Below are 81,081 nucleotides of genomic sequence, written 5' to 3'. Positions count from 1 at the left end.
ATTAACGCTCGCACCCTCCGTATTACCGCGGCTGCTGGCACGGAGTTAGCCGGTGCTTCTTCTGTCGCTAACGTCAAACGATGCAGCTATTAACTACACCGCCTTCCTCACGACTGAAAGTGCTTTACAACCCGAAGGCCTTCTTCACACACGCGGCATGGCTGCATCAGGCTTGCGCCCATTGTGCAATATTCCCCACTGCTGCCTCCCGTAGGAGTCTGGACCGTGTCTCAGTTCCAGTGTGGCTGATCATCCTCTCAGACCAGCTAGGGATCGTCGCCTTGGTGAGCCCTTACCTCACCAACTAGCTAATCCCACCTAGGCATATCCTGACGCGAGAGGCCCGAAGGTCCCCCTCTTTGGCCCGTAGGCATCATGCGGTATTAGCCATCGTTTCCAATGGTTATCCCCCACATCAGGGCAATTTCCTAGGCATTACTCACCCGTCCGCCGCTCGACGCCGTTATCGTTCCCCGAAGGTTCTGATAACTCGTTTCCGCTCGACTTGCATGTGTTAGGCCTGCCGCCAGCGTTCAATCTGAGCCATGATCAAACTCTTCAATTTAAGATTTTGTTCGGCTCAATGAATACTGAACATTCCTTTCGCTAATAAATAGCAGAAGTAATGTTTGAATTGACTGTGCTGAATCTTTCGATTCAATGGTCACTTCGTATCATTGAAACCTAATTTGAAGCCTAAGCTTCTAATTGGATTATCATCAACGAGTGCCCACACAGATTGATAGGTCTATATTTTTAAAGAGCACACTTCGAAGTTCTCTTCAAAGTGGACGGCTATTTTAGCTAGATAACTTATCGTGTCAAACACTTTTTTAAGTTATTTATCTGCGAGTTAATTTTAACTCACTAACCGTAGTTGTTTAGGTTCCGCTTCACTTGCTTTCCCGTGACAACGGAGGCGCATTATAGGGAGTTCATTAAAGAACACAAGTGCATTTTTTAAAAAAACTCACCTTTTTAGTTTATTCGTATAGAAAACAGACAAAAGACTCTAAAAAACTATAGAAAAGGGGCCAAACGGCCCCTTTAGTGTGATTTTTATCTCAATTTTACTGTATCCATACAATTATTGATGAGCACAAATTTGGTCATTAGTAACAATTAGCTGCACTGTCTTGTCTGGAACGATTTCACCAGACAGAATTGATTTGGCTAACGGATTCTCGACATTCTGCTGAATTGCACGTTTTAAAGGACGCGCACCATACACAGGATCGAAACCAACTTGAGCGATCAAATCGAGCGCTTTGTCGGAAACTTCTAGTTGATAGCCTTTCTCCTCTAGTCGTTTCGCCAAACGTTCCAATTGAATAGAAGCAATGGACTTAATGTGTTCTTGACCAAGTGGATGGAACACCACGATTTCGTCAACACGGTTCAAGAACTCTGGGCGGAAGTGTTTGCTAACCACATCCATCACTTCACTCTTGATACCTTGATAGTCTAATGTTGCGAAATTCTCTTGGATACGAGATGAACCCAAGTTAGATGTCATGATCACAACCGTATTACGGAAGTCAACAGTACGACCTTGACCATCCGTTAAACGCCCATCATCGAGAACTTGCAGCAGAATGTTAAATACATCCGGATGCGCTTTCTCTACTTCGTCTAACAAAATTACCGAATACGGCTTGCGACGAACCGCTTCCGTTAAGTAACCACCCTCTTCATATCCGACATAGCCTGGAGGCGCACCCACCAATCTTGCCACTGAGTGTTTCTCCATGAACTCAGACATATCGATACGGACCATCGCATCTTCGCTGTCGAACATAAAGCTCGCAAGTGTCTTACAAAGCTCTGTTTTACCCACACCAGTTGGACCTAAGAATAAGAAGGAGCCAATTGGTCGGTTTGGATCAGAAAGCCCAGCTCGACTACGACGAATGGCATTCGATACAACAGAGACCGCTTCGCTTTGCCCTACCACACGATTATGCAGCACGTCTTCCATACGAAGTAGTTTCTCTTTTTCCGCTTCTAGCATCTTGGATACCGGAATGCCGGTTTGCTTAGAAAGTACTTCTGCAATCTCGTTGTCGGTTACTTTATTACGCAATAGCGTCATTTCCTGCATTTCAGCTTGGGTTGCAAGATCTAACTGCTTCTCAAGTTCAGGAATACGACCATATTGAAGCTCCGACATACGGTTTAGATCGCCAGCACGGCGAGCAAACTCCATGTCCATACGAGCTTGTTCAAGCTCAGACTTAATATGTTGAGTGCCAGAAAGAGCTGCTTTTTCTGTATTCCAAACCTCTTCTAGCTCAGCATACTCTCGCTCTTTTTCATTGAGTTCTTCATTAAGCGCTTTCAAACGCTTTTCACTCGCTTCATCGTGCTCGTTACTTAGTGCTTGTTGCTCAATTTTGAGTTGGATAATTTTACGCTCAAGCTTATCCAAGGACTCTGGCTTAGAGTCAATTTGTAAACGAATGCTTGAAGCCGCTTCGTCGATTAAGTCGATCGCTTTATCCGGCAACTGACGGTCGGAGACATAGCGATGTGACAAGCTCGCCGCAGCAACAATCGCTGGGTCAGTAATTTCGACGTGATGATGAAGCTCATAACGCTCCTTCAAGCCACGTAAAATCGCCACGGTATCCTCAACGGTCGGCTCATCCACCAGCACTTTTTGGAAACGACGTTCTAATGCTGCATCTTTTTCGATGTACTGACGATATTCATCCAATGTTGTTGCGCCAACACAGTGCAGCTCACCACGAGCTAATGCCGGTTTTAGCATGTTGCCCGCATCCATTGAGCCTTCACCTTTACCAGCGCCGACCATAGTGTGTAGTTCATCAATGAAGAGGATAACGTTGCCTTCTTCTTTAGCAAGTTCATTTAATACTGATTTTAAACGCTCTTCAAATTCCCCACGGTATTTCGCGCCAGCAACCAGTGCGCCCATATCCAGTGATAGCACACGGCGACCACGCAGACCTTCAGGTACTTCATTGTTAACTATGCGCTGCGCTAAGCCTTCAACAATTGCTGTCTTACCTACGCCTGGTTCACCGATAATCACAGGGTTGTTTTTAGTACGACGCTGCAATACCTGGATAGTACGACGGATTTCATCATCACGGCCGATAACCGGATCCAATTTACCTTGCTCTGCACGTTCGGTAAGGTCTATGGTGAACTTTTCCAATGCTTGACGAAGCTCTTCTGCATTCGGATCATTGACCTTTTGACCACCTCTGATCTTTTCGATTGCCTGGCTGACTTTTTGCTCTGTTAAGCCGATCTCTTTGAGCAATTGCCCCAATGGTCCGCGATCTTCTAAAGCGGCAAGCAGGAAGACTTCAGACGAGATATAGGAGTCTTGACGCTTTTGCGCCACTTTGTCACACAGGTTAAACAATGTGCCCATCGAGCTAGAGAGCTGAACATCCCCACCGATGCCACTGACTTTTGGTAATCGATCTAACATTTCACTCAATTTAGAGCGTAAATGCGTTACGTCCACATCCAGCATAGTAAGCAATGGACGAATTGGACTGCCATTTTGATCAAGCAAAGCCACCATGAGGTGAACTGGCTCGATATATTGATGATCGCGCCCTAACGCTAGTGATTGAGCATCAGAGATAGCGATTTGAAACTTACTTGTGAATCGATCAAGACGCATATCTACCTTCCTAACCTCAACTAAAGGAAATTCTTTTGACAGTTAGAAAGATGGATACTCAGGAGGGGAATTTCAAGGGAGTGAATGAATAAAGATAGCTTTGCAAAAATAGTAGTATGCATCTTAGCACTTTGGTGCTTATAGCTAGTCTTCGATCCAAATAAAGGTTGCTTGTCGACCAGTCTTACCATCACGGCGATAAGAGTAAAAAGAGGCTTTATCTTGGTAAGTACAAAGTCCAGAATCAAACACTTGTGTCACACCAGCCCGGTTTAGACGTTGCGTTGCCAGCACCGGCATGTCAGCAAACCATTTACCGTCGATATCGCGTGGAGCAAATGCTTGATTCGCCTGTGAATCAAAATCAACAAAAGCTTGCAGAACATCTTCACCCACTTCGAAGGCTTGGGGGCCAATGGCGGGGCCAAGCCACGCTATCACTTCACCAGAAAACAACGCTAACGCATTTTCGACAATGCCATTTGCTAAGCCGCGCCAACCTGCGTGAACAGCGGCTACTTGCGTACCTTGTGTATTAGTCAATAATACAGGTAAACAATCGGCGGTCATCGCTGAACAAATAACATGGCTTGAAGAAGTAAATACACCATCCGCATCAAGCACCTGTGTTGTTGGTTCATTTGCTTGAGCCACAACGGTTGAATGCGTTTGGTTTAACCAGATTGGCGCATTTGGCATGCTTGCCTGTTGCGCCAACCAAGCTCGGTTCTTCTCTACTAAAGACAAATCATCCCCAACGTGAGTACCTAAATTTAGCCCTTGGTAAGGGCCTGTCGAAAATCCGCCTATGCGTGTTGAGGCGAAAGCTTTGACATTTTTAGGAGCTGGCCAATTCGGAATGATCGTCTTCATATTAGAATTCTTCCGGTAAGCCGTGCTCTTCTGTATCTTGACGAAGCGCTTCAGTCATCACAACCATGTCATCAGGCACTGGAGCATGAAACTCAAGAACTTCGCCCGTAATTGGGTGCTCAAAGCGCAGCATTACTGCGTGCAATGCTTGGCGATCGAAGCCCCGGATCATTGCCGTTAGCTCTTCAGACGCACCTGTCGGGATGCGAGCACGTCCACCATATGCAATATCACCGAGCAGCGGATGCTGAAGATAAGACATGTGCACACGAATCTGGTGCGTACGACCCGTTTCTAGACGCAAACGAATACGCGTGTGTTCGCGGAAGCGTTCAGCAACACGGTAGTGCGTTACTGCTGGTTTGCCCATTGGTGCCACCGCCATAAGCGTGCGCTTAGTAGAGTGACGACCAATAGGTTGATCCACTTTACCGCCCGCAGTCATACGACCAATAGCGATCGCTTCGTACTCACGAGTAATATTACGTTTTTGCAGTGCGCGAACCAGACGAGTTTGTGCAGGAACGGTTTTCGCCACCACCATCAAACCCGTTGTGTCTTTATCCAAACGGTGCACGATACCTGCACGAGGTACTTCTGCAATATCAGGGTAATGATGCAACAACGCATTAAGCACAGTGCCATCAGGCGTACCAGCGCCCGGATGAACCACAAAGTCACGAGGTTTGTTGATAACGATAATATCTTCATCTTCATAGACGATATCTAGCGGGATATCTTGCGCTTCCCAGCGTTCTTCATCTTCTAACTCGGCTTGCAATGTAATTTCCTCGCCACCCATTACTTTGGTACGAGGTTTAGTGACAACTTCACCATCAACTTGAACTTTCCCATCAAGCAGCCACTCTTTTAGGCGCGAGCGAGAGAAGTCCGCGAATAATTCGGCGATAGCTTGGTCTAAACGTTGACCTAACTGGCTATCTTTTACGGTATTTGTTAATACAATCTGCTGAGCCATATCGAACTTTTTTAAAAACTGTGAGACTAATGCTCACGACTGTGAAAAAATAGACTATTACGTCATTGTATCTGTTACTGGAAAGAAAGTAACGGCAGCTTAAGAAATATTTAGATTCAAGGAACAGACTCCTGATATGAAACGTCAGACTTTAACAGGCCTTTTAGCGGTATCCCTTCTGTTTGGATGTGCAAGCAAAGAAGAAATCGTTCCTGATGTGCCGCCTTCGGAACTGTATGCAGACGCACAGATTTCTCTTCAAAGTGGTAATTGGCTTTCTGCAATTGAGAAACTGGAAGCATTAGACTCACGTTACCCATTCGGTGCCTACTCTGAACAGGTGCAGCTTGACCTAATCTATGCGTACTACAAAAACGACGACCTTGCTTTGGGCTTGGCAACCATTTCTCGCTTTATGCGTTTAAACCCAACCCATGAAAAGATGGATTGGGTGCTGTACATGCGAGGTCTAAGCCACATGGCGCAAGATCGTAACTTTATGCATGATTTATTCAGCGTAGATCGAAGCGATCGCGATCCTGAACCGGTAAAAAAAGCGTTTGATGACTTCAAAAAACTACTTCAACGTTACCCGAATAGCCCATATGCAGAAGATTCACAAAAACGTATGGTCGCGCTGAAAAACCGTCTAGCGAACTATGATTTAGCGACTGCTGACTTCTACCTTCGCCGTGAAGCTTGGGTCGCTGCTATTAATCGCAGCCAAGAGCTACAAAAAGCGTATCCAGACACAGAAGCTGCACGTAAGTCACTGACTATCCAGCTAGAGGCCTACAAGCAACTTGGTTTGGAAGACGCCGTAGCAAGAACTGAAAAGCTTATCGAGCTCAACCCTGTGAAGTAATTGAACTTGCTTTAAACTGAACCGCCACCGTTTTTACCGTGGCGGTTTTTTATTACTCTCAATAGTGTATTCAGCCCTTTCTTGATGATCTTCCTAGCTCCACATATGCTTAAAGTTCTCCTCTCCCCTTTATAAAAAGGATGTGAACGTGACGATATCTAAGCTTTGCGCAGTTATGCTGCTCCTATTGTCTGCTTCCGTTTGCGCACTGCAAATCTCGCCGCTCAAACAGCCTCCTTATACTGGGGACCTCGATGTCATCAAGGAGAAGAATGTACTGCGCGTCTTAGTTTCTGCTGATTTAGGCTTTTACTACATTGAGGGCGGCACACCAAAAGGCATAGGCGCGGAATTGCTGGCGCATTTCGAAAAAGACCTTCGTAAACTCAAACCAAAGCTTAACGTACAAATTATTCCTGTTGCCCGCGACCAGCTACTGCCAGCCTTAGAAAACGGTTCAGGTGACTTAGTTGTCGCCAACCTGACTATTACCGACACGCGCAAACAGAAAGTGGAGTTCAGTTCACCCATTCTCACTGACATTCAAGAGTGGGTAGTGACAAACAAAAGCACACCAACGATGACGAAAATCGAACAACTGAGCGGCAAAGAGATTTGGGTGCGCGCCAGCTCTAGCTACTTTGAAAGCATTCAGACACTAAATAAGAAACTAAACAAAAAAGGCTTACCGCCTGTTATCGTGCACTTTATTGAAGAAACACTTCAAGATTATGAGCTGGTCGGAATGCTCAACAATGGTTACGTCAAAGCCATTGTTCTCGATAGCCATAAAGCCAAGCTTTGGCTGAAAGTGATGGATGATATTCGGGTGCACAAAAAAATCCCTATCCGCAAAAATGGCAAAATTGCTTGGGCAATGCGAGAAAATAGTCCCAAATTAAAAGCCGTCGTGAATAAGTTCATCCAGAAGTCTCGCTCTGGGACACTACTCGGTAACGTTATTTACGGTAAATACATCGATAACACGGGATGGTTGAACAGAGCTCTTAACCCTAAGAAAATTGCTCAACTAGAAAAACTCGCAGCGCTATTTTCACGCTATGGTGAGAAATACGATATCGACTATTTACTGATCGCTGCAATCGCTTACAAGGAATCAGGATTTAATAACGACCTAGTTGGAAGCCGAGGTGCCGTTGGCATAATGCAAGTCCTACCCAGCACCGCTCAAGATCCGAATATCAATATCAAAAATGTTCGACAATTAGAAAACAACATTCATGCTGGAGTGAAATACTTAGCTTTTTTGCGTAAGCAGTACTTCAGTGATCCTGATATTACTGCACAAAATAAACTCTACTTTACATTGGCGGCTTACAATGCGGGCCCCGGCAATGTAGAGCGTATTCGTAAGCGTGCAGCCCAACAAGGTTACGATCCTAATGTTTGGTTTAATAACGTGGAAGTCGTTATGCGGAAAAGTTTAAGCTCAACGGTTGGGTACGTCACAAGCATTAATCGCTACTACATAATATACAAACAACTAGAAAGTTTGGACCAAGTCAAAAGTCTAGAAAGGGTTTCACTAGCCCCAAAAGACCCCATTTTCATGATACCGCTACGAAAAGTCAGCCAAATGCCAGACAGTAAAAAGCCGCTTGTACAGTAAGCGGCTTTTTAAATGGATTCATTGGAAAGACTCACTGATCGTCATCACACCTTACGTGTAGTTAAATTTTAACCACCTCAAATATTAGGCCGTAAAACTTCCCTAAAAACGAGGCCGTTTTCAGCTGAGTACTCTATCCAATCTACGGATTTACTAACCGATAACAAGCAATTTCACGATAAATCTCAGAAGTTCTTGAGTGAGATCACATTCATTTTTCATCATAAAAAACCCGAGCAAAATAATGATCTGAATCACATTTTTTTATGCGTAAAGCGGTAATCTGAACTCAACCCATGAGGGATGCAACAGAGGAAAAACACTTATGACAATGAATATCACTGGCAAAAACATCGAAATCACCTCTGCAATCCGAGCTCATATTGAGAGCAAATTTAAAAAACTGGAGAAATGGCAAGTAGACCTAATTGGTTGCCAAGCAACTTTCAGTGAGGAACCAAACAAACAGAAGAAATTCGAAGCGGTTATCAAAGTTCCTAAAGGCCAGCTCATTGCCTCAGCAACTCACGAAGATCTTTACGCAGCTATCAACGAAGTGGAGCAAAAACTAGAACGACAATTGAACAAGCTGACCCACAAACCTGAAGCTCGACGTGCAAGTAAGCCTGAGCTAGTGGAAGAAGAAGAGTAAACTGAACAGATTGAGGAAATAGCGCCGAAAGGCGCTATTTTTTTGCTTGACGCTCTCCCCAGCCTTGCTTATTGTGTTTAAACACTCATAAATTAAGCACTATTTATGCATTTAACCTCACTGTTTATTTTTGACTTCTTTTTCCTCCCATAGTTGGAGGGGCGAACTCGTTTGTGAAAGAAAAGTCAAAAACAAACAGAAAGCCTCCCAAATCGGGAGGCTTTTTTATAAGGAAAGAATTGATGACTGACCAACCTATTTCCCTCGAAGAAATTCGTTTACGCTTGAATGAGTTGGATGACCAACTTCTCAGCTTATTGTCTGAGCGCCGTAAACTCAGCATTGAAGTAGCCAAAAGCAAAGTACAAACCTCAAAGCCTGTTCGCGACGCCGTCCGTGAACAGCAATTATTGGTCAAGCTGATTTCTAATGGCCAAGATAAATACGAACTTGACGCGCAGTACATCACCAAACTTTTCCATACCATCATTGAAGACTCAGTTCTGCTTCAACAAAGTTATCTGCAAAATCTCGTTAACCCACAGCAAAGCCGTAAGCCACTTGCTCGCGTCGCTTTTTTAGGAGCCAAAGGCTCTTATTCGCACTTGGCAAGTCGCGAATACTTCAGTCGTAAAAATACAGAGCTTATCGAGCTCAACTGCGAGCACTTTAAAGAAGTGACTCAAACGGTTGAATCTGGCCATGCTGATTATGGCGTTCTGCCAATCGAAAACACCAGCTCAGGCTCTATTAATGAAGTGTATGACTTACTACAACACACGACGCTTTACATCGTTGGAGAGCTGACTCAACCAATCGAACACTGCTTGGTTGCGAAAAAAGACATTCGTCTGGAAGATATTAAAACGCTGTATTCTCACCCTCAGCCACACCAACAGTGCAGTGAGTTTTTAAGCCGTATGAAAGGGGTAAAGCTGGAGTCCTGCGCGAGCACAGCAGATGCAATGCAGAAAGTCCAAGAGATGGATCGTGATGATGTGGCTGCAATTGGTAATGCATCAAGCGGTAAGCTATATGGCTTGCAAGCAATTCAAGGCAACATCGCAAACCAAACCGAAAACCATACTCGCTTTATCGTGGTTGCTCGTAAACCGGTTGAAGTTTCTACTCAGATTCCAGCAAAAACCACATTGATCATGTCGACCTCCCAAGAGGCAGGTTCATTGGTTGAAACACTATTAGTGCTGCAACGTTACGGCATCAATATGACCAAGCTAGAATCACGCCCAATTATGGGGAACCCGTGGGAAGAGATGTTCTACGTAGACTTGACATCACATCTTGCTTCGACAGAAATGCAACAGGCACTTGAAGAGCTAACAAAAATCACTAAACACTTGAAAGTATTAGGCTGTTACCCGAGTGAGAACGTAAAGCCTACGCAAGTAAAATTGAGTTAATAGACACCAGTGAGTAAAAAGATCATGGCAACCCAAAAAGTCGTAATCGCATCGCTAAACCCAGCCAAAATTAATGCAGTTCAAAGTGCATTTCGTAATGCATTTCCGTATCAAGAGTTCAACTTCGTTGGCATCAGTGTACCGAGTGAGGTCGCAGATCAGCCCATGACGAATGAAGAAACTCATCGTGGTGCGCTAAACCGCGTTAAAAACGCAAAAGTAGAGATGCCAAACGCGGATTACTATGTCGGTCTCGAAGCGGGAATTGAAGCAAACGTGACGTTTGCTTGGATGGTGGTTGAGTCAGAGACTCACCGCGGTGAATCTCGTTCTGCAAGCTTAATGTTGCCGCCAAAAGTCTTGGAAAAACTCAAGGATGCGAATGAGTTGGGAGATGTAATGGACGAAGTGTTTGGTACTGATAATATCAAACAGAAAGGTGGCGCTATTAGCCTGCTAACCCAAAACCAGCTAACTCGAAGCTCGGTCTATCACCAAGCCTTGATTCTGGCTTTAATTCCATTCACAAACCCTGAGCATTTTCCTTCAAATTTATAACACTCAGCCTAGTCTCTAGATACGCAAAAAGGGCGGATATTTCCGCCCTTTGTAATACGTTATCTTAGTCACTTGTAACACCAAGGCCTAAAAGCAAATTGGATATACTGTCTACTTAGATACCGCAACTTGTTCTAACAAGACTTTCAACTTGTCTTTTTCTTCATCAGATTTCGACTTTAGTTCGTTAGAGCCACGAGTAATGGTGGCAATGCCCACACCAAGCATCTGACTGATCTGACGTTGAGATAATTCTCCTTTAAGAAGTTCGTTAATTATATTAACGCGTGATATTAATGACTCTCTCTCATCACGTGACATCAGCATAGTTAACAGCATGTCATCTTGCTGGGTGCCCATACTTGTTCGAATTAGCTCAATAATCTGTTGCCAGTCTTTATACTCGGGTTCGTGCGACATCAAGTTACCTCACTCAATACTTGGTATTGATCTCATGTTGATTCAAGAACGCGCCATCGATACCCAAAAGATCACGATAGTATGTTTCAAACATCAAGATGTTTTGTACATAACCGCGCGTCTCTTTAAATGGAATTGCCTCAATAAAGGCATAAGCATCCACTTTTCCTTGGGTACGCTCTCGCCACGTTTTTACTCTGTTAGGACCTGCATTATAAGCAGCAAGAGCAAAAATACGATTATTATCGTAATCCTCTAATAAACCTTGCAAATAATGGCTACCAATTTCGATATTTTTTCCTACATTGTAGAGATCCTGCGTACCTTGATAACTCAACTTATATTTACGTGCCGTGTACTTCGCCGTCGCAGGCATGATCTGCATAAGACCACGAGCGCCAACTGGAGAGCGGGCTTCAACATCTAACGCACTTTCCTGTCGAGCGAGAGACATCATCGTGACGGGATCAATGTTGTGCTTTTTCGCATAAAAGTTAAACCACCAGCGGTGTGCTATTGGGAACCTAAGTTCGATATTATCCCACATCTGCGCTTGAATACTCGCGGTCACCGTTAGGTGATGCCAACGTTTAAATGATGCATAAGCCGCCAACATCGCCTTTTCATCTTTTCCTACGCGGCGCAGTAAGTGTGCCCATTCACTCTTCGCTGCTGCGATTTTATCCGTCGCGATCAACTCTTCGATACGAGCTAACGAGTCTTGATAGGGTTGAACAACTTTCTTATCCAACTTAACCGTATGCGTTGGGTATTTGATTGATTGTCCGATTGCATTGGCGGCAGCCACACTGTAGAAGTTTCGTTGCCCAAGCAGAGTTGCTAAACGCTGTTTCCCCGCGATGTCATCACCTAACGCTATTTCACTTCTTCCAAGCCAATATTGCCAGCGTAGCGTGGCTTGTTCTTCTTTATTTAGAACAGCAATCCACTCTTGTACGCCTTTCCAATCTGCATTTTGAATCGCTAAGCGGATGCGCGTTTCAATCAACGGTAAGTACTGACTGGTTTTCGTTTTATCATCGCGCCATTTAGCTAATGACTCAGACTCCGTACGAGTCAATCGAAATGCAATATAGTCGGCAAGTTCTTGCGCTTTTTCTGGAGAAAACTTCTGTCCTTTAATGACGGCATCGTACGCACCTTGTGCTTGGCTAGTGTTCATACGAGCCAACTTTTCTAACGCATATTCACTTTGCGCTCGATTAAAATCATTCGCAGGTTTTTTCTTCGCGAATTCCGCAACACTTGAAGGATTATCAAACAACGCTTTCATTTCTTTGGCTTGTTGCTTTGCCTGCGCTGATTTAGGCAGTTTGAGCAAGTAACTCATCAAACCGCCATTACGAGCATCAAACGCCAGTAACATACGCTGTAGAATCAGTTCATCGGTACGCTCACCCGCCTTGTCCCATGCTGCAAATAATGGGTCACACTCATCAGCAATGCTGATGCCACGTAACCACATATGTTCAGCCCCTTTAAACGCCGCGACTTTCTTGCCTTGCTTTAATTGAGCGACGTAGAAAATACATTGGTAACGCTCACCACTAGGAATGACTTTTTGAAACTCAGTAATGGTTTTCCAATCTTTTTGCTTATAAAGATGATTGAGGTATGGAGCGCGAACTCGACGAGAAAATGGAAAAGACTCGTGCTCAGAAATAAACTCGTTCACCTGTTGTGGTGACTTTTCCGGTAACTGTCTAATAAAAGTGCGGTAATCCACATAAGGCGTTAGTGGATAGTCAGAAATTTTAGGACGAATCGAAAGGTATCTGTCGATGTCATTTTTATCTAATAAATCTTGAGCTTGCTCATATACTTCGCGCTGCTTTTCCAAACTCAGCGCGGCATTAGCACTCAAACTCATAGCACACAACGCGGCGGCGCAGCATACCTTTTTAGCCAATTCAGATACGTTGAATCTCATTTGTGTCATTTTCCCCAGACATATACTGCCCTAAAGCCTAGTTTTGTTAGAGTTCATGTGATGTTAAGGCAATTTTCACACATGCATCTATTTACACAGAATGCAGATGTCCATGTAAAGCAACTTTGTGTATTAAAAATTGTACTCGTCAAACTTTTAAGACGATGGAGACAAAGCGTTTCTAACTCGCATAGAACACACTTCGTCATTCTTAACGAATAACAAAAGTGTATACCCTAACCGTGTAAGTTTCCGGTCAGCTCAAAATAAGAAATCCATTCGTTAGGGAAATTCTTGCAATGCGGTAACAAAAACAAAGCACTTGGTATAAAATGATGGGTTTGAATGACAGTTAATTTAGGAACGATCGGCAATGGCTGAATACGTATATACCATGTCGCGGGTGAGCAAAATTGTGCCACCTAAGCGTCAAATTCTTAAAGACATCTCTCTGAGCTTCTTCCCTGGTGCGAAAATCGGTGTTTTAGGTCTGAACGGTGCAGGTAAATCCACACTGCTACGTATCATGGCAGGTATCGACACGGATATCGACGGTGAAGCGCGTCCACAACCTGGTCTAAACGTAGGTTACCTACCTCAGGAACCAGTATTAGACGAATCAAAAACCGTTCGTGAAGTTGTTGAAGAAGCGGTTGCTGACGTTGCTGACGCTCTGAAACGTTTGGACGCAGTCTACGCAGCATACGCTGAACCAGATGCAGACTTCGACGCACTTGCAAAAGAGCAAGGCGAGCTAGAAGCCCTTATCCAAGCGAAAGATGGCCACAACCTAGAAAATGCGCTTGAGCGTGCGGCAAACGCACTTCGTTTACCTGAATGGGACCAAAAAATTGCGCACCTATCAGGTGGTGAACGCCGCCGTGTGGCTATTTGTCGCTTGCTACTTTCTAAGCCAGACATGCTATTGCTTGATGAACCTACCAACCACCTAGATGCAGAATCAGTTGCTTGGCTAGAGCGCTTCTTAGTGGATTACACAGGTACCGTAGTAGCCATCACCCACGACCGTTACTTCCTAGATAACGCTGCGGGCTGGATCTTAGAACTGGACCGTGGTGAAGGTATCCCATGGGAAGGCAACTACACCTCATGGCTGGAGCAAAAAGACGCTCGTCTACAACAAGAAGCCTCCCAAGAGAGTGCTCGCCAAAAGACTATCGAGAAAGAGCTTGAGTGGGTACGTAAAAACCCTAAAGGTCGTCAAGCGAAGTCAAAAGCACGTATGGCTCGCTTTGAAGAGCTACAAAGCTCTGATCACCAAAAACGTAATGAAACCAACGAACTGTTTATCCCACCTGGTGAGCGTCTAGGTGATAAGGTTATTGAAGTGAAGAACCTGACCAAGTCATTTGACGGTCGTGTTCTGATTGATGACCTGTCATTCAGCATCCCTAAAGGTGCGATTGTTGGTATCATCGGTGCGAACGGCGCAGGTAAATCGACGCTATTCAAGATGTTAAGTGGTACTGAACAACCAGACTCGGGCACAATTGAGATGGGCGATACAGTAAAACTAGCATCTGTCGATCAGTTCCGTGACAGCATGGACGATTCTAAAACCGTATTCCAAGAGATCTCTGAAGGTGCTGATATCATTAAGATCAACAACTTCGAAATCCCAGCTCGCGCATACTGTTCACGCTTTAACTTTAAAGGCAGTGACCAACAAAAGATTATTGGTGAACTATCGGGTGGTGAGCGTAACCGTGTCCACCTTGCGAAGCTGCTTAAAGCGGGCGGTAACGTGTTGCTACTCGACGAACCAACCAACGACCTTGACGTTGAAACACTGCGTGCTCTAGAAGAAGCGTTACTAGAGTTCCCTGGTTGTGCAATGGTTATCTCGCACGACCGTTGGTTCCTTGACCGTATCGCTACCCACATCATTGACTACCGTGACGAAGGCCAAGTTAACTTCTACGAAGGTAACTACACAGAGTACATGGATTGGTTGAAGAAAACATTGGGTCCTGAAGCCGCAGAACCACACCGTATCAAATACAAGCGTATTGCGAAGTAATCGCAACCCACAAAGTTTGATTGTAATTTGTACAAAGGCCGCTATCATAGCGGCCTTTGTTTTCTTTGTTATAAAAAGAGCTCATTAGCCCGTCTCGTTCGTTAAGAACATGACATAGCACTTACGTCACTCTGTAGCGACCTCGACACTTTTCAAACAACAATCGAACATTTTTTGTTCGTATTGATATACTATTCAATTCTGTTTGACGACCTGACGAGAATATTCATATGACAGAGAGACGACGCTTTTCACGTATTCTCCATCAAGCTCCAGCTAAGATAGAACAACGTGACTTGGCAATTGAAGCTAGGATTCAAGATCTTTCCTTGCATGGTTTACTCATGAAAGTGGAAGAGACTGAGGCTTTGGATCCAACCCTTCCAGTCCATGTGACTTTTTCATTTGATCAATCCGAACAAGTGATTACGTTAAAAGCGCAAGTTGTGGATCTCTCTAAGTGTGAGATTAGGTTGAAGATCGCTAAGATAGACATCGAAAGCATTAGCCAACTAAAACGATTTATAGAATTGAATGTAGGCAATAACGACCTTCTGAATCGAGAGTTAGAGCACCTCTCTGGTTTTTAGGAGAAAAATAAATGAACGCCTATTTAAGTAACAATAACTATGTCTAAAAAAATCATCATGCAGATCCCGACGAAAGACGGCGATCAGCAGTTCTATTTGGGCCGCAGTTCGGTCCTAGCAGTATTTGCTTCAGTATTGGCATTACCCGCCGTCGTTGGTGGCGCGTGGTACCTTAATCAGCAGCAGATGCACAATAAAGACGAACTAACGCAAATCATCGCCAAACTGGAAAGTGAAAAGGCCGAAGTGACGGCTCTTTACGAAGAACAGCTTGATACCAATCATTCGCTTTCCCAGTCTTTGACGGACAAAAACAATCAAATTCAGCTATTGGGCAAACGGGTATTCGACGTTGAATCGGTTTTAGGTCTCGCAGACGAAGAGTTGATGATCGATGAGAACAGCATGGGGTTAGAGGAGCGAATTGACGCAGCCGCTATCGATTCTGCTGTTCGCGCGACGATGTTCCGTTTGATACCAAATGACAGCCCAGTCACATACCAACGTATTTCTTCTTCTTACGGCAGTCGTATTAATCCGATTTCAGGTAAGAGGCATGTTCATACTGGTATCGATCTGACTTGTAAAAGAGGAGAAGAGATCCTGGCACCGGCTGACGGTGTGGTGGAAACCGTTCGCCCGAGCAATCGTGGTTATGGTAACTATGTCACCATTCGTCACTCATTTGGCTTTATGAGCTCCTTTGCTCATCTACAACGCTTCAAAGTGAAAAGCGGTCAGTTTGTTAGTAAAGGCGACATCATTGCTCAATGCGGTAACTCTGGCAACTCCACAGGGCCACACTTGCACTATGAAGTACGCTTCCTCGGACGAGCACTCAACCCTCAATACTTAATGGAGTGGACGCCAGAAAACTTCAATGACGTCTTTGAAAAAGAGAAAAAAGTGAAATGGGGACCTTTGGTTCAATTGATTGATAACGTTGTACGCCTACAAGTCAATTTAACCAATTCACCCTATCGCGATACCAGTATCAACACAGTATCAAGTGAAGATACGAGTAATACTGCGACGAACTGATTTGTCCATCAACACGAAAAAGAGCAGCTTACGCTGCTCTTTTTGTTTCGGACTCTGCACGGCTAAATGACCCGTGATTAGCCGCGATGAATATTATCATTCGCCTGTTTGAGTAAGTTTTGGCTCTCATTCATAAATTGTTGAGAATAAGTACCAAACCAATCACTCACCTGCTTAAAGCTTTCGATGAATCGCGCTTTGTCTCTGCTATCCAGAATCGCTACTGCATCACCTAAACGCTGATGGAATCGCTTGATCATATCGATATTCTCTTGAGAAGAGAAAATGATATCACCGTACAAGTTCGGATCCTGACCAAACAGTCGTCCCACCATCGCCAATTCAAGGCGGTAGATTGGCGAGCTTAACTTCAACAACTGATCGATGTTCGGATTCTCTTTGCTAAGGTGCATACCGTAAGCAAACGACGTGAAGTGGCGCAGCGCCTGAATCAACGTCATGCCATGATCGTGCTCTTGTGCATCGATTTGGCACAAGCTTGCGCCCCAAATCCCAAACTGTTGCAATAGCCATTGGTAATGCTCGTGACCACGGCCATCACAGTACACAATAACCTGCTTGGCAAGGCTCGGAACATCTGGGCCAAACATTGGGTGCAAACCAACCACAGGACCTTGATGCACATTCAACATTGCTTGCAGAGGCTTCGATTTGATAGAAGTCAGGTCACACAGAATACAGTCTTGCGGCAAGTTCCCCAGTTTTTCGATCACCCCTTCCGTTAGATGAATCGGCACCGTGACCACGACTAAACCCGCGTTGTCTAGAATCTCATCCGCATGATCCCAGTCTTTACTACCGAGAACTTTGACCTGGTAGCCCGACAATTTGAACATACGCCCAAACAGGCCACCCAATTGACCATTACCACCAATAATAACAACTGAGCGTAAATCAGGGTTCAAACACTTAAAACCGGAATCTTTCTCGCTGGCATAAGACTCACGCATTGTTCGACGCAGAATATCTTCAATAAGCTGTGGAGGAATTCCCATTTTTTCAGCTTCAGCGCGACGAGAAGCTAACATCGCCGCTTCGCGGTCTGGAGCATAAATTGGCAAACCATGTTCGCTTTTTACTTCCCCAACTTTCTCTACGAGCGCTAAACGCTGAGCCAATAGCTCCAACATTTGCTTGTCGACTGCATCAATCTGATCGCGTAATGCGTTAAGTTCAACTGCCATTGATGTTCCTTAAATCCTGTATTAATTAGCCTTTAGACGATTTTCTAAGAAAGGCACTAGCTCTTCATGTGCATGACGTAATAGTGCCTCAGTTGAATCCCAATTGATACATGCGTCAGTGATAGATACACCGTATTTCATCTCTTCAAGAGCTAAGTCAGAAGATTGATTTCCTTCATTGATATGGCTTTCAATCATAAGACCGATAATAGATTTATTGCCTTCACGGATTTGATGAATCACATCCTCCGCGACTAATGGCTGGCGACGGTAATCTTTACGTGAGTTGGCGTGACTGCAATCCACCATTAATGAAGCATCAAGACCAGATTTCGCCATCTCCTGCTCACACTCAGTGACGGATACCGAATCGTAGTTAGTTTGCTTGCCGCCACGTAAGATCACATGTCCATTAGCATTGCCCTGGGTGGTCAACAGTGCGACTTGTCCCTCACGGTTAATTCCCATAAAACGGTGGCTAGAGGACGCAGCTTGCATCGCGTTAATTGCGGTTGCCAAACTGCCATCGGTGCCATTCTTAAAACCGATTGGCATAGACAGGCCGCTTGCCATTTCACGGTGAGTTTGTGACTCCGTCGTACGTGCGCCGATTGCAGCCCAGCTAAAAGTATCCGCCAGGTATTGTGGGCTAATTGGGTCTAGAGCCTCAGTCGCGAGCGGGATTTCCATTTCTGCCAACTCCACCAGAAGTTCGCGTCCAACATGCAGACCGTGTTCAATATCGAAACTGCCGTCTAGGTGTGGGTCATTGATCAGGCCTTTCCAGCCGACCGTGGTGCGCGGCTTCTCAAAGTAAACACGCATAACAATATACAGTTGGTCACTTAGTTGTTCAGAGAGTGCTTTAAGTCGCTTTGCGTAATCCTTCGCCGCTTCCACGTCGTGGATAGAACATGGACCGCATACAACAAGCAGGCGGTGATCCTTCTTGTGAATAATATTAGCGATAGTTTGACGAGACTCTTGAATAAAGCGACGTGCTTTTTCACTCAAAGGAAGCTTGGTTTTTAGTTCCTCCGGAGTAATAAGAACCTGTTCTTCGATAATATTAATATTGCTCAACTCACTTTTCTGCATAACTCTAACCTGTATATTTATTTTTACACCCAACCAAACCTTTGGTGAGACAACTAAGCTTTAACGACAAGATAACAGGCTAAAAAAGAAAAACAAGCGTACATAATAAAAAACATTTAGTGTAAATTAAAATTTACAGTCAAATAAAAAGCCAAAGCATAATTAACTTTGGCTTCTCATCGCTGTTTTGAATCTTTTACAAGAGGTTTAGCTAGTCAAGCGTTTCATCGCTTCACTCGCCGCTTTCCACTCTTGAGATAGCTTAAGTTCGCTTGGAGAAAATGACTGTTTTTTCAGTAATCCATCCGCGAGTGGCACGGTTGAAACCGGTAAGTTGTCTAATACCTCAACGTGCGCTTCTCGTTTATTACACATTAACAACATATCGCAACCAGCTCTCAATGCTTGAGCACCTCGCTCGGCTGGGCTGCCCATAATCGCAGCGCCTTCCATGGTCAAATCATCCGAAAAAACCAAACCTTTAAAACCCAATTGCTGACGCAGGACCTGTTTTAACCAGTATTCAGAACCGCTGGCTGGTTGAGCATCATAATGTGGGAAAATCACGTGAGCAGGCATCATGGCATCTAAAATACCGGCATCAATTTGTGCTTTGAAGATCGCCATATCTTGTTCAAAAATATCACTGCGCTCGTCGTATGGTGTTTCTAGATGTGAGTCTGCAATCACGCCACCATGTCCAGGGAAGTGCTTGCCTGTCGTTGCCATGCCAACACTCTTCATTCCCTGCATATATGCAGTGCTATAGCGAAGAATGGTGTCGGCATCTTCACCGAATGCGCGGTTACCGATCGCTTTACATTGATGGCCTTGGTCAAGTACCGGGGCAAAGCTTAAATCAATATCATGGGCAATCAGCTCTGCTGCCATTAACCAACCGCCCATACGAGCAAGCTCTTCACCATTTTGATGTTTAGCGTACTCATCAGCAGCAGGAATTAATGAGAAACCTTCACGAAAGCGCTGCACTCGGCCGCCTTCTTGATCCACACCGATCAAAAACGGGCGCTTAGCCGCCTTTCGGATGGATTGAGTAAGTGCTTGAAGCTGTTCGCTATCATGATAGTTGCGAGCAAATAGAATTAAGCCACCAACCGTAGGATGCTCCAAGATTTCTTTGTCTTCAGCGGTCAGTTCATACCCCGCAACGTCAACCCATAACGGTCCCATGTTTTCTCCTCAAAATCGGCTGAATATCTCGTATTCGATGAGGTTATTCGCTTCAGATTTGCTTTACAATAAGTGAATGAAGAATTGACGAGATCGGCTATGAAATTTAACGAACTGTACATTGGTGTGATGTCTGGAACGAGTATGGATGGCGTTGATACCGCTCTAGTTGAAATAAGCGATGAGCATGTTCGTCTGATTGCGCACGACGACTACCCAATGCCCGCAGCGCTAAAAGACATGCTGTTATCTGTTTGTACCGGTCAAGCAACAAATTTAAAAACCATAGGTGAACTTGACCACCAGCTCGGCCACCTATTTGCAGATACTGTGTTACAGCTACTCAATAAGTCTGGCTACGTCGCAGAGCAAATTCGTGCGATTGGTAATCACGGTCAAACAGTGTTCCATCAGCCTACCGGAAACTTGCCGTTTACCACTCAATTGGGCGATGCAAACATTATCGCAGTCAAGACAGGCATTGATACGGTAGCGGATTTTCGTCGTAAAGACATGGCGCTAGGTGGACAAGGTGCCCCACTCGTCCCTGCTTTCCATAAAAGCATTTTTGCGATGCAGGATTCCACAATTGTGGTGCTTAACATTGGAGGCATTGCCAATATCTCGGTACTGCATCCAGAACAACCAGTCATTGGCTATGACACAGGCCCGGGCAATATGTTGATGGACGCATGGTGTGCGCTGCATACTGGGCAAAGCTTCGACGAAGATGCACAATTTGCACTTAAAGGAACGGTAAACGCTACTTTGTTGACTCAATTACTCAAAGAAGCTTACCTCGCCATGCCTGCCCCTAAAAGTACCGGGCGAGAACTGTTCAATATTGACTGGCTGCATCAACAACTGGCCCATCACAATTTACCAATCGAAGACGTACAACGTACACTTTGCGAGTATTCTGCAATTACCATTGCCAACGAAGTCGACAAGTTTTCTCATGGCATCACACCTCAACTATTAGTCTGTGGCGGTGGAGCAAGAAACCCGCTTTTGATGCAGCGACTAGCTAAGTTATTGCCACAATGGAGCGTTGCGACAACGGCAGAAAAAGGTGTTGATGGCGATTACATGGAAGCAATGGCGTTTGCTTGGCTTGCGCAGCGCCATATTCACGGCCTCCCTAGCAACTTACCGGAAGTTACGGGGGCAAGTCGTCTCGCTTCACTGGGTGTACTCTATTCAAAAAATTAAGGGCAATATATCCTAAACAAAAAGGCTTAATTCATTATGACGAACGATGCACTTATCGCAGCTTTATCCCATCTGGTATCTGAAGGGCGAAACCCAGACACCATGGACATCGACTTGCTGCCTTCTCTCGATATTGTTCAACGCATCAACCAACAGGACAAACTCGTTCCTCTTGCCGTTGAAAAAGTGTTGCCTGAGATCGCTGAAGCCGTTGATAAGATCACGGAAGCATTTAAGGTCGGAGGTCGGTTGTTTTACATCGGTGCGGGTACCAGTGGTCGACTTGGCGTTTTGGACGCTTCAGAATGCCCACCAACTTTTGGCACAGATCCAGAGATGGTCGTTGGTATTATTGCCGGTGGAAAAGAGGCAATGTTCCGTGCAAAAGAAGGGGCGGAGGACGACCCTACATTAGGCGAGCAAGATCTTAAAGAGAATATGCTAACACAACGCGATGTCGTCGTTGGTATTGCGGCAAGTGGACGAACACCTTACGTGATTGGTGGCTTGGAGTATGCGAACAAGCTTGGTGCCACCACTGTAGCACTATCTTGTAACCCTGACTCTCCGATTGCAGATATTGCTGATATTGCGATTAGCCCCGTTGTTGGACCTGAAGCGTTAACGGGATCCACTCGCTTAAAATCAGGGACAGCACAAAAACTCGTACTGAACATGCTCACTACCGCAAGCATGATTCGCCTGGGCAAAAGTTATCAGAACTTAATGGTAGATGTGAAAGCGACGAATGCAAAGCTAGTTGCAAGAGCGGCTCGTATTGTTATGCAAGCAACAGATTGTACTAACCAAGAGGCTAAAACGGCTCTCAAAGAAACGGACTACGACGCCAAGTTAGCTATTTTGATGATTTTAACCGGGCTGGATAAAGAAAGCGCGACTGAGCAACTGAAAGCCAAACAAGGATATTTAAGAAAAGTCGTGATCGCGCAAGCTAATCAATCTTAATCAATAAAGCGCCTCACTTATTTAAAAGTCAGGCGCCTTTTATGGCTTAATTTAGTAGTTCAATCGTTCAATGTGAGTAATACCGACTTTACCTTCAAGGTCGCTGAACATATGAACCATTGCTGGGTATGGTTGTGCTCCAGGGTAGACAACTTCTGCATTACAGAAAAACGCATAGTTTTGTCCGGCTACGACTTGAGTAGCCACAACCAAAGGGGAGTATTTGACACCGACAAACCCCTCGATACCTTTAGCAAATACTTCTTTATTCTCTGCTGTGAGTTCATGAAATGGACTCCAGCCACCAGCCATTTGCGTTGACATAATGTGATTCCTTTTTTTCTGTGCTCACTATCAAGCAATATGAACATAGTTTAATAAGGAGAATTTTGCCACATTTATGTGATGCAGACAGTGTAACAACGGCTTTATTGACTATTAATTTGAGTATTCATTCCAACCACGTTGCCATTCCATGCGGAATTTTTGCGCTTGCTCAGTACCTTCACAAACCCCTTCGTAATACTGACCAGATAACCCCATTTGATACGCAAAAGCAGGATTACAGTACTCACGTAAACCTTCTAAATAACCTTGGTCGTAGTCACTTTGCTTAACACTACCCAACTCACGAAGCTCGCTCATCGTGCGCGATGTGTGTCCGGTTATGCCATCTTGATATCCGATCTGATGCCAATCTCCCGACTTGGCAAGATCTGCTGTCGTTGCTGTGCATCCTGCAAGTAAAGCCAGTGCCAGACCTACCGTTACCTTTTTCATGGTTCTTCCTTAAGTAATTGTTTTCAAAAATAAGCTTACCACTAATTATTGGCGCTTGCCGCTGAGCTTGCAGATTTAACCACTGATGACTCAAATCAGCCGCTCAAGACTGTCATCAACCTTTCGCCATTTTTAAAAACCGCTCAAGCAGCATATCGACCACTCAGTGCTCTATTCGACCACTCATCTACTAACCGAATGCATTTAACACAAGTGACGCATAACATGCATCCTGAGATTAAAAAATTACCCTACCCAACTAAGACCAAGGACAATTGCTATGATGTGGTTTCTAACCTGTGTCGCAGCCCTAATCGGCGGATACTTCATCTACGGCGCTTTCGTCGAGAAGATTTTCGGCATCAATGAAAAACGCCAAACGCCAGCTCACACCAAATCGGACGGTGTTGACTTCGTTCCAATGTCAACAAAGAAAGTTTACCTAGTTCAACTACTTAACATCGCAGGTGTTGGTCCAATTTTTGGCCCGATCATGGGGGCACTATACGGTCCTGCGGCGATGCTTTGGATTGTAGTCGGTTGTATTTTTGCTGGTGCAGTACACGATTACTTCTCAGGCATGCTTTCAGTGCGTAACGGCGGTGCATCTGTACCTACCATTACAGGTCGCTACCTAGGTAATGGCGCAAAACACTTTATGAATATTTTTGCCATTGTCCTATTGCTTCTAGTTGGCGTAGTGTTCGTTTCAGCCCCTGCTGGCATGATTACTAACCTCATCAATGATCAAACAAGCTTGAGCGTAAGCATGACTACAATGGTTATTGCTATCTTTGCTTACTACATCATTGCGACGATTGTTCCTGTCGATAAAATCATTGGTCGTTTCTACCCACTGTTTGGCGCCCTACTTATCTTTATGTCTGTTGGCCTAATGACAGCCGTTGCTTTCTCTAGCGAACACACAGTAATGGGTGACTTCCAAGTTTCGGACATGTTCTCTAACCTCAACCCAAATGACATGCCGTTATGGCCTGCATTGTTCATCACTATCGCATGTGGCGCTATCTCTGGCTTCCACGCAACTCAGTCTCCACTGATGGCGCGTTGTATGGAAAATGAGAAAAACGGTCGCTTCGTATTCTACGGTGCAATGATTGGTGAAGGTGTTATCGCGCTAATTTGGTGTGCTATCGCTCTGTCTTTCTTCGGCTCTCTAGACGCTCTATCCGAAGCTGTGAAAAACGGTGGTCCTGGTAACGTGGTATACAGCGCATCATTTGGTCTGCTAGGTGTGTTCGGTGGTATCCTTGCGTTCCTGGGGGTGGTTATCCTACCAATTACGTCTGGCGATACAGCGTTCCGTTCAAGCCGCTTGATCCTTGCTGAATACTTCAACATGGAACAAAAAACGCTACGTAACCGTCTACTGATGGCACTTCCACTGTTCGTTATCGGCGGTATCTTAACTCAAGTAGACTTCGGCATTATCTGGCGCTACTTCGGTTTTGCAAACCAAACAACAGCGGTAATGATGCTTTGGACTGCGTCCGCTTACCTACTGCGTCACAACAAGCTGCACTGGATTACCACTATCCCAGCTATCTTCATGACCACGGTATGTGTCACGTTCATCTTAAACAACAGCTCGCTAGGTTTTGGTCTGCCAATGCAACTATCAACTATCGTAGGTATTGTGTTTGCCCTAGCTGTGACAGGTTACGTTATCAAAACCTCTAAGGGTAAAGGTGAAACTGAACTGGCTGACGAAGAGAAACCACAAGCCGTATCAGAAACAGCGTAATACTCGTCACATCTGAGTGACTAAGATAGGAGCCTGCCAATTGCAGGCTCTTTTTGTTTTATACCCAAGTCACTTTAAGACTCAGAAAGCACAGCGCAGCATCATTTACTTAGCTGTTCTTATCTATCTGAGCCAAGCATCTTGAGGTTACTTAGGTATACAATAACAACATTGATTCTAGGTTAGGTTCACTATGGAACTGGTCATCTCCCTTTTACAACAGATGTGTGTGTACTTAGTTTTGGCTTACATGCTAAGTAAAACGCCAATCATCTTACCTTTGCTGAGTATTTCTTCGCGCTTAAGCCACCGCCTAATTTGTTACGTACTCTTCTCTGGCTTTTGTATTCTCGGCACCTATTTCGGTCTGCACATCAACGATGCTATTGCCAATACTCGTGCGATCGGCGCAGTTATGGGCGGGCTGTTTGGTGGACCTGTTGTAGGTTTCGCCGTCGGATTTACTGGTGGCATCCATCGATACTCTCTTGGTGGCTTTACCGACCTAGCCTGTGCAATTTCAACCACCGCCGAGGGCGTAATTGGTGGCTTGCTCCACGTTTACCTTATCAAGCGAAATAAAGGCGCATTGCTGTTTAATCCAAGCGTTGTATTCAGCGTCACGTTTGTTGCAGAAGTGGTGCAAATGATTTTGCTGCTCGCCGTCGCGAAACCTTTTGATCAAGCCTATGAACTGGTGTCCGCTATTGCAGCGCCTATGATCATCGCGAACTCATTTGGTGCGGCGTTGTTCATGAGTATCCTGCAAGACAGAAAAGCAATCTTTGAAAAGTTTTCTGCGACGTTTTCGCGTCGAGCGCTCACCATTGCTGATCGCTCAGTGGGAATTCTAAGCAACGGCTTCAACACCGAAAACGCAGAGAAAATCGCACGTATTATTTACGAAGAAACCAAAGTGGGCGCTGTCGCGATTACTGACCAAGAAAAGATCTTGGCGTTTGTGGGCATTGGCGATGATCACCATAAACCAAACACGCCGATTTCATCGCAAAGCACATTAGACTCCATGGAGAAAAACGACATCATTTATCTTGATGGCGCGGAGCGTCCATACCAATGCTCCATTGCAAAAGATTGCAAGCTCGGATCTGCGCTGATCATCCCACTGCGTGCAGGGAAAGAGGTCATTGGTACCATAAAGCTGTATGAACCGAAGCGTAAATTGTTCTCGACGGCCAACATGTCGATGGCGGAAGGAATAGCCCAGCTTCTATCTAGCCAAATCCTTTATGGCGATTACCAACAACAACAAGCCTTACTCGCCCAAGCAGAAATAAAATTGCTTCACGCTCAGGTGAATCCACACTTTTTGTTTAATGCACTCAATACTATTAGTGCGATTACTCGTCGTGACCCTGACAAAGCGCGCGAGCTAATCCAAAATTTATCGCACTTCTTCCGCAGCAATTTAAAGCAGAACATTAATACCGTGACGCTAAAGGAAGAGCTTGCACATGTGAACTCGTACTTGAGCATCGAAAAAGCGCGTTTTACGGACCGCTTAGAGGTTGAAATCGATATTCAACCTGAATTGCTGGACATCAAATTACCAAGCTTTACACTCCAGCCTTTGGTTGAGAATGCCATTAAGCATGGCATTTCAAACATGCTTGAAGGTGGTAAAGTTCATATATACAGCGAAGCACACCCACAAGGTCACTTGATTACCGTCGAAGACAACGCAGGCAGTTTTGAACCGCCAAAAGAAAACCACTCAGGGCTAGGTTTAGAAATTGTCGACAAACGTCTCACTAATCAATTTGGACGTGATGCAGCGCTAAAAATTACGTGCGAGCCACATCAATTTACTAAAATGAGCTTTATCATTCCCCCAAAATCATAAAAGCACGCTGAAGCAATAAAGGTAATGTTGGATGTTAACCGCACTCGTCATTGATGATGAACAGTTTGCTCGTGAAGAGCTAGCAGAGTTACTGGATGAAACAGGCCAAGTTGAGGTCGTGGGCGATGCCTCAAACGCAATCCTTGGCCTAAAAAAAATCAATGAACTTAAGCCTGATGTAGTGTTTCTCGATATCCAAATGCCTCAAGTCACGGGGATTGAACTACTTGGGATGCTTGATCCAGAAACCATGCCTTATGTGGTTTTTGTCACGGCTTATGATCAGTATGCGATTCAAGCATTTGAAGACAATGCCTTTGATTACTTGCTCAAACCTGTCGACCCATGCCGGTTAACTAAAACGGTCAAACGACTAAACAAAGTCATTAGCCAATCCGCCCTAACGCAACAACTGTCTGCTATTACACCTGACACGTTGGATCAGATACCGTGCATCGGACACAACCGCATCGTTATCATGGCCACCGACACGGTGGAATGTGCTTACAGTGATATCAGCGGCGTGCATGTACGCTCCACCAGCCAAACCGCGAGCACCCAACTGACATTAAAAACGTTGGAAGAGAAAACCCCTCTAGTCCGCTGCCATCGTCAATACTTAGTCAGTATTAAAGCGATTAGCGAAATCAAGTTACTGGAAAATGGGTTAGCGGAAATCATCACCAAAACAGGCTTTGAGATACCAGTAAGCCGCCGCTACTTAAAGGTGCTCAAAGAGATGCTCGGCATTAGCCACTAACACAAAAACTTCACACATCATCGCTGAGTTTCCGCTAGCGTATAAATAGGACGCTCTGAAAAGACGAGGCGATGATGTATAAAGTTTTATTCATATGTAAGCACAACGCTGGACGAAGCGTCCTCGCGGAGTCAATCGCAACCAATATCCTGCCAGCAGATTTTAGTGTCACCAGTGGAGGCTCACATCCCACAGGCAAGGTGCACCCAGTGGTGCAAAAATATTTAGATGACCACCAACTCCCCATTCCGCATATCCACACGCATTCATGGGAGGAGCGAACTCAGTTTCTTCCCGACATCGTTATTATTCTCTGTGATTCTTTACATCAAGAAACCGCTCCTCAGTGGCTTGCAGGTGGTGTTCGAGTAAACTGGCAAGTTGATGCTTTTCCGACCGATGGTTCTGATGAAGACATGTACGCACATTGCGAAAAGGTTGCTCAATCGCTTGAGCGAAGAATCACGAAGGTGTCTGATATGATTATCGATGGTTTAGGAAAAGACCAAATTCGTGATTACCTAAATGAGTTAAGAGAGATGTAAAAAAGGCGACCCCACAGGTCGCCTTTTGAATATTCGATAAATGGAGACTAATCCACTTGCTTGATTTGCAGTTCTTTAGGTACTTCAAAGAACATATTCTCTTCACGGCCAAGTACTTCATCAACCGCTTCGGCACCAACGAGTTCTTTGATTCGCTCTAGAATCTGATTAACGAGCTCTTCCGGAGCAGATGCTCCCGCAGTCACGCCGACCTTTGTTTTGCCTTCAAACCACTCAGGTTTGATATCTTCCGGACAGTCGGTTAAGTAGCCAGGTGTCCCTAGCTTTTCAGCTAGCTCTTTAAGACGTGTAGAGTTTGATGAGTTTTTAGAACCCACCACAACCATCACATCTACGTCACCAGCTAATTCACGTACGGCATCTTGGCGGTTTTGTGTCGCATAACAGATATCGTCTTTACGTGGACCTTGGATATCTGGGAACACGCGGCGTAGCTCTTCGATAACATCGGCAGTTTCATCGACAGAAAGCGTCGTTTGGCTTACGTAATGAAGATCGGATGGATCTTTCACAATCGCCTTCAGTTTCTCAACATCGGCTGGAGTTTCAACCAAGTACATACCACCGGTTTCACTGGCGTATTGCCCCATCGTACCTTCGACTTCAGGGTGACCTGCGTGACCAATCAGAACCACTTCCATATTACGACGGCTCGCACGCGCCACTTCCATATGCACCTTAGTTACTAAAGGACACGTTGCGTCAAATACGGTCAAATCACGCAGCTTGGCTTCCTGACGAACCGCCTGCGATACACCATGAGCAGAAAAAATCACAATGTTGTTGTCTGGCACTTCATGCAGCTCTTCAACGAAGATAGCACCACGTTGTTTTAGCCCTTCAACCACAAAACGGTTATGCACCACTTCATGACGCACATAAATCGGTGGCTGATACATCTCTAGCGCACGCTCTACGATGCTAATCGCACGGTCTACACCAGCACAAAAGCCGCGTGGGTTAGCTAATAGGATTTTCATTTCATTGCTCATGGAAATTATCTTTATTGGGTTCGCTATTCTACTGACAAAATTTCAACTTCGAAAGTCACGTCTTGTCCCGCTAGAGGATGGTTGAAGTCCACAGTGACTGAATCGCCTGCAATCTCTGTAATAATGCCCGGGATTTCCATGCCATCAGGGCCACTGAAGGCCATGATTGTACCAACTTCCACTTCTGCATCACCTACAAATTTAGTGCGATCCATATAGTGAATATGATCAGGGTTTGGCATACCAAACGCGTCTTCTGCCTTTAGCTCAATCGCTTTTTGTGCGCCTGTTTCGAGGCCTATCAAGCACTGCTCAAAGTTTTCACTCAAGCTGCCATCACCCATAACAAATTTCGCTGGTTTACCCATGTTATGAGTACTATCTGCAACCGATCCGTCTTTCATTTTAATCGTAAAGTGAAGGGTTACTACCGATTCATTGGTTATTGTTGTCACGTTAATGCTTCCTTGTTCTTGGGTTATTACGCTGTCAGCTTGGTCTTTTTATACATTGATATGCTGATTGGCGCTCCAACATAATAAAAAGCGTCGCTCGAATCAACGGACGACGCTTAGGGTTATTCGATATACCGCAAAAGATTACTTGTCAGCGTCTTTTTTACGGAAGCCATCCAGAATAATCATTGCCGCACCAATACAGATCGCCATGTCAGCAAGGTTGAATGCTGGCCAGTGGTAGTTACCCCAGAAGAAGTCTAGGTAATCAACAACAAAGCCATGAACGACGCGGTCAAACACGTTGCCCACTGCACCACCAATAATCAGTGCATAAGCAATGTTGTTCCATTTTTCTTTTGCTGGAAGCTTGCTCATCCAGTAGGTCAAAAGACCCGTCACAACAAACGCGATACCTGTAAATAACCAACGCTGCCAACCGGCTTGATCGCTCAAGAAGCTGAATGCAGCACCGTAGTTATGAACATAAAGTAGGTTGAAGAATGGCAACACCTCAATTCGGTTTGCCCATCCGTAGCCCATGTTGTCCATCACCACCAATTTGATGCCAATATCTGCAATAAATACCAGAATTGCTAACCACAGCCAGCGAACTCCAGATTGCTTTAACGTCAGTGCTTTTTCACTCATTACTTTACCTACAAACAGCCCCAGTAAATACTGGGGCTGTTAATTTTAAAAAAAGTTCAGTCGTTCTAGGCAATTACGCGAATTTACGTACTTCACCTTCGCCGTCTACGTTAGACACACAACGACCACAGATCTTCTCGTGACCTTCAATTGTGCCTACGTCTGGCGTGTGGTGCCAACAACGGTCACACTTCTCGCCTTCAGCTGCTGCTACTTCTACAAACAAGCCTTCGATATCTGTGGCTTGTGCTGCATCCGTCTTCTCACCTAGAGGCTTAACTTTCGCCGCAGAGGTTAGTAGAACAAAGCGCAGTTCATCTTCAAGTTTGTTGATCTTCGCCGCTAGTGCGTCATCAGCAAACAGAGTCACTTCAGCTTGTAGTGCACCACCAATGGTTTTCTCTTTACGCGCATCTTCTAGAAGTTTGTTTACCGCACCACGAACCGCTTGGATCTCAGACCAGAATTCGTTGTTCAGCTCTTCACCTTCAGCAAGACCGAATAGACCGTCGAACCACTCACCAGTGAATACGAACTTGTCGCGTTGACCTGGCATTTCGTTCCAGATTTCATCTGCAGTGAACGACATGATTGGCGCCATCCAACGAACTAGCGCTTCTACGATGTAGTAAAGTGCAGTCTGACAGCTACGTTGAGCGTTGCCGCCACGTTTTGCTGTGTACTGACGGTCTTTAATTACGTCTAAGTAGAAAGAGCCCATTTCGATTGAACAGAATTGCATTAGACGCTGAGTTACACCGTGTGTGTTGTACTCTTCGTATGCTTTAACAATCTCTTCTTGTGCTGCTAGTGCACGACCAACCGCCCAGCGATCTAGCGCAACCATCTCTTCAACAGGAACGATGTCTGTTTCAGGGTTGAAGCCGCTCAAGTTAGCTAGGAAGAAACGCGCTGTGTTACGGATACGACGGTACGCATCTGCGCTGCGTTTTAGGATTTCATCAGAAACCGCAACTTCACCAGTGTAGTCTGTAGAAGCAACCCATAGACGAAGAATGTCAGCACCTAGCTTGTTGGTTACGTCTTTTGGCGCAACCACGTTACCGATAGATTTAGACATCTTACGACCCTGACCGTCAACCACGAAACCGTGTGTCAGTACTTGTTTGTAAGGTGCTTCGTCTTTCATCGCAATAGATGAAATTAAAGAAGATTGGAACCAACCGCGGTGTTGGTCAGAACCTTCTAGGTATAGGTCTGCACTGTTGCCGTTGTACTCTTCACGAGCATCAACAACAGAGAAGTGAGTGACACCTGAATCGAACCATACGTCTAGCGTATCTAGCACTTTTTCGTATTGGTCAGCGTCAGCACCTAGTAGTTCAGCGGCATCTACATCCCACCATGCTTGGATGCCTTTCTCTTCAACCAGCTTAGCGACTTTCTCGATCAGCTCTAGCGTGTTTGGATGAAGTTCTGCTGTTTCTTTATGAACAAACAGAGCAATTGGCACACCCCAAGTACGTTGACGAGAGATACACCACTCAGGGCGACCTTCGATCATACCTTCGATGCGGCTTTGACCCCACTCAGGCATCCACTCTACATTCTTGATTGACTCTAATGCTTTAGCACGTAGGCCAGCTTGGTCCATAGAAACGAACCATTGAGGTGTAGCACGGAAGATGATTGGGGTCTTATGACGCCAACAGTGTGGGTAGCTGTGCTCGTAAGCGTGGTGGTGTAGTAGTGCACCTTTTTCTTTCAGTACTTCTACTACTGCATCGTTCGCTTTAAATACGTGCTGACCAGCAAATAGCTCTGTATCTGGTAGGTAAACGCCGTTTGAACCAACTGGGTTTGCTACTTCTAGGTTGTACTTGTTACCAACCGCGAAGTCTTCTTGACCGTGGCCAGGTGCAGTGTGAACAACACCAGTACCTGAATCAGTCGTAACGTGATCACCAAGGATCGCCGGTACAGTGAAATCGTAGAATGGGTGTTGGAATTGAGAAAGCTCTAGATCCGCACCTTTAGCAAAGCCAAGGTTGTGGAAGTGCTCGATACCTGCACGGTCCATTACGTCTTTCGCCAGCTCAGCAGCAACGATGATACGCTCGGCGTTGTCGCCTTCTGTTTGGATAAGTACGTACTCTAGATCATCACGTAGACATACTGCGCGGTTTGCTGGCAGTGTCCAAGGTGTTGTTGTCCAGATAACGATAGATACGTCACCGTGACCTTCATGACCTTCTGTCAGTTCAAATTTAGATAGCAGTGCCGCTTCGTCAGCCGCTTTAAAACGAACGTCGATAGATGGCGATACTTTATCTTTGTATTCTACTTCCGCTTCAGCAAGAGCAGAACCACAGTCTGTACACCAGTGAACAGGTTTGAAACCTTTTAGCAGGTGACCATTGCTTGCGATCTTACCAAGAGCACGAATAATGTTCGCTTCAGTTGCGAAATCCATAGTGCGGTATGGCTTGTCCCACTCACCCATGATACCAAGGCGTTTGAAGCTCTCTTTCTGACCTTCAACCTGACCTGCTGCGTATTCACGACATTTCTCGCGGAATTCCGCTGCTGTCACTTTTTGGCCTGGCTTACCTACTTTCTTCTCTACCATTAATTCGATTGGTAGACCGTGGCAGTCCCAGCCTGGGATGTAAGGTGCGTCAAAACCTGAAAGTGTTTTGGATTTAATAATAATGTCTTTAAGAATCTTGTTTAGTGCGTGACCAATATGAATGTCACCATTTGCGTAAGGAGGGCCATCGTGCAATACGAATGACTTTTTGCCTTTCTTAGCTTTACGGATTTCACCGTAAAGATCTTCTTTGTACCAACGCTTAAGCATTTCTGGCTCACGATTGGCCAGGTTGCCGCGCATTGGAAACCCTGTTTCAGGTAAGTTCAGGGTATCTTTATACTCACTCATCGATTCTTAATTCCGTTATATTGGGCGAAAATTAGACATTATGTTGAACGGTGGAATAAACCGCTCAACGCTTAAGCTGACGCAGCCACACCCTTGCTGCTTCAGCATCCAATTCGATTTGTTGTTTAAGTGCTTCAAACGACTCAAACTTTTGCTCATCTCGAAGTTTATGCAAAAGTTCCACTTCTAGTTGCTTGCCATATAAATTGGCATGAAAGTCGAATAAGTGCACTTCTAACTGTTGGCGAACACCATTGACGGTTGGTCTTTGACCAATATTAGCAACACCACCAACTGGCTTATTTCCTAAGCCAAGCGCTTGAACAACATAGACTCCGGAAACCGGAGAAACACAGCGTTTCAAAGGAATATTTGCAGTAGGGAACCCAATGGTTCGACCTAGCTTTCTTCCGTGAGAAACACGACCGCTGATGCTGTAGTTTCTTCCCAGCATCTGTTGCGCGGAATGCAAATCGTCACGCGCCAGCGCTTGACGGATAGCCGTACTGCTGACACGTAATTGTTGTAAACAAAAGCTCTGGGTACTTACGACATCAAAGCCGTATTTTTCCCCTGCTTCCTGCAGCATTGCAAAGTTACCTGTACGGCCTTTGCCAAAGCAGAAATCATCACCAACGACAAGAAACTTAACACCCAAACGCTCGACCAACAAGTCACGGATAAACTCTTCCGCGGTTAAACTTGCAAAATGGCGATTGAAATTGACACACAGTAAGCGGTCAATATCGAGCTTACTCAATTGCACGAACTTATCGCGTAATCGCGTCAACCTTGCAGGTGCCTTGTCTTTGGCAAACAGCTCCATCGGCTGAGGTTCAAAGGTCATCACAACAGAAGGCAAGGATAGCCTGTCCGCTTGCTCAGACACTTGCTGCAATACTTGTTGATGGCCTTTATGGACACCATCGAAATTGCCAATAGTCAGCACACAACCATGATGTCGCGGGTTGATATTGTGAATGCCTCTAATCAGTTCCATTGGATACTGCTTTCTGCCTCTGTTTTACTTTACACTGTGTGAAACTGACGGATTATATACTAATCACCCTCAGTCTGTCCCAGCTTTTAGGTCTTTTAAACGCGCACCAGTTAAAAATAGAACCACTAGGTAAACTACGGCTCCTAAACCGATCAACATCCCTAGCACCGCGCTTCGGTGAGCAAAGCTCCAGCCCAGCCATACTGACATATCTTCCAGTTGCCATAAGATTGCCGCCACCATCGCCGCGCCAGCAATAGCTAAACGTATAATAAAGAAGACGGTTCGCTTAGTGATTTGGTATACCTCTGCGATGTGCAGGCCACGATACAGCAGTGCCATATTCACAAATGCCGATAGTGCCGTCGCGATAGCCAAGCCAACGTAGCCATAGAAGTACGCAAAAATTGCATTAAATACCATGTTGGTCACCATCGCAATGATGCCGTATTTCACTGGCGTTTTAGTGTCTTGACGCGAGTAATAACCCGGAGCGAGCACTTTAATCAGCATAAAGTTCAACAAGCCTGAAGCGTAAGCAAAGAGTGACAATGATGCTTGATGTACGTCTTGTGGCGAAAACTCACCTCGCATGAATAACACCATCAACATAGGTTTTGCCAGTACCATCAAACCAAGCATTGCAGGAAGGCCAAGTAAGATCACCATGCGCACCCCCCAGTCCATGGTTTGTGCGAATCCTTCATTTTGTGCGTCAACATGTTTGCGTGATAATGCTGGTAAAATCACCGTTGCAATAGCAATACCAAACAGACCTAACGGGAATTCCAACAAGCGATCTGAATAGTACAACCAACTGATCGAACCGGTTTGCAGAAAGCTGGCAATAAAAGTATCAAACAACAAATTGATTTGGCTTACCGACACACCGAACAAAGCAGGAATCATTAAGGTTCGGATCTTCACCACGCCCGGATCGCGCCAGCCCCATTTCGGCTTAACCATAACCCCCGCTTTAATAAGGAAAGGGATTTGAAATAAGAACTGAACCAAACCACCAAGGAAAACACCGATGGCAAGGCCAATCTCTGGCTGTGACATCTGCGGCGAGATAAACCATGCTGCCAAAATGATCATTACGTTGAGGAAGACGGGAGTAAACGAAGAAACCGCAAACTTACCTAGTGTATTGAGAATGGCTCCCGATAGGGCAACAAAAGTGATGAACCATAAATAAGGAAAGGTAATCTTGAGCATCACGCTAGCAAGTTCGAACTTCTCAGCCGCGGGACCACCATGCATCCAGTCTAGGAACCAACCAAAACCAAACAGTGCAGTCACCACTCCGGAACCTAGAACACCTAAGATGGTAACAATTGAGACTATCACCCCTAATGTACCCGCCGCACGAGCAATGAGCTCCCGAGTTTTATCCATGTCGCCTTGAGCATGGCTTTCCGTTAAAACAGGTACAAACGCTTGGGAAAAAGCACCTTCAGCAAACAAACGTCGTAAAAAATTAGGAATTTTATTGGCGAAGAAAAAGACGTCTGCGCTTGCTCCTGCCCCCATTAAATTTGCCACTACAACATCACGAACTAGGCCAAGAACGCGGGAAATAAATGTCATAGCACTGACGATCATGCCAGACTTGAGTAGTCGTTTACTCACTGTAACCTCGGAATATCACCATAAGACAGCTAACCCTATACTGTTTCTCTGACAGGTGCTGCAAATAGACGTCAAAAATCTATCCGCGGGTTGTAAGGAATAAGTGTGCCTTTCGCGGATAATTATTAGCATTGGTATAAAAATGCTGTTAGAATCCCCGCCATCTTAACCGCGATAACCTCTCTTACCAAAATTTGTTTTGGCTTAGATCGGTTTTTGCACAAATCATTTGACATTTAAGCGCAAATGAGGGATATTCCTCGCCCTTAAATTGTCACAGAACTAAGTTTTTGGGAGTTAGACCCTTGGCAAATAGTAAATCTGCTAAGAAGCGCGCTATCCAAGCTGAGAAACGTCGTCAGCACAATGCTAGCCGTCGCTCAATGATGCGTACTTACATGAAGAAAACTGTTGCTGCTATCGAAGCAGGCGACAAAGAAGCTGCAACTGCTGCATTCGCTGTAGTTACACCTATCCTAGACCGCATGGCAACTAAAGGCCTTATTCACAAGAATAAAGCAGCTCGCCATAAGTCTCGTTTCGCTGCACAAATCAAAGCTCTTTAATAGAGTCCTGATTTTACAGTGAAGAAAAAACCGACCTTGTGTCGGTTTTTTTATATCTACAAAGTTTTCTTAATAAAAAAAGCTGGCAATGCCAGCTTTTCTTTTTCTGAATGTCCCATTTAAAGACATCAGCTTACTCATTACCCATATAACGCTCAAACTAGAAAGCACTAATAAAACACTTGAGAACAAAGCAAATTGGTCGATGAGTAGTACCCTATCATCAAAAGTTTAACGCCACTCTCAAATATTCCAACAAGTTAGATTCACACTCTAAGATGAGCAGTATATTAGGACTATTTAATTAATGTTGAGCACTCTCAGCACAATAAAGACTATGCAGTGTTTTTATTAACGCTTTCACTTCATCACTCTTTAATGTGTAGTACACCGTCTGTGCTTCTTTCCTTGTCGTGACTAACTCATCACGGCGAAGCCAAGCAAGATGCTGAGATAATGCCGACTGGCTTAGCTCTAACTTTGCACACAGCTCTCCCACGGACAGCTCTTGGTTATGCAGCATACAAAGGATTTGTAGGCGTCTCTCGTTTGCCATCGCTTTGAGCAACACGACGGCTTTTGCGGAGTTCTGCTCCATTTCTTGTAGATTCATGTGTTGGACCTCTAGCTACAACTTACTTATTCCAACCCTGGCCAGCTTGTTGTGTTGCACTGATTTATATATCTAAGAAAATCAAGATACACTTCCAGAGTCTTCATTATTAGAACCTCTAATTTAGTTGTTAGTGATACACCAATATTATCCACCAAGGATTTTAATTGGTGCGCCATCAATAATTAATAGTTTTGCTCACTAAAACAAGTATCTTGCTTACTTAGATATTATTTAGAATTATATTTTTATTGATAGTAATCTATTTATTTACGCAACGATACGGGTTTACTCAAACATTTGACTGAAATCAGCATCACAAACATTTTTTACCGCGGGGTGTTGGATCATTCGTTCCGCAAAAATCACGTAGTACTCTTCTTTTAGCCCATCGACATGGCCAATTAGCTGTAAATTTCGGTCGTCTTCAATCTCCGACATGTATACGGTCGGTGCCAAGAAAATCACATCATCGTGGTACCGAGCAAAAGCTTTCATCAACGCAACATCATCAAACTCCCCCAGCACATTGGGTTGAAGACCTTGACGATCAAACCATTGAATAACTTTACGCCCCATAGCCGTTCGGCTCGCGGGAATCAGAAGTTTTTTTTGTTCCAAGATCTCAGGGAATCGCACATTTTCAATTTCAGAAGAAGCAAAAAAGCTCATGCTACTTTCACCTAACTTTTTGCTATAAAGGCCAGGACTTTGAGTAGAATCAACGGGACAATCCGAAAGGATCATATCTAGCTTGTGCTGAGAAAGGCGTTCAAGTAGCAGTTCGTGGGTCGATTCATAACAGCGTAAATGAATACTGTTATCTTCCGGGACGGTCGTCATCAGTACTTTACTGACCAAGCGTTTAGATAATGCATCGGCTACACCAACTTCAAATAGAATGTTCGAGTGCTGGCTGTAATTGACGATATCTAACATCTCATAGCTCAAACCGAACATCCGGTCGGCGTACTTAAACACAAGCTGACCTAACTCAGTGGGCTCAACTGTACGACCATTGCGCTTGGTTAACTTTCCTTTCATGCGCTCTTCAAGCGCTTTAATCTGTCCTGTCACGGTTTGCGGTGTCAGGAAGAGCGCGTCAGCCGCCTTAGTTACAGAGCCCTGTTTGCACACCATCCAGAAATAATAGAGATGGTTGTAGTTTAGATGTGACATGATCGAGTCCCGAAAAGAAAGTGATACTTTTTATACCAAATGTGACAGAGACAAACAATAAACTCGACAAAACCATACAATACCTTACAAAAGCATAAGTTTTACCGAAAGTATAAAGTCAACACTGTCATAAAAGTTGAACTGAGGCGCATTTTCTCTACAAAAAAAACGCAAAAACCAAACAAAACTAAATCAAAATTTAACCATTAAAATCAACAAGTTAAAAATTAATTTTCTTCCTCTTTTACGCCATTATCAAAAAGAACAATAAAAATCTCTCACAGCAAGAAATCTGTAATATTACTGAAATATTTGTTCTCTAACATCGCCCGCAGATTCAACTACAGACCGAAAAATGAACTGAAAGGTCAACGGAGAAAATTATGATGAACCAAGCTACTTCAACAGTGGCACCAATTTCGAGCACAGCTCGTTGGTTACGCTGGGCTAACTTGGCATTCATGTTATATCTGCTTCTTCTAGCAGTATCTATGGTTGGTAGTGGCTTTAAATGGGCAACTGGCGATCAAGCTAAGGTGCTATTTGAATTTGCCGCACACCCAGTTGCAGGTCTAATGATCGGCTTGGTGGCAACAGCCTTAATTCAGTCTTCAAGTACTGTAACGTCTATTATTGTAGGCTTGGTTGCAGGTGGCTTACCTGTAGAAACCGCTATCCCTATGGTGATGGGTGCTAACATTGGTACCACAGTGACCAATACGCTTGTGTCTCTTGGCCACGTGCGCTGTAAAGAAGAGTTCAAACGTGCATTTGCAAGTGCAACCATTCATGACTTCTTCAACTTGCTTGCTGTCGCTATTTTCCTTCCGTTGGAAATGATGTTCGGCATTTTAGAGAAAGTTTCTCACTGGCTTGTTTCTCCACTGCTTGCTACTGGTGATATGAGCATTAAAGGCTTCAACTTTATTAAACCAATTACAAAGCCAGTCGTAGGCGCAATTAAAGAGCCACTTTCTACCTTCGGTGATACTGTTGGCGGCGTCATGCTTATTGCTTTGGGTATTGCGACTATCTTCGTTGCAATCACAGTGATGGGTAAATTGATGAAGAGCCTAATGGTTGGTCGCGCACGTGAAATTTTGAAAAACGCCATCGGTCGTGGTCCTATTCACGGCATCGTATCAGGCTCAATCGTGACCGTTCTAGTACAATCTTCCTCAACCACGACAAGTTTAATGGTTCCGTTGGTTGGTACTGGCGTGTTGAAAGTACGAGATATCTACCCTTTCACTCTGGGTGCTAACATTGGTACTTGTATTACGGCACTACTAGCAGCGACAGCGGTATCTGGAGAGTTCGCAGTATTCGCACTACAAATCGCTCTAGTCCACTTAGTATTTAACATCATGGCGACGCTGTTTATCTTTGGAATTCCATTCCTACGTGAGATTCCGGTTAAAGGCGCTGAGATGATTTCTGAAATGGCTATTAAGAATAAAGCAGTTGTTGGTGGTTACCTAATGTCAGTATTCGTTATTCTACCAGGTGCAATTCTAGCCCTAACAACGTAACAACAACGACATACCATCGCTTATTGTTTAGGCTCCACATCGTGGAGCCTTTTTTATGATAATTAAACTGTTCAAATCGATTGTCCGGTGATAATTTGAGCCACATCAGCATGCTTATGCTGAGCTATCTCATTTGGAGTCGACAACATGACGCAGCTTAATGACGCTATTTCTGATCAGCTACTCGCAATAGACGAAAACCTAACCCAACTGGTTGCTGATATTGATATCCTCAGTAGCGTGAATCCTCTTAATTATGCTCAAGAAAGAGAACGTTTCATTAAAAACAAATATTCTCAAGAGCCTAATTTTCAATATTCAATTACTAACGTAGATACCCACAGCGCAAAGCGACGTCTATATGAGCTACCTCTAGAAAACATTCAAGACACCCAACTGCAGAGGCTGTACGCGGATGTAATTCAGTCTTATGCAGATAAACTGGATCAAGTGAATACCATAGGTACGCAAGAGTTTCTTTATAACTCCTTACGCTATTATGGGGAACCGAGCGCCAAAGATATTGCCAACGCCCATTTCATATTGCACCTTCCTACAGAAGAAGAAAAAGAACCTCAGCACGATAGCCGTGCAATAGCACGTTTCATGCAAAATTTTGCTCAACGCAATGGGTATGAATGTGAAATACAGGTGTTGGACGGGATGTTAGCAAACGCACTAGTTTCAGGATCTAGAGTCAAAATTAACCACGCGGCGTACATCACCACTGATGAGCTGGAGGCTCTTGCACATCATGAAATGGGAGTACATCTCCTAACTACGCTTAACGGTCGTCAACAACCGCTAAAAGTCCTGAGCTTAGGTTGTCCTGCCAATACCAACACTCAAGAAGGGCTGGCTATATTATGTGAGTATCTGTCAGGACATTTCAGTATCAAGCGCCTAAGAACCTTAGCCTTACGAGTTCTGGCAGTAGAGTCGATGATCAAGGATCGCGATTTCCGCCATACGTTCATGCTATTAAAAGAACAGTATAAAGCTTCTGATCTTCAAGCATTTACAACGACTGCCCGAGTCTATCGAGGTGGAGGTTTAACGAAGGATTACTTGTATCTTAGAGGATTCCGAGAGGTGCTCAATGCCTATGATAGATTGGGCGATGACTTTTCACTATTGTTGTGCGGGAAAACAGAGCTGAAGTACTTTGAGCTTATCCGTTCATTAGTGAGTAAAGAAATATTCACTCAACCTAAGTTTATTAGCCCGGCACTGTCCACACCGATGCAGACCAACCCAATTCACCGTTATATTGTCAGTGCACTAAAATAATACCTTCTAAGTACAAAAAAGAAAAAAGCTCCATTCGGAGCTTTTTCTATATCTTGAAGAACGATACTCGTTACACTGAGAATGGGTAACGAATAGGATCGTGATGCTCGTACCCTTCAACCCAAAAGTCATCCAGTGTGACCCATGTTTCCAAATCTTCTAGAGATTTAATCTCTGGGTTGATATGGAACGTCGGCGCTTTTAATGGCTCACGTTTCAACTGAACATCGCGCATCAGTTCAAGCTGATCTTCATAAATGTGAGCATTCACAATCTTATGAAATGCCTGACCAGGTTTCTTGCCCGTAATTTGCGCCATAATCACCAAGAACACGTAAACTTGAACCATATTGAAGTTTAAGCCAAGCGGTACATCACACGAACGCTGAGTACTATTCAGGTAAAGAGTATCATCCAGCAATGAAAAATGGTGACTGTACATACAAGGACGCAAGCACCCCATGTAGAACTCACCCGGATTGTAGAAGTTCAAGATTTCACCGCGGTCATCAACACCACGCGTTAAGTCATCCACTATCTTACGTAGCTGGTCAACATGACCACCATCAGGTTTCGCCCAGGCGCGCCCTTGAACCCCATAGACACGGCCCATGTCGTCTTCACCTTTACGGTATGGGTTATTCAACCAGGCATCATTTAGGTTGGCATTGGCATCCCAGGTTTTCGTGCCCAGCTTACGAAAATCTTCCGCATTATCGTAACCACGAATATACCCTAATAGTTCTGCAACGGCCGCTTTCCAAAAACTTTTACGTGTGGTGACCAACGGAAATTGATTGTTCGCAACATCGTAGGTTAAATCCGCGTTGATTACGGTCAGGCAGCGCTTGCCTGTACGCTCATTTTCAACCCAAACACCTTGGTCAACGATGCGTTGACACAAATCTAAATACTGTTTCACACCAATACCTTACTTCGTCTTTTGTGGTAATTCGTCTTTGTAATGACCACGTTTGTATGCCCAAACCATCATGAGGACACCGATAACCACCATTGGCAGGGATAAAATCTGTCCCATGGAAATAAAGCCACCGAATAAACCCAAATGAGCGTCTGGTTCGCGCACGTATTCTACTAGGAAACGGAAGGTTCCGTAACCCGCAAGAAAGAGTCCTGAAACAGAACCTAGAGGACGAGGTTTCTTGATGAACCAATTCAAAATGAAGAAAAGGACGATACCTTCAAGCGCCATTTCATAAAGTTGCGATGGATGACGTGGCAGTGGACCGCCATTTGGGAAAACGATCGCCCAAGGCACATCCGTTACTCGGCCCCACAACTCGCTGTTCATGAAGTTACCTAAACGCCCCATACCCAAACCAAATGGCACAAGCGGCGCGATAAAGTCAGCAACACCGAAGAAAGTTCGCCCGTTTTTGTGTGCATACCAGAACATCGCGGTAATCACACCCAGTAAGCCCCCGTGGAAAGACATACCACCGGTCCACACTTTAAATAGATACAAAGGGTCAGCCAGGAAGAGCTCAAAATTGTAGAAAAGCACGTAGCCTACACGGCCACCAATCACCACGCCAAGGAAGCCTGCGAACAACAAATCAGAAACCTGCTCTCGTGTCCAACCACTTCCAGGCTTATCCGCACGTCGGTTCGCTAACCATAGAGCAAACATAAAGCCCACAAGGTACATCAAACCGTACCAACGAACCGAAACAGGACCAATAGAGATTAAAACCGGATCAATATTGGGAAATTCAATATATCCCTGAGACATAAATCATTCTCTTCTTATCACAACAAAATAAATATACCCAAGTAACCTCTAGATGCTTGGTTCAGCGAGAATGACTTGGGTACAAACTTAGAGCAGCATGGTCGCTGCAACAAACATTAAGAACACCGCGAATATCTTTTTTAATACCGCAGTTGGAAGGTTAGTTGCCAGCTTCGCACCCACTTTTGTTGTGAGCATCGAGGCCATAGCAATCGCTAATAAAGCGGGAAGATAAACATAGCCAATACTGTATGAAGGTAAGCCTTCCACTTTATAGCCATGTAAGATGAAGCCGATCATACCAGAAATGGCAATCACGCAACCACAAACGGAGGATGAGCCCACCGCTTTACGCATCTCTATCCCATGTTTATTTAAAAATGGTACCGACAGTGAGCCACCACCAATACCAGCAAGGCTTGATACGACACCAATTCCCGTGCCGTAAACTACAGTCACAGGGCTGCTCGGCATAGGTTTACTGCTCGTAACTTTAATGGAACGAAACATTTGTACTGACAGGCAAAGAACAATGACACCAAACACTTTCGGCAAATAGTGTGTAGGGATCCACTCAGCAATATTGGCACCAACAAAGCCACCAATGACCACACCAGGCATCAACCATTTTACGACAAACATATCGACATTGCCGAGCTTAAGGTGATTCATCGCCGATGAGCCAGACGTGACAATAATACTCGCTAACGAAGTGGCTAAGGCCATGTGCATACTCATTTCTGGAGAGATCCCAGCAAGAGGAAGCAAATACAACAAGGCAGGAACAACAATCAAACCACCACCGATACCGAGTAACCCCGCCATCACACCCACAAAAGCGCCTAGCGCCAACAATAACAAAAATAAAGAGACGGTCACGATTTCCTACTTTTTACCTGCACGGATAAAGCCCGCAAAGCCCTGTTGAATGAAGAAGTCATGCATCATTTGATGAATGTCCTCCCCATAGGACTTTGTCATTGCTTGCTCCGCTAATTTTTCTAATTCTTCTTGTTGACTATGACGAATCAAATATTTCACCTTAGCCACGTTGGAGGTGTTCATACTCAAACTGGTATACCCTAACCCAAGTAAGAGAAGAGCGCCAAATGGATCACCCGCTAGCTCACCACAAATACACACGGGCACCTGATATTTATCACACACCTCATGGATTTGCTTAAGCGCTAACAGTACCGCAGGATGCATAGATTCATAGACATCCGCTACGCGCGAATTGTTCCTATCTACCGCTAATAAATACTGAGTTAAATCGTTTGTCCCGACAGAAACAAAATCAACACGGTGAGCAATCGTTGGCAACAGATACACCATCGATGGTACTTCAATCATGACCCCAATTTGTGGGAATTGAATTCTATCATCAAGCAAAACGGCTTCGCTGTGAGCTTGATTAATCAAGCTAATGGCATCGTCTAGCTCTTTTACCCCTGACACCATTGGCAATAAGATACTTAAGTTTCCGCTTTCTGCACTCGCTCTTAACATTGCACGCAGCTGGATCAAGAAAATGTCTGGATGATCCAATGTAAAACGAATGCCACGCCAGCCTAGAAACGGATTATCTTCTTCGATGGGCAAATACGGCAAAGGTTTGTCACCACCAATATCCAAAGTACGCATCACTACTCGTTGATTCGGATAGCTGTTAAGTATTGCTTGGTATTGATGATACTGCTCATCTTCCGAAGGAAAGTGATGCTGAAGTAAAAATGCAATCTCAGTTCGGTACAACCCAACACCATCAACACCTGTGTTGATGGCAATATTACTGTCTGCACTGAGTCCCGCATTCAGCATAATTTCGATATGGTGATTATCTTGCGTAACCGCAGGGAGTGCGAGGTCCTTGTTTACCATGGCAAACAGTTCAGACTCTTCGCTTACTAAGCTGCGATACTCTCGCAACAACTGGCGGTTTGGCTCTAAGAAGATCTCACCCGTATAGCCGTCGACTATCCCGAGTTTGCCATTCACCACATCCGGATTAATGTTGGCGCCCATGACTGCAGGGACCCCAAGAGCTCGAGATAAAATGGCAGCGTGAGAGTTTGCGCCTCCCTCTAATGATACGACGGCTAACAAAAACTCTTTAGGTACAGAAGCGAGCAAGGTGGCAGTGAGTTCGTTCGCCACCAAAATAATGGGACGATCAATTGCAGAATTTTCTTGCTCACTGTTGTGCAGAAAATAGAGCAGCCTTTGCCCTAACTCTCGGATATCTTGCGCTCTTTCACGCATGTATACATCCGACATTCTTGCAAATCGATTCGAGTATGACTCTACAACTTGGCGTAACGCCCAGTCTGCCCTATCTCCTTTTTCAATCTGCTTCTTCAAATCACCGCGAAGCATCGGATCATTCAGTAAGTGAGTAAACAGATCGAAGATCGCCAGCGCATCTTTGTTGATTTCACTGTCCAGCTTTTTCCGCATACGGCGAAAGTCATTTAACGCTCGCTCTATGGCCACCAGTAATGTCTCGTGCTCGCGTTCCTTATCTAACGTGGACGAAGGGAAAACATCCGATAAACTCGGCTGGGTATTGTCGAACCAAAACTCTCCAATCGCGACACCAGTAGACGCAGGCAAACCTTTTAATACCGTGGGTTTAGATGCTAACTGCCAATGCCCAAGATTCTGCGCATGTGCAATGAGCACCGCTAACTGAGCGGATAAGGTAACAAGAAACGATTCTTCCATTTCACTAAACAAGCGCGGCGTTTTTTGTTGGATCACCAACACACCTAAAACTTGTTTACGATGAATGATTGGAGTAGCTAAAAAAGAGTGGTAAATCTGTTCGCCGAGTTGAGGAAAGAATTTGAACTCGGGGTGTTTTGAGGCTTCGGCAAGGTTAAGGGGTTCAGCGCTTCGTTTTACCAACCCAACCAAGCCTTCATTGAAGTTGATATGAATACTATCACCTTCAAAAATAAGGCCTTGAGTTGCCATTAACTCAAGGCGCTGCATTTCTTCATTAGCAAGATAGATAGTACAGCACTCAGTACTAAGGGCAGCACAAGTCTCTTTCACCAATATATCGAGTGCCAGATGCACATCATCGACCCTGGAGACTTTCTCAACTATTTCCCTTAGCTGACTGAGCATGATTATCCTCTACGTTGCTTTTTTCTTTTCCCTTTCGCTTTTCTCTCTCGAAAAGGCATGGCTAAGGATGCAAATTCTTTCATCGCTCGTCGATAAACATCTCGCTTGAAAGAAACAACTTGCCTAACTGGATACCAGTAACTTACCCAGCGCCAACCATCAAATTCAGGGGATTTTCCGCGTTGCATATTAATGCGAGACTCATCGCATTCTAATCTCAGCAGAAACCATTTCTGTTTTTGGCCGATACAAACAGGCTTGGAGTCCCAACGCACCAATCGCTTTGGTAGCTTATATCTTAACCAATGACGACTTGTTGCAATGATCTTAACGTCTTTTTTCGTTAAACCGACTTCTTCGTATAACTCCCTGAACATGGCTTGTTCAGGGGTTTCACCTTCGTCAATCCCACCTTGTGGAAATTGCCATGAGTGTTGCCCGTATCGTTTAGCCCAGAAGACCTGACCATGGTTATTACATATCACAATACCAACATTAAGTCGGTAACCATCGCCATCTATCACTGGCTAACCTCTATGAATAAATTTTTTATTACCGTGATTTTTCCACATATCCCCATTACTAGCAAACTTACTGATGTGATATGAGCAAGATTTATTACCTTTTCACCATTTTTGGATATCTTTTAATCAAACCATACCTTATCAACACAAGAGTGAGACATTGCCCACATTTATTCACCTTTTCTGTGAATAACTTTGTGAAGAATTCAATTCAAATGAGTAATTCAGTTCAATCCCATCAAAAGCAAAACAGATGAAGAAACAAAAAAACAAACATAAAACATTGATAAAAAAGTATTTATTTTTAAAAACAACGATAATTCGATCTTCAGTTTCTTGATGATCTTTTCACCAAACTCAGATCGGTCAAAGATCCACCAACAGGCTATTTATCCACACTCACCTGCTATTCGTTTAGATGATTACAACAAAATCAACCCCAAAAATGCATTTTAACCCCTGTTTATTCATACAGACCCCGCCAGGATCTTATCAATACCTCCTCCACCTGTGGATAAGTTATGAATTGATCGTTCTTACACCGCCTCGGTGAAATCTTAAACAGTAGATTTGGTCGGAGTTTGATAAACTATATTTTTTGTAATACCACCTTGTAACTATGAAACCAGAACCACAAACAGAAGCAGAGCTATTGGAACGAGCGCATGATATGGCAGGACTCTGTTTTGCTGAGTTGGCCGCCGAGGCGAATATGATTGTTCCTGAAAACTTAAAACGTGATAAAGGTTGGGTGGGTCAATTACTCGAATGGCACTTGGGCGCTCCAGCTGGCAGTAAACCTCAACAAGATTTCGCAAAACTAGGGATCGAGTTGAAAAGTATTCCGATCAGTTACTCTGGCAAACCTTTAGAAACAACCTTTGTTTCTGTGGCGCCCCTCACTGGTGTTCATGGTCTTACATGGGAAACAAGTCATGTTCGAAACAAGCTATCTCGTGTCCTTTGGGTACCCGTAGAAGGAGAACGAGAAATCCCACTCCCTGAAAGACGTGTGGGCAGTCCACTCATTTGGTCACCAGATGAAGAAGAAGAACGGATTTTGCGAAATGACTGGGAAGAGTTAATGGAGATGATCGTCTTGGGAAGATTTGATCAAATTTCCGCCAGACACGGAGAAGCGCTGCATCTTCGCCCTAAAGCCGCAAATGCAAAAGCGCTCACCGAAGCATATAACTCAAATGGTAAGCCGATGAAAACTCTGCCCCGAGGCTTTTACCTTAGAACACAGTTTACTGAACAGATCTTACTCAAGCACTACATTAACACTCAACCAGAATAAAACTATATCAGCTATTTAGTGCGTCACGAGCGATAACTCAATATCGCAGTATGAGGCTGCCTCTTCAGTGCCACATTCGTCATACGCATTGCGCAGCCTTAAATACGCTTTATCGACCCCTAGCCTCAATAGTTCTTCTTTTACTAAGTCTAGAGAGCCAAAATGTATCGGGTCTTCACCGTCTTTAATCGGCTCAAGTTGATGCTTGTACTCCACAGCTAAAAGATAGTCAGAGACATCAGAACACCCAATCACAAATACTTTGGGAGTTTTATAAGTATCTTTATGTGGACCATGTAGCCACATGTCCAATTGATGCTTCTGCATAACATACCTCCTTCACACGATCATTTAAGTGTAGTTAGGCTAACTGTAGCTTTCGAGTTTGCTCTTCCTTTATACGTAAATCATTTGCGATTGCGGCTACAAATCCCCTATATTGGAGTCACTTATTTAGTCGGTAACTCTTCAAGGACGTGATATGCAATACACAAAACTACCGCACTCATCACTTGAGATCAGTAAAATCTGCCTCGGCACTATGACGTTTGGCGAGCAAAACACAGAAAAGGACGCCTTTGAACAGCTCGACTTTGCCCTCGATCATGGGGTGAACTTCATCGATACCGCAGAGATGTACCCTGTACCGCCAAACTCGGAAACACAAGGGCTCACCGAGCAATACATCGGTAATTGGTTAGCAAAAAGCGGCAAAAGAGAGAAAGTAGTACTGGCAACAAAAGTGGCAGGCCCTCGCAATGTTCCTCACATCAGAGACAACATGAGCCTTAATCGTCGCCACATCCATACAGCAATTGATGACAGCCTTAATCGTCTACAAACCGATTATGTCGATTTGTACCAACTACATTGGCCGCAGCGTCAAACCAACTGCTTTGGTCAACTCAACTACCCATACCCTGACAAACAAGAAGAAGTCACGTTAATTGAAACGTTGGAAGCGCTTACTGAATTAGTGAATGCAGGTAAAGTGCGCTATATCGGCGTATCCAACGAGACGCCGTGGGGTGTGATGTCGCTATTGCGTTTGGCAGAAAAACACGATTTGCCAAGAATTGTCTCCATTCAAAACCCATATAACTTATTGAACCGCAGCTTCGAAGTTGGCTTGTCTGAAATCAGCCATTACGAAGGCGTTCAGTTACTTGCCTACTCTCCTTTGGCATTTGGCTGCCTGAGTGGTAAATACCTAAACGGGGCAAAACCTGAAGGCGCTCGATGCACTAAGTGGGAGCGTTTTGCGCGCTACTTCACTCCGCAAGGTGTTAAAGCGACCGAAGCTTACGTCAATTTAGCTCAAGAGCATGGTCTAAACCCTGCACAAATGGCGCTCGCGTTTGTCAATCAGCGTCCATTTGTTGCTTCTAACATTATCGGAGCAACAAACCTAGACCAATTAAAAGCCAATATCGACAGTATTGATTTGCAACTTAGCGACGAACTACTTACTGAAATTCAAGCAATAGGTACAACTTACTCGAATCCTTGCCCTTAACAGTACCACCTTCAAACGAAAACAGCTGATCTTCAAGATCAGCTGTTTATCCAATGAAGTCATACTTCATATAAAAAGTTAAGCGTGTTGAATGACTCGTTAGCAACTCAGTCAGCCCAACACGCTAACGATTACGTCATTATTCGCGACGTTAAGACTCGACGAAGGTGACGAACTCGACGTTCAACTTTTACTGCATCCGGAACATTGGCACGTGTAGAACGACCATCGCGATCTAAACCAATATCCCTCAATAGATGAACATTCGTCCATGGAATATCATGAGCAGTTCGGCGTATGGTACGCTGCCATTGCTTTTCTTCGCGTTTAAGGTCTGCTTTCAATAGCAAAGTGGCCAATTGTAAGTAAATAGAGTGACGCATAATATTTTCTCCGATTATCGATGTATTCGACTGGGAAAAATAGTGCGTAAAATGAACAGAAATATTCTGTTGATACTAAGCCGCTACTTTCCCGCAGCCTAGTAATAAATATGATAGGTTACGGATTAATTTTTATCTTGTGAGCCAGTGGTATTGGTATCATCCGATTTAAGGGTTATCGGAGCGATAGGCATACGATCAGCGCAAGCAGTGGTGTTAACAACGTAATGTTTCATCTTGCGCCTCCTAGCTAAAAATTAATCCGTTTATGAAAGGTATAACTCATTGAGTTACGGTTAAATTGTAAGCTTTGATGAATATATATCAAACATTTTTTGCCTTTTTGATTAAAAACAAATCAATACACCGCAATTTAGTTTCATATACTTTTATGTATAACATATTCACCTGAGGAATATATAAATTTGCGGATTTTATAAATCAAACCAAACAAAAATAAAAAGAGCGGCTCTGTGGCCACTCTCTTTTATTGTATTTATTCGCCTATTTAACACAGGGAAAGGCCAACTACATGGCTTGTTCGGAAATCAAGTTATGTTTATTAAGTAGTCGATACATGGTTGCACGCGAAACTCCGAGCTCTTTCGCCGCATTTGAAACTTGACCAGAATGAGATTCCAAAACAACCAGCAACGCATCACGTTCACTCTTCTCTCGGATTGATTTCAAGCTGCGCTTTGAGTCATTACGTTGAGGTAAATCTAAGTGATGATCTTCAATCATTACGCTGTCGGACATTAATACCGCTCGCTTCACTTGGTTCATCAGCTCACGCACATTTCCAGGCCAGAAATAACGTGTCAGTGCCTTGAATGCATCCTCAGAAAAGCTTTTTGCTTGCGAGTTGTACTCTTTTGAGAACTCTTGTAAGTAGAAACGAGCCAGCAATGCGATGTCACTCGCACGTTCTTTCAAGCTAGGGACATTGATGCGCAGAACGTTGATGTAATGGTAAAGCTCTTCATTGAAGTCACCGTCAATCAAAGCTTTTTCAACATCCGACGAGTTAGCAGCAAGAATACGCACGTTAACCGCTTTTACGCCATCTTTGGTATCAATGGTGCCTTCTTGCAAGAATCTCAGCAGATTCATTTGCTGCTCTTTTGAAATGGTAAGAATGTCATTAAACAACACGGTGCCACCATCTGCTTGTTCAAGCAGGCATGCTTCCATATCTTCATCGGCGTTAATACCAAATACTTCAGCTTGGAAACGTTGTTCATTGAGTGCGCGACAGTTAATTGCCATAAACGGTTTATGAGAGCGTGAAGAGACTTTATGGATGGCCCTAGCAACCGCCTCTTTACCAGTCCCACTTTCCCCAGAAATCAGAATGCTGACGTCCGTTGGACCAATGCGCTTCACTTGATCGCGTAAACGTTTCATCGGGATAGATTCACCGATCAAACCCATATCTAAACTGCTACCAAAACTAGGCCAAACTTTTTTCTCCAATTTAAGCATGCCAAGCTGGTGACCTATTGTGCTTAATAACTGTGCATCTGGGATCGGCGCTGTGAAAAAATCGATACAAAAGTTAACAATGAACTGGCATATGGTGTCAGTGCCAAGCTGAGATTCACGAATAAACGCTAACCAACGTACGTGTTTGTGAGAGCTGACTAAGTTCGCCAAACCATTCAAGCTGAACTCGTCATGGCTGAGATCAACAATACCGATACATGGACCAATATCTTCTAACAGCGTATTAGCTTTGCGTAAGTCACCTACTTGATGACACTTCCAGCCCACTTGCTCCAGTACCGATAACCAAGGCTCATAAGTACCGCCAACTACCACAAGCGATCCCGGGATGGAATCCATCTTAAACTGCCCAGCCATTCTCTAACCCTTTTTCATTGTTAATAGAAATTTTGTGCCACAAACTTATCTTTGCGAGCGGGTAACATTATCGAGACTCCGCCCCCTCACGTCTGTCTCAGTATTAAGACTATGCAATAGATTGAGATTTGGCGAATGTTTATTTGCATATCCCATTAAAAGGCAAGTGCAACAACTTGAATTACCTTAACTAAAAGGCAAAAAAAAACCACCCGAAGGTGGTTTTTTTACTCATCCTATCGCATTACGCTTGCGGGCGCATTGCAGGGAATAAGATCACGTCACGGATAGTGTGCGTGTTAGTCAGTAGCATAACCAAACGGTCGATACCGATACCTTGGCCTGCTGTTGGCGGTAGGCCGTGCTCTAGAGCAGTGATGTAGTCTGCATCGTAGAACATTGCTTCGTCGTCACCAGACTCTTTCGCTTCAACCTGTGCTTTAAAGCGTGCATCTTGGTCTTCAGCATCGTTAAGCTCTGAGAAACCGTTCGCTACTTCACGGCCACCGATAAAGAACTCAAAGCGGTCTGTAAAGAACGGGTTATCATCGCTACGACGAGCCAACGGAGAAATATCTGCTGGGTAACCAGTGATGAACGTAGGCTGCATTAGCTTAGGTTCTGCTGTTTCACCAAAGATCTCTTCAAGAAGCTGACCGCATGTCCAGAAAGGTTCTACTTCAACGTGAACAGATTTCGCGATAGAAACCATTAGATCACGGTTTTGTAGGTCTTCTTCTGTTAGCGCTTGGATTTGCGCGTGGTCTGGGTTGTAGTGCTTGATTGCTTCGAACATGCTCATACGAGTGTAAGTACCACCAAACTCAACCGTTTCATCACCGTAAGGCATTGACGTTGAACCTAGAACTTCTTGCGCCACTGAGCTTAGTAGTTCTTCAGTTAGGTCCATCAGATCTTTGTAGTCTGCGTACGCCATGTAGAATTCCATCATTGTGAATTCTGGGTTGTGGCGTGGAGAAAGGCCTTCGTTACGGAAGTTACGGTTGATTTCGAATACGCGATCAAAACCACCAACAACTAGACGCTTCAGGTATAGCTCTGGCGCGATACGTAGGTACATTGGCATGTCTAGTGCGTTGTGGTGCGTGATGAATGGACGCGCACTCGCACCGCCAGGGATAACGTGCATCATTGGCGTTTCAACTTCCATGAACTGCTTAGAGATCATGAAGTTGCGGATTGCAGACATTACTTTAGAACGTACTACGAACGCTTGACGAGAGTCTTCGTTAACGATCAGGTCAACGTAACGTTGGCGGTAACGCATCTCTTGGTCAGTTAGACCGTGGAACTTTTCTGGAAGTGGACGTAGTGCTTTGGTTAGCAACTCGTACTCTTCCATGTTCACGTATAGGTCACCCTTACCAGACTTATGAAGTGCACCTTTAACACCGATGATGTCACCGATATCTAGACCTTGGTATTTTTCTTTAAGTACTTTTTGAACCGCTTTGTCAGCATAAGCTTGGATACGGCCAGAAGTTTCTTGAATTACCAAGAATGGACCACGTTTAGCCATGATACGGCCAGCGATTGCTACTACGTGGTTAAGCTCTTCTAGCTCTTCCTTCGTCTTTTCACCGAACTCTTTCTGAAGGTCGCCCGCTAGTGCGTCACGACGGAAGTCGTTTGGATGGCCGTTCGCTTTGCAGCTCTTTCGGATTGCATCCAGTTTAGCGCGGCGTTCAGCAATCAGCTTATTTTCTTCTAGTACAGTTTCGTTTTGAACAGCATCAGTCATTTTCGATGTATCCTGTTTTTGTCGGTGAAAAGCTTTATAGACCTGATTTCAGGCTAGCTTCAATAAATTTGTCCAGATCGCCATCAAGAACCGCTTGAGTATTACGGTTTTCAATGCCCGTACGGAGGTCCTTAATACGTGAGTCATCCAATACGTAAGAACGGATCTGGCTACCCCAGCCAATGTCAGACTTAGCGTCTTCATTAGCTTGTTTTTCCGCATTTTGCTTTTGCAATTCAAGCTCAAATAGCTTCGCTCGAAGCTGTTTCATTGCCTGATCTTTGTTCTTATGTTGAGAACGGTCATTCTGACACTGAACCACTGTGTTCGTAGGTACGTGCGTAATACGTACCGCAGATTCTGTGGTGTTTACGTGCTGACCACCTGCGCCTGACGCACGGTAAACGTCAATACGTAGGTCGGAAGGATTAATGTCGATGTCGATGTTTTCATCAATCTCTGGATAGATGAACGCAGAAGCAAATGACGTATGGCGACGACCGCCTGAATCGAACGGAGATTTACGAACAAGACGATGGACGCCCGTTTCAGTGCGTAACCAACCGTACGCATACTCACCAGAGATGCGAACTGTTGCCGACTTAAGACCCGCGACTTCACCTTCAGAGACTTCAATCACTTCAGCTTTGAAGCCCTTCGCTTCTGCCCAACGTAGGTACATACGCAGCAGCATGTTAGTCCAGTCTTGTGCTTCTGTACCACCAGAACCTGCTTGCAAATCGATGTAACAATCAGAGCTATCGTGGTCGCCAGAGAACATACGACGGAATTCAAGCTTTTCTAGCTTCTCTTCCAACTCAGCAAGTTCTGGTTCAATTTCGTCAAATGTTTCTTGATCTTCTTCTTCTACAGCCAGCTCAAGAAGACCTTCTACATCTTCCACACCTTGCTCTAGTTGATCAATGGTTTCAACAACCGCTTCTAGTGATGCACGCTCTTTACCCAGTGCTTGCGCACGCTCAGGTTCGTTCCATACATCTGGTTGTTCAAGTTCTGCGTTGACTTCTTCTAGACGCTCTTTCTTCGCGTCATAGTCAAAGATACCCCCTCAGGACATTTGTGCGCTGAGACACGTCCTGCAGACGGTTTTTAATTGGATTGATTTCAAACATGTTTACTCAACATTTTAGAATAGAATTTAACCGAGAAATTCTACTGAAAAATGTGACCGAGATACAGGAAAATTTCGGATGAGAAATCAGATTGCGGTGAGAGAGAGCACGGTCATAAAATTTTACGCCCACTTAGGGGCAACCGTACTCTATAAGAAAGGTTAATCTAGGTATTACTTAGCTTCGATATGGTCGATCATCAATTGCAATGATTGATTACCACGAAATTCATTCACATCCAGCTTATACGCGAGACGTACTGTTTTAACCGATGCATCTGGCCATCGGCGTAGATCAACATTGAATGCAATGCCGTCGATCATCACATTGGTAGGGTGACCTTTATAAAGCGGCTCTAACATCAATTTAAGATGCTTCTCACCCACCAGCTTTTGATGCAGTACTTTAAACTCACCATCAAAGATTGGTTCAGGGAAGGCTTGTCCAAAAGGGCCACCCGATCGCAGCTGTTCAGCAACATGCATAGAGAACTCTTCCGGCTTAAGTTCACCATCTGACATGATCACGCCTTTTAGCGCCGCTTCATCGAGTTCCTTTTTTACCACTTCATCAAACAAACGACTGAAACGCTCAAAATCCTGCTCTTTAATCGTTAAGCCTGCTGCCATGGCGTGTCCACCAAACTTGATGATCAAACCCGGGTTTTGTGTGTCGATGAAATCCAACGCATCGCGCATGTGTAGCCCCGGAATAGAACGACACGAGCCTTTAATCGTCCCTTCTCCGCCATCAGCAAATGCAATGACTGGACGGTGAAACTTCTCTTTAATGCGCGAAGCCAAAATACCAATCACACCTTGGTGCCAATCACGCTGGAATAAGGCTAAGCCATAAGGAAGCTCATTGCCTTCACCAAACTGAAGGCGCTCACAGAAAGCCATCGCTTCTTGCTTCATGCCTTCTTCAATCTCTTTACGAGTTTGGTTCAAGCCATCCAATTCACTTGCCATGCGACGAGCAGCGTGGATGTTGTTACACATCAATAGTTCAACACCGAAAGACATGTCATCAAGACGACCTGCAGCGTTAATACGTGGACCTAAAGCAAAGCCAAAGTCAGACGCAACTAAACGACGCGCATCGCGCTTCGCGACCTCAATTAATGCTTGGATGCCGGGACGCGCTTTGCCAGCACGAATACGTTGCAAGCCTTGGTGTACAAGAATGCGGTTGTTTTCATCCAATGGAACGACGTCGGCGACGGTACCCAGTGCAACAAGGTCAATCAGTTCCATCAATTTGGGCTCTTGCATCCCCTGTTCTGCAAACCAATTGTGTTTTCGCATATGAACGCATAGTGCCATCATGAGATAAAACGCGACCCCTACACCCGCAAGCGCTTTAGATGGAAAGCTACAGCTCTCAAGGTTTGGGTTCACCATTGCATCCACATCAGGCAACACTTGTCCTGGCAAGTGGTGATCGGTAACAAGCACAGTAATGCCATTTTCTTTTGCGTAACGCACGCCTTCGATTGATGAGACGCCGTTATCCACCGTCATGATCATCTCAGCGCCAAGCTCTAAGGCTTGGTCAACGACTTCTGGACTTAACCCATAACCGTCTTCAAAACGATTTGGCACTAAGTAATCCACATTGTGACTACCAAGCATACGCAGCGCGAGTACTGATAATGCTGAGCTTGTCGCACCATCAGCGTCAAAATCACCGACAACGATGATGCGTTTTTGTTCTTTTATCGCCTGAAACAAAAGATCGACAGCTTGCTCAATCCCCCCGAGTTTTTGATATGAATGCAACCCACGGGCCGACGTTTCTAATTGTGAAAGATCCGTTATCCCACGGTTGATGTAGATACGTTTAAGAATCGGAGGAATGGAATCAGGAAGAAGGGAAAGATCTGGTTCAGGACGTCGTTGAATTTCTATCATGCTTGAAAGAGCCGACAACTTTGCCGGCTCTGCTCCTAAAGGATTATAGTTGCTTTAAACGTTTCAATAGCTCTGCAGGTGGTAGGTAGCCACCAACCATTTCGCCATTCGGTAAGAAGATTGCTGGCGTACCAGAAATACCCAATTGGCGACCTAGATTGTAATGCGCCTGGATGGTTTCTTTACACTGTTTCAAGTCTTTCGCAGGGTTATCAAATGTACGATTCACTTTCGCGTTGTGCATTGCCGACGCCGGATCTTCAGCACACCAAATCGTTGCCATTTGCTCTGCCACAGGGCCAGTTGCACCTTGGCGAGGGTAAGCCATGTAACGCACTGTAATACCTAGATCATTATAGCCTTGCATTTGGCTATGCAGACGCACACAGTAACCACAGGTGATATCTGTGAATACGGTCACAACATACTTTTCATCGTCGGCTTTGTATTCGATCATGCTATCGGAGAACTGAGCAATTTTCTCGGCGTTAAGCGGCGCTTGACGCTCTGCTATGACATCTTTGTAACTGCCATCATCATTAATGGCATAAAGCGTACCGGCGATAAAATGGCTACCATCATTTGAAGCAAACAGGATCCCGCCATTGGTTTGAATTTCCAATAAGCCAGCGACGTCTGATGGTTGAATATCAACGATAGATAAACCAAGCTTTGAGAACTTAGTTTTTAATGCTGCTTCATCAAAGCCGCTTTGTGCAGCTGGCGCCACTTGTTGCGCAGGAGTCTCCGTTTGAGCCTGACTTTCTTCTGCACCACAAGCGGTAACAAAAAATGGTAAAGTCAGCAGAGTTAGTCGGCGTAATACGCTCATGAAATTCACCTTAATGTAAAATCGTTTTTCCAAGAAGACATGGATGAATCTAACCATTGTTATGCTCTTGGGTGGTGTTGACTGTGGATCTGCTTCAATCGTTCAGTCGCCACGTGAGTATAAATTTGCGTGGTCGATAAGTCACTATGTCCTAAAAGCATCTGTACGACCCTGAGATCTGCGCCATAGTTCAATAAATGCGTGGCAAAGGCATGACGCAGTACGTGCGGCGACAGCTGATCAGTATCAATCTCTGCTATCAAAGCATAGTACTTAATACGGTGCCAAAACGTCTGACGAGTCATTTGTCTTGCGCGTTTACTAGGAAAAACAATATCAGATGATGTATCACCAAGTAACGCAGGGCGCCCTTGTTGAATGAACGTCTCGATCCAATCAACCGCGTTTTCCCCCATAGGAACCAGGCGTTCTTTACCACCTTTACCAGTCACGCGCACCACCCCTTGGCGCAAGCTAACATTTTCCATGGTCAAACTGACGAGCTCTGTCACACGCAACCCTGTCGCGTAGAGTAGCTCTAGCATCGCTTTATCGCGCAATTCTATAGGGTCATTCGGGTCTGGCGCTTCGAGCAACGCGTCCACTTGCTCTTCACTAATATCTTTGGGTAAACGTTGTGGCAGTTTAGGACTAACCAAAAGCGCACTCGGGTCATCAGCACGCACCTTCTCACGATGCAGGTATTGAAATAAACGGCGAATCGCCGACAACATACGCGCACGAGACGTCTGTTTGTAATCTAAATCTACAAGGTGGCTTTGATATTCTTGCAAGCCAGACAAACTGATAAAATCAAGACGGTATCGATGTTTTTCCATCCACACGAGCAGCTTCATTAAATCGTTTCGGTAGGAAGCCAACGTGTTCTCTGATAGGCCACGCTCCATCCACATCGCATCTAAGAATTGCTCAACAAGCGAAAAATCTTGTTGATTGACAGGCTGTTGTGCCGTCATGAATGCTTCCTTATCTGTTTATATTTACAGTATTTAGATTAAAGCACCTGCCAATCCAATACCATAAAAAATCATCCCACATAGGATATTCGCTGCAATCTTCCTCAATTTATGGTTAGAATCTTCCACAACAGCAACACAAATAACGACGAATATAATGAAAATCGGACTCTTTTACGGCTCAACGACCTGCTACACCGAAATGGCAGCAGAGAAAATTCGTACCCTTATTGGTGAAGACCTTGTCGACATTCACAATGTGAAAGAGACACCGTTATCACTAATGGTGGACTACGACTTATTACTCCTTGGCATCTCAACTTGGGATTTTGGTGAAATTCAAGAAGATTGGAACGCGATTTGGCAAGACATCGCGACCACACCACTGAAAGGCAAAGTTGTAGCGCTGTTTGGTCTGGGTGACCAAGAAGGTTACGGAGAGTGGTATTTAGATGCGATGGGCTTACTTCACGATGAATTGCAAGCCACAGGCGCAACCTTTATCGGTTACTGGCCAAATGAAGGCTACGAATTTGAAGCATCGAAAGCACTGATCGAAGATGGCAGCAAGTTTGTTGGACTTGCGTTAGATGAAGACTCACAGTACGAACTGAGTGATGAACGCATCGAAAAATGGTGTGAACAAGTTCTTGTGGAATTCCACGACACGCTTTAATAGCGCAAACACGTCATCATTAAAAAGTAAAAAGCCCGATGAAGTAATTCATCGGGCTTTTTATTATCTTGATAACGCGAAGTGATTACGCGGTTTCTTGTGCTAGCTCTGGGCGAGGTTTCGCGATGAAGAACATGCACACGATAGCCGCAAATGTTGGAAGCACCCAACCCATGCCGACTTCGAATAATGGCAACATGTTAAACGCAGAAACATCAATACCCGATACTTTTGCCGCATCAACCAACGCAAACAGCAGAGATACAAGCAGTACTGCACGGTAAGCAAAGCGTGGATTCGGCAGTTTGCTGCGCACAAATGTTAGTGCAACCAACGCAATCGCCACAGGGTACAGCGCAAACAATACTGGCACTGACAGAGAAATCAGCTGCGCAAGACCAACGTTTGCAACCAATGCACAAACAGAACCATTAATCAGTACCCATTGCTTGTATGACAGTGGTGTTTTCGAGCTGAAGAAATCTGAACACGCAGAAATCAAGCCAATCGCGGTTGTCAGACACGCTAGCAATACGATGACAGACAGAACGATTTGACCGTATGGACCAAACAACGCTTGAACGTATTGGCTAAGCACTAGGCCACCATTATCAGCACCAGCAGCAACCGTTGCACTCGTCGCACCTAAGTAAAATAGTGAGATGTAAACAAACGCAAGACCAGCAGCAGCAATACAACCTGCATAGATCAGATATTTAGTAGTTGCAGAGCGCTCAGTAATGCCTTTACCGCGCAGTGCATCAACCATCAGCATGCCAAACATCAATGACGCGAACGTATCCATTGTGTTGTAGCCTTCTAAGAAGCCTTTGGTCAGAGGCTGCGTTAGGTATTCACCGTGCGCGCCAATCATATCGCCCTGAGGATCAAGGAAGACAGCGACAGCAAGAATGATCAAACCAACGAACAATGCTGGTGTCAGTACTTTACCGATGAGATCGATCAAACGGCCTTGGAACCATGAGAACATCATTGCTGCGATAAAGAAGATCACTGAGAACGCTGTCAGATGCGTTTGTGACGCCTCAAGGAAGAAAGGTTTCACCGCCATCTCGTAAGCCACTAGGCCAGTACGAGGCGCTGCAAACGCAGGACCAATGATGATGAAAATCAGTGCAGCCATAAGAACTGCCGCTTTTTTCGGAAGATCTTGCGTCAAGTGATCCCAAGAACCACCAGCAACAGCAATAGCAACGATAGTAATAAGAGGTAGACCTACCGCTGTTAGCAAGAAACCAAACATAGCTGGCATTAAGTTTTCACCCGCTAACTGACCCGCTAGAGGTGGAAAGATAATATTGCCCGCACCTAAAAAGAACGCAAATAGCATAAAGCCTACTGCGATAATATCTGTTAGTTTTAACGTCTGCTTCACAGATAACCCTTGTCTTTTAATTAATGAATGTTGTGTATGCTTAGACCACTTTTTGTATACCTAAAGTCAATAAGTACACGTGGTTCAATCTATAAAATTTTCGCCGCATAATGACGAAATACTCATCATTTGGCAACCTTTAAGAAAAAAACACCATATTAATTTAGTTTTCAAACTTAAAAGCAGTGGATATAACCAGATCCAAATAACAGACCAGTTCTTTATCTCGATCAATTAACAATACAATTTAATAACCAACAAAACAACAATCTATACAATTAATAAACAATAGAGCAATCCACTTAATTATTGAGCAAATATAAAACAATCATGAAGAACAAAAAACTGAAAACTAAAGGCTTCAATTTTAAGCAATTTTGTATTGAGGGCGGCGAGAGTGGTATGCCAGTCAGCACAGATGGGGTAATGCTTGGTGCTTGGATTCAAAGCCCTAACGACGCTAAAATTCTCGATATTGGCACTGGCACTGGCCTGCTTGCCCTGATGTGTGCTCAACGCTTTACAGAAGCTCAAATAACCGCGGTCGATATCGAATTAACAGCCGTTGCTGCCGCGCAAAAAAATATGGCCCAGTCTCCTTGGTCAGATCGTGTAAGTGTGCATCACACCGACATACTGCACTTTACGCCGACACATCCATTCCAACGCATCATTTGTAACCCGCCCTACTTCAACAGCGGCGAGCAATCGAAACACAGTCAACGTGCAACCGCGAGGCACACTGATACGCTAGGCCATAACGCATTGCTACAGCGTTGCTATCATTTGCTTGATGACGAAGGGAGAGCTAGTTTTGTTTTGCCAATCACCGAAGGCGAGCAGTTCATTGAGCTAGCATTAAACCAAGGTTGGTATCTATCGAGGATCTGTCGTGTGCAACCATCAGAAAAGAAACCAGTACACCGACTGTTATTTGAACTGTCAAAACGACCTTGCGATTCGCAAACGTCACATTTAATTATCCGTTCAAATGACGGCTATAGTGATGATTTCATCCAGTTAACTCGCGAGTTTTATCTTAAGATGTGAAATAACATGTGATCCTTATCACCAATCACTTTATAATGTGCGACCTTTTTGTATTCTATGCTGTTGTGGCGAACCATTAACCAAGCTTTGCTTGTGGAGAACTCATTGTGATCAGAACCTTTGCTGAACTTGATCTAGACCAAAACCTACTTGAAGCCATTGAAGAGATGGGTTACGAACGCCCAACAAAAATTCAGGCAGAAGCGATTCCACAAGCGTTGGACGGTCGTGACATTCTAGCGTCAGCGCCAACAGGAACTGGTAAAACGGCCGCCTTCGTCCTGCCAGCATTGCAATACTTGCAAGACTTCCCTCGTCGTAAGCCTGGGCCTGCGCGTATTTTGATCCTAACGCCTACTCGCGAACTGGCGATGCAAATTGCCGATCAAGCACGTGCTTTGGCAAAAAATACCAAACTCAACATTTTCACCATCACTGGTGGTGTTCAGTACCAAGAGCACGCCGACATCCTTGCAACAACACAAGACATTGTGGTTGCGACACCTGGCCGTTTAAAAGAATACATTGATGCAGAACGTTTTGATTGTCGTGCAATCGAATGGTTAATCCTTGATGAAGCAGACCGTATGCTAGATATGGGTTTTGCTCCTACTGTCGATCGCCTATCTAACGAATGTCGCTGGCGTAAGCAAACCCTTCTGTTCTCAGCAACGTTAGAAGGGAAAGGCGTAGAAGGCTTTACCGCTGATCTGTTGAATGATCCAGCAGAGATCGATTCAAAATCACCTCTGCGTGAGCGTAAGAAAATTGCTCAGTGGTATCACCGAGCTGATGATGCTGAACACAAACTAGAATTACTAAAACACATTATTACTCAGCAAGCTGAGCGCACTATCGTCTTTTTAAAGACTCGTGAGCGTTTGGCTGAGCTACGAGCGCAGCTTGAAAGTGCACAGATTCCATGTTCTTGGATTCAAGGTGAAATGCCGCAAGATCGTCGTAACAATGCAATTTCTCGCTTCCGCGATGGAACTGTGAACGTTCTGCTCGCGACGGACGTTGCTGCGCGTGGTATCGATCTTCCGGATGTATCACACGTTATCAACTACGACATGCCGCGCACGGCTGATGTTTACCTTCACCGTATCGGCCGTACGGCTCGCGCGGGTAAAAAAGGTAACGCTATCTCAATCGTAGAAGCACACGACCAACCAATGATGGATCGCGTTGCGCGCTACGTGAAGGAAGACATCAAAGAGCGTTTCGTGAAAGAGATGCGTCCTAAACACAAAAAGCCTGTGTTTAAGAAGAAAAAGAAAAAAGACGACAAGAAAAAAGTCGCGAAAAAGAAAACCGCTAAGAAGAAGTAACCTTGTTGGGGCGAAGTAGCTCAAGCTAAAAAATAACAAAGGGTTGGCAATGCCAACCCTTTTTCGTTTGTGCTGATAGAGATTAACGTAAACTACGTCTCAATCAGCTTTATTTTTGCTCTTCGCGTTTAAATACTAACTCTGTTGGCGTCGATTCATCTTCCACAAAGTAGTAACCCGCCGTATCAAACTTAGTCAGGTCTGCCACGCTCTCAACACGGTTTTCAATGATGTAACGCGCCATCATACCGCGCGCTTTCTTCGCGTAAAAACTGATGACCTTGTATTGACCATTCTTACAATCTTTGAATACTGGCGTGATCACTTGCGCATCTAAATTCTTTGGCTTAACCGCTTTAAAGTATTCATTTGATGCAAGGTTGATAAGGACATTATCGCCTTGAGCAGAAATCGCTTCGTTAAGCTTGTCCGTAATAACATTGCCCCAAAACTGGTACAAGTTCGTACCCTTGTCGTTTGCAAGCTTGGTACCCATTTCAAGGCGGTATGGCTGCATCAAATCAAGTGGTTTTAGTAAACCATAAAGACCCGATAGCATACGCAGATGATCTTGAGCATATTCGAAGTCCGCTTCAGATAAACTTTCGGCGTCTAGCCCTGTGTAAACGTCACCTTTAAATGCAAGAATGGCTTGTCGTGAGTTTTCAGTGGTAAACGTTTCACTCCACTCTTGGAATCGGCCCACATTTAAATCGGCAATCTTGTCGCTCACTTTCATTAAAGAGGCAACATCAGCAGGAGTCAGTTTGCGGCAAACATCGATAAGCTCTTTTGAGTATTCGACCAACTCAGGTTGAGTAAATTTTTCTGTCGCTAACGGAGACTCGTAATCAAGAGTCTTCGCTGGAGAAACTACGATAAGCATGACTTTCCCTTCTCTAATTTTGTTTTTAATAGGGTACAAAAAAAGCCATGCATTGTCTGCATGGCTTTTTACATCGTACTAATAGCTTTCAACTATGAGTGATAGCTCACTTAGTCTTTTTTATCGTTGTACCAAATGCCTTCTTCAAGCTGAGATTTCAGCTCTGGGAAATCATTCGCATCAAATGTTGGCACTTTGCCTTCACCAAGCTGGCGATTGTAATCTTTGGCCAGTTTAATCACGATGCCAGATAGCAAGATGATCGCCACCAAGTTGACTATCGCCATCAGACCCATAGAGACATCAGCAAGCGACCATACGACTGGTAACGAAGCTAGTGCACCAAACATCACCATACCAAGAACAATAACGCGGAAAATGCTTAAGCCCGCTTTATGATTGTGCTCTAGGAAGATTAAGTTCGTTTCAGCATACGAGTAATTTGCAATGATTGAAGTAAACGCAAAGAAGAAGATTGCCACAGCAACAAAGATGCCGCCCCAATCGCCAACTTGTGAGCTCAATGCACGCTGAGTTAGCTCGATACCCGTCACTTCTGTTGCTTGACCGACATACTCACCAGACATCAGGATGATAGCCACTGTTGCAGAACAGATAACGATCGTATCCATGAACACGCCTAGCATCTGTACGTAACCTTGAGACGCTGGGTGTGGTGGGTAAGGTGTTGCTGAAGCTGCCGCGTTAGGTGCAGAACCCATACCTGCTTCATTCGAGAATAGACCGCGCTTGATACCGTTAATCATTGCCTGTGCAATTGCGTAGCCAAGACCACCTGCTGCTGCTTCTTGCAGACCAAATGCACTCTTAAAGATAAGCATCAATACATCAGGTAATTTCTCTAGGTTAGAGAACATGATGAACAGCGCTAGGGCTAGATAAAGTAGTGCCATGATCGGAACGATCATCTCAGCAACTCTTGCGATACGCTTGATGCCACCGAAAATAACAATTGCAGACAGTAAAACAACGGCAATACCGACATACAGGTTATTCCAACCAAATGCGTTGCTCATTGCATTGGCAATTGAGTTAGCTTGTACGGCGTTGAATACCAAACCAAAAGCGATGATTAGGAAAACTGAGAACAACACGCCCATCCAACGCATGCCCAGGCCTTTTTCCATGTAGTAGGCAGGGCCACCACGGTAGTTGCCATCATCATCTTTGGTTTTGTATAGCTGCGCCAGTGTGCTCTCAGCAAACGATGTTGCCATACCAAGCATTGCAATCAGCCACATCCAGAAGATCGCACCAGGACCACCCGCAGTCAATGCAACTGCAACGCCCGCCATGTTACCTGTACCAACACGTGCAGCAAGACTAGTACAAAGCGCTTGGAAAGAGGAAATACCAGCTTTGTCTGCTTTACGGCTGTTCTTAAGAACAGAGAACATGTGGCCGAAATGGCGGAACTGAATGAACCCTAATCGAACGGTGAAGTAAATACCAACACCAACAAGAAGATAAACCAGAATCGAGCCCCAGAGGAGATCGTTCATCAAATTGATTAAGTCTGTCATGTGTACCTCAAAGTGAGTTGCGCCAGTCTATGCGTCCTAGCCATCCACCAAATTGCCTGCTAAGTGTCAAAGTGTGCTTAGCTTTTTAAGTAATGTTTATGGGCAATCTAGAATCGTAAACGTCGCTTCATGCATCCATTTTACGTACCAGCGTATTTTTTGACGGGCGGATAATGCAACCTAGGAGCGCAAAAATCAATATGCAACAATAAGAATAACATTGTTATTTTTCACTATAAAGTCACCAAAAAATAACATAAATAGAAGACTTAACACTCAAACTTCGCAACATTTCAATTACCAAACACCAACATAAATAATTATTCTTCATTAAATGGAATGGTAAACCGTATAAACAAGAACAAGCTAGTATTCACAAGGTGTTACATAAATTTACGCTAGTGACTTACCATCTAATTGAACACTATTTCATCAAACTGATTTTATGCAACTTTAACCTTTGCGCAGTGCACCCATTCATCAAATCGAATTAACATAGAAAATCTCTCTATTTAATCGTTTTCTTGAGATCGTTTGTGCATTTTTTATCCACATCGTTGCAATAAAAAGTGTGATTTTGAGAATATTTTTGCACGAAAATGTCATGCTACCGACACAAATGCGAAATATATCATGGTTATTCTCACGGCTATTGTGGTACTAAAAAAACTCCACAAGGACTGGTTACAACAGTTTAGCTTAAGAAAGGTAAAGGTGGCTTATGGAAGGCTTTCAACTAGATGACATTTTTAATCTGGATACTACCTCAACAACCAAATCTCGTGCCAAACCAGTAAAGCGAAAGTGGCGTGAAATAGAAGAGATGAACGACAGACGCAATTTGCTTAAAGAGCTGCGCGAACTTGATGTCTGTACCGATTATAACTTGGAAGACATTAAACTCTAATTCAAACAAAAGGCACCTTACAGGTGCCTTTTGTTTTTTGTTTACAGTGACCGTAAACACCGTGAGTTTATGTACCAAGGTTTAAGTATGAATACCATTATTACTCAATGAGAATCTTCCGTACTTTTTGCCGAGAAATATGCACACTAAATTTTCGGTTGATTCCCAATAAATAAGAAATGTATCTCACAAACCCGAGAGACGGCTTTCGCTCGCTCAGGTTTCATCATTCAGTCTTAAACATATTCAGTACCACTTTGACGAACACGTTCGGCCAACTGCTTATAACGATCAGCAATCGTGTCACCAAACACAGGATCATCCTCACTGACGCTCCATAAGCTCTCGACATGCTGCCAATCTTCTGTGGTAAATAACTCTTCAATGAGAGGCAAAATTTTTCGCTCTTCTAGCTCCAAGTGGTGCCTTTGCGATTCTATGAAATCTTCTAGGTGAGCGACAAACATGTCTTGTGGCACAACAGCATCCTGAAGGATCATCTCTATCACGGATGAAAACTCTCTGGTTTTACTCGCTAACTCTAGATGTTCTTTCTCTAAATTTTCCATGGTTTGTTGCTTACCATAGTGTTCAAGAAAGTGGTGATAGAGGATATCTTCTTTCGGGTGGTGTACTTTCTCCGAATGATTAGAGAGGTAATCAACAATCTCGCTTACTAACGCATAGTTGATTACACGTTCTTTTTTTATCTCATTAAGCTTATGGCGCAGTATCGCCAACAGACGAACCATATAACCATGTTCGCGTCGAATTCTTTCGATCATCATAGCGTCTCTCCTTAACACCTACTTTTAGTAAGTGTACATGAGAAATTTACTATCAGCCTCGAGCGTGCTCAAAAAAACAGCGATCATACCATCCATGATCGCTGTCTCTTCATTTATACCGTTAATGGCAAATGCCAGTTAATTGGTGCTTTTTCTTGTGATGTAAGCAACTGGTTTGCTTGAGAGAAATGCTTACAACCGAAAAAGCCTCGATGTGCAGAAAGTGGCGATGGGTGTGGGGCAGCTAACACATGGTGCTTATTGCGATCGATAAAACGACCTTTCTTCTGTGCATGTGAACCCCACAGCAAGAACACTACACCTTCTTGATGCTGATTAATGGCTTCAATCACTCGATCAGTAAACGTTTCCCAACCTGTCTTTGAATGTGAATGCGCTTTACCTTGCTCCACCGTTAATACCGTATTGAGTAACAATACGCCTTGTTCAGCCCAGCTTTGCAAAAAACCATGCTGAGGGATTTGGAAACCTTCAATATCTTGCGCCAGCTCTTTATACATATTAACCAGTGACGGTGGCGTTTTAATGCCAGGAAGTACAGAGAAACACAGGCCATGCGCCTGATTTGGGCCGTGGTATGGGTCTTGTCCTAGAATCACGACCTTAACGTCTTTGAACTCGGTAAAACGAAACGCGTTAAAGACATCTTTTGCGGGAGGAAAAATAGCTTTGCCTGCGGCGCGTTCGGCTTCAACAAAATTCAAGGTGTCTACAAAGTAGCTCTGCTTTTTCTCTTCGCCGATCACATCGTGCCAAGTGGGTGACTGATTCATGGAAAGTTCCTGTCCTAAATTTTGCTTCTATTCTAACGAGCGAAACTCAAACAAACAAAAACTTACCACGAACTTGAGACAAGTAATAAAAGACTAATGCTTCTGTGGCGTTCGAAAGTGCCCCTGTCCGGTAATGTGACGATTAGGCATCGGTAAGCGAAGCACGCGACGAGTGTAAGCATAAGGAGTAAAAGAGAGTGGTCGAGACATGTTGGCATCCTTCTTTGCTAATTCAGAGATTGATGTTCAATGACTAAGAAAGAAAGGTGCCAACTTTGTGGTTACGCCATTAACTGTCAATGGCCGCTAAATGGAATTGACGCAACGTGTTGATCTCTTGCTGCCAAATATCTGGATCAATTGTTTCTAAAATCAGAGGGATACCATCAAAACGAGGGTCTTTCGCGATGTACTCAAAGCAATCCCACCCGATCTCTCCTTTACCAAGAGAATGGTGGCGATCTACTTTGCTGGCAAACTCTACTTTTGAATCATTTAGATGCATTGCTCTTAAATAGTGCATACCTACGATACGGTCGAACTCTGCAAAGGTGCGCTCGCAATCTTCTTTTGTACGTAAGTCATAACCAGCCGTAAAGGTATGGCAGGTATCAATACAAACGCCGACACGATCTTTATCTTCCACTTGCTCGATGATTTCAGCAAGGTGCTCAAACTTCCAGCCTAAGTTAGTGCCTTGACCTGCCGTATTCTCGATAACAGCGATCACATTCGGCACCGCTTTATGCGCAAGATTGATCGACTCGGCGATCGTTGCGAGGCACTCCTGTTCAGAGACTTTCTTTAGGTGACTACCCGGGTGGAAGTTAAGCAAAGTCAGCCCTAACTGATTACAACGCTCCATTTCATCAATAAATGCCGCGCGGGATTTATTCAGCTTTTCTTCTTCCGGCGCACCCAAGTTAATCAGATAAGAATCATGGGGAAGAATATGTTCTGCTCCGAAACCCAGCATTTTACAGTTCGCTTTAAACGCACTGATGGTTTTTGCTTCTAAAGGCTTCGCCACCCACTGGCGTTGGTTTTTTGTAAATAGTGCGAATGCATTCGCGCCAATTTCACGAGCTCTCAACGGAGCTTGATCGACCCCACCAGCAGCAGAGACATGTGCACCAATGAGTTTATTCCCAAGCTTGTTTTTCATGTTTGTCATTTAATCACTTTAGACTTTCAGTATTGCTACCTAAATACAGATAGTTGCGTTAACCAGTTTAAACTTTAATCTCAATTTGTAGTAAATTTACAACAAAACCAGTTATTAAATATTTTTTATATTATCAAATAAATTGTAATTAGTTTGTTTTCAAAGGTTTTATTGATTTAACTCAATAAAATTACCTTAATAAAAATGATGTTTTTGGTTGTTTTTTGACTTAAATCAATATTAAAATAGTGGATATTAGCTATATAATACTCAGCTCAACGAAAATTCGAAAATTAACACCAATAATCACCACGTAAGTGGTCTAGGAGATAGTGATGATCCAAGGTATCCAAATTACAAAAGCGGCAAACGACGACCTACTAAACTCTATCTGGCTATTAGATAGCGAAAAAAATGAAGCTCGTTGTGTTGCTGCAACTGCTGGCTACGAAGCAGACCAAGTTATCGCAATCAGCGACCTAGGTGAATACGAAAGCCGTGAAGTTGCAATCGAAACTGCTCCTCGTATCGAAGGCGGCCAACACCTAAACGTGAACGTGCTTAAACGCGAAACACTAGAAGATGCAGTTGCACACCCAGAGAAATACCCACAACTAACTATTCGTGTTTCTGGTTACGCAGTACGTTTTAACTCGCTAACTCCAGAGCAACAACGTGATGTAATCGCTCGTACTTTTACTGAGACTCTATAATCTCTCAGTAAACTAGCTCGCTAGAATTTAAAAAGCTTGGTCTGCAATGACCAAGCTTTTTTTGTTTCAGAATCCTTCTAAACCCTTTCTATAATGGAAAGCAACTCGCCTCTAAGGTGCATTTCTTTGCGAAGGATCTTTCTGAAACGCTTGCGCTAAAGAGGTTGGATCAAGCCTATCTCTTTGCAGTGACGCCCCTTCTGCCCACCAAATCATTTGATGCATAGTGCGATTCATATAGTTGTCCCACTGCGTCTGCTCCGACTCATCCGCAGCAACGCCCTGTTCATCAAAGACTTCTTGCGCTTTCGGAATGTGGATCATCGCAGAGACAGGTAGACATCCAAGTTCAGATAAGAAGGTACGCATAGAAACAGCAGCTCTAACACCACCCCATTGTCCGGCAGAATAGGTCACGATAGCACTCGGCTTGTAAGAAAACAGCGAACTGCCGAAATGGTTAAGCATGTTCGCCAAAGCAGGACTCATCGAATGGTTATATTCCGGGCTAACCATCACATACCCATCGGCCTGTTTGATTTTGTCTGCCAGCTCACTTAGGTGCTGCGGAACTTTAGAGCGGTGATAAGCAAACTCGGGCTTAAACACATCGCCAAAGTCGTAATTCAAAGGGTCGATGATTTCGACCGTATGTTGCGAATGTTGACTCGCGATGAGTTTTTCACACGCTTTACTGACTCGCATTCCTAAACGGGCTGGTCGTGGTGGCGTGCTGTTTCTCACTGAGCCAAGAAAAATCAAAAAATGCATGCTTCTCTTTTCATCTCATTTAGTTAAGTTCGTTTCTCAATAATAAAGAGAGTCAAAACTTACCGACAATAAAAAAGGTGAATGATTACTCATTCACCTCTCGTTATTTCTGTTTTTGATACTTACTATACTTTGAAGCTTACTGCACGCGGCGCAGTACTTGTTTCAATGCGTCAAAGTCTGCGTCGAGCTCTTCCGATAGCAGCTCCATCGCAGCGTGCTTCGCTAGTGGCGCAGGAAGCTCGATATCGGATTCTAGAATATCATCCACGACTTCTTTGAACTTCGCAGGGTGAGCAGTACATAGGAACAGACCGGTTTCACCGTCTTGCAATTGTTCTTCAAGAACGCGGTAAGCAATCGCACCGTGCGGTTCGCATAGATAGCCTAGAGCATGTAAGTCTTTCACTGACTGTGCGCTTTGCTCATCAGATACTGCACCTTTACCTAACGTCTCCAAGCCCCACTCTTTCACACGGCACAGCTCTTCGATACGAGGCCAGTTGTTTGGTTGGCTCACGTCCATCGCGTTCGATGTTGTTGCGACTGTTGGTTTTGGCTCCCACTTACCTGTTTCTAGGTAGCGAGGAACCGTGTCATTGGCATTAGTTGCAGCGATAAAGCGTTTGATAGGCAAGCCCAACGCTTTTGCCAATAGACCAGCAGTTAGGTTACCGAAGTTACCGCTTGGTACTGATACCACTAGGTTTTCACGCTCTTGCTTGCTCATTTGCGCAGCTGCTTCAAAGTAGTAACAGATTTGCGCCATCAAACGGCTGATGTTGATTGAGTTTGCAGAGTTCAGACCGATCTCTTCACGCAGTGCAGAATCATCAAAAGCTTGCTTAACCAGTGCCTGACACGCATCGAAGTCGCCATCGATCGCGACAGTGTGAATGTTTTTACCAAGCGTACAGAATAACTTCTCTTGCAGTGGGCTGATTTTTCCTTTCGGGTAAAGAATCACAACATTGATGTCTTCCATACCGTAGAAAGCATGCGCAACGGCTGCGCCAGTATCGCCAGACGTTGCCGTCAGAATGGTGATCTTGCCGCCGTCCGAAACCGCAGCAAGAGATTGCGCCATAAAGCGACCACCAAAGTCTTTAAACGCAAGCGTTGGACCATGGAACAGTTCCAGTGCATAAACACCGTCTTTTACTTGGTTGATAGGCGCAGGGAATTGAAACGCAGCATCAACAAGGGCATTCACTTGCTCCTCTGTAAGTTCATCTCCAATTAACGCCGATAGAATCTTAGTGCTACGAGAGACAAAGTCTTCTGCAAGCAGCGCATCGATATCTTCAAATTTTGGTAATTCCGATGGAAAAAATAGACCTTGGTTACGGCCTAACCCTTGGCGAACGGCTTGGCCAAAGGAAACTTGTTCATCATTTTCTTTTATATTGTAAAGCTTCATAGCTCACTTCCTGTTACTTTCGAACCCTGCTTATCTAGACGACAAACGTGGACGAATCCTTCTTCGTTTTGTACGTAGTTTTGTTCTAACCAGCGAGCAACTCGCTCAGCGACATCTTTCTCTTTGCAAATACTGAACAGTGTCGGACCACTGCCAGAAATACCGGTTGCCAATGCACCCGCAGACGCTGCGTATTGACGTGCATTCGCAAAACCTGGAAGCAGTTTCTCACGATACGGTTCTGCGATCACGTCTTTGATCATTTTTGCAGCAAGTTCTGGCTGACCAGAATGACACGCATGAATAAAGCCCGCAAGGTGGCGACCATGAGCAATGATATCTTGTCGGCGGTATTGAGATGGTAGGATCTCACGCGCTTCCGCCGTTGATACCTTGATACCCGGATACGCCATCACCCAGTACCAATCATCAAAGCAAGGTACTTCTTGACTGATGATACCCAACTCTTCAAGCATCAGTTGCACACCACCAAGGTAACATGGCGCAACGTTGTCGTAGTGAATACCACCAGAGATCTTGCCTTCCATCTCTCCCATCAGCGCTAGTAATTCTGTCTCGTTAAGTGGCTGTCCATGGAATCGGTTCAATGCATCTAATGCAGCAACGATAGAACATGCACTTGAGCCTAAACCAGAGCCAATTGGCATGTTCTTTTCTAGCGTCATCTCAAGTGGTTTTAGCTCAACGCCTTTTTTGTCTAACTCACGAGCAAACACAAGCCAACAGTCGTAGACGATGTTCTCTTTTGGTTCAGTTGGCAATTTCTCAACAAAATCACCCGCCGTTTTAAGGCTGAACGGGTCAGCCCCAGATTTCACCAATACACGGTCACCCAATAGTGTGCCATCCACTGGAGACACGGCAGCCCCCAGCACATCAAAGCCAACGCTTACATTACCAATTGATGCTGGGGCATAAACCACTACATCCATATCACTTGAACTCATTATTGTTATACCCCTAGTTTCCAACCTAAAGTACGCATCACGTCAGAAAATACACCCGCAGCCGTTACTTCGGTGCCTGCACCATAGCCACGTAACACTAGTGGGATTGGCTGATAGTAACGGCTGTAAAATGCCAGTGCGTTTTCACCGTCCTTGATTTTATACATTGGATCGTTTTCATCCACCGCAGCGATGCTTACTGTGCACTTGCCCTCATTAATCTCACCAACGTAGCGCAGTACTTTGCCTTCTTCCGCTGCCTTTGCAGATAATTCTTTAAAGTAGGCGTCTGCTTCAGGTAAACGCGCCATAAATTCATCAACGCTACCAGAATCATCAAAACCTGGTGGCAGTGCTTGATCAACCACAACGTCTTCTAGTTCTAGAGACATGCCTGCTTCACGAGCTAGGATCAGAAGCTTACGCGCGACATCCATACCAGAAAGGTCATCACGAGGATCCGGTTCAGTAAAACCATTTTCTTTTGCGATATTAGTTGCTTCACTTAGGCTCATACCTTCATCTAACTTACCGAAGATGTATGACAGAGAGCCAGAAAGAATACCGCTGAAGCGCTCTAGCTCATCACCCGCTGAGATTAGGTTTTGCAGGTTTTCGATTACCGGTAGACCCGCCCCCACAGTTGTTTCGTACATCAGCTTGCGACGAGAGCTGCGCGCAACATCGCGAAGCTGATGGTAGTAAGCCATGCTTGCTGTATTTGCTTTTTTATTTGGTGTAACGACATGGAAACCAGCAGCTAGGAAATCAGCGTATTGATTCGCAATATCTTCACTTGATGTACAGTCAACCAATACTGGGTTGATGATGTGGTTACGTTGAACCAAAGAAATCAAACGCGCTAGGCTGAACTCTTCTGTCGCTGCCGACATACGATCACGCCAATGATCGAGTGGCAGACCTTCACTATCAAGCAGAAGACCTTTGCTGTTTGCCAAGCCACACACGCGAATAACGATGCCTTTTTCCGCAAGCTTCGCCTGTTGACGCTCGATCTGATCCACCAGCTCACCACCAACGCCACCAATACCAACCACGAATACGTCTAAGAAGTGCTTAGAGTTGAATAGGTTTTCGTGACACGCTTTGATCGCTTCAGAGATTTTATCTTCAGGAATCACGGCTGAGATAGCACGCTCAGATGAGCCCTGTGCGATGGCTACAATGTTTACGTTCACTTCAGCAAGAGATGAGAAGAAGCGAGATGCAACACCGCGCGATGTACGCATGCCGTCACCAACCAACGTTATGATTGAAACATTATCAATAAACTCGACCGGCTCTAATAAGCTATCTTTCAGTTCCAACTCAAACGCATCGGCCAGTACTTGTTGCGCTTTTGCTTTATCTTCTGCCTCAATACAGAAGCTAATGCTGTACTCAGAAGAAGACTGAGTAATAAGAACAATAGACACACCAGCGGAAGACATTGCGCCAAATACGCGGCTTGCCATGCCAACCATACCCTTCATACCTGGGCCGGAGACGTTAACCATAGTTAGGTCGTTTAGCGTCGTGATACCTTTGATCGCCAGATTGTCTTCACCAGTGTCTTGCCCAATCAAAGTTCCTGCACCTTGTGGGTTAAAGCTGTTTTTGATCAGACATGGGATGTGGAACTGTGCGATTGGGGCGATGGTTTTCGGGTGCAGAACGGAAGCACCGAAGTAAGAAAGCTCCATCGCTTCTTGATAGCTAAGAGATTTAAGTAGGCGAGCATCTTCGACTAAGCGAGGGTCACAGTTGTACACACCATCTACGTCTGTCCAGATCTCACAGCAATCTGCGCGCAGACACGCCGCAAGAACCGCCGCCGAATAATCAGAGCCATTGCGACCAAGTGTTACCAATTCACCTTTCTCGTTACCTGCGGTAAAGCCAGGCATGATGTTCACATGACCTTGAGGAAGAGGATTCTGGCGGAAGTTCTGAGTCGAAACTTCAACATCGACCATGGCTTCAAGGTGATCACCTTTTGCGTATAGGTATTCAACTGGGTCGATAAGATGTGCAGGCTGGCCTTTGGCTTCTAACACCGCTTTCATCAATTGAATCGAAACGCGTTCGCCTTTGCTAATAATACGTGCATTAACATTGTTTGGGCACATGCCAAGAAGATTGATGCCATGAACGAATTGGCGTAATTGAGAGAGAGAAGTTTTCACTTGGTTATCGAAAGCTGAACCATCGATATTGGGTAGTACTGCTTGGACTTGAGTGAAGAGCGTTTTAAACGACTCCTCCAACTCTTTGATTTGTAGTTCTGCTTCACCATTGCGCAATGCGCCTTCAATGACCGCAACCAATTTGTTTGTTGTTTTACCAGGAGCGGAAAGAACAACCGCCACTTCTTCTTGTTGAGCGTTATTGGCAATAATGTCTGCCGCTCTCAAAAAGCGATCTGCATCAGCTAGTGATGATCCGCCAAACTTCAATACTCGCATCCCTTCCTCCGGTATATCTTCTTAAATTTGTCTAAATTCTGGATAAAAAAGCATAAAAAAAGGCCTGTATCTTGTTGGATACAGGCCTTTTTTGTGAATTTCTTTCGCTCAGCAGCCTGCCCCAACATGTGTCGTGTCGGTAATAATAATGGTCGTGGTCATTACTACTAGGCTGTTAGATGGCATAAATAAATATTCAACGTTAATTGTGTTTGCTTAACTCTACGTTTACCGAGTTTCTGATACATAGTCAACAAAAAATTGTTTGTTTTTCCATCTTTCAGAGAATTCTGCTAAGCAATGTCATTGATATTTATAGTTAATTACACATTATTGATCATTTAAAAATCTACAGTTAGTTTTTGTAAAGGACTTAACCATCATCACCAGTTCGGTTTTTTATCTAATAACTAGTCTGATCTTTGCCATAAAACGTACGATCAAATAATTCGAGAGGGTTGTGACACATAACAACAACTTAACTGTGACTTATGTTCATAGGATCGAATTATTTAGAAAATAGGTGAGCTAGCTTTCATATTCTATGCTTTAATAGTGAGAAGCTTTGGGCGCATACTAATAAAAAAGTTGACACAAGGAGTGGTGAACATGAAAAGAGGGCTTTTTCTGTTGCTGTTTTTTGTGCCTGGTGTTTGTCTAGCAAACGAGCTTCCGCCGCTTCCAGGTAAAATATCCCCTTCTCCTCATAAACTATTCATTTCCAGCGACAGTTATCAGTCTGACAGTTTTGATGTTTGGAATATCGATACGGGTTACGCTTACGAACTTTTTGATTCGGTAGACGTTTATGTCGGTGCGCGAGTCAATAACTCTCCTACCAAAAATCAAAGTGGTTTTTTGAGTGGGATCAGCTATCACTTTAATGATCGTGTCACGCTGAAAAGTACAGTTCGCTCTTACAAGAATGAAACAGCGGAAGGTATTCGCCAAGACGACAGTAGCCTCGCGGCTGAAGTATCAAGTCGCGTAAAAATTACCGATAAACTGGATCTTCACGCGACTCTTGATTACCAAGATTGGCAACAAGGCTTTGAGGTTGGTTTAGGCTTTCGTTTTTAGAAGTCCAGCTTTTGCTTAGAAATCAACACACCGTTCCAGTCCGCGTAAACGTAGTGCTTAGGTTGAACGATTTGGTTTTGCATCGTTAAGGTTACGTTTACCTCTCCTATCCCGCGTTTCTCTGTTTTAAACGGGTTAGTTCCAAGAGCTTGAACGCCAATGTCCATTTGAGATATTTGTGCTACGTCGCGTATTGCACCATAGACAATGATACCTTCCCACCCATTTTCTATTCCGAGTATCGCTAATTGATCGCCGAGTAATGCTCTCTGACACGATCCATGTCCGTCAACAATCAATACTTTACCCGTTCCATCTTCGCCCAGTACTTCACGCACTTTCGAGTTATCGTGATAGCAGCGCACCGTAACGATTTCACCGTAAAAAGCGCTACGTTGACCAAAGTTCTGCAATGGTAAAGTAAGCAAGCTCACTTGGTCTTCAAATTGGTCACAAATATCGGGTGTAATGTCTCTCATATTTCCTCCGTGAATTTTCTCACCCAAGCGGTGCTTCAGTGAGCAGTATCCTTTTCTATACCTTCTATACGAGCCGAGGTTTAATGGAGCCTAACGTATGAAAAACTTTCGGCTGCGAGCACGCAATAAGATAAAGTTGGTCATTAATGACGTAATAAATCGCGTTTTGTTGAAAGTCACTCGCCAATTCAACGGCTACCTCTGGCGACAACTCGACGGCAAAGCTTTCCTCATACCATGTAAAAGCGCTATCACCTACCGTGACAGGCGCGTAATTAACGTGCTGTAGCTGTTTTTCTAACGCGTGATTGTTTATGCTGTTCTCTTCTTTGGACCTCAAGTTACTGTATGGGTTCCAAGCGGTTATCACAGCATAGTTTGAAACACGCCACTCGGCTTCGAATCTGAAAAAAGATTCTGAATAAGCATTCCATAACGATGCGTCTATGTTCTTATTACTTTTTTCTATCATAAGTCTTAAACGATTAATAACAGTTACATTTCATCAATTGATATAAATCAACAAACTGAATGGAATTAACATTTGAGCATTGTTAGCATGCTGTTAACAATATAAAATCCGCTCAATATCTTAGGGTGTTTACGTTTCAGGCCCCACTGAAAGCAGGAAATGAAAGGTAAACAAGCCCTTTAGAATAAACGTCGCCATTGGATACTGGTGAGTTGGCAAAATTCCATGGAGGGCGGATAACTGAAAGAAGTGTTTTTTTGATCAACTTGATTTATTATCAAAATCACATTACCTGTATGTTATATTTTTGCCTAGAATTTATTCTATTAGCACAATTTTGTCACAAATTTAGGTACCGCCAATGCAAACCCCGCAGATTCTTATCGTTGAAGATGAGCAAGTAACTCGTAACACTCTTAAGAGTATTTTTGAAGCAGAGGGATACGCTGTTTTTGAAGCCAGTGACGGTGAAGAGATGCACCAAGTGTTGTCTGATAACTCAGTCAACTTGGTTATTATGGACATTAATCTTCCAGGCAAGAATGGCCTTCTACTAGCGCGTGAATTACGCGAGCAAGCGAACATTGCTTTAATGTTCCTGACAGGCCGTGACAATGAAGTAGACAAGATCCTAGGTCTTGAGATTGGTGCAGATGACTACATCACTAAACCATTCAACCCACGTGAACTAACTATTCGTGCACGTAACCTACTTAGTCGCTCAATGAGCTCTAACGCGGTGCAAGAAGAGAAGCGCTCGGTAGAAAAGTATGAATTCAACGGTTGGGTACTAGACATCAACAGCCGCTCTCTAGTAAGCCCTGCTGGTGATAGCTACAAGCTACCTCGCTCTGAGTTCCGCGCATTACTGCACTTCTGTGAGAACCCGGGTAAGATTCAAACTCGTGCAGATCTTCTTAAGAAGATGACTGGTCGTGAACTTAAGCCACACGACCGTACTGTAGACGTAACGATTCGTCGTATCCGTAAGCACTTTGAGTCTGTTTCAGGTACGCCAGAAATCATCGCCACTATCCACGGCGAAGGTTACCGCTTCTGTGGCGATCTAGAAGACTAGATTTAACCGCTAATATGCAAAGGGCTTGCTCATTGAGCAAGCCCTTTTTGTTTTAGGTCTAACGACTAATGCAACATCATTGCGGTTAATAAACCTTGTTAATCTTCACGTACTTTTCGACTAACCAACGCTGTTTACCCGCATCGTCTAGAAGCACTGCGATATCAACCGATTTTTCTGTGTTCACATCAATGTGAGACGAGAACGCCACCTCCCATCGGCTTTCACTGTGCGTTCGAGTATCTAAAGACGCACTGTCCACCAACCACTCTTTTTGCCCCTGTTTAATAATAAGAGCTTCTGCCGTTAGATTTGCAGGAAGTAACTGATCTCCTTCGAGGTAAAGTGCACCTTGAATACTTTGCTCTTCCACGTCCCCAATATTCGGCATGAGGTTCACCCATAAATTACTTTTGAGCTCAACATTAACCTCATTAATCGTAATCTGACTGTTTTGTTGCCAATTCACATTTGGAACGGAACTACAGCCTGCCATCAATGCCATGGCTAATGCCAATGGTGCGATTCTTTTCATGTTATTTCCTTTGTTCCAACCAACTTTTGAGGACTTGAATATCGTTTTGGTATTCATTTTTGATCTCTTCAACCCAGTCTGAAATGTTTTCCCACCATGCTGGCATATCGGGCGATTGCGCTTTTTGCGCCACACTTTGGATACGTTTCAGGCCAATTGAACCTGCAGCACCTTTGATTTTATGCGCTTCAGAAACAATCCCATCTTGATCTTTCGCTGTCATGTTCGAATCTAAGACATCGATATAGTCTGGCATCATATCTTCAAACATTTTTATGCTGTCGTAGACAGGTTTTGCACCAACAATGTCGACGTAAGACTCTAACATATCCATATCGAGCAAATGTGTCTCAATCACAGGAGAAGGCACTGGCTCTTCCACTGTTTCGGGACCGCTCACCACTTCCTTAGGTTGTTCTAACTGGTGAGCGAAGAATTTATCAATCACTGACTGAATAGCATTCACTGCCAGCGGCTTACTGATCGCATCATCCATGCCGTTATCTAAGTATTCACGACGATCTTTCATTACATTAGCAGTTAAGGCGACCAATGGAGGAAGATTGTTATAATGCTTGCGGTAATAATTGGCGACATCAAAGCCCGTCATATCAGGCAGTTGGATATCCAACAACGCTAAGTCGTATTTTTCTGGCACAAAGTTCACTAACGCTTCTTGGCCCGTCATTGCCACGGTGACAGAGTGCCCTAGGCTCTCTAGTAACGATTTAGCCACAGTTACGTTAAGCTCGATGTCTTCGACCATAAATATGTTGAGGCGCACATTGTCGCGTTTCGCATCAATGACTGGCTCAGCTAGTTCAACAATCGGAACGTGGATCGATACAGTAAAAGTGCTACCAAAGCCTTCCTCACTGGTAACCGTAATGTCACCATCCATCATATTGATCAGTTGCTTAGATACCGCCAAACCAATACCTGTACCGACCGCATGCAGGTTGTCCTTGCCTGATTTCACTTGGTAGTACATCGCAAAGATCTTATCTAGCTCTTCGTCTGGGATACCAATACCTGTGTCTTCCACTTCCATAATAATGGTCGCAAAATCGTCTTCGACATCCGCGCTCACTGTCATCACAACGCCACCTTCCTTGGTGAACTTCATTGCGTTGCTGACCAAGTTCCAAATCACCTGACGTAGACGGGTTGCATCCACTTCAATTGCTTTTGGCAAGTCGCTTAAACGTTCTAAGTCAAAGCGTAACCCTTTTTGTTCCGCCATCAGAGCTGAGATACTCTCAATCTCTGCGACGAAGTCTTCGAAGTTAAGTGGCGCAGGTAATAGTTCTAACTTACGGCGATCAAATTTATCCATATCGATAATATCGTTGAAGATGTTACCTAGAGTAATCGCACTCACATTGATGGTCTGCATGTGTTTACGCTGCTCTTCTGTCAACGGACTATCTAGAAGCATACGACTTAAGCCTACAATGCCATTCAGCGGCGTTCGCAGCTCATGACTGATGGTTGAGATGAAGGTAGTTTTGTCGCGGCTTGCTTTCTCTAACGACTCTTCATGGCGCTTACGTTCAGTGATATCACGACCGAACCCAACGAGACCAAGGTGGCGGCCATCTTTGCTGTAAAATGGCACTTTACGCAGCTCAAAGTAATGCTTGCGACCATCTGGGTATTCGAGCCATTGCTCGTAAGTAATTGCTTGATTATCGGCAAAAACCTTTTGGTCAGTATCAACGATATGCTCGGCGATTTCTTTGCTATACACATCCCAAGGGCTTAATCCGACTAGCTGGTGCTCTTTCTTGCCCGTTAGCTCTTCCATCGCGCGGTTACAGCCAGAGAAAACACCATCCGCATTGCGGTAGTAAATTAAGTCTGGTGAGGCATCAATAAATGAACGCAGTAATGCGGTACGTTCTGCCAACTCTAATTGAGTACGTTCGCGTTGGAACACCTCATTTTCGAGGTCTTGCATCGCCTCTTCACGTGCTTCTTCCGCTTTAATACGCTCTTCAATTTCTTGGTTAAGCTTTTCAATGTTTTGTTGAAGTTGGTAATTCAGCTCTTGATCTCGCGAACGCATGTCCTTCAGTTTGGACACCAGCTTAGTTAAACGCTGGCGAGACTCTTCTAGTTGATCGACAACCACAGAGAGGAAGTAAACCGCCCAAGGGGTGATCAATAGACCAAAAAACACCGAACGGACAATGTCGATATCATCTACTCGCCCTTTGAGAGCTAAAGTAATCCCTACCTGCACCACAACAGCTAATGCCACCAGCGCAAGGGCTAGCAAAATAGAGAAGCGAACAATCCCCAGTTTGACTAGCAAGTCGACATAATACTGGGCGAGATTTTTCATGGGTTTCATTAACTACTCCATGGTGGTGGCTAGATAGCGCCATTCGATGATGAAAAACAGGTAAATGCACTCGACCTAACGCAATTTAGGTCTGTTTGATTAGTGAAAAACACACGGTGCGATCTGCGCTTGTGACACGAGATAGAAAGATAAACCAACGAGCGCACAGGCTTCTGTAAGTTTAACGTGTTTAATACGGTGATTTAAACAATCAGCTATCAACTTAG

72 protein-coding genes, 1 rRNA gene and 2 other annotated features are annotated in these 81,081 nt (G+C 44.4%); of the genes, 26 read left to right on the top strand and 47 right to left on the bottom strand.

Features of this window, described 5'->3' with window-relative positions:
• The 4 genes from MTF70_RS14820 to rluD form a co-directional block, all read right to left on the bottom strand.
• Positions 1-565, bottom strand: a 16S ribosomal RNA gene (locus MTF70_RS14820); the annotation flags it as partial.
• 522 nt (positions 566-1,087) lie between these two features.
• On the bottom strand, positions 1,088-3,661 hold the full coding sequence (clpB, locus tag MTF70_RS14815; RefSeq protein ID WP_005381873.1) for an ATP-dependent chaperone ClpB: 2,574 nt from the start codon (positions 3,659-3,661) through the stop codon (positions 1,088-1,090).
• A 144-nt stretch (positions 3,662-3,805) separates the two neighbouring features.
• Positions 3,806-4,534, bottom strand: coding sequence for a peptidoglycan editing factor PgeF (pgeF, locus tag MTF70_RS14810; protein WP_054574292.1), 729 nt, complete (start codon positions 4,532-4,534; stop codon positions 3,806-3,808).
• A gap of 1 nt (position 4,535) precedes the next feature.
• Positions 4,536-5,513 (bottom strand): 23S rRNA pseudouridine(1911/1915/1917) synthase RluD, encoded by a 978-nt coding sequence (gene rluD / locus MTF70_RS14805; protein ID WP_005381875.1) that lies wholly within the window; start codon positions 5,511-5,513, stop codon positions 4,536-4,538.
• 136 nt (positions 5,514-5,649) lie between these two features.
• Between rluD and bamD the strand changes: the two genes are divergently transcribed.
• The 5 genes from bamD to yjjX all read left to right on the top strand — a co-directional run bounded on the left by bamD (position 5,650) and on the right by yjjX (position 10,639).
• Positions 5,650-6,378, top strand: coding sequence for an outer membrane protein assembly factor BamD (gene bamD / locus MTF70_RS14800; RefSeq protein ID WP_005381876.1), 729 nt, complete (start codon positions 5,650-5,652; stop codon positions 6,376-6,378).
• 148 nt (positions 6,379-6,526) lie between these two features.
• Positions 6,527-8,008 (top strand): lytic transglycosylase F, encoded by a 1,482-nt coding sequence (locus MTF70_RS14795; RefSeq protein WP_309473959.1) that lies wholly within the window; start codon positions 6,527-6,529, stop codon positions 8,006-8,008.
• A gap of 325 nt (positions 8,009-8,333) precedes the next feature.
• Positions 8,334-8,660 carry a ribosome-associated translation inhibitor RaiA gene (raiA, locus tag MTF70_RS14790; RefSeq protein ID WP_005381889.1) on the top strand — a complete coding sequence of 109 codons (327 nt, stop codon included), beginning with the start codon at positions 8,334-8,336 and terminating at the stop codon, positions 8,658-8,660.
• A gap of 108 nt (positions 8,661-8,768) precedes the next feature.
• Positions 8,769-8,890: a sequence feature (Phe leader region), on the top strand.
• Between the two features lie 12 nt (positions 8,891-8,902).
• Positions 8,903-10,081 carry a prephenate dehydratase gene (gene pheA / locus MTF70_RS14785; protein ID WP_017636154.1) on the top strand — a complete coding sequence of 393 codons (1,179 nt, stop codon included), beginning with the start codon at positions 8,903-8,905 and terminating at the stop codon, positions 10,079-10,081.
• A 24-nt stretch (positions 10,082-10,105) separates the two neighbouring features.
• Positions 10,106-10,639, top strand: a complete 534-nt coding sequence (gene yjjX / locus MTF70_RS14780; RefSeq protein WP_005385931.1) for an inosine/xanthosine triphosphatase — start codon at positions 10,106-10,108, stop codon at positions 10,637-10,639.
• A gap of 111 nt (positions 10,640-10,750) precedes the next feature.
• Here yjjX and trpR read toward each other — a convergent pair whose 3' ends face one another.
• Both trpR and sltY read right to left on the bottom strand, forming a co-directional pair.
• Positions 10,751-11,059: a trp operon repressor gene (gene trpR, locus MTF70_RS14775; protein ID WP_005381892.1), complete on the bottom strand. Its 309-nt coding sequence runs from the start codon at positions 11,057-11,059 to the stop codon at positions 10,751-10,753.
• A 13-nt stretch (positions 11,060-11,072) separates the two neighbouring features.
• Positions 11,073-13,010, bottom strand: coding sequence for a murein transglycosylase (gene sltY / locus MTF70_RS14770; RefSeq protein WP_025768440.1), 1,938 nt, complete (start codon positions 13,008-13,010; stop codon positions 11,073-11,075).
• 373 nt (positions 13,011-13,383) lie between these two features.
• Here sltY and ettA point away from each other — a divergent pair, with 373 nt between their 5' ends.
• The 3 genes from ettA (at position 13,384) to MTF70_RS14755 (ending at position 16,682) form a co-directional block, all read left to right on the top strand.
• Positions 13,384-15,051: an energy-dependent translational throttle protein EttA gene (gene ettA, locus MTF70_RS14765; protein ID WP_005381894.1), complete on the top strand. Its 1,668-nt coding sequence runs from the start codon at positions 13,384-13,386 to the stop codon at positions 15,049-15,051.
• 230 nt (positions 15,052-15,281) lie between these two features.
• Entirely contained in the window at positions 15,282-15,641 is a 360-nt protein-coding gene (locus MTF70_RS14760; protein WP_033906113.1) for a PilZ domain-containing protein, read from the top strand.
• A 39-nt stretch (positions 15,642-15,680) separates the two neighbouring features.
• Entirely contained in the window at positions 15,681-16,682 is a 1,002-nt protein-coding gene (locus MTF70_RS14755; RefSeq protein ID WP_005381900.1) for a M23 family metallopeptidase, read from the top strand.
• 77 nt (positions 16,683-16,759) lie between these two features.
• Here MTF70_RS14755 and tyrA read toward each other — a convergent pair whose 3' ends face one another.
• From tyrA to nagZ, 3 genes are all read right to left on the bottom strand, one after another.
• Positions 16,760-17,887, bottom strand: a complete 1,128-nt coding sequence (gene tyrA / locus MTF70_RS14750; protein ID WP_005381901.1) for a bifunctional chorismate mutase/prephenate dehydrogenase — start codon at positions 17,885-17,887, stop codon at positions 16,760-16,762.
• Between the two features lie 21 nt (positions 17,888-17,908).
• Positions 17,909-18,985 carry a 3-deoxy-7-phosphoheptulonate synthase gene (locus MTF70_RS14745; RefSeq protein WP_005381904.1) on the bottom strand — a complete coding sequence of 359 codons (1,077 nt, stop codon included), beginning with the start codon at positions 18,983-18,985 and terminating at the stop codon, positions 17,909-17,911.
• A gap of 207 nt (positions 18,986-19,192) precedes the next feature.
• Positions 19,193-20,176 carry a beta-N-acetylhexosaminidase gene (nagZ, locus tag MTF70_RS14740; RefSeq protein ID WP_005381905.1) on the bottom strand — a complete coding sequence of 328 codons (984 nt, stop codon included), beginning with the start codon at positions 20,174-20,176 and terminating at the stop codon, positions 19,193-19,195.
• A 99-nt stretch (positions 20,177-20,275) separates the two neighbouring features.
• Between nagZ and MTF70_RS14735 the strand changes: the two genes are divergently transcribed.
• Both MTF70_RS14735 and murQ read left to right on the top strand, forming a co-directional pair.
• Positions 20,276-21,388, top strand: a complete 1,113-nt coding sequence (locus MTF70_RS14735; protein WP_205461384.1) for an anhydro-N-acetylmuramic acid kinase — start codon at positions 20,276-20,278, stop codon at positions 21,386-21,388.
• A gap of 36 nt (positions 21,389-21,424) precedes the next feature.
• A complete protein-coding gene (gene murQ / locus MTF70_RS14730; RefSeq protein WP_136976983.1) occupies positions 21,425-22,354 on the top strand; it encodes an N-acetylmuramic acid 6-phosphate etherase in 930 nt (309 codons plus the stop codon).
• Positions 22,355-22,405: 51 nt separating this feature from the next.
• On the opposite strand, the gene MTF70_RS14725 is transcribed toward murQ, so the two are convergent.
• Positions 22,406-22,678: a hypothetical protein gene (locus tag MTF70_RS14725; RefSeq protein WP_005381911.1), complete on the bottom strand. Its 273-nt coding sequence runs from the start codon at positions 22,676-22,678 to the stop codon at positions 22,406-22,408.
• 114 nt (positions 22,679-22,792) lie between these two features.
• Positions 22,793-23,134, bottom strand: coding sequence for a DUF2799 domain-containing protein (locus MTF70_RS14720; RefSeq protein ID WP_005381912.1), 342 nt, complete (start codon positions 23,132-23,134; stop codon positions 22,793-22,795).
• 280 nt (positions 23,135-23,414) lie between these two features.
• On the opposite strand from MTF70_RS14720, the gene MTF70_RS14715 reads away from it, so the two are divergent.
• From MTF70_RS14715 to MTF70_RS14700, 4 genes are all read left to right on the top strand, one after another.
• Entirely contained in the window at positions 23,415-24,899 is a 1,485-nt protein-coding gene (locus tag MTF70_RS14715; protein WP_005381914.1) for a carbon starvation protein A, read from the top strand.
• A 193-nt stretch (positions 24,900-25,092) separates the two neighbouring features.
• Positions 25,093-26,763 (top strand): sensor histidine kinase, encoded by a 1,671-nt coding sequence (locus MTF70_RS14710; RefSeq protein ID WP_005381915.1) that lies wholly within the window; start codon positions 25,093-25,095, stop codon positions 26,761-26,763.
• 31 nt (positions 26,764-26,794) lie between these two features.
• Complete coding sequence (gene btsR, locus MTF70_RS14705) at positions 26,795-27,523, top strand: two-component system response regulator BtsR (protein ID WP_005381917.1); 729 nt, start codon at positions 26,795-26,797, stop codon at positions 27,521-27,523.
• A 71-nt stretch (positions 27,524-27,594) separates the two neighbouring features.
• A complete protein-coding gene (locus tag MTF70_RS14700) occupies positions 27,595-28,068 on the top strand; it encodes a protein-tyrosine-phosphatase (RefSeq protein ID WP_033906110.1) in 474 nt (157 codons plus the stop codon).
• A 47-nt stretch (positions 28,069-28,115) separates the two neighbouring features.
• On the opposite strand, the gene ispH is transcribed toward MTF70_RS14700, so the two are convergent.
• The 6 genes from ispH to murJ all read right to left on the bottom strand — a co-directional run bounded on the left by ispH (position 28,116) and on the right by murJ (position 35,721).
• Entirely contained in the window at positions 28,116-29,081 is a 966-nt protein-coding gene (ispH, locus tag MTF70_RS14695; protein ID WP_017636164.1) for a 4-hydroxy-3-methylbut-2-enyl diphosphate reductase, read from the bottom strand.
• A 23-nt stretch (positions 29,082-29,104) separates the two neighbouring features.
• Entirely contained in the window at positions 29,105-29,536 is a 432-nt protein-coding gene (fkpB, locus tag MTF70_RS14690; RefSeq protein WP_005381922.1) for an FKBP-type peptidyl-prolyl cis-trans isomerase, read from the bottom strand.
• Between the two features lie 144 nt (positions 29,537-29,680).
• Positions 29,681-30,187: a signal peptidase II gene (gene lspA / locus MTF70_RS14685; protein ID WP_005385948.1), complete on the bottom strand. Its 507-nt coding sequence runs from the start codon at positions 30,185-30,187 to the stop codon at positions 29,681-29,683.
• A 73-nt stretch (positions 30,188-30,260) separates the two neighbouring features.
• Complete coding sequence (ileS, locus tag MTF70_RS14680) at positions 30,261-33,089, bottom strand: isoleucine--tRNA ligase (RefSeq protein ID WP_017821497.1); 2,829 nt, start codon at positions 33,087-33,089, stop codon at positions 30,261-30,263.
• 64 nt (positions 33,090-33,153) lie between these two features.
• Positions 33,154-34,089, bottom strand: coding sequence for a bifunctional riboflavin kinase/FAD synthetase (ribF, locus tag MTF70_RS14675; protein WP_005381933.1), 936 nt, complete (start codon positions 34,087-34,089; stop codon positions 33,154-33,156).
• Between the two features lie 69 nt (positions 34,090-34,158).
• A complete protein-coding gene (murJ, locus tag MTF70_RS14670; protein ID WP_005381936.1) occupies positions 34,159-35,721 on the bottom strand; it encodes a murein biosynthesis integral membrane protein MurJ in 1,563 nt (520 codons plus the stop codon).
• A 305-nt stretch (positions 35,722-36,026) separates the two neighbouring features.
• On the opposite strand from murJ, the gene rpsT reads away from it, so the two are divergent.
• Positions 36,027-36,287 carry a 30S ribosomal protein S20 gene (gene rpsT, locus MTF70_RS14665; protein ID WP_005381938.1) on the top strand — a complete coding sequence of 87 codons (261 nt, stop codon included), beginning with the start codon at positions 36,027-36,029 and terminating at the stop codon, positions 36,285-36,287.
• A gap of 304 nt (positions 36,288-36,591) precedes the next feature.
• Here rpsT and MTF70_RS14660 read toward each other — a convergent pair whose 3' ends face one another.
• Both MTF70_RS14660 and nhaR read right to left on the bottom strand, forming a co-directional pair.
• Positions 36,592-36,900, bottom strand: coding sequence for a metalloregulator ArsR/SmtB family transcription factor (locus MTF70_RS14660; RefSeq protein WP_005381940.1), 309 nt, complete (start codon positions 36,898-36,900; stop codon positions 36,592-36,594).
• Between the two features lie 288 nt (positions 36,901-37,188).
• Positions 37,189-38,079 carry a transcriptional activator NhaR gene (nhaR, locus tag MTF70_RS14655; RefSeq protein WP_005381942.1) on the bottom strand — a complete coding sequence of 297 codons (891 nt, stop codon included), beginning with the start codon at positions 38,077-38,079 and terminating at the stop codon, positions 37,189-37,191.
• A gap of 386 nt (positions 38,080-38,465) precedes the next feature.
• Here nhaR and MTF70_RS14650 point away from each other — a divergent pair, with 386 nt between their 5' ends.
• Positions 38,466-39,611, top strand: coding sequence for a Na/Pi symporter (locus MTF70_RS14650; protein ID WP_025768431.1), 1,146 nt, complete (start codon positions 38,466-38,468; stop codon positions 39,609-39,611).
• Positions 39,612-39,758: 147 nt separating this feature from the next.
• The gene (locus MTF70_RS14645; protein WP_025768430.1) at positions 39,759-40,901 is read left to right on the top strand and encodes a flavohemoglobin expression-modulating QEGLA motif protein; all 1,143 of its coding nucleotides are present in this window, start codon (positions 39,759-39,761) and stop codon (positions 40,899-40,901) included.
• Positions 40,902-40,971: 70 nt separating this feature from the next.
• On the opposite strand, the gene MTF70_RS14640 is transcribed toward MTF70_RS14645, so the two are convergent.
• From MTF70_RS14640 to rppH, 5 genes are all read right to left on the bottom strand, one after another.
• Positions 40,972-41,823 (bottom strand): thymidylate synthase, encoded by an 852-nt coding sequence (locus tag MTF70_RS14640; protein ID WP_136976981.1) that lies wholly within the window; start codon positions 41,821-41,823, stop codon positions 40,972-40,974.
• A 9-nt stretch (positions 41,824-41,832) separates the two neighbouring features.
• On the bottom strand, positions 41,833-42,654 hold the full coding sequence (gene lgt, locus MTF70_RS14635) for a prolipoprotein diacylglyceryl transferase (RefSeq protein WP_005381948.1): 822 nt from the start codon (positions 42,652-42,654) through the stop codon (positions 41,833-41,835).
• A gap of 87 nt (positions 42,655-42,741) precedes the next feature.
• Complete coding sequence (locus tag MTF70_RS14630; protein WP_005385965.1) at positions 42,742-43,533, bottom strand: sulfite exporter TauE/SafE family protein; 792 nt, start codon at positions 43,531-43,533, stop codon at positions 42,742-42,744.
• Between the two features lie 6 nt (positions 43,534-43,539).
• A complete protein-coding gene (gene ptsP, locus MTF70_RS14625) occupies positions 43,540-45,786 on the bottom strand; it encodes a phosphoenolpyruvate--protein phosphotransferase (RefSeq protein WP_005385966.1) in 2,247 nt (748 codons plus the stop codon).
• Between the two features lie 2 nt (positions 45,787-45,788).
• Positions 45,789-46,310, bottom strand: coding sequence for an RNA pyrophosphohydrolase (gene rppH / locus MTF70_RS14620; protein ID WP_005381953.1), 522 nt, complete (start codon positions 46,308-46,310; stop codon positions 45,789-45,791).
• Between the two features lie 619 nt (positions 46,311-46,929).
• Here rppH and mutH point away from each other — a divergent pair.
• Positions 46,930-47,610, top strand: a complete 681-nt coding sequence (gene mutH, locus MTF70_RS14615) for a DNA mismatch repair endonuclease MutH (RefSeq protein ID WP_005385968.1) — start codon at positions 46,930-46,932, stop codon at positions 47,608-47,610.
• Positions 47,611-47,625: 15 nt separating this feature from the next.
• Here mutH and MTF70_RS14610 read toward each other — a convergent pair whose 3' ends face one another.
• On the bottom strand, positions 47,626-47,937 hold the full coding sequence (locus MTF70_RS14610) for a DUF6482 family protein (RefSeq protein WP_005381772.1): 312 nt from the start codon (positions 47,935-47,937) through the stop codon (positions 47,626-47,628).
• Between the two features lie 154 nt (positions 47,938-48,091).
• Here MTF70_RS14610 and MTF70_RS14605 point away from each other — a divergent pair, with 154 nt between their 5' ends.
• On the top strand, positions 48,092-49,126 hold the full coding sequence (locus MTF70_RS14605; RefSeq protein WP_005381774.1) for an NADP(H)-dependent aldo-keto reductase: 1,035 nt from the start codon (positions 48,092-48,094) through the stop codon (positions 49,124-49,126).
• A gap of 131 nt (positions 49,127-49,257) precedes the next feature.
• Here the strand turns inward: MTF70_RS14605 and MTF70_RS14600 are convergent, their stop codons facing one another.
• The 7 genes from MTF70_RS14600 to xerD all read right to left on the bottom strand — a co-directional run bounded on the left by MTF70_RS14600 (position 49,258) and on the right by xerD (position 57,989).
• Positions 49,258-49,509, bottom strand: a complete 252-nt coding sequence (locus tag MTF70_RS14600) for a hypothetical protein (protein WP_005381776.1) — start codon at positions 49,507-49,509, stop codon at positions 49,258-49,260.
• 528 nt (positions 49,510-50,037) lie between these two features.
• Positions 50,038-51,372, bottom strand: coding sequence for a cyclic-di-GMP-binding transcriptional regulator VpsR (gene vpsR, locus MTF70_RS14595; protein WP_005385970.1), 1,335 nt, complete (start codon positions 51,370-51,372; stop codon positions 50,038-50,040).
• Positions 51,373-51,616: 244 nt separating this feature from the next.
• Positions 51,617-53,134 carry a lysine--tRNA ligase gene (lysS, locus tag MTF70_RS14590; RefSeq protein WP_005382861.1) on the bottom strand — a complete coding sequence of 506 codons (1,518 nt, stop codon included), beginning with the start codon at positions 53,132-53,134 and terminating at the stop codon, positions 51,617-51,619.
• 34 nt (positions 53,135-53,168) lie between these two features.
• A protein-coding gene (gene prfB, locus MTF70_RS14585; RefSeq protein ID WP_100068604.1) for a peptide chain release factor 2 occupies positions 53,169-54,267 on the bottom strand; the annotation gives its coding sequence in 2 pieces (ribosomal slippage) (positions 53,169-54,191 and positions 54,193-54,267; 1,098 coding nt in all).
• Between the two features lie 173 nt (positions 54,268-54,440).
• Positions 54,441-56,180 (bottom strand): single-stranded-DNA-specific exonuclease RecJ, encoded by a 1,740-nt coding sequence (gene recJ / locus MTF70_RS14580; protein WP_017821504.1) that lies wholly within the window; start codon positions 56,178-56,180, stop codon positions 54,441-54,443.
• Between the two features lie 43 nt (positions 56,181-56,223).
• Positions 56,224-57,012, bottom strand: coding sequence for a bifunctional protein-disulfide isomerase/oxidoreductase DsbC (gene dsbC, locus MTF70_RS14575; protein WP_005381786.1), 789 nt, complete (start codon positions 57,010-57,012; stop codon positions 56,224-56,226).
• A gap of 59 nt (positions 57,013-57,071) precedes the next feature.
• On the bottom strand, positions 57,072-57,989 hold the full coding sequence (gene xerD, locus MTF70_RS14570) for a site-specific tyrosine recombinase XerD (RefSeq protein WP_205461386.1): 918 nt from the start codon (positions 57,987-57,989) through the stop codon (positions 57,072-57,074).
• 157 nt (positions 57,990-58,146) lie between these two features.
• Between xerD and fldB the strand changes: the two genes are divergently transcribed.
• Positions 58,147-58,665, top strand: coding sequence for a flavodoxin FldB (gene fldB, locus MTF70_RS14565; protein WP_025768427.1), 519 nt, complete (start codon positions 58,147-58,149; stop codon positions 58,663-58,665).
• An 85-nt stretch (positions 58,666-58,750) separates the two neighbouring features.
• Here the strand turns inward: fldB and brnQ are convergent, their stop codons facing one another.
• Positions 58,751-60,061 carry a branched-chain amino acid transport system II carrier protein gene (brnQ, locus tag MTF70_RS14560; RefSeq protein ID WP_005381792.1) on the bottom strand — a complete coding sequence of 437 codons (1,311 nt, stop codon included), beginning with the start codon at positions 60,059-60,061 and terminating at the stop codon, positions 58,751-58,753.
• A 330-nt stretch (positions 60,062-60,391) separates the two neighbouring features.
• On the opposite strand from brnQ, the gene MTF70_RS14555 reads away from it, so the two are divergent.
• Together MTF70_RS14555 and srmB are read left to right on the top strand one after the other, a co-directional pair.
• Positions 60,392-61,111, top strand: a complete 720-nt coding sequence (locus MTF70_RS14555) for a tRNA1(Val) (adenine(37)-N6)-methyltransferase (protein WP_104975862.1) — start codon at positions 60,392-60,394, stop codon at positions 61,109-61,111.
• Positions 61,112-61,218: 107 nt separating this feature from the next.
• On the top strand, positions 61,219-62,442 hold the full coding sequence (gene srmB / locus MTF70_RS14550) for an ATP-dependent RNA helicase SrmB (protein WP_213965531.1): 1,224 nt from the start codon (positions 61,219-61,221) through the stop codon (positions 62,440-62,442).
• Between the two features lie 109 nt (positions 62,443-62,551).
• Here srmB and yaaA read toward each other — a convergent pair whose 3' ends face one another.
• Together yaaA and MTF70_RS14540 are read right to left on the bottom strand one after the other, a co-directional pair.
• On the bottom strand, positions 62,552-63,328 hold the full coding sequence (yaaA, locus tag MTF70_RS14545) for a peroxide stress protein YaaA (protein WP_005382848.1): 777 nt from the start codon (positions 63,326-63,328) through the stop codon (positions 62,552-62,554).
• 110 nt (positions 63,329-63,438) lie between these two features.
• The gene (locus tag MTF70_RS14540; protein ID WP_005381800.1) at positions 63,439-64,872 is read right to left on the bottom strand and encodes a sodium:alanine symporter family protein; all 1,434 of its coding nucleotides are present in this window, start codon (positions 64,870-64,872) and stop codon (positions 63,439-63,441) included.
• A gap of 721 nt (positions 64,873-65,593) precedes the next feature.
• Here MTF70_RS14540 and MTF70_RS14535 point away from each other — a divergent pair.
• Positions 65,594-65,779: a DUF3545 family protein gene (locus tag MTF70_RS14535; RefSeq protein WP_005381805.1), complete on the top strand. Its 186-nt coding sequence runs from the start codon at positions 65,594-65,596 to the stop codon at positions 65,777-65,779.
• A gap of 236 nt (positions 65,780-66,015) precedes the next feature.
• Here the strand turns inward: MTF70_RS14535 and MTF70_RS14530 are convergent, their stop codons facing one another.
• From MTF70_RS14530 to nfo, 3 genes are all read right to left on the bottom strand, one after another.
• Positions 66,016-66,567: a hemerythrin domain-containing protein gene (locus MTF70_RS14530; protein ID WP_248394066.1), complete on the bottom strand. Its 552-nt coding sequence runs from the start codon at positions 66,565-66,567 to the stop codon at positions 66,016-66,018.
• Positions 66,568-66,680: 113 nt separating this feature from the next.
• Positions 66,681-67,361 carry a uracil-DNA glycosylase gene (ung, locus tag MTF70_RS14525; protein ID WP_005382846.1) on the bottom strand — a complete coding sequence of 227 codons (681 nt, stop codon included), beginning with the start codon at positions 67,359-67,361 and terminating at the stop codon, positions 66,681-66,683.
• 289 nt (positions 67,362-67,650) lie between these two features.
• The gene (gene nfo, locus MTF70_RS14520) at positions 67,651-68,535 is read right to left on the bottom strand and encodes a deoxyribonuclease IV (RefSeq protein WP_017821508.1); all 885 of its coding nucleotides are present in this window, start codon (positions 68,533-68,535) and stop codon (positions 67,651-67,653) included.
• 326 nt (positions 68,536-68,861) lie between these two features.
• On the opposite strand from nfo, the gene grcA reads away from it, so the two are divergent.
• On the top strand, positions 68,862-69,239 hold the full coding sequence (gene grcA, locus MTF70_RS14515; RefSeq protein ID WP_005381814.1) for an autonomous glycyl radical cofactor GrcA: 378 nt from the start codon (positions 68,862-68,864) through the stop codon (positions 69,237-69,239).
• A gap of 111 nt (positions 69,240-69,350) precedes the next feature.
• Here grcA and MTF70_RS14510 read toward each other — a convergent pair whose 3' ends face one another.
• The 5 genes from MTF70_RS14510 to thrL all read right to left on the bottom strand — a co-directional run bounded on the left by MTF70_RS14510 (position 69,351) and on the right by thrL (position 75,049).
• The gene (locus MTF70_RS14510; RefSeq protein ID WP_042521848.1) at positions 69,351-70,010 is read right to left on the bottom strand and encodes an NAD(P)H-dependent oxidoreductase; all 660 of its coding nucleotides are present in this window, start codon (positions 70,008-70,010) and stop codon (positions 69,351-69,353) included.
• A 139-nt stretch (positions 70,011-70,149) separates the two neighbouring features.
• Positions 70,150-71,430: a threonine synthase gene (thrC, locus tag MTF70_RS14505; protein ID WP_005381818.1), complete on the bottom strand. Its 1,281-nt coding sequence runs from the start codon at positions 71,428-71,430 to the stop codon at positions 70,150-70,152.
• On the bottom strand, positions 71,427-72,383 hold the full coding sequence (thrB, locus tag MTF70_RS14500) for a homoserine kinase (protein ID WP_017635074.1): 957 nt from the start codon (positions 72,381-72,383) through the stop codon (positions 71,427-71,429). The genes thrC and thrB overlap by 4 nt, the downstream gene beginning before the upstream one ends.
• A gap of 20 nt (positions 72,384-72,403) precedes the next feature.
• Positions 72,404-74,863, bottom strand: a complete 2,460-nt coding sequence (thrA, locus tag MTF70_RS14495; RefSeq protein WP_017821509.1) for a bifunctional aspartate kinase/homoserine dehydrogenase I — start codon at positions 74,861-74,863, stop codon at positions 72,404-72,406.
• Positions 74,864-74,916: 53 nt separating this feature from the next.
• Positions 74,917-75,036: a sequence feature (Thr leader region), on the bottom strand.
• On the bottom strand, positions 74,972-75,049 hold the full coding sequence (thrL, locus tag MTF70_RS14490; protein ID WP_074192076.1) for a thr operon leader peptide: 78 nt from the start codon (positions 75,047-75,049) through the stop codon (positions 74,972-74,974). Its footprint overlaps the feature before it by 65 nt.
• 423 nt (positions 75,050-75,472) lie before the next feature.
• Here thrL and MTF70_RS14485 point away from each other — a divergent pair, with 423 nt between their 5' ends.
• Complete coding sequence (locus MTF70_RS14485) at positions 75,473-75,943, top strand: hypothetical protein (RefSeq protein WP_017821468.1); 471 nt, start codon at positions 75,473-75,475, stop codon at positions 75,941-75,943.
• Here the strand turns inward: MTF70_RS14485 and MTF70_RS14480 are convergent.
• Both MTF70_RS14480 and MTF70_RS14475 read right to left on the bottom strand, forming a co-directional pair.
• Complete coding sequence (locus tag MTF70_RS14480; protein ID WP_005381822.1) at positions 75,940-76,422, bottom strand: putative 4-hydroxy-4-methyl-2-oxoglutarate aldolase; 483 nt, start codon at positions 76,420-76,422, stop codon at positions 75,940-75,942. The two genes, MTF70_RS14485 and MTF70_RS14480, sit on opposite strands and share 4 nt — an antisense overlap.
• A 64-nt stretch (positions 76,423-76,486) precedes the next feature.
• Entirely contained in the window at positions 76,487-76,894 is a 408-nt protein-coding gene (locus tag MTF70_RS14475) for a DUF3293 domain-containing protein (RefSeq protein WP_005381823.1), read from the bottom strand.
• A 361-nt stretch (positions 76,895-77,255) separates the two neighbouring features.
• Here MTF70_RS14475 and arcA point away from each other — a divergent pair, with 361 nt between their 5' ends.
• Positions 77,256-77,972, top strand: a complete 717-nt coding sequence (arcA, locus tag MTF70_RS14470) for a two-component system response regulator ArcA (RefSeq protein ID WP_005381824.1) — start codon at positions 77,256-77,258, stop codon at positions 77,970-77,972.
• A gap of 85 nt (positions 77,973-78,057) precedes the next feature.
• Here arcA and MTF70_RS14465 read toward each other — a convergent pair whose 3' ends face one another.
• Together MTF70_RS14465 and arcB are read right to left on the bottom strand one after the other, a co-directional pair.
• Positions 78,058-78,507, bottom strand: coding sequence for a hypothetical protein (locus MTF70_RS14465; protein WP_005381825.1), 450 nt, complete (start codon positions 78,505-78,507; stop codon positions 78,058-78,060).
• Position 78,508: 1 nt separating this feature from the next.
• Positions 78,509-80,863, bottom strand: a complete 2,355-nt coding sequence (gene arcB, locus MTF70_RS14460) for an aerobic respiration two-component sensor histidine kinase ArcB (protein WP_005381826.1) — start codon at positions 80,861-80,863, stop codon at positions 78,509-78,511.
• Positions 80,864-81,081: the final 218 nt, after the last annotated feature.

Origin of the sequence: Vibrio sp. 2CM40D (assembly GCF_023161825.1) — a bacterium.
GTDB lineage: Bacteria > Pseudomonadota > Gammaproteobacteria > Enterobacterales > Vibrionaceae > Vibrio > Vibrio alginolyticus.
This window is presented reverse-complemented; position numbering and strand designations above follow the sequence as displayed.

Excerpts from the sequence above, each read along its gene's own strand:
- clpB (WP_005381873.1), bottom strand. The coding sequence starts at position 3,661 with ATGCGTCTTGATCGATTCACAAGTAAGTTTCAAATCGCTATCTCTGAT.
- pgeF (WP_054574292.1), bottom strand. The coding sequence starts at position 4,534 with ATGAAGACGATCATTCCGAATTGGCCAGCTCCTAAAAATGTCAAAGCT.
- rluD (WP_005381875.1), bottom strand. The coding sequence starts at position 5,513 with ATGGCTCAGCAGATTGTATTAACAAATACCGTAAAAGATAGCCAGTTA.
- bamD (WP_005381876.1), top strand. The coding sequence starts at position 5,650 with ATGAAACGTCAGACTTTAACAGGCCTTTTAGCGGTATCCCTTCTGTTT.
- raiA (WP_005381889.1), top strand. The coding sequence starts at position 8,334 with ATGACAATGAATATCACTGGCAAAAACATCGAAATCACCTCTGCAATC.
- pheA (WP_017636154.1), top strand. The coding sequence starts at position 8,903 with ATGACTGACCAACCTATTTCCCTCGAAGAAATTCGTTTACGCTTGAAT.
- yjjX (WP_005385931.1), top strand. The coding sequence starts at position 10,106 with ATGGCAACCCAAAAAGTCGTAATCGCATCGCTAAACCCAGCCAAAATT.
- trpR (WP_005381892.1), bottom strand. The coding sequence starts at position 11,059 with ATGTCGCACGAACCCGAGTATAAAGACTGGCAACAGATTATTGAGCTA.
- sltY (WP_025768440.1), bottom strand. The coding sequence starts at position 13,010 with ATGAGATTCAACGTATCTGAATTGGCTAAAAAGGTATGCTGCGCCGCC.
- ettA (WP_005381894.1), top strand. The coding sequence starts at position 13,384 with ATGGCTGAATACGTATATACCATGTCGCGGGTGAGCAAAATTGTGCCA.
- MTF70_RS14760 (WP_033906113.1), top strand. The coding sequence starts at position 15,282 with ATGACAGAGAGACGACGCTTTTCACGTATTCTCCATCAAGCTCCAGCT.
- MTF70_RS14755 (WP_005381900.1), top strand. The coding sequence starts at position 15,681 with ATGTCTAAAAAAATCATCATGCAGATCCCGACGAAAGACGGCGATCAG.
- tyrA (WP_005381901.1), bottom strand. The coding sequence starts at position 17,887 with ATGGCAGTTGAACTTAACGCATTACGCGATCAGATTGATGCAGTCGAC.
- MTF70_RS14745 (WP_005381904.1), bottom strand. The coding sequence starts at position 18,985 with ATGCAGAAAAGTGAGTTGAGCAATATTAATATTATCGAAGAACAGGTT.
- nagZ (WP_005381905.1), bottom strand. The coding sequence starts at position 20,176 with ATGGGACCGTTATGGGTTGACGTTGCGGGGTATGAACTGACCGCTGAA.
- MTF70_RS14735 (WP_205461384.1), top strand. The coding sequence starts at position 20,276 with ATGAAATTTAACGAACTGTACATTGGTGTGATGTCTGGAACGAGTATG.
- murQ (WP_136976983.1), top strand. The coding sequence starts at position 21,425 with ATGACGAACGATGCACTTATCGCAGCTTTATCCCATCTGGTATCTGAA.
- MTF70_RS14725 (WP_005381911.1), bottom strand. The coding sequence starts at position 22,678 with ATGTCAACGCAAATGGCTGGTGGCTGGAGTCCATTTCATGAACTCACA.
- MTF70_RS14720 (WP_005381912.1), bottom strand. The coding sequence starts at position 23,134 with ATGAAAAAGGTAACGGTAGGTCTGGCACTGGCTTTACTTGCAGGATGC.
- MTF70_RS14715 (WP_005381914.1), top strand. The coding sequence starts at position 23,415 with ATGATGTGGTTTCTAACCTGTGTCGCAGCCCTAATCGGCGGATACTTC.
- MTF70_RS14710 (WP_005381915.1), top strand. The coding sequence starts at position 25,093 with ATGGAACTGGTCATCTCCCTTTTACAACAGATGTGTGTGTACTTAGTT.
- btsR (WP_005381917.1), top strand. The coding sequence starts at position 26,795 with ATGTTAACCGCACTCGTCATTGATGATGAACAGTTTGCTCGTGAAGAG.
- MTF70_RS14700 (WP_033906110.1), top strand. The coding sequence starts at position 27,595 with ATGATGTATAAAGTTTTATTCATATGTAAGCACAACGCTGGACGAAGC.
- ispH (WP_017636164.1), bottom strand. The coding sequence starts at position 29,081 with ATGAGCAATGAAATGAAAATCCTATTAGCTAACCCACGCGGCTTTTGT.
- lspA (WP_005385948.1), bottom strand. The coding sequence starts at position 30,187 with ATGAGTGAAAAAGCACTGACGTTAAAGCAATCTGGAGTTCGCTGGCTG.
- ileS (WP_017821497.1), bottom strand. The coding sequence starts at position 33,089 with ATGAGTGAGTATAAAGATACCCTGAACTTACCTGAAACAGGGTTTCCA.
- ribF (WP_005381933.1), bottom strand. The coding sequence starts at position 34,089 with ATGGAACTGATTAGAGGCATTCACAATATCAACCCGCGACATCATGGT.
- MTF70_RS14660 (WP_005381940.1), bottom strand. The coding sequence starts at position 36,900 with ATGAATCTACAAGAAATGGAGCAGAACTCCGCAAAAGCCGTCGTGTTG.
- nhaR (WP_005381942.1), bottom strand. The coding sequence starts at position 38,079 with ATGTCACATCTAAACTACAACCATCTCTATTATTTCTGGATGGTGTGC.
- MTF70_RS14650 (WP_025768431.1), top strand. The coding sequence starts at position 38,466 with ATGAACCAAGCTACTTCAACAGTGGCACCAATTTCGAGCACAGCTCGT.
- MTF70_RS14645 (WP_025768430.1), top strand. The coding sequence starts at position 39,759 with ATGACGCAGCTTAATGACGCTATTTCTGATCAGCTACTCGCAATAGAC.
- lgt (WP_005381948.1), bottom strand. The coding sequence starts at position 42,654 with ATGTCTCAGGGATATATTGAATTTCCCAATATTGATCCGGTTTTAATC.
- ptsP (WP_005385966.1), bottom strand. The coding sequence starts at position 45,786 with ATGCTCAGTCAGCTAAGGGAAATAGTTGAGAAAGTCTCCAGGGTCGAT.
- mutH (WP_005385968.1), top strand. The coding sequence starts at position 46,930 with ATGAAACCAGAACCACAAACAGAAGCAGAGCTATTGGAACGAGCGCAT.
- MTF70_RS14610 (WP_005381772.1), bottom strand. The coding sequence starts at position 47,937 with ATGCAGAAGCATCAATTGGACATGTGGCTACATGGTCCACATAAAGAT.
- MTF70_RS14605 (WP_005381774.1), top strand. The coding sequence starts at position 48,092 with ATGCAATACACAAAACTACCGCACTCATCACTTGAGATCAGTAAAATC.
- MTF70_RS14600 (WP_005381776.1), bottom strand. The coding sequence starts at position 49,509 with ATGCGTCACTCTATTTACTTACAATTGGCCACTTTGCTATTGAAAGCA.
- vpsR (WP_005385970.1), bottom strand. The coding sequence starts at position 51,372 with ATGGCTGGGCAGTTTAAGATGGATTCCATCCCGGGATCGCTTGTGGTA.
- lysS (WP_005382861.1), bottom strand. The coding sequence starts at position 53,134 with ATGACTGATGCTGTTCAAAACGAAACTGTACTAGAAGAAAATAAGCTG.
- recJ (WP_017821504.1), bottom strand. The coding sequence starts at position 56,180 with ATGATAGAAATTCAACGACGTCCTGAACCAGATCTTTCCCTTCTTCCT.
- dsbC (WP_005381786.1), bottom strand. The coding sequence starts at position 57,012 with ATGAGCGTATTACGCCGACTAACTCTGCTGACTTTACCATTTTTTGTT.
- xerD (WP_205461386.1), bottom strand. The coding sequence starts at position 57,989 with ATGACGGCACAACAGCCTGTCAATCAACAAGATTTTTCGCTTGTTGAG.
- fldB (WP_025768427.1), top strand. The coding sequence starts at position 58,147 with ATGAAAATCGGACTCTTTTACGGCTCAACGACCTGCTACACCGAAATG.
- MTF70_RS14555 (WP_104975862.1), top strand. The coding sequence starts at position 60,392 with ATGAAGAACAAAAAACTGAAAACTAAAGGCTTCAATTTTAAGCAATTT.
- yaaA (WP_005382848.1), bottom strand. The coding sequence starts at position 63,328 with ATGCTTATCGTAGTTTCTCCAGCGAAGACTCTTGATTACGAGTCTCCG.
- MTF70_RS14540 (WP_005381800.1), bottom strand. The coding sequence starts at position 64,872 with ATGACAGACTTAATCAATTTGATGAACGATCTCCTCTGGGGCTCGATT.
- MTF70_RS14535 (WP_005381805.1), top strand. The coding sequence starts at position 65,594 with ATGGAAGGCTTTCAACTAGATGACATTTTTAATCTGGATACTACCTCA.
- MTF70_RS14530 (WP_248394066.1), bottom strand. The coding sequence starts at position 66,567 with ATGATGATCGAAAGAATTCGACGCGAACATGGTTATATGGTTCGTCTG.
- ung (WP_005382846.1), bottom strand. The coding sequence starts at position 67,361 with ATGAATCAGTCACCCACTTGGCACGATGTGATCGGCGAAGAGAAAAAG.
- nfo (WP_017821508.1), bottom strand. The coding sequence starts at position 68,535 with ATGACAAACATGAAAAACAAGCTTGGGAATAAACTCATTGGTGCACAT.
- grcA (WP_005381814.1), top strand. The coding sequence starts at position 68,862 with ATGATCCAAGGTATCCAAATTACAAAAGCGGCAAACGACGACCTACTA.
- MTF70_RS14510 (WP_042521848.1), bottom strand. The coding sequence starts at position 70,010 with ATGCATTTTTTGATTTTTCTTGGCTCAGTGAGAAACAGCACGCCACCA.
- thrC (WP_005381818.1), bottom strand. The coding sequence starts at position 71,430 with ATGAAGCTTTACAATATAAAAGAAAATGATGAACAAGTTTCCTTTGGC.
- thrB (WP_017635074.1), bottom strand. The coding sequence starts at position 72,383 with ATGGATGTAGTGGTTTATGCCCCAGCATCAATTGGTAATGTAAGCGTT.
- thrA (WP_017821509.1), bottom strand. The coding sequence starts at position 74,863 with ATGCGAGTATTGAAGTTTGGCGGATCATCACTAGCTGATGCAGATCGC.
- thrL (WP_074192076.1), bottom strand. The coding sequence starts at position 75,049 with ATGCCATCTAACAGCCTAGTAGTAATGACCACGACCATTATTATTACC.
- MTF70_RS14485 (WP_017821468.1), top strand. The coding sequence starts at position 75,473 with ATGAAAAGAGGGCTTTTTCTGTTGCTGTTTTTTGTGCCTGGTGTTTGT.
- MTF70_RS14480 (WP_005381822.1), bottom strand. The coding sequence starts at position 76,422 with ATGAGAGACATTACACCCGATATTTGTGACCAATTTGAAGACCAAGTG.
- MTF70_RS14475 (WP_005381823.1), bottom strand. The coding sequence starts at position 76,894 with ATGATAGAAAAAAGTAATAAGAACATAGACGCATCGTTATGGAATGCT.
- arcA (WP_005381824.1), top strand. The coding sequence starts at position 77,256 with ATGCAAACCCCGCAGATTCTTATCGTTGAAGATGAGCAAGTAACTCGT.
- MTF70_RS14465 (WP_005381825.1), bottom strand. The coding sequence starts at position 78,507 with ATGAAAAGAATCGCACCATTGGCATTAGCCATGGCATTGATGGCAGGC.
- arcB (WP_005381826.1), bottom strand. The coding sequence starts at position 80,863 with ATGAAACCCATGAAAAATCTCGCCCAGTATTATGTCGACTTGCTAGTC.